This is a genomic window from Rhodococcus sp. NJ-530 (genome assembly GCF_003860625.1).
GTDB lineage: Bacteria > Actinomycetota > Actinomycetes > Mycobacteriales > Mycobacteriaceae > Rhodococcus_F > Rhodococcus_F qingshengii.
Map to the genome: position 1 here is coordinate 4,600,687 of NZ_CP034152.1, position 115,343 is coordinate 4,716,029.

At 62.2% G+C, this 115,343-nt stretch carries 101 protein-coding genes, 2 tRNA genes and 4 pseudogenes (1 of these 107 running past the window's edge); 46 read left to right on the forward strand and 61 right to left on the reverse strand.

From position 1 onward, the window contains the following. The 3 genes in view from efeU to efeB are tightly spaced (at most 14 nt apart) and all read left to right on the forward strand, a layout consistent with a single transcriptional unit that may run on beyond the window. Positions 1-638 carry the 3' portion of an iron uptake transporter permease EfeU gene (gene efeU / locus EHW12_RS21270; RefSeq protein WP_125052698.1) on the forward strand. Its footprint begins 265 nt before the window's first position, so the window shows 638 of its 903 coding nt (coding positions 266-903); its start codon lies off the left edge, out of view; it ends in the stop codon at positions 636-638. Between the two features lie 14 nt (positions 639-652). Next, on the forward strand, positions 653-1,783 hold the full coding sequence (gene efeO, locus EHW12_RS21275; protein WP_125051679.1) for an iron uptake system protein EfeO: 1,131 nt from the start codon (positions 653-655) through the stop codon (positions 1,781-1,783). Then, on the forward strand, positions 1,784-3,064 hold the full coding sequence (gene efeB / locus EHW12_RS21280) for an iron uptake transporter deferrochelatase/peroxidase subunit (protein ID WP_063316802.1): 1,281 nt from the start codon (positions 1,784-1,786) through the stop codon (positions 3,062-3,064). On the opposite strand, the gene EHW12_RS21285 is transcribed toward efeB, so the two are convergent. Then, positions 3,037-4,173, reverse strand: coding sequence for a glycosyltransferase (locus EHW12_RS21285; protein ID WP_020908547.1), 1,137 nt, complete (start codon positions 4,171-4,173; stop codon positions 3,037-3,039). The genes efeB and EHW12_RS21285 overlap by 28 nt on opposite strands. Before the next feature lie 116 nt (positions 4,174-4,289). On the opposite strand from EHW12_RS21285, the gene EHW12_RS21290 reads away from it, so the two are divergent. From EHW12_RS21290 to EHW12_RS21315, 7 genes are all read left to right on the forward strand, one after another. Further along, the gene (locus EHW12_RS21290) at positions 4,290-6,056 is read left to right on the forward strand and encodes an alpha/beta fold hydrolase (protein WP_233272335.1); all 1,767 of its coding nucleotides are present in this window, start codon (positions 4,290-4,292) and stop codon (positions 6,054-6,056) included. An 11-nt stretch (positions 6,057-6,067) separates the two neighbouring features. Then, positions 6,068-7,474, forward strand: a complete 1,407-nt coding sequence (locus EHW12_RS34995) for an O-antigen ligase family protein (RefSeq protein WP_241199021.1) — start codon at positions 6,068-6,070, stop codon at positions 7,472-7,474. Next, on the forward strand, positions 7,402-8,424 hold the full coding sequence (locus tag EHW12_RS21295; protein ID WP_241199022.1) for a glycosyltransferase family 1 protein: 1,023 nt from the start codon (positions 7,402-7,404) through the stop codon (positions 8,422-8,424). The genes EHW12_RS34995 and EHW12_RS21295 overlap by 73 nt, the downstream gene beginning before the upstream one ends. A gap of 7 nt (positions 8,425-8,431) precedes the next feature. Continuing rightward, positions 8,432-10,021, forward strand: a complete 1,590-nt coding sequence (locus EHW12_RS21300) for a flippase (protein ID WP_125051692.1) — start codon at positions 8,432-8,434, stop codon at positions 10,019-10,021. Further along, positions 10,018-11,106, forward strand: coding sequence for a glycosyltransferase family 4 protein (locus EHW12_RS21305; protein WP_235867847.1), 1,089 nt, complete (start codon positions 10,018-10,020; stop codon positions 11,104-11,106). Before EHW12_RS21300 ends, EHW12_RS21305 begins: the two co-directional genes overlap by 4 nt. Beyond that, the gene (locus EHW12_RS21310; protein WP_125051694.1) at positions 11,099-12,184 is read left to right on the forward strand and encodes a beta-xylosidase; all 1,086 of its coding nucleotides are present in this window, start codon (positions 11,099-11,101) and stop codon (positions 12,182-12,184) included. Before EHW12_RS21305 ends, EHW12_RS21310 begins: the two co-directional genes overlap by 8 nt. Positions 12,185-12,413: 229 nt before the next feature. Continuing rightward, positions 12,414-13,502, forward strand: coding sequence for a cellulase family glycosylhydrolase (locus EHW12_RS21315; RefSeq protein ID WP_054826105.1), 1,089 nt, complete (start codon positions 12,414-12,416; stop codon positions 13,500-13,502). 15 nt (positions 13,503-13,517) lie between these two features. Here EHW12_RS21315 and EHW12_RS21320 read toward each other — a convergent pair whose 3' ends face one another. Both EHW12_RS21320 and EHW12_RS21325 read right to left on the reverse strand, forming a co-directional pair. Next, positions 13,518-15,281, reverse strand: a complete 1,764-nt coding sequence (locus EHW12_RS21320) for a hypothetical protein (RefSeq protein WP_125051696.1) — start codon at positions 15,279-15,281, stop codon at positions 13,518-13,520. Positions 15,282-15,373: 92 nt separating this feature from the next. Further along, positions 15,374-16,153, reverse strand: a complete 780-nt coding sequence (locus EHW12_RS21325; protein WP_125051698.1) for an N-acetyltransferase — start codon at positions 16,151-16,153, stop codon at positions 15,374-15,376. Between the two features lie 53 nt (positions 16,154-16,206). Here EHW12_RS21325 and EHW12_RS21330 point away from each other — a divergent pair, with 53 nt between their 5' ends. After that, entirely contained in the window at positions 16,207-16,728 is a 522-nt protein-coding gene (locus tag EHW12_RS21330) for a YdcF family protein (RefSeq protein WP_241199023.1), read from the forward strand. A gap of 60 nt (positions 16,729-16,788) precedes the next feature. On the opposite strand, the gene EHW12_RS21335 is transcribed toward EHW12_RS21330, so the two are convergent. The 11 genes from EHW12_RS21335 to EHW12_RS21385 form a co-directional block, all read right to left on the reverse strand. Next, a complete protein-coding gene (locus EHW12_RS21335) occupies positions 16,789-18,270 on the reverse strand; it encodes a sugar transferase (protein ID WP_125051702.1) in 1,482 nt (493 codons plus the stop codon). A gap of 319 nt (positions 18,271-18,589) precedes the next feature. Then, entirely contained in the window at positions 18,590-19,426 is an 837-nt protein-coding gene (locus EHW12_RS21340; protein WP_030536281.1) for a MazG family protein, read from the reverse strand. A 7-nt stretch (positions 19,427-19,433) separates the two neighbouring features. Then, on the reverse strand, positions 19,434-23,060 hold the full coding sequence (gene mfd, locus EHW12_RS21345) for a transcription-repair coupling factor (RefSeq protein WP_003946285.1): 3,627 nt from the start codon (positions 23,058-23,060) through the stop codon (positions 19,434-19,436). Positions 23,061-23,188: 128 nt separating this feature from the next. Continuing rightward, a complete protein-coding gene (locus EHW12_RS21350; protein ID WP_125051704.1) occupies positions 23,189-25,774 on the reverse strand; it encodes a glycosyl hydrolase in 2,586 nt (861 codons plus the stop codon). A 2-nt stretch (positions 25,775-25,776) separates the two neighbouring features. Then, positions 25,777-26,763: a DUF1839 family protein gene (locus EHW12_RS21355; protein WP_081558197.1), complete on the reverse strand. Its 987-nt coding sequence runs from the start codon at positions 26,761-26,763 to the stop codon at positions 25,777-25,779. Further along, entirely contained in the window at positions 26,763-27,719 is a 957-nt protein-coding gene (locus EHW12_RS21360) for an amino acid--[acyl-carrier-protein] ligase (protein WP_125051706.1), read from the reverse strand. Before EHW12_RS21360 ends, EHW12_RS21355 begins: the two co-directional genes overlap by 1 nt. After that, on the reverse strand, positions 27,716-28,906 hold the full coding sequence (locus tag EHW12_RS21365) for an acyl-CoA dehydrogenase family protein (protein ID WP_125051708.1): 1,191 nt from the start codon (positions 28,904-28,906) through the stop codon (positions 27,716-27,718). The genes EHW12_RS21360 and EHW12_RS21365 overlap by 4 nt, the downstream gene beginning before the upstream one ends. Further along, on the reverse strand, positions 28,903-29,145 hold the full coding sequence (locus EHW12_RS21370; protein WP_003946296.1) for an acyl carrier protein: 243 nt from the start codon (positions 29,143-29,145) through the stop codon (positions 28,903-28,905). Before EHW12_RS21370 ends, EHW12_RS21365 begins: the two co-directional genes overlap by 4 nt. Then, positions 29,138-29,584 carry a holo-ACP synthase gene (locus tag EHW12_RS21375; protein WP_003946314.1) on the reverse strand — a complete coding sequence of 149 codons (447 nt, stop codon included), beginning with the start codon at positions 29,582-29,584 and terminating at the stop codon, positions 29,138-29,140. Before EHW12_RS21375 ends, EHW12_RS21370 begins: the two co-directional genes overlap by 8 nt. Positions 29,585-29,869: 285 nt before the next feature. Then, on the reverse strand, positions 29,870-30,511 hold the full coding sequence (locus tag EHW12_RS21380; RefSeq protein WP_003946317.1) for a ScbR family autoregulator-binding transcription factor: 642 nt from the start codon (positions 30,509-30,511) through the stop codon (positions 29,870-29,872). Positions 30,512-30,700: 189 nt separating this feature from the next. Next, positions 30,701-31,354 (reverse strand): TetR/AcrR family transcriptional regulator, encoded by a 654-nt coding sequence (locus tag EHW12_RS21385; RefSeq protein WP_125051710.1) that lies wholly within the window; start codon positions 31,352-31,354, stop codon positions 30,701-30,703. 154 nt (positions 31,355-31,508) lie between these two features. Between EHW12_RS21385 and EHW12_RS21390 the strand changes: the two genes are divergently transcribed. The 6 genes and pseudogenes from EHW12_RS21390 (at position 31,509) to EHW12_RS21415 (ending at position 37,620) form a co-directional block, all read left to right on the forward strand. Then, positions 31,509-31,579 (forward strand) — tRNA-Gln (locus EHW12_RS21390). Between the two features lie 76 nt (positions 31,580-31,655). Then, a pseudogene (gene glmU, locus EHW12_RS21395) lies at positions 31,656-33,106 on the forward strand (bifunctional UDP-N-acetylglucosamine diphosphorylase/glucosamine-1-phosphate N-acetyltransferase GlmU). A 90-nt stretch (positions 33,107-33,196) separates the two neighbouring features. Beyond that, positions 33,197-34,177, forward strand: a complete 981-nt coding sequence (locus EHW12_RS21400) for a ribose-phosphate diphosphokinase (RefSeq protein WP_003946284.1) — start codon at positions 33,197-33,199, stop codon at positions 34,175-34,177. Between the two features lie 362 nt (positions 34,178-34,539). Further along, positions 34,540-35,073 (forward strand): hypothetical protein, encoded by a 534-nt coding sequence (locus EHW12_RS21405; protein WP_058226039.1) that lies wholly within the window; start codon positions 34,540-34,542, stop codon positions 35,071-35,073. 79 nt (positions 35,074-35,152) lie between these two features. Continuing rightward, entirely contained in the window at positions 35,153-36,733 is a 1,581-nt protein-coding gene (locus EHW12_RS21410) for an SLC13 family permease (protein ID WP_007728891.1), read from the forward strand. Further along, positions 36,733-37,620 carry a cyclase family protein gene (locus EHW12_RS21415; RefSeq protein ID WP_030536286.1) on the forward strand — a complete coding sequence of 296 codons (888 nt, stop codon included), beginning with the start codon at positions 36,733-36,735 and terminating at the stop codon, positions 37,618-37,620. The genes EHW12_RS21410 and EHW12_RS21415 overlap by 1 nt, the downstream gene beginning before the upstream one ends. A gap of 3 nt (positions 37,621-37,623) precedes the next feature. Here the strand turns inward: EHW12_RS21415 and EHW12_RS21420 are convergent, their stop codons facing one another. Both EHW12_RS21420 and EHW12_RS21425 read right to left on the reverse strand, forming a co-directional pair. After that, positions 37,624-38,829: a PQQ-dependent sugar dehydrogenase gene (locus EHW12_RS21420; RefSeq protein WP_054188780.1), complete on the reverse strand. Its 1,206-nt coding sequence runs from the start codon at positions 38,827-38,829 to the stop codon at positions 37,624-37,626. A gap of 108 nt (positions 38,830-38,937) precedes the next feature. Then, a complete protein-coding gene (locus EHW12_RS21425; RefSeq protein ID WP_065455362.1) occupies positions 38,938-40,479 on the reverse strand; it encodes an HNH endonuclease signature motif containing protein in 1,542 nt (513 codons plus the stop codon). A 96-nt stretch (positions 40,480-40,575) separates the two neighbouring features. On the opposite strand from EHW12_RS21425, the gene EHW12_RS21430 reads away from it, so the two are divergent. After that, positions 40,576-40,920, forward strand: a complete 345-nt coding sequence (locus EHW12_RS21430) for a hypothetical protein (protein WP_047270343.1) — start codon at positions 40,576-40,578, stop codon at positions 40,918-40,920. A gap of 12 nt (positions 40,921-40,932) precedes the next feature. Here EHW12_RS21430 and egtD read toward each other — a convergent pair. From egtD to EHW12_RS21455, 5 genes and pseudogenes are all read right to left on the reverse strand, one after another. Then, a pseudogene (egtD, locus tag EHW12_RS21435) lies at positions 40,933-41,903 on the reverse strand (L-histidine N(alpha)-methyltransferase). Beyond that, positions 41,900-42,646, reverse strand: a complete 747-nt coding sequence (gene egtC / locus EHW12_RS21440; protein ID WP_030536290.1) for an ergothioneine biosynthesis protein EgtC — start codon at positions 42,644-42,646, stop codon at positions 41,900-41,902. The pseudogene egtD and the gene egtC overlap by 4 nt, the downstream one beginning before the upstream one ends. 1 nt (position 42,647) lies before the next feature. Then, positions 42,648-43,955 (reverse strand): ergothioneine biosynthesis protein EgtB, encoded by a 1,308-nt coding sequence (gene egtB, locus EHW12_RS21445; RefSeq protein ID WP_125051712.1) that lies wholly within the window; start codon positions 43,953-43,955, stop codon positions 42,648-42,650. Beyond that, positions 43,952-45,174, reverse strand: a pseudogene (gene egtA, locus EHW12_RS21450) (ergothioneine biosynthesis glutamate--cysteine ligase EgtA). Before egtA ends, egtB begins: the two are co-directional and overlap by 4 nt. 78 nt (positions 45,175-45,252) lie before the next feature. Then, the gene (locus tag EHW12_RS21455; RefSeq protein ID WP_125051714.1) at positions 45,253-46,527 is read right to left on the reverse strand and encodes an APC family permease; all 1,275 of its coding nucleotides are present in this window, start codon (positions 46,525-46,527) and stop codon (positions 45,253-45,255) included. A gap of 14 nt (positions 46,528-46,541) precedes the next feature. Between EHW12_RS21455 and EHW12_RS21460 the strand changes: the two genes are divergently transcribed. Continuing rightward, entirely contained in the window at positions 46,542-47,723 is a 1,182-nt protein-coding gene (locus EHW12_RS21460) for an aminotransferase class V-fold PLP-dependent enzyme (RefSeq protein WP_007728914.1), read from the forward strand. Positions 47,724-47,805: 82 nt separating this feature from the next. Next, positions 47,806-49,266 (forward strand): annotated as a pseudogene (locus tag EHW12_RS21465) (FAD-dependent oxidoreductase). Here the strand turns inward: EHW12_RS21465 and EHW12_RS21470 are convergent. Beyond that, a complete protein-coding gene (locus EHW12_RS21470; protein ID WP_042448934.1) occupies positions 49,263-50,468 on the reverse strand; it encodes a GAF domain-containing protein in 1,206 nt (401 codons plus the stop codon). The pseudogene EHW12_RS21465 and the gene EHW12_RS21470 sit on opposite strands and share 4 nt — an antisense overlap. 290 nt (positions 50,469-50,758) lie before the next feature. Here EHW12_RS21470 and EHW12_RS21480 point away from each other — a divergent pair, with 290 nt between their 5' ends. After that, positions 50,759-51,367, forward strand: coding sequence for a 50S ribosomal protein L25/general stress protein Ctc (locus tag EHW12_RS21480; RefSeq protein WP_003946242.1), 609 nt, complete (start codon positions 50,759-50,761; stop codon positions 51,365-51,367). A gap of 106 nt (positions 51,368-51,473) precedes the next feature. Further along, on the forward strand, positions 51,474-52,046 hold the full coding sequence (pth, locus tag EHW12_RS21485; protein ID WP_125051716.1) for an aminoacyl-tRNA hydrolase: 573 nt from the start codon (positions 51,474-51,476) through the stop codon (positions 52,044-52,046). A 3-nt stretch (positions 52,047-52,049) separates the two neighbouring features. Here pth and EHW12_RS21490 read toward each other — a convergent pair whose 3' ends face one another. Next, positions 52,050-53,684, reverse strand: coding sequence for a fatty acyl-AMP ligase (locus tag EHW12_RS21490; protein WP_125051718.1), 1,635 nt, complete (start codon positions 53,682-53,684; stop codon positions 52,050-52,052). Positions 53,685-53,922: 238 nt separating this feature from the next. Here EHW12_RS21490 and EHW12_RS21495 point away from each other — a divergent pair, with 238 nt between their 5' ends. From EHW12_RS21495 to EHW12_RS36060, 3 genes are all read left to right on the forward strand, one after another. Further along, a complete protein-coding gene (locus EHW12_RS21495; protein ID WP_007728924.1) occupies positions 53,923-55,641 on the forward strand; it encodes a peptide chain release factor 3 in 1,719 nt (572 codons plus the stop codon). Further along, positions 55,641-56,291 (forward strand): nicotinamide riboside transporter PnuC, encoded by a 651-nt coding sequence (gene pnuC / locus EHW12_RS21500; protein ID WP_050654516.1) that lies wholly within the window; start codon positions 55,641-55,643, stop codon positions 56,289-56,291. Before EHW12_RS21495 ends, pnuC begins: the two co-directional genes overlap by 1 nt. A gap of 325 nt (positions 56,292-56,616) precedes the next feature. Continuing rightward, entirely contained in the window at positions 56,617-56,925 is a 309-nt protein-coding gene (locus EHW12_RS36060) for a hypothetical protein (RefSeq protein ID WP_306669658.1), read from the forward strand. Between the two features lie 18 nt (positions 56,926-56,943). Here EHW12_RS36060 and EHW12_RS21510 read toward each other — a convergent pair whose 3' ends face one another. From EHW12_RS21510 to EHW12_RS21540, 7 genes are all read right to left on the reverse strand, one after another. Then, positions 56,944-57,618, reverse strand: coding sequence for a pyridoxal 5'-phosphate synthase (locus EHW12_RS21510; RefSeq protein ID WP_058226047.1), 675 nt, complete (start codon positions 57,616-57,618; stop codon positions 56,944-56,946). A 25-nt stretch (positions 57,619-57,643) separates the two neighbouring features. Beyond that, entirely contained in the window at positions 57,644-58,144 is a 501-nt protein-coding gene (locus tag EHW12_RS21515; protein ID WP_003946235.1) for a nuclear transport factor 2 family protein, read from the reverse strand. A 97-nt stretch (positions 58,145-58,241) separates the two neighbouring features. After that, positions 58,242-58,883, reverse strand: a complete 642-nt coding sequence (locus tag EHW12_RS21520) for a TetR/AcrR family transcriptional regulator (protein ID WP_125051720.1) — start codon at positions 58,881-58,883, stop codon at positions 58,242-58,244. A 21-nt stretch (positions 58,884-58,904) separates the two neighbouring features. Beyond that, entirely contained in the window at positions 58,905-60,641 is a 1,737-nt protein-coding gene (locus tag EHW12_RS21525; RefSeq protein ID WP_063316785.1) for an ABC transporter ATP-binding protein, read from the reverse strand. Next, positions 60,638-62,539 (reverse strand): ABC transporter ATP-binding protein, encoded by a 1,902-nt coding sequence (locus tag EHW12_RS21530; protein WP_241199024.1) that lies wholly within the window; start codon positions 62,537-62,539, stop codon positions 60,638-60,640. The genes EHW12_RS21525 and EHW12_RS21530 overlap by 4 nt, the downstream gene beginning before the upstream one ends. After that, positions 62,536-63,528 (reverse strand): ABC transporter substrate-binding protein, encoded by a 993-nt coding sequence (locus EHW12_RS21535; RefSeq protein WP_064687524.1) that lies wholly within the window; start codon positions 63,526-63,528, stop codon positions 62,536-62,538. Before EHW12_RS21535 ends, EHW12_RS21530 begins: the two co-directional genes overlap by 4 nt. Positions 63,529-63,583: 55 nt before the next feature. Continuing rightward, positions 63,584-64,966: an MFS transporter gene (locus EHW12_RS21540; RefSeq protein ID WP_042449222.1), complete on the reverse strand. Its 1,383-nt coding sequence runs from the start codon at positions 64,964-64,966 to the stop codon at positions 63,584-63,586. An 84-nt stretch (positions 64,967-65,050) separates the two neighbouring features. Between EHW12_RS21540 and EHW12_RS21545 the strand changes: the two genes are divergently transcribed. Continuing rightward, entirely contained in the window at positions 65,051-65,689 is a 639-nt protein-coding gene (locus EHW12_RS21545) for a TetR/AcrR family transcriptional regulator (RefSeq protein WP_125051724.1), read from the forward strand. A 71-nt stretch (positions 65,690-65,760) separates the two neighbouring features. Further along, positions 65,761-66,735: an ABC transporter substrate-binding protein gene (locus tag EHW12_RS21550; RefSeq protein WP_050654512.1), complete on the forward strand. Its 975-nt coding sequence runs from the start codon at positions 65,761-65,763 to the stop codon at positions 66,733-66,735. A gap of 1 nt (position 66,736) precedes the next feature. On the opposite strand, the gene EHW12_RS21555 is transcribed toward EHW12_RS21550, so the two are convergent. The 5 genes from EHW12_RS21555 to EHW12_RS21575 are packed head-to-tail and all read right to left on the reverse strand — an operon-like array spanning position 66,737 to position 71,706. Continuing rightward, the gene (locus tag EHW12_RS21555; protein WP_050654511.1) at positions 66,737-67,777 is read right to left on the reverse strand and encodes an ABC transporter substrate-binding protein; all 1,041 of its coding nucleotides are present in this window, start codon (positions 67,775-67,777) and stop codon (positions 66,737-66,739) included. Then, positions 67,774-68,625: an ABC transporter ATP-binding protein gene (locus EHW12_RS21560; RefSeq protein ID WP_042449225.1), complete on the reverse strand. Its 852-nt coding sequence runs from the start codon at positions 68,623-68,625 to the stop codon at positions 67,774-67,776. The genes EHW12_RS21555 and EHW12_RS21560 overlap by 4 nt, the downstream gene beginning before the upstream one ends. A 23-nt stretch (positions 68,626-68,648) precedes the next feature. Next, positions 68,649-69,698 carry an iron-enterobactin ABC transporter permease gene (gene fepG / locus EHW12_RS21565; RefSeq protein WP_003946259.1) on the reverse strand — a complete coding sequence of 350 codons (1,050 nt, stop codon included), beginning with the start codon at positions 69,696-69,698 and terminating at the stop codon, positions 68,649-68,651. Beyond that, positions 69,695-70,822, reverse strand: coding sequence for a Fe(3+)-siderophore ABC transporter permease (locus tag EHW12_RS21570; protein WP_003946222.1), 1,128 nt, complete (start codon positions 70,820-70,822; stop codon positions 69,695-69,697). The genes fepG and EHW12_RS21570 overlap by 4 nt, the downstream gene beginning before the upstream one ends. Next, on the reverse strand, positions 70,819-71,706 hold the full coding sequence (locus EHW12_RS21575; protein ID WP_235808371.1) for a siderophore-interacting protein: 888 nt from the start codon (positions 71,704-71,706) through the stop codon (positions 70,819-70,821). The genes EHW12_RS21570 and EHW12_RS21575 overlap by 4 nt, the downstream gene beginning before the upstream one ends. Before the next feature lie 257 nt (positions 71,707-71,963). Here EHW12_RS21575 and EHW12_RS21580 point away from each other — a divergent pair, with 257 nt between their 5' ends. Together EHW12_RS21580 and EHW12_RS21585 are read left to right on the forward strand one after the other, a co-directional pair. Next, positions 71,964-73,622 (forward strand): ABC transporter ATP-binding protein, encoded by a 1,659-nt coding sequence (locus EHW12_RS21580; protein ID WP_241199025.1) that lies wholly within the window; start codon positions 71,964-71,966, stop codon positions 73,620-73,622. Then, on the forward strand, positions 73,619-75,376 hold the full coding sequence (locus EHW12_RS21585; protein ID WP_125051728.1) for an ABC transporter ATP-binding protein: 1,758 nt from the start codon (positions 73,619-73,621) through the stop codon (positions 75,374-75,376). Before EHW12_RS21580 ends, EHW12_RS21585 begins: the two co-directional genes overlap by 4 nt. A gap of 43 nt (positions 75,377-75,419) precedes the next feature. Here EHW12_RS21585 and EHW12_RS21590 read toward each other — a convergent pair whose 3' ends face one another. Beyond that, positions 75,420-76,244 (reverse strand): AraC family transcriptional regulator, encoded by an 825-nt coding sequence (locus EHW12_RS21590; RefSeq protein ID WP_003946247.1) that lies wholly within the window; start codon positions 76,242-76,244, stop codon positions 75,420-75,422. 139 nt (positions 76,245-76,383) lie between these two features. Between EHW12_RS21590 and EHW12_RS21595 the strand changes: the two genes are divergently transcribed. After that, positions 76,384-77,874, forward strand: a complete 1,491-nt coding sequence (locus tag EHW12_RS21595; RefSeq protein ID WP_050654510.1) for an acetyl-CoA acetyltransferase — start codon at positions 76,384-76,386, stop codon at positions 77,872-77,874. A gap of 80 nt (positions 77,875-77,954) precedes the next feature. Here EHW12_RS21595 and EHW12_RS21600 read toward each other — a convergent pair whose 3' ends face one another. Continuing rightward, the gene (locus EHW12_RS21600) at positions 77,955-79,193 is read right to left on the reverse strand and encodes an HNH endonuclease signature motif containing protein (protein WP_125051730.1); all 1,239 of its coding nucleotides are present in this window, start codon (positions 79,191-79,193) and stop codon (positions 77,955-77,957) included. Between the two features lie 287 nt (positions 79,194-79,480). Between EHW12_RS21600 and EHW12_RS21605 the strand changes: the two genes are divergently transcribed. Beyond that, positions 79,481-79,978 (forward strand): TetR family transcriptional regulator, encoded by a 498-nt coding sequence (locus EHW12_RS21605; protein WP_125051732.1) that lies wholly within the window; start codon positions 79,481-79,483, stop codon positions 79,976-79,978. On the opposite strand, the gene EHW12_RS21610 is transcribed toward EHW12_RS21605, so the two are convergent. The 4 genes from EHW12_RS21610 to EHW12_RS21625 all read right to left on the reverse strand — a co-directional run bounded on the left by EHW12_RS21610 (position 79,975) and on the right by EHW12_RS21625 (position 84,608). After that, the gene (locus tag EHW12_RS21610) at positions 79,975-81,783 is read right to left on the reverse strand and encodes an ABC-F family ATP-binding cassette domain-containing protein (RefSeq protein ID WP_003946255.1); all 1,809 of its coding nucleotides are present in this window, start codon (positions 81,781-81,783) and stop codon (positions 79,975-79,977) included. The two genes, EHW12_RS21605 and EHW12_RS21610, sit on opposite strands and share 4 nt — an antisense overlap. Continuing rightward, the gene (locus EHW12_RS21615) at positions 81,783-82,718 is read right to left on the reverse strand and encodes a 4-(cytidine 5'-diphospho)-2-C-methyl-D-erythritol kinase (protein ID WP_042921272.1); all 936 of its coding nucleotides are present in this window, start codon (positions 82,716-82,718) and stop codon (positions 81,783-81,785) included. The genes EHW12_RS21610 and EHW12_RS21615 overlap by 1 nt, the downstream gene beginning before the upstream one ends. 81 nt (positions 82,719-82,799) lie before the next feature. Continuing rightward, positions 82,800-83,576 carry an ABC transporter permease gene (locus EHW12_RS21620; protein ID WP_125051734.1) on the reverse strand — a complete coding sequence of 259 codons (777 nt, stop codon included), beginning with the start codon at positions 83,574-83,576 and terminating at the stop codon, positions 82,800-82,802. 36 nt (positions 83,577-83,612) lie between these two features. Then, complete coding sequence (locus EHW12_RS21625; RefSeq protein WP_080726601.1) at positions 83,613-84,608, reverse strand: ATP-binding cassette domain-containing protein; 996 nt, start codon at positions 84,606-84,608, stop codon at positions 83,613-83,615. Positions 84,609-84,704: 96 nt separating this feature from the next. Between EHW12_RS21625 and EHW12_RS21630 the strand changes: the two genes are divergently transcribed. Beyond that, complete coding sequence (locus EHW12_RS21630) at positions 84,705-85,673, forward strand: YafY family protein (protein WP_003946249.1); 969 nt, start codon at positions 84,705-84,707, stop codon at positions 85,671-85,673. A gap of 96 nt (positions 85,674-85,769) precedes the next feature. Here the strand turns inward: EHW12_RS21630 and EHW12_RS21635 are convergent, their stop codons facing one another. After that, complete coding sequence (locus tag EHW12_RS21635; protein ID WP_003946232.1) at positions 85,770-85,973, reverse strand: cold-shock protein; 204 nt, start codon at positions 85,971-85,973, stop codon at positions 85,770-85,772. A 314-nt stretch (positions 85,974-86,287) separates the two neighbouring features. Here EHW12_RS21635 and EHW12_RS21640 point away from each other — a divergent pair, with 314 nt between their 5' ends. From EHW12_RS21640 to EHW12_RS21650, 3 genes are read left to right on the forward strand one after another with little or no spacing between them, the layout of a single operon-like run. Then, the gene (locus EHW12_RS21640) at positions 86,288-86,497 is read left to right on the forward strand and encodes a heavy-metal-associated domain-containing protein (RefSeq protein WP_003946267.1); all 210 of its coding nucleotides are present in this window, start codon (positions 86,288-86,290) and stop codon (positions 86,495-86,497) included. Positions 86,498-86,504: 7 nt separating this feature from the next. Further along, complete coding sequence (locus EHW12_RS21645; RefSeq protein WP_125051736.1) at positions 86,505-87,419, forward strand: hypothetical protein; 915 nt, start codon at positions 86,505-86,507, stop codon at positions 87,417-87,419. Further along, complete coding sequence (locus EHW12_RS21650; RefSeq protein WP_030536311.1) at positions 87,419-89,680, forward strand: heavy metal translocating P-type ATPase; 2,262 nt, start codon at positions 87,419-87,421, stop codon at positions 89,678-89,680. Before EHW12_RS21645 ends, EHW12_RS21650 begins: the two co-directional genes overlap by 1 nt. 58 nt (positions 89,681-89,738) lie before the next feature. Here EHW12_RS21650 and rsmA read toward each other — a convergent pair whose 3' ends face one another. The 3 genes from rsmA to EHW12_RS21665 are packed head-to-tail and all read right to left on the reverse strand — an operon-like array spanning position 89,739 to position 92,931. Then, a complete protein-coding gene (gene rsmA / locus EHW12_RS21655) occupies positions 89,739-90,638 on the reverse strand; it encodes a 16S rRNA (adenine(1518)-N(6)/adenine(1519)-N(6))-dimethyltransferase RsmA (RefSeq protein ID WP_003946263.1) in 900 nt (299 codons plus the stop codon). Between the two features lie 9 nt (positions 90,639-90,647). After that, the gene (locus EHW12_RS21660; RefSeq protein WP_065455355.1) at positions 90,648-91,775 is read right to left on the reverse strand and encodes a resuscitation-promoting factor; all 1,128 of its coding nucleotides are present in this window, start codon (positions 91,773-91,775) and stop codon (positions 90,648-90,650) included. Positions 91,776-91,806: 31 nt separating this feature from the next. Further along, positions 91,807-92,931, reverse strand: a complete 1,125-nt coding sequence (locus tag EHW12_RS21665) for a resuscitation-promoting factor (RefSeq protein WP_125051738.1) — start codon at positions 92,929-92,931, stop codon at positions 91,807-91,809. Between the two features lie 236 nt (positions 92,932-93,167). On the opposite strand from EHW12_RS21665, the gene EHW12_RS21670 reads away from it, so the two are divergent. Continuing rightward, the gene (locus EHW12_RS21670; protein WP_003946214.1) at positions 93,168-94,616 is read left to right on the forward strand and encodes an amino acid ABC transporter substrate-binding protein/permease; all 1,449 of its coding nucleotides are present in this window, start codon (positions 93,168-93,170) and stop codon (positions 94,614-94,616) included. A gap of 17 nt (positions 94,617-94,633) precedes the next feature. Next, positions 94,634-95,380, forward strand: a complete 747-nt coding sequence (locus tag EHW12_RS21675) for an amino acid ABC transporter ATP-binding protein (RefSeq protein WP_030536313.1) — start codon at positions 94,634-94,636, stop codon at positions 95,378-95,380. A gap of 36 nt (positions 95,381-95,416) precedes the next feature. On the opposite strand, the gene EHW12_RS21680 is transcribed toward EHW12_RS21675, so the two are convergent. The 3 genes from EHW12_RS21680 to EHW12_RS21690 form a co-directional block, all read right to left on the reverse strand. Then, positions 95,417-95,842, reverse strand: coding sequence for a DUF6578 domain-containing protein (locus EHW12_RS21680; RefSeq protein WP_125051740.1), 426 nt, complete (start codon positions 95,840-95,842; stop codon positions 95,417-95,419). Beyond that, the gene (locus EHW12_RS21685; protein WP_042921287.1) at positions 95,839-96,222 is read right to left on the reverse strand and encodes a DUF6578 domain-containing protein; all 384 of its coding nucleotides are present in this window, start codon (positions 96,220-96,222) and stop codon (positions 95,839-95,841) included. Before EHW12_RS21685 ends, EHW12_RS21680 begins: the two co-directional genes overlap by 4 nt. 76 nt (positions 96,223-96,298) lie before the next feature. Beyond that, entirely contained in the window at positions 96,299-97,126 is an 828-nt protein-coding gene (locus EHW12_RS21690; protein ID WP_030536315.1) for a TatD family hydrolase, read from the reverse strand. Positions 97,127-97,147: 21 nt separating this feature from the next. Between EHW12_RS21690 and metG the strand changes: the two genes are divergently transcribed. Then, entirely contained in the window at positions 97,148-98,746 is a 1,599-nt protein-coding gene (metG, locus tag EHW12_RS21695; RefSeq protein WP_003946248.1) for a methionine--tRNA ligase, read from the forward strand. 81 nt (positions 98,747-98,827) lie between these two features. Further along, positions 98,828-100,075, forward strand: coding sequence for a DUF2786 domain-containing protein (locus EHW12_RS21700; RefSeq protein WP_241199026.1), 1,248 nt, complete (start codon positions 98,828-98,830; stop codon positions 100,073-100,075). On the opposite strand, the gene rsmI is transcribed toward EHW12_RS21700, so the two are convergent. Next, on the reverse strand, positions 100,072-100,902 hold the full coding sequence (rsmI, locus tag EHW12_RS21705; protein WP_003946264.1) for a 16S rRNA (cytidine(1402)-2'-O)-methyltransferase: 831 nt from the start codon (positions 100,900-100,902) through the stop codon (positions 100,072-100,074). The two genes, EHW12_RS21700 and rsmI, sit on opposite strands and share 4 nt — an antisense overlap. Positions 100,903-100,976: 74 nt before the next feature. Between rsmI and EHW12_RS21710 the strand changes: the two genes are divergently transcribed. After that, complete coding sequence (locus EHW12_RS21710; RefSeq protein ID WP_003946230.1) at positions 100,977-102,485, forward strand: phospholipid carrier-dependent glycosyltransferase; 1,509 nt, start codon at positions 100,977-100,979, stop codon at positions 102,483-102,485. Positions 102,486-102,556: 71 nt separating this feature from the next. Here EHW12_RS21710 and EHW12_RS21715 read toward each other — a convergent pair whose 3' ends face one another. The 4 genes from EHW12_RS21715 to EHW12_RS21730 all read right to left on the reverse strand — a co-directional run bounded on the left by EHW12_RS21715 (position 102,557) and on the right by EHW12_RS21730 (position 105,841). Beyond that, a complete protein-coding gene (locus EHW12_RS21715) occupies positions 102,557-104,191 on the reverse strand; it encodes a BCCT family transporter (RefSeq protein ID WP_003946258.1) in 1,635 nt (544 codons plus the stop codon). 84 nt (positions 104,192-104,275) lie between these two features. After that, positions 104,276-104,707, reverse strand: a complete 432-nt coding sequence (locus tag EHW12_RS21720; RefSeq protein WP_003946228.1) for a DoxX family protein — start codon at positions 104,705-104,707, stop codon at positions 104,276-104,278. Between the two features lie 48 nt (positions 104,708-104,755). Further along, positions 104,756-105,115 carry a GntR family transcriptional regulator gene (locus EHW12_RS21725; protein ID WP_003946225.1) on the reverse strand — a complete coding sequence of 120 codons (360 nt, stop codon included), beginning with the start codon at positions 105,113-105,115 and terminating at the stop codon, positions 104,756-104,758. 42 nt (positions 105,116-105,157) lie between these two features. Further along, positions 105,158-105,841, reverse strand: a complete 684-nt coding sequence (locus EHW12_RS21730; RefSeq protein ID WP_050654500.1) for an SDR family oxidoreductase — start codon at positions 105,839-105,841, stop codon at positions 105,158-105,160. A gap of 94 nt (positions 105,842-105,935) precedes the next feature. On the opposite strand from EHW12_RS21730, the gene arsC reads away from it, so the two are divergent. Further along, the gene (gene arsC / locus EHW12_RS21735) at positions 105,936-106,289 is read left to right on the forward strand and encodes an arsenate reductase (glutaredoxin) (RefSeq protein ID WP_003946209.1); all 354 of its coding nucleotides are present in this window, start codon (positions 105,936-105,938) and stop codon (positions 106,287-106,289) included. Positions 106,290-106,302: 13 nt separating this feature from the next. On the opposite strand, the gene arcA is transcribed toward arsC, so the two are convergent. Continuing rightward, the gene (arcA, locus tag EHW12_RS21740) at positions 106,303-107,520 is read right to left on the reverse strand and encodes an arginine deiminase (protein ID WP_003946210.1); all 1,218 of its coding nucleotides are present in this window, start codon (positions 107,518-107,520) and stop codon (positions 106,303-106,305) included. A 99-nt stretch (positions 107,521-107,619) separates the two neighbouring features. On the opposite strand from arcA, the gene EHW12_RS21745 reads away from it, so the two are divergent. Continuing rightward, a complete protein-coding gene (locus EHW12_RS21745; RefSeq protein WP_125051742.1) occupies positions 107,620-108,108 on the forward strand; it encodes an FABP family protein in 489 nt (162 codons plus the stop codon). 5 nt (positions 108,109-108,113) lie between these two features. Next, a complete protein-coding gene (gene soxR, locus EHW12_RS21750) occupies positions 108,114-108,593 on the forward strand; it encodes a redox-sensitive transcriptional activator SoxR (RefSeq protein WP_003946250.1) in 480 nt (159 codons plus the stop codon). Here the strand turns inward: soxR and EHW12_RS21755 are convergent. The 3 genes from EHW12_RS21755 to EHW12_RS34710 all read right to left on the reverse strand — a co-directional run bounded on the left by EHW12_RS21755 (position 108,579) and on the right by EHW12_RS34710 (position 110,257). Further along, complete coding sequence (locus tag EHW12_RS21755; protein WP_030536322.1) at positions 108,579-109,061, reverse strand: DUF2505 domain-containing protein; 483 nt, start codon at positions 109,059-109,061, stop codon at positions 108,579-108,581. The two genes, soxR and EHW12_RS21755, sit on opposite strands and share 15 nt — an antisense overlap. A gap of 48 nt (positions 109,062-109,109) precedes the next feature. Further along, the gene (locus tag EHW12_RS21760) at positions 109,110-109,955 is read right to left on the reverse strand and encodes an SDR family oxidoreductase (RefSeq protein WP_007729029.1); all 846 of its coding nucleotides are present in this window, start codon (positions 109,953-109,955) and stop codon (positions 109,110-109,112) included. Between the two features lie 146 nt (positions 109,956-110,101). Continuing rightward, the gene (locus tag EHW12_RS34710) at positions 110,102-110,257 is read right to left on the reverse strand and encodes a hypothetical protein (protein ID WP_003946253.1); all 156 of its coding nucleotides are present in this window, start codon (positions 110,255-110,257) and stop codon (positions 110,102-110,104) included. 479 nt (positions 110,258-110,736) lie between these two features. Between EHW12_RS34710 and EHW12_RS21770 the strand changes: the two genes are divergently transcribed. Continuing rightward, positions 110,737-111,153 carry a helix-turn-helix domain-containing protein gene (locus tag EHW12_RS21770; protein ID WP_003946231.1) on the forward strand — a complete coding sequence of 139 codons (417 nt, stop codon included), beginning with the start codon at positions 110,737-110,739 and terminating at the stop codon, positions 111,151-111,153. A gap of 60 nt (positions 111,154-111,213) precedes the next feature. Here the strand turns inward: EHW12_RS21770 and EHW12_RS21775 are convergent, their stop codons facing one another. Next, positions 111,214-112,215: a hypothetical protein gene (locus EHW12_RS21775; RefSeq protein ID WP_064074035.1), complete on the reverse strand. Its 1,002-nt coding sequence runs from the start codon at positions 112,213-112,215 to the stop codon at positions 111,214-111,216. After that, positions 112,212-112,712, reverse strand: a complete 501-nt coding sequence (locus tag EHW12_RS21780; protein WP_003946241.1) for an ImmA/IrrE family metallo-endopeptidase — start codon at positions 112,710-112,712, stop codon at positions 112,212-112,214. The genes EHW12_RS21775 and EHW12_RS21780 overlap by 4 nt, the downstream gene beginning before the upstream one ends. 178 nt (positions 112,713-112,890) lie before the next feature. Here EHW12_RS21780 and EHW12_RS34715 point away from each other — a divergent pair, with 178 nt between their 5' ends. After that, complete coding sequence (locus EHW12_RS34715; RefSeq protein WP_161120187.1) at positions 112,891-113,658, forward strand: hypothetical protein; 768 nt, start codon at positions 112,891-112,893, stop codon at positions 113,656-113,658. A 2-nt stretch (positions 113,659-113,660) separates the two neighbouring features. Then, positions 113,661-113,903, forward strand: coding sequence for a hypothetical protein (locus EHW12_RS34720; protein ID WP_158170056.1), 243 nt, complete (start codon positions 113,661-113,663; stop codon positions 113,901-113,903). Between the two features lie 292 nt (positions 113,904-114,195). Here EHW12_RS34720 and EHW12_RS21790 read toward each other — a convergent pair. Beyond that, positions 114,196-114,271 (reverse strand) — tRNA-Ala (locus tag EHW12_RS21790). A 102-nt stretch (positions 114,272-114,373) separates the two neighbouring features. Next, positions 114,374-115,108 carry a gephyrin-like molybdotransferase receptor GlpR gene (gene glpR, locus EHW12_RS21795; protein WP_007727521.1) on the reverse strand — a complete coding sequence of 245 codons (735 nt, stop codon included), beginning with the start codon at positions 115,106-115,108 and terminating at the stop codon, positions 114,374-114,376. Positions 115,109-115,343: the final 235 nt, after the last annotated feature.

Genomic DNA, 115,343 nt, shown 5'->3' on the forward strand with positions numbered 1-115,343 from the left:
TTGCCTCCCTGATCGCCGTCGTCATCGTCACGATCATGGTCCTGTGGATGCGCACGGCCGCCAAAAACATTTCCGGAGATCTGAAAGCGGGGATGGAGAAGGCGTTGATCGCCGGACCCGTCGCCATCTTGTCGCTGTCGTTCTTCGCGGTCGGTCGTGAAGGCGTCGAGACTGCGTTGCTCATGGTCGGTTACGCCGAGAACACCGCAGGCAGCTCCTGGCCGTTGGTCGGACTGCTCCTCGGAATTCTCCTGGCCGCCGTCTTGACCGTCGCCATGTACTTCGGCGCCCTCCGTCTCAACCTGACGACGTTCTTCCGGTACACGGCGATCTTCCTCATCGTCGTAGCCGCCGGAATCCTCTCGTACGGTGTTCGCGCTCTGCAGACCGGAAACGTCCTGCCGGGCGGTTCGAATCTCGCGTTCAACCTGACACCCGGCTACGACCCGTCGACCTGGTACGGCACCGTCCTCGCCGGAATCTTCAACTTCCGCCCGGACCCGACCGTCCTGCAAGCCGTCGCATGGGTCGTCTACCTCGTAGTCGTCCTCGCGCTCTTCCTACGTCCCCTTCCGTCGAGCCCATCGGAACCGACAACCCCGCCTGCGCACGACATACACGTTCCCGAAAAATCCTGAGAGGCATTGCCGACATGCGTAAATCCACCCTCGTACTGGCCACGGCCGCGGTACTTCCCTTCTCCCTCGCCGCATGCACCGAGAAGACGACCGCGAGCGACGGCGACATCGTCGTCACGGCCACCGACGATTCGTGTGACGTCAGTGCCACCACTGGAACCACTGGCAGTTCGACGTTCCAGGTGACGAACAACGGCTCGAAGGTCACCGAGTTCTACGTCTTCGCCGAGGGCGATCGAGCGATGGGCGAAGTCGAGAACATCGGCCCCGGCCTTACCCGGCAGCTGATCGTCTCCCTCCCCGAGGCTGCGACCTATCAACTCGCGTGCAAGCCGGGCATGGTCGGAACCGGCATCCGTCAGGACTTCGTCGTCACGGGCGATTCGCAGGCGGCCGCCGACGAGAGCGGCCAACTCGCCGAAGCTGCCGACGGTTACCGTCGCTACATCCGCAGCCAGATCGTCGCGCTGCAGGACACCGCAGCTCAGTTCGTCGCCGCCGTCCAGTCCGGCAACGTCGACCAGGCGAAGGCACTCTTCCCGATCGCACGTACCTACTACGAGCGCATCGAACCCGAAGCCGAGAGCTTCGGCGAACTCGATCCCAAGCTGGACCTGCGCGAAGCGGATCTGGAGCCCGGTCAGGTCTGGACGGGATTCCACCGCCTCGAGAAGGATTTGTGGGTGACCGGGCTTCAGCCGGATACCAACGCGGTCGCCGATCAACTGCTCGAAGACATTCAGTATCTTGCCGACCAGCTGAATGCCGAGGATTACACGATCGATCCAACCAAGATCGCCGGCGACGCCCAAGGACTGCTCGACGAGATCTCGACTTCCAAGATCACCGGCGAGGAAGACATCTTCTCGCACACCGACCTGTGGGATTTCCAGGCCAACGTCGACGGCTCGCAAGCGGCGATCGCGGCACTGAACCCGATTCTGCAGGAACGTAATCCCGAGCTCGCCCAGCGCATCGCTGACCGATTCGCCGACCTCGACGCTGCGCTGGCGCAGTTCCGGGTCGGCGACGGATTCGTGTACTACGACACCGTCACCGAGGCGCAGCGTCAGGAACTCTCGCGTAAAATCGATGCACTGTCCGCCGAGGTCAGCCAGGTCCAGGAAGTAGTCGCGGGACAGTAGATGACTGATTCACCAGAAGGCACACCCGCTGCGGAAAACGCAGCACCGCACGCAGTCTCACGACGCCGACTGTTCGGCGCCGTGGGGGCCGGCGCCGTTCTGGCCGGTGCCGGTGCCGTCATCGGGCGGGTGACCGCCGACGAGAGTTCCGGCGCCGATCACGCAGACGTGGTCGCCTTTCGCGGCGAGCATCAGGCAGGCATCACGACGCCGGCCCAGGATCGTATGCACTTCGTCGCTTTCGATGTGACGACGAAGTCGCGCGACGAACTGATCACGCTGCTGCAGACGTGGACGGCGATGGCCGAACGAATGACGGCGGGTCAGGAAGCAACCGAAGACGGAGCGACCGGCGACGGTCCGTATGCACCACCGAGCGATACGGGTGAGGCACTCGATCTCGCGCCGTCGCAACTCACCCTGACCATCGGATTCGGACCGTCACTTTTCGACGACCGTTTCGGGCTCGCAGACAAGAAACCTGCTGCCCTGCTCGATCTCCCCCACTTCCGTGCGGACAACCTCGACCCGAATCGGAGCGGGGGCGACATCGCCATCCAAGCGTGCGCCAACGATCCCCAGGTTGCCGTCCATGCGATCCGCAACCTCGCGCGAGTCGCGTTCGGGACCGCGTCGGTCAAATGGTCGCAACTCGGGTTCGGACGAACATCCTCGACCTCGACGACGCAGGCGACACCACGAAATCTGTTCGGGTTCAAGGACGGAACAGCCAACATCAAGGCGGAAGATCCAAACGCACTCGCCCAGCACGTCTGGGTTGATCCCACTGACGATCAGGCCTGGATGGCGGGCGGATCATTCCTCGTCGCCAGACGAATCCGCATGCTGATCGAGCAGTGGGATCGCGCAGTACTCAAGGAACAGGAAGCTGTCATCGGCCGCTCCAAACGCAGCGGAGCGCCGCTCGGCGGCAAGGACGAGTTCGACGAGCTCGATCTCGATTCCAAAATGGGACACGACTTCGTCATCCCGGAGGATTCACACGTGCGCCTGGCCTCTGCCGAGGAACTCGGTGGGATTCAGATCTTGCGCCGCGGATACAACTTCACGGACGGCTCCGATGGCTTCGGCCACCTGGACGCGGGACTGTTTTTCGTTGCGTACTGCCGGAATCCGGTCGAGCAGTTTGTTCCGATGCAGCAAAACCTTTCACGACACGATGCGCTGAACGAATACATCCAGCACGTCGGTTCTGCGGTCTTCGCTTGCCCCGGCGGTCTCGCCGACGGGAGCTACTGGGGCTCCGCGCTGTTCGCGTAGCCGAACACCGGGACACCGGTCCAGGTTGCGATCTCGGAACGAAATCTGCGCACGGAGTACTTCTCGTACGAGCGTGCACCATTCACGTCCACTGCGGCGACATCTCGGATGCACTCGGCCACCGATTCCCAACTGTCGTCGTGGAAATGGAGTCCGTCGACACCAGGTGTCACGGTTTCCGAAGCTCCCCCGATGCTGTTCGTAATCACGCGCGCACCCGCAGCCATTGCCTCCACCGGCATGATTCCGAAGTCTTCGATCGCCGGAAAGACGTATGCGAGTGCCTGCTGATACAGCGCAAAAAGCAACGCATCCGAGGGGCGCCGAACAATTCGAACGGGAACCGACGCAGAGTCAGCCATCGCGCGGAGCCGATCCTCTTCCGGGCCCGACCCTGCGATGACAGCAGCCGTTCCGGCCCGCTCGGCTGCCCGGATCACCCAGTCCAAACGCTTGTACGGAATGAACCTCGAGGCACCGAGAACGAATGGCGAGGGCAAACTGGATAGTAGCTGAATTTCGTTTTCGCTCAATCGGGACCGCCAATCCTCGACGGCGGAGATCCGGTCGACGTCCACCGGAGGGTGGATGACCCGTGATTGCACGCCCCAGGCTCGCTCAACCCGTCGACTGACGAACACACTGTTCGCTGCGAACGAGGCTCCCTCCGACGCTCTTTTGCGGTCGATCTTGCGCAGAATGGGTGATCCCAGCCTCGCGAGTGGCGAGTTTCCACGCTCGTCCAGTTCGGGATTCCACACGTACCTGGCGGGGGTGTGCACGTAGACGAATTTCCGGAATCGCGCAGACTGCTCCCTGAATGTTGCGTGATGGGCAAACACGTGGGAGCTGATCAGCGCGAAGTCATAGCCGCGGTTCTCCAACCCTCGCCAGGTGAACGGCATGACAGGCAATGAGAGCGCTTTGCTACGACGCAATGGCGTTGCAGCGAGCACACTTTCGTTGACATCGGTTGTCGAGTAACGCCCGGGAGCATCGTTCCACAGACAATAGAGGTCAGCGTCCGGATAACAGTTGACGAACTCGTCCAGCACCTTCTCTGCGCCGCCCGAACGCTCTATCCATTCATGGACGAGTACACCTGACATTTTCGGACTCCTATGCGCTTTTTTGGCGCTTCACAAACCTAGAGATTGCCGGATCGGCATCAAACAGACTACTGGTATGTTTACTAGCAACATACAGGCAACCGATCTTGACCGGAGTGATCACCATCGAGACTCAACTGGCCACGTGGTTCGGGTCGGCAGACAGGCCGTTGCTCGGATTCGTTCACGTGCCCTCTTCAGGAACTGTCCGAGAAGCCGTGGTCATGTGTCCCCCGCTGGGCAAGGAGCACATCGACACCTATCGCGGCATGCGACTTCTCGGCGAAAAACTCGCGGCACAGGGTATGGCCGCTTTTCGTTTCGAGTACGCGGGAGTCGGCGACTCGGCCGGTGCCGAAGACGATCCTGACGCTCTCACCCTCTGGCTGAAGAGCATCGTCAGCGCTGTGGACTATGTCCGACAAGCGGGCGCGGAATCCGTCAGCATCGTCGGACTGAGAGTTGGTGCCCTCCTGGCAGCGTCGGCATTGCAGGAGTGCGGACACGTCAACTCGATAGTCCTGTGGGACCCAATTCTGACCGGCCGCAACTACCTCAGGGAACAACGTGCGTTCTACGCGATCAGCGTCGGAGAGGACGATCCCGCCGACTCACGTGTGTCGATCATGGGTGGCGTGCTGGCTCCCGAATGCGCCGACCAACTGTCACGTCTCCGCATCACCGGACCATTTCTCGGACGTCCACGCACCCTTCTGGCCGTGAAGTCTTCGGTACTGGACAGCAGAGCTGTCGCCGGGCTCGCAGCAACTCTTGATCCCGAGATGATGATCTTGGAGAACCACGACGCGTTCACGTCGCCTCCCAGTTTCTACGTCGACATCCCCTACACACACATCAGCGAAATCGCACAGTGGTTGGATCGCCACGCGCCCACGAGTTCCTCCGCGTTCACTCCCGCGATCACCACCACAGCTCGCGTCGCGGTCACCGAAGTCGGCGAGGAGGTGTTCGAGACGTTGGAACGATTCGGCGCTCAGGAGCTCTTCGCGATCCGCACGCATCCCGCAACTTCTCCCGAATCCGAGGCAGGCAACATATCGACCACCGATGCGCCTCCCGAGCGCGGACTACTGTTCTTCACTACTGCAATCGAGCATCGAGTCGGGCCTGGCCGCTCGTGGGTGACCATCGCTCGTGAGGCCGCGGCTCTCTCGGTCACGAGTCTCCGATTCGACCGACGAGGGGTCGGCGACTCGGGTCCGATCGACGCCGACAATCCGACGTCGGTCTATTCACACGCGGCAGACGAGGACGCACGCACTGCCGTTGCCGCACTCGGCGCAGATCCGAGAAACCTCGTGATGACCGGATTGTGTTCGGGGGCATGGACCTCAGCGTCCATGGCGCTCCAGATGGGTGCGAGATCGACAATACTCGTAAACATGATCTTGTGGTCGGTGAGGCGCAAGAAGTCCCTGATGGATGCTGTCTTGCCGGAGGCTCCTCGAATCGATCCAGGTGCCGAAACCACGAAACTTCCCCTCCGCGGACGGGTGAAAGGCGTACTGCAGTCCCGTCTCCCCTATCCAGCGTGGAAGCTTCTGGGAATCAGGGGAATCACGCAGGTTCCTGAGGTAATGCTGGAGGCACTCTGCAAGCGTGGGGTGGATACCACCGTCATCCTCTCCCCCGCGGACGCCGCATGGTTCAATCAGCAACGCGGACCCGAAGGCGTTGCCCGGATGACTCACCGAGGACAAACGTTCGACGCGATCATGCCACCGGTCGGCGATCACCCGTCCTACCATCGTGACCTCCGAAATATCGTGCAAACAAAGGCGATTTCTTCGATAGCGAAAGCATTCGGAATTACGACGGTCCCTCGGGCCGACACGGCGAATGCGAACCGGTTCATCGCGTGAACACATCATTCATGTTTGTTGCTGCAATCTTCGCAGTACCCATCGTCGTTGCGATCTACCAGCGACCACAACGCGGCTTGCTGCTTGTTGCACTGTTCGCTCCGCTCCACGGTCTGTTGGCGATCATTCCCGGCGGGACATCGATGGCCGGTTGGAAGGAGGGGTTGCTCCTGCTCACGTTGGGATGCACCTTCGTCAGCCCCAATCGCCTTCGGGTAGTGCGCCCCTCGATGCCTTGGTGGCCGGCTGCCGCGGCCTGGGTAGCTTTCGGTTCCGCGTCAGCACTGCTTCTGTCCGGTATCGCCGGGGTGACATCGATAAAGATCACCTACTTCTACATCTTGATACCCGTCATTCTCTGGCGCGCACCGTTCTCGCGGGACGACCGAGATCATCTCGTGTCCGTCCTGATGAGTATGGGGATACTGACAGCAGTCATCGGACTCCTTCAGCAAGCAGTAGGGCCTGCATACCTGGTGGATCTCGGCTACAGCTACACCGAACAGATTCGAATCACCGGCTCGATCTTGCGAAGCTTCAGCACTTTCACCGGTCCGTTTGCGTTCGGTCTCTTCGTGATGCTGAGTTTGATCGTCGGTATTTCGGTCGCTCTCGCGGATCCGAAACGGCTGCGCAACATTATCTTTCTGGCCGCAACTCCGATCATGGTCGTAGGCATGGGAGTCTCGATTGTGCGGGCCAGCTACATCGGGTTGGCTGTCGGGCTTCTCTGGATTGCCGTATACAAGTATCGGTCTATCTTGATGTTGTTCGGCGCGGCTGCCGCTGCCGTTCCCTTTGTACTTCTGTTGGCACCACCATCAATCGTCAAACCACTGTTCTCGTCGTACAGTCTCGAAGAACGCGGTAGCGGATGGTCGTCGACAATCAGCTCGCTGTTCGTGCATCCACTCGGGCAAGGTCTGGGCGCAACAGGATCCGCGGCAGCAAAGGCGGCGGAAGCAGCGCAACCGATGCTCAACACGATGACGATCAAGGCCGCGACAACACTTGGGCTGATCCCCTATCAGCCCGACAACTACTACATGAAAGTCGCAGTCGAGCTCGGACCGATCGGCTTGTGGATTTTTGTCCTGGTCCTCATATCTTCCGGAGCGTCCGCGCTGAGGGCATCGCGTGTGCTTCCCGGCTCGGACGGCGCTTTGGCTCTCGGTGTCAGCGCCTCGATCGTCGCGGCCGCGGTCGCTTCTGTCGTCTCGACATATTTCGAGATATTTCCCCTCGACCTCTATTTTTGGCTACTGATTGGAACCGTGGGATGCGCACTGACTCAACACCACTCGGAGAAAGAAGCGATATCCGATCACGAATCACCCTCGGAGCCATGGCACTCCGACCTGGTGGGGGCGGCGTCCAAACCTATGCACGCGAACTACTCCGAGAACTCTCCCCACTGATCAGCGAATCGACGAACCTCAGCGCAACAGTGCAAATCGACGCTGTCGATGAGATTCCAACCGGCGTGCGCGCCGTGACGCGCCCTGTTGCCTCCGGAGCACACAGAGCCGCGTGGGCGATGGTGCCGGTCGCGGGCAGCGACTTGTTCCACAGCCTCGACGTCGACCTCCCGATCGGGCAAGGCGGCCTGAAGATCTCGACGTTTCACGACATGTCGGTATTCGACGTTCCGTGGGCCTTCAGTCGATATCGAGCAGCTGGCGAACGCCGACTCCTGTCCGCGGCGCTACGCAAGGCCGACGTCGTCATTGCAGTATCGGACTTCACCGCCGAACGAATACTCGCGCTGAGCGGTCGGCATGCCGTTGTCACGCCGCTGGCACCCGCATCCTGGGCCACGATCCCCACCGAAGCTGCAGTGACCGAAGTTCGGCGGCGATTGAAACTACCGGAGCGATTCGTGCTGCAGGTCGGAACGATCGAACCTCGAAAAGATGTCGCTCTGGTCGCCGAAGCGTGCACGGAGCTGTCGATTCCTTTTCTGCTGGCGGGCTCCGGCTCGACGGGCCCCGACGCGCCCCATTCCGCCCGAGGATTGGGTTACGTCGCGACAGAAGACCTTCCGGCACTCTATTCCGCCGCAACTGCTGTCGCTTACTCCTCCCACTACGAGGGGTTCGGTCTGCCGCCACTCGAAGCCATGGCGTGCGGCGCGGCAGTGGTTGCGAGTGCGGTCGGAGCACTGACCGAATTCGCCGACAACGCCGCCGTGCTTGTCCGCAAGCACGACAAGGCTTCCTGGTTGGCCGCTCTTCGCTCAGTCGTCCTGGACGACGATGTCAACACCGCACTCCGTATATCTGCGCCACGTGTCGCGGCCCGCTCGACGTGGACCCGAACAGCCGAATACACGGTTGACGCGTACCGCACTGCAGGGCTGAGCGTGTGAGTTGCTCATGACGAATCGCAATTCGACGGGCACCGAGCCCGTATCGCCGCGAGAGTTCGCCGAATTGCGCCAGGCCGCTATCGACAAGTTCGAGAAGGAACGTCGCGAGCGAGAGACGAAAATCCACGGGCCGGCCGCTCCGGATTTGACTGCGAACGATGCACGCCGAAGCACTGCGATCATGCTCGGAAGCCGGATCGCAGTGGCAGCGATGGGGTGGACCGGCTCGGTTCTGATCGCGCGTTCGATCAGCCCTGACGAATTCGGTAAGTTCTCCCTCATCTTCGGATTGCTCGGATTGTTGTCCGTCGTCACCGATCTCGGCGTCGGCCGAGTGGTGCTCGCGAAGTTGGTCGAGTGCAATCCGTGGGAAGTTTCGCTGGTCACCACCGCGTTCATATCCCTACGGGTCGCCCTTGGTCTTTTCGGATACATCGTCGCGGTGGGTTATGTTTGGATTCTCCGCTACCCCGCAGAAGTGGTCGAAGCAACGGCGGTCGCTGGTTTGGTCGTTGTCGTTGCCACTCCCAGCCATGCACTTTCCGTCATGTACCAGAGCCGCCTGCGCATGACGTATGTCGCGATCGCCGAGGGCGTCGGGCAACTCGCCCAGCTTGTCGCGACCATCGTCGCGGTTTTGTGGCAGCCGATCCTCCTCGTTCTCGTCATCCCTGCGGTCATCAACGAAGTGGTCGCGGCCGTCGTGAAAGTGCGCGGTGTCCGAAAGGGCGTCGCCGGGCCTAGGCCGTCGTCACGAGCGCAGTTTCGTAGGTGGCGGGAAATGCTGATCGAAGCAATCCCTTTGAGCATCGGCTTCGCTTTGGTCACGCTTCTGTCCAAAGTTGATGTGCTGCTCTTGGGCAAGCTCGATACTTTCGATTCGGTCGGCTTGTACACCATCGGGTACAAATTCGCGGACCTTCTGCAAATCGTCGCAATCACCGTAGTCACCCCGGTAACAACACTTCTCGTGTCCTATTGGCCCGACAGCGTGGCAGTGTTCCGCGAACGAAGCCGCGAAACATTCATCGTCCTGACAGTTCTCGGGAGCGCATCGATCGCCGCGTTCTGGCCTGCTGCCACCGGAGTGCTCACCTTTCTGTACGGAGAGCGGTTCGCAATTGCAGGGACCTCGACGCGACTGTTGGTGCTTGGCGCATGCTTCTCGATGCTCACCCAGTTGGGGTTGATGATCCTGGTTGCGAGCGGCCGGCATCGAATATATCCGTGGATTGCATTGGGCGGCTTACTCTTCAATATCGTGGTCAACATCGTGTTGATTCCTCGAATGTCATTCAACGGAGCGGCAGTTGCGACCGTATCGACCGAACTGCTTCTTTTCGTTGCAATTTGGATTGTAGTGCGGCAAAGTCTGCCGGTTCACAGAATGTTTCCGATGCTCCCGCTCGGAGCGGCCGTCGCCCTCTGCGCGGTGGTCACAGTGGCAGGAACGATCTGCGTCGAAAGGTTGGGCGTGCCATGGCCAGTCGTTTCGGTTCTCGCTCCACTTGGGACAGTCGGAATCTATGCACTTGTATCGCTCGCGGGCGGGAAGTCGCCACTCGCAATGGTAAAACCCGACAGGGAAGTAAAATGACACGAACGATCATTTTCGTCAGCCACACTGGAGAGATCTCCGGCGCCGAACTGGTCATGCTCCAACTGATGCGTTTGGCACACGAGCAGGGTTTCACGGTAATGTTGGCTTGTCCGGAAGGGCCGCTGAGGGATCGCGCACGCGCGTCAGTCGACTTCGAAACGGTCACGCTACCAACCCTGTCGCTCAGAGGCGAAGGGGGTCTGGCACGCGTCCTGGCGATTCTCGAAGTTGCAAAGAATTGGCGAATTGCCGGGCGCATCATTGCGTCTCGGGCTCAGTCGGCCAGCTCGACCGTGATAGTCAACTCACTGTTCGCATTGCCGGTGATCAGGCTCGGCCGCGTACCGCAACGTGCAACGTGGCTTGTCCACGACACTCTCTCGAGCACAAAACAACGAATCGTCGTACGGATTGCAAAACCCGGGATACGACGAGCAGTCGCCGTCTCCGGACCGACATCGCTTCCTGTTCTTTCGCTGGGAATTCCCACCTCGGTGTCACGACTTGGTGTTGTAGTTCCCCCTGAGGTAACGGAAGTTCGATCACCGGCACGCCGAGTTGTCGGAATCATCGGGTCACTGACGCCGTGGAAAGGCCACTTGGTGTTGATGGATGCCATCGCCCGCACAGTGGACGTCCAACTCGAAATCGCCGGACTTCCGTTCCCGGGCGATGAAATGTACGCACAAGTACTTCGTGAACGCGCACAGCAGCCGGATCTGGCGGGTCGCGTCACATTTCTCGGATATGTCGATTCACTGGCAACTATCAAAGGATGGGACATCGCGATTTCTGCGAGCACCTCTCCCGAAGCCGGCCCACTCGTGGCACTCGAAGCAATGAGCATCGGAGTGCCAGTCGTCGGAACCGATCTCGGCGGCACCAGCGAGCTGCTGGGGGACGGCGCCGGATCGCTCGTCGAGCCATCTGATTCAGTAGAACTCGCAGCCGAGATAACGAGACTGTTGGAGGACGGGAGTGCACGATCCGAATTGTCACGCATCGGCCGGCGGAAGGTAGAGGACCGATATGACATCCAGAAGAATCTTCCGGCTCTGCTGAAGGAGCTCATCGATGGCTAAGGCACGTCGAGTCGCCGCAGTCGCAGTGGTCTTGTTGATTGTCGGATTGGTAGTCCATTCTTCGATTACCGCAACCGGCGAACCTTGCGCAGTTCAACCTTCGTCAGACAATACTGGCATCGCACTGGGTTCCGGCTATACCGCAATGAGTGACGCCGAAATGGATCGAACGGTGGAAGCTATTCGATCATCGGGTTCGCACTGGGTCAGATTCGACATCGACTGGTCCGCCATCGAAAGTACCGAGGGCACCTTCGACTGGTCCGGAACCGATCGCCTCGTGGACATCGCGAAATCTTCCGGGCTCGAGATTCTCGGTCTCATCACCTACACGCCTGCCTGGGCAAGAGATCCGGCAGCGACGAGTCCTGACACGCATACCCGTCCGGCCGACCCGGACGCGTTCGGTAGGTTCGCGGCGCTTGCCGCTGCCCGCTACTCGAATTCCATTTCGTCATGGGAGATCTGGAACGAGCCCAATCTCCAAACATTCTTCAATCCGACGCCGGATCCTGAGTATTACTCGAAGCTGCTCGCCGCATCGAGCGTAGCAATCGAGGCAGTGCAACCGGGCGCAACAATTGTCTCCGGTGGCTTGTCCCCCGCAACTGACAACGGCGCTGACATAAGCCCCACGACGTTCCTCGCGAATATCTACGAATATGGAGCTGGACAACACTTCGACGTTGTCGGAATGCATCCGTACACCTACCCGGCACTGCCCTCGGACCCGTTGACTCGAAACTGGAACTCTTTCTATCGAATGCGGCTGATGCACGACACAATGGTTGCAAACGGCGACTCGACCAAATCTATTTGGGCGACCGAATTCGGGGCACCAACAGGAACTGGTCTCGACGCTGTGACCGAGTCGATGCAAGCCGAGATACTGCGTGACGGATTCAACGAAGCGCGTAGCCTCGGGTTCGTTCAGAAGGTCTTCGTTTACAGTCTCCAGGACCGCGGCTCCGATCCCGGTGATCGCGAACAAAACTTTGGCCTTCTGAATCTCGACTTCGAACCGAAGCCCGCAATGGCCGTGTTGCAAGATGCAAACGAAACTGGAGGATGCCTCTGAACTATTGATCATTTTCGACCACAGTCACCGAGAAAATCGGACAATACCAACCGGCGCATTTCGCAGTAGCACCCAACCGGACGGAAGTACTGCAGAACCGACTTCGAGACTGGTGCCAAGTGACCCAATTCATGCAATTCTTTGATTTGTCGGATTGGTCATCTAGTTCGGCTTCCAACTTGTCTGTCCCGCACCGGTTTCGAGTCACTGTGGAAAGAAGGTGGTCGGCGTGAGTCGACTTCGATTGTCCCTCGCCTGCGCCCTGTTGACTGTCGGGTCATTGAGCGCGTGTGCACCGAGTCCAGTTCCAACAACAACCCCAACCCCGAACTCGACGTGCAGTTCCGTTGGTTTAGGGATCGCCGCGGGTGCCCCACTCAACGGTCTCTCTCAGAATGATCTCGATGCAGAACTGACCGCAATGAAGAATGCTGGCGCGACCTGGCTCAGGTTCGACGTCGATTGGTCCGCCGTCGAATCAACCAAGGGCCAACAGAATTGGAGCGCAACGGACCGCGTCGTCGATCGAGCACGTCTCCAAGGATTGAGCGTCTTGGGAATCGTTACGTACACGCCGGCTTGGGCTCGCGTCGCCGGGGTCAACGATACCCACGGGTATCCATCCGATCCGGCCGCGTTTGCCAAGTTTGCACAACAAGCAGCACAACGGTACTCGAACAGAATCAGCACTTGGGAGATTTGGAACGAACCGAACCTGACACAATTCTTCCGCCCCAAGCCGAATGTGAACACATACACTGCACTCCTGAAAGCCGCATCTGAAAGTATCCGTGCGGTACAACCGGGTGCAAAGATTCTCAACGGCGGTTTGGCACCGGCCGTCGACAACGGATCCGACATCTCACCGGTCACATATCTCAAGGGTATGTACGCGGCAGGAGCAAAGTCTTCATTCGATGTCTTTTCGATCCATCCGTACAGTTGGCCTGCGCTACCTTCGGATTCGTCCACCCAGAATTGGAACACTTTCTACAGGATCCGACTGATGCGAGAATCGATGGTGCAGAACGGGGACAGCGGAAAGAAAGTCTGGGCAACCGAATTCGGAGCTCCGACAGGTACAGGCCCGACCGCCGTCAGCCCGCAATTACAGGCCAACATCATCTCGGATGGATTCGCGCAAGCAAAGGTGCTCGGTTACATCGAGCGCATTTTCATCTACAGCATGCGTGATCGCGGAACCAACACTTCGGATATCGAACAGAACTTCGGTCTGGTCACGATCAATTACACTCCGAAACCCGCACTCGCAGCGGTGAAACAGGCAGTTGGAGGGTGCAGCACACCCAAGATCTAGTGAAAGCCCGGTCCTTCAGGATTCCGACTGTCCGTCTGCTGAATCCGAACGTATAAGGCTCACGCGAGTTCTTTGCCTCCTCTTTCGAATTTCCGCTATATCTTTGGAGGTCAACATAATTCGTTCGGTCGAGGCTTCGGAGTCGATGCCGTCGGCTTCCCCGGACGCCTTGACACCAGTTGCATCATTGCTGGTCGACTCCGCTCCGGAAATCTCCACTGCGGACGCCTCGACTCCGGCGCCCTCGATATCAACAGCCTGCACGATCTGCGGCTCTTCGATCTCGACCCCTGCGCTCGGCTTGGGCGTAGCCTTCGGCAGGTTCTTCTTCGCAATACTGACCGTTTTCGCATCCACCAGGCTGGCGCGATCCCTTCTCGAATCCAGGGCGGAAGTATCCATTCCGTACGGCACGGCAACGGAAGGCTCGTTCAGCCGCGGCGCACCGGACTTCACCCAGGCGCTGTCGGACGGGGCCTGTGAGTTCGTGGCCGAGTTGGTCGGCTCGGCCGCCAGTTTCACTGAACTTGCGGGCCTGCGTCTGCGACGCAGCACCGCGAGGGTAAGTACGTCGAGGAGAGGCTCGGGAGCAGACGGACCCACGAGTACCAGTGTTCGCGCAACATCGACTTCGGCCAAAGCCCTGAGGCATTCGACGATCTCCCGTTGGTTGGCGTGCTGTGCGGAGACAACAACCAGGGCAAACCCGGTTCCATTGGAGTCAAATCGGCGCCACCAGTCCGACTTCAGCGAATATCGGGAGACCCCGGATCGCACGTGCGCAGGAACATCCCATGATGTGGAGGGGACGCCGTCACCCGAAAGCACCAGGACATGATCACCGAGACTTGCACGCTGGCATATCGTCAGCGCGAGGTTCGGCGGAAACTCAGCGGCTTCGGAGTGCTGCAGGAGTAGTGAGGCTCCGTATTTCCGGGCCGTTCGACGTGCCCACGCGTCGGTCACTCGCGAACTGAATCGACCCCGGCAGGCAGAGAGGATTTCGGCAGCGAGAATGAGGACCACCAAGAACGCAACCGCCGACTCGACGAGTGGCTTCGGCGCAACCGGCAGACCCGTTCCCGCGGGGGCGGAAAGCAACTGCAGTCGGTCGGAACCGGATACGGTCGATCTCAACTGGCGCAACTGCTCCAGCCTCGCGTCGAGATCCGCCTTGATAGTCGGATCGTCGGCGGGCGTCTCGTATTCGTCCAAGCTTTCTCGCCGCGCTGCGTCCAAGTCCCCGTTCAATCGAGCGATGTCGTCGGTGAGAACTCGGGTACGACGATCCAGCGTGTCTGCATTGCGTCGCGCCTGCGCGTCGCTCAAGGTGGCGACGACTATTCGTGCCAGCGCGTCCGCGTCAGCCTGACTGAAGGCAGTCGCCTTGACGAATACCAATGCCGGAGAAGTACCCGGCGTCACCGAGATGTGGCTCGAGACATCCGCTGTCGTCCACCCGTTATTCAACTGGTCGTGGATGGCGGCAACCACATCGCTATCGGTGGCCAGTGCGACATAGGGGGCAACCAACTGGCCGAGGTTCGCGTCCGTCACGACGATCTGAGAGGCAGACTGAACCTCCGCGACGATGTCGGATTGATACACCGGTGTCGCGCTTCCCCGCACAGCGTAGACAATCCCACCGACGAGCAATGCGATGACAAGAGCGGGGAAGAACACTCTTGCAAGGTTTCGTGCATGCCTCACCAGGTCGAAAGTGGGCGGAACGCCGAGTTCGCGACGTATCACCGCATCCCTGGTACTCGAATCTGCCATCTTGAGTACCCCCGATTGGATCGCGCGTTGAAGCGTAGCTGAAAGAAACCAAAAGTTTGCCGAACGCACACAAACATACCTGACGGCTGATGTCAGCTACCAAGTAGCCATCGCGGTCGCGACCACATCTGCCAGTACTCGACGATTTCGGCTCCGCTCGCGTCGTACAGAGCATTGCCGGCAGCGCTGGCGAGACCACACACGGCGCCGTCGCCGACAGCCTCGAATGCGGCTGCCGACACTTGCCGAAGGACCCGTAACCCATGTCCGCGCCGCTGTCCTTGCGCCCTGGTTCCGGCCGCCCACACAGTGCTGATGGGCTTACCGAACGACAGCATCGCTGCGGTCTGCAGCGTGTCGAGTTCGAACAGGCCGACGACTGAACGCTCACTTGGTCGGTCGGGGGCCGCCTCCTGATACACCAGAGTCGCAGATTCGCGATCGATACCGAAAACATCCTCCGCAAGTTGTCGTGCTGAACGCAGGTCGCCATCTTCCAGGATCCGCACCGCGGCATCCGGCGCTGACGGAGAATTCGGTAGCGCGCGCAGCGAACTCGAACCTACGCACACCCACCCTGCATCCGCGAGGACGGTCGCGGCATCCAGACCCGCCCCGGCGAGCATGACAACGGTGCGCAGTCGCTCTGCGAGCACTCGTTCCACAACGGCGACCGTGTTTTTCCGCACATCACCCCCATGGACCAATGCAAGGTTGTAGCTGGGATCGGGTGCACCCGTGAGAGCGATCCACCAACCGTCGTCGGCGAGATACACACCGGTCTCAGGTACGAGTCCAGACATGTTCTGCCCATAGGCATCCCGTAAGGCGGTCAACCCCGCCACCGTCCGAAGTGGTTGCCATCCGGTCATCGTCGTCTCCTGAGTCCAGGTATTGTGGGGCCATCAAACAGATCAAATCGGCCTTGAAGATTGCGGGCATACCTCTATCACTCCTCGCCCTTGGTGCGGCAACGGGTTGGCCCGTCTTCGTCTCACCCAAGATCGATGCACCACGAAGTGCTGACGCTATCGTTGTCCTCGGCGGAGCACACGACGGACGCGAGGAGGTCGGAATCCAACTGATGAAAGACGGTTACGCACCACGCCTGATCTTCTCGAATCCTTACGGCGACAACGACAAGAAGATGCGGTCGATCTGCGAGGGTACGTTCGACTTCCCTGTCGACTGTTTCGTCCCGTCACCGTCCACCACCGAGGGCGAGGGGTTCGAAATCGAGAGAATGGCTAATGCCAACGGATGGAAGACTGTCATCGTCGTGACGTTCGTTCCTCATATCTCGCGGGCGCGGCACATCATTTCGCAGTGTTATCAAGGAGAACTGGTCATGGTCGCAAGCCGTCCGGAACTCTCGATCGGGACGTGGGCATTCAACTACGCCTACCAAACTGCCGGCTACGTCAAGAATCTGTTCTCGCATTGTTGAGCTCGACAGCTGACAGGAGGGTGCCCGGCGCGGATATCCGCGCCGGCACCAACCGCGTAGTCAGTACGCTCCGTCGCTTTTCGCGACCGCTGAGACGGTACGAGTAATGATCGAAAGATTTTGCAGGATAGACCAATTCTCCACGTAGGAAGAGTCCAGTCGAACAGATTCTTCCCACGAGAGATCACTGCGACCACTTACCTGCCAGAGACCGGTGATGCCAGGCTTGACCAGCAGGCGCCGGGCAACCTCGTCGTCGTACATCTCGACCTCGCGACGCAATGGCGGCCGCGGGCCGACAACGCTCATCTCTCCGCGAATGACGTTGAAGAACTGCGGTAGCTCGTCGATACTCAATCGACGAAGGATCTTGCCGACGGACGTGATTCGTGGATCCTCACGCATCTTGAACAACACACCTCCGGCGCCTTCGTTGTCCCCCATCAGATCGACAACCTGCTGATCGGCGCCTTCCACCATGGTACGAAACTTGAACATGGGGAACGGTTTCCCGTTGAGGCCGATGCGTTCCGCCTTGTAGAACACCGGGCCTTTCGACGTGAACTTGACTGCAGCGGCAGCGGCGAGCATGACCGGCGCCACGAGGAGGATCATCAGCATCGAGAACACCGCGTCGAAAACAGCGGGCGCAAGCCGGTTCGCGCCCTGGTAGCGCGGCCGCGCAACGTGAATCAACGGGAGTCCCGCCGCAGGGCGAAACATCAAGCGAGCCTTCGACACATCGGCCACGACCGGTGAAACCACCATGTCGACGCCCTCGGCTTCGAGGTCCCACATCAGTTTGCGAATGCCCACCTGTCCGAGGTCTTCGGTCCCGGTTACGATGACGGTGTCTGCGCCACTTGCGCGCATCGCCTCGACTACCTCGAACTCGTTGCCCATTACCGGGACTGCTGCTCCGTCGACAACGATGTGATCGTCCAACGCGGTCGCCCGACGCGGAATGCACGCTCCCACAACGTCGTAGCCTGCCGAGGATTCCCGCACGAAGGCACGCGTAGTAGCAACGACGGACGCATGTCCACCGACCAACAGCACCGAGTTACGGCAATCCCCGATCGCACGCTTCCTTCGAATGTCGCGTCGCCAGAGGTAACGTCCGAGAAGCAGCGCAGCGAGTCCGACGGGCAGTGCGATCATGAGGTAGCTTCGCGCAATTCCCACGCCCAGAATGATCCCGGCCAATGCGCCTACTCCGAAGACCTGGCCGGTAGCGAGCAGTACCTTCTCGTACTCGTCACTGCCCTCGCCCAGCATCGCCTGATGACGGCTACGCCCCCGTGCGAGGGCGATCATCCACAGTCCGCCCAACGCTGCAGACGCGATCACTTTAAGTGGTGTCAGCCACTCGATGGGATGCGGCCACATACTGCCGATCTGAGCGAGTGCGATCACGAACAGGACCGTGATCGAATCGCTCACTGCGATCCGCTTCCGGTATGCCCGGCGCCAGTCTGTTCCGACATGAGCGGAATCCTGCGATACCGCCGACCGGCTCTCCACCTCAGCATGAACGCTCATTTGCCATCAGTCTTTCTTGTCATACGAACGGCGTCAGCGGATCGAACGGCTTGGGGGATCGCTGATCGGTAGCCACCGCGAGCGTCCAGGTACGGCAACACCCCGCCGGTTGCCGTACCTCGCTGCTCGCAGTGCAGAAATGAACCGTCATCGGACCCCCCTACATAACCGCCGATCAAAGGCCAATTCATGCAAGAAAACGACCCAGTGTTGCTCATTTCGTACGTAAACATACCTTAGGTTTGTTTCAACTGCACTCACCAAGCCCAAGCTATTTTCCGATTGCCAGGTGATTACCGGGCAATTACGTCAAAGTGGGCTAATCCTCCACGTCTTCGAGACGTCTTCCCTCACGAATCCGAATGTCGGCGATCAGCATGTCCAGGGCGCCCAGGAGTGCAGTGTCGGCGCGTCGGCACTGCTCGATCAGAGCTTCCAGATCAGCTTCATCGGCGCTTTCGATCACACCAGCTTTGGCGGCCCTGCTCAGTACTTTTTCGGCGAGGAGCAACGGCGGCTGCGACCGAGCGATGCCGTCCATGGATGACGCGCGAGCCTTCTCGGCAGCCTTCAAAGCGTCCCACGCCCGCTCTTGCTCAGCGATGTCGACCGCCCCGGAACTGACCAGGTGCGGGCTGCGGTGCACGAGTTTCGCGATCAATGCACCGGCCACGTCGTCCAATTCGAAAACACCGTGTGCTTGAGCGATCCGCGAGTGGAACAACACCTGAAGCAACAGGTCTCCGAGTTCCTCCCGAAGATCGCTCTCGTCGTCGCTTCGAATCGCGTCGAGTACCTCGTAGGTCTCCTCGACGAGGTAAACGGAGAGGCTCTCGTGCGTCTGGGTCGACTCCCAACCGCCGCGATTCCACAACCGGTCCATGATCGACGCCGCTTCCACCAGTCGATCGCCGTGAATGGGTTCGGCGCGAATCATCTTTACCCCAGCGGCAGACAACGCCGCGATCTTCGGCTCGGCGGTGTCCATCATCACAGTCACCGCGGCGCCGGGTGTCGTGGCCGGCAGTGCGCCGCGTACCGAGTCGGGGACGTCCGGGTCGATATCGATCGCGCCGGACAGGAACGGGAGCGCCTCCAGCGGAAAGACATGCGGCCGCAAAGGATCGAGCAGTACGACGACGGGCGATTCGTTCACCGTGTGCTCACGCCTCGACCAGGACGGCACCGGCGGCGCGCCCGTCAATCGCCAGGATGAAGTCCGCGATGTACTGGAGCAATTCGACGTCCCGCAGGCGATCCGAGCCGACTCCGCCGGTGCGAGGCAGCGGGAGTTGCACGAGCCCGGTCGTTGCCCGGTACTGCGCGCTCGGATAGATCCTCTTGAGCCTGATCTGTTTGGAATCGGGCAGTGACATAGGCGAGATCTTGAGCTGAGTTCCGGTGACGGCGACTTCCTCCAGTTGATACTCGCGGCAGAGCAGTCGAAGCTTGGCCACCGAGATCAGCCGTCGAACCTCTTCGGGCAGTGGGCCGTAGCGATCGACCAGTTCTTCGACTACGGCAGCGATGCCGTCGGAATCAGTTGCCGCAGCGAGCTTGCGGTACCCCTCCAACCTGAGCCTGTCACTGGTGACGTAGTCGGGCGGGATGTGCGCGTCCACCGGTAGGTCGATCCGGACTTCCTTCGTGCCCTCGTCCATTGTGATCGGTTTGCCGTCGGCTGCAGCCCGGAAGGCTTCGACCGCCTCACCGACCAGCCTGACGTACAGATCGAACCCGACCCCCGCGACGTGGCCGGACTGCTCTGCGCCCAGAACGTTTCCGGCTCCACGGATTTCGAGGTCCTTCATCGCGACGGCCATACCCGCGCCGAGGTCCGAATTCTGCGAAATCGTTGCCAGTCGGTCGTATGCCGTTTCCGTCAAAGGCTTTTCGGCCGGGTACAGGAAATAGGCGTATCCACGTTCACGACTACGCCCGACGCGTCCGCGAAGCTGATGCAACTGCGAGAGGCCCAGCGAATCCGCGCGTTCGACGATCAGTGTGTTCGCGTTCGAGATGTCCAGACCGGTTTCGATGATCGTGGTACAGACCAACACGTCGAAGTCGCGTTCCCAGAATCCTTGCACGGTCTTTTCGAGAGTGTCCTCGTTCATCTGACCGTGCGCGACGACGACGCGAGCCTCCGGGACGAGTTCGCGGATCTTCTTGGCTGCCTTGTCGATCGAGCTGACACGGTTATGAACGTAGAAGACCTGACCGTCGCGCAGAAGTTCACGCCGGATGGCCGCGGCAACCTGCTTGTCCGCATACGCGCCGACGTACGTGAGGATAGGATGACGTTCTTCCGGCGGTGTGAGGATCGTGGACATTTCGCGGATCCCGGCCATGCTCATCTCGAGAGTACGAGGAATCGGGGTAGCCGACATCGTCAGGACGTCGACGTGGGTGCGTAGCGCCTTGATGTGTTCCTTGTGCTCGACTCCGAATCGCTGTTCCTCGTCGACGATCACAAGCCCGAGGTCCTTCCAGCGAATACCGGTCTGCAGCAACCGGTGAGTACCGACGACGATGTCGATCTCACCTTCCGCCATGCCGGCGATGATTTCCTTCGAGTCCTTGGCGTCGGTGAACCGGGACAGCCCTCGCACCTTTACCGGGAACGACGCCATTCGTTCAGTGAAGGTCTGAAGATGTTGCTGTGCAAGCAGAGTCGTCGGCACCAGCACCGCCACCTGCTTGCCGTCCTGCACTGCCTTGAACGCGGCGCGAACGGCGATCTCCGTCTTGCCGTACCCGACGTCACCGATGACCACCCGGTCCATCGGAACCGGCTTCTCCATGTCGGCCTTGACCTCACTGATAACGGTCAACTGGTCGATCGTCTCGGTGAAAGCGAATGCGTCTTCGAGTTCCTTCTGCCACGGGGTGTCCGGGCCGAACGCATGCCCGGGAGCAGCCTGACGCGCTGCGTAGAGCTGAACCAGCTCGCCCGCGATCTCACGAACTGCCTTGCGGGCCTTACGTTTGGTGTTAGCCCAGTCGGATCCACCGAGCTTACTCAGCGCCGGCAACTCCCCACCGACATATCGGGAGAGTTGATCGAGCGATTCCATCGGGACGAACAGACGATCGCCCGGGTGACCGCGCTTGCTCGGCGCGTATTCGATGACCAGGTATTCACGACGCGCCCCACCGATGGTGCGTTCGACCATTTCGACGAACCGGCCGATACCGTGCTGATCATGCACGACCATGTCCCCTGCCGACAGCGCGAGGGGATCAACCTGATTGCGGCGCTTGGCCGGCAAGCGCTTTCCGTCGCCGACCGCGGCAACGCGGTTGCCGGTCAGATCGGACTCGGTGACGATCACCATCCCAGGCGTCGAGTCGTCGCCGGCGAGTACCAGTCCGTCATGCAGTGATCCGCGGAGCACCGCGACCTGTCCACGGGCGGGGGTAGCGCCGGCATCGAGCATCTTGGCGGGCACTTCGGCTTCACCGAGTCGCTCCACGACGCGGCTTGCGGTTCCGGCACCTGCCACCACGATCGCCGCGCGACCGCCCGTGCTCACGTGCGCCCGAAGGCTGACGAACAGCTCGGCCAACAGGTCGTCGGAACCGCGCACCTGCGGTGCCGCATGCACCGGGAGTTCGAGTTCTTCACCGTTTCCCGACGCCAGCGGGCTGACTGTCCACCAGGGTCGGCCGGCAGCTTCGGCAGATTCGCGAACATGACGAAGCGACCGGTACGCGGAGGCACCGAGATCGACTCCTCCGCCGTTGAGGATCGACGTGTCGAGCGGTGCAGCGCCGCCGATCGACGCCGCCGTCCACGATGCTTCCAAGAATTCCTGGCCGGTGCGCACCAGGTCGGTGGCGCGGGTGCGCACCTTTTCCGGATCACACAGAAGAATGTGCGCCCCTTCGGGAAGTACATCGGAAAGTAGTTGCAGTTCACCGGGTTTGAGAACCGGGAGCAGAGCTTCCATCCCCTCGACGGGGATACCTGCCGAGATCTTGTCCAGCATCTCGACCAACGACGCGTCAGCCTGGTTCTCAGCAGCGAGTGCGGCAGCTCGATCACGAACATCAGCTGTCAGAATCAGTTCACGACACGGCGGCGCGATCACGGAATCGACGTCGACGTCCGCTAGCGAACGCTGATCGGCAACTGAGAAGTAGCGAAGCTCCGATACCTCGTCACCCCAGAATTCGATACGGACCGGATGATCCGCCGTCGGCGAGAACAGGTCGAGAATGCCACCACGGACCGCGAACTCACCACGCTTTCCCACCATGTCGACGCGGCTGTACGCCATCTCCACCAGACGAACCAGAACGGAATCGAAATCGATCTCGGTGCCGACGCGCAACGTGATCGGTTCTATCTCGCCCAGGCCTGGCGCCATCGGCTGAACGAGAGAGCGCACCGTGGTGACGATCACCCGAAGTGGCGATCCGTACGAGGCGTCGTCTGGTCTGGCGAGTCTGCGCAGTACCTCCACCCGTCGCCCAACGGTATCCGCGCTCGGCGACAGTCGCTCGTGCGGCAATGTTTCCCACGACGGAAACTGCGCCACTCCTCCACCGAGCATCTCGGTGAGTTCCGAAGTCAGATCGTCGGCTTCACGACCGGTGGCTGTCACCAGCAGCACCGGCGTGCGAGCGGCGAGTGCAGCGGCGATGAACGGTCGAGCCGGCTTCGGAGCCACGATGTCCAAGGCGGCCGATCCGATGGATTCGATCACCGGAGTGAACGCGGCATCTGCGAGGGCGACCTCGGCGAGTCCAGCGAGCGCAGTCTGGGCAGAGGACAAGGAAGTCAACGAACGCGCTCCTGAACAGTGATGACGGGTTGCGGACGCACAGCCCGAGCGCAATATCCCCACCGAGGCAGAGTTGTGCGCCGGTTCGATTCTATCGGTGTGCGATCTCGCAGCGCAGTCCGATCCGTTCAGTTTCCCGTAGCACTCGTCTTCTTCGACGTCCGCTTGGACGGCGAGGATTGTGTGACCGGAGTGATCGGCGGCGCCACGGCCACACTCACGTGCGAGTTGAGCGCCCGAACGCGACCGATCACTTTCGTCGCCTGACCGGTTCTCCGTAGGCGTACAGTCCTGCGACCGTTCGGCGCGAGGTGGAACCAGGAGTCTTCGGGCTCGAAGCACTGCAGTTCGAGGGCAACGTATTGGGCTGAAGCATCCGTCGAGACGTCGACTACCCACTCCGAGTCACCGACGTTGCGCGCTGTGGCAACAAGTCCGACCGATCGCTCGCGAGGCCGCGCCGGACCCCCCAGGAGGTGGACCACTTCGTCCACCATCTCGCCGTCTTCGTCTTCGAGTGTGACGGTGACGGCGTCGTATGTCCGCGCCCCGAACCGAAAGACGTGAGTGAGGTCGGTGAAACGGCCGACAAGGCTGTCCACGGACCAGGTCAGACTTGAATGCGCTTCCACCTTGACCGGTAGCGCGACGTCGACCGGGACGACACCTGACCGACTGTGCGCTCGAAACCTGATCTCGCCGACGACAGGTTCGGCGGTCTCGTTGATCGCGTCGAGCCTCAATCCGTCCATACCGTCGTCCGTGACGAGGAGCGCAATCGGTTTGGCGCTCCTACGGAGCACGAACCACGGAGCTTTGGGGCTGCCGCTCCAATCGAGGACCCCCCATCCCGGTCCGGGCTCCAGGTCTCGCAGTGCGAGTGTCAAGGCGCCGTCGCACCGAGAGTCCGGGCGACGCCAGTATCCGAGCGTCGATGCGAACGCCTCACATACAGCTGCTCGCCCCAGGTCGAGATAGCGTTCCGGGTCGGACCACCGGACTTCACGAGCGTCTTCGCCGAAAAGCGCGTGGACGTAGTGGTCCCGAACATCCTCGAAATCCCACGACGATCCGTTGTCCCGAGGCACCGCGGCTTTCCATGCCGGGTGGTGCCCCGCGACGGCGAGTGAACCGAATTCGTTCTCGATCACCGCATTCGACGGTGGAATCGAAAATGCCAATGATTCGGTCGCAAAACGTACTCGCGCGCTGAGCACGTCGGCCAGTGGACGACGATAGGCACCCACCCCGAAGTAGTGAGCGACCCCGCTTCCGACATGCGTTGCCAATTGCTCGCCCCCGCGAGGCGCCGAGGGGGACGAAGTCACGTACTCGAGTTCGGGTGCCACCGTCGAGATCAACTCCGGCAGTCTCGAATGAATGAGCGGGATGTGTTGATCGACCAAGCCCAGCATGGTCGGCTGCTGTTCGGTCTCGCTGCCGCCGCAGAAGACTGCCAAAGCGGGATTTCCGCGCACTCTGTGCAAGAACTCGGTGACCTCGGAGGCAACGAGTTCGAAGAATTCGTCGGTGTCGGGCGGATCGAGCGTCGCCAACATCATGTCCTGCCACACGAGAATGCCCAGTCGCGCGCATTCCTCCCAGAAGTGGTCGCTCTCGTAGACCATCGTCCCCGGGATTCGAATCATGTTCAGGCCGGCCTCTGCCAGGCGTTCCAAGACGCGAGTGGTGCCGGCGTCGCCTTGAAGCGAGATCGGGTCGGTCGGCACCCACACCGAACCACGGCAGTACACCCGGATGCCGTTGACATACAAACGGAATCCACCATCGGATCTGTCGAACTCCACCGTCCGGAAGCCAACTGAACCGAGATGCTCGGAGACTCCGACCGCTTCCATCGTCACCCGATAAGTGCGCGGGGTGCCATGAGTGTGCGGCCACCACAACTGCGCGTCCGGCACTTCGACGACGCCGGACACCTCGAGAAATCCATCCGGTCCGGCGGATACAGCCAATTGCCGCGAGTGATCGCCGACGCGCACGGTCACGTACTCCAGCGAGGCCGGCAATCCGGTGAGCCGAGCACTGACGGCAACACGACCGGTTGTGCCGTCAACACTCGCATGCTTGACAGCAGAGACTACGGCGGCAATCCCCTTGTCCAACAAGCGGATACCCCGCCACGGACCCACCGGTACCGGTACACCACTGAACACGGGAGCCATACCGAGCATCGTGGTTCGTATCCACCGAAGACCCTGTTCACGGACCATCGACGATCGCCAACGTCCTCGAGGACGCCTCGATCTCAAAATCGCGGAGAGAGAATGAAAATGAACAGCCACCTGGACACGTTTACCAGCGCCGACTCCGGCCGGAATGCTCACTTCCCCAGGTGCGAACATGGATTCAGTGGACGCGACACGGACACCGCCGATCCAGACATCCGCAAACGCCGTCATACCGTCGAACTGGAGCAGCCACGACCCCTCACCAGTCGTGGCCACGGTAGTCACGAACCACCAGTCCGACGATGAAACGGATGATTCTGAAACAGACGACGACGAAACGGACTTTGTGCGTCCGGCGTCCGTTTGCGCCGCACGTAACGCACCGACGACTGTTCCAGGCACGGACGCTGCGACCCACTCGGTCACGGCTTCGAGGGCATCCGGGTCAGATATGGATCCGGGTTCGGTTGCAGCGCATCGCCATATCGCGCCGGCCAGCAGGTCTGCTGACGAACGAGGCACTGTCAGACCAACCTCAGGTGTCGATGCGAGTCGACGCCGACTGTGTCGGCAACGATTTCCATCGCCCTCTTCCACGACACGGCCATCTCGTCGAGTTGCTCACGCGGGTCCACCGCGCGACCCCTGGAGGCACGCGCCATCTGAAACTGCACGCTCTTGGCACCGGATGCCACTTTGCGGAAATCTGGCGCAGCTTCGCCTGTCCCGGAGAAACCTGCAGTGTCCAAGAACTCGCTGGCGTCGGCAGCCAGCTCCGCGCTGGCCCCGCACTGACGAAGTAGCCCGAAGGACCAGAGGTGAAAGGCATCCATACCCGCCCCCTGCACCCATTCGAGGTCTTCGATCACCTTGCGTCCCAGCTCTCGCACGGGATTACCCACCGCTCGAACCGCTACATTCCGCCGAGCCACTTCGGCGATGTTTCCGGCGTTGGTCGCGTGAACCGGATTCAACCTGATCTGTTCGACATAGGGCACGAACGAAGGAAGTGAGGAACGATCGAGATCGAAGACGCCGGAGAAATCGTCGCCTCGCAGCAAGTAGTACCCGCTGTTGTGAAAGTACTCGAGCTCGCCGGCAACGCGATCGATCCGATTGGGCACGATCGTGGTCTTGGTGTGCCCCTCGTGATAGCTCGTTCCAAGAGTGTCGGGAAGCCAGTATCCGTCCACTTCAACCGTCGACAGCATCCCAACCGCGAGGTTGTCCTCGACATGGATCAGCGGTGCCCGCCAGACGTTCATCTCGGCGACTTCGATTCCGTACAGCGCGTAGATGTCCTCGGCCTTGAGCTTGAGGAACGTCCACTGAGTCCCGTCGAACCGCGATGAGAAGGCACATGCCAATGCCGGGACGGGGTCCAACCCCAGCGAATGCAACACTTCGATCCACAGATCCGTGTAGCAGTTGGTCTGCGCCCACACGCGGTCGTCCTGGTGCAACGAATGGGGCCGGTAGCGATCAGGTGAAATGTCGATGAGCCGTGACATCAGATGCCCATTCGTTCACGAACGGAGGTTGGCCATGCAGCCACGTCAAGACCATGAGTCCGCAACAAGGACAACGCGATTCGCTCCATCCCGAAGCCGACGCACGAGCTGTGTGCCACCTCCCCCTCCGCCGTTCGGATGTCGAAGTTGACACCGAAATGGTCGAGATGGTTGTTCGAGGACACGATCGCCGTGCCCTCGTCGAGATCTCCGTAGAGCCGAACTGTCAGTTCCGTCTTGAGATTCTCTTCACGCTGGTTGGCTGCAAGCATCTTTCCGGCGCGCCCGAAGAAAGGATCATTGGCGATCACCGGGGTAGCGTCGAGTTCGAGCCGGCCGAGCACCTCGAGCCCCCGCTCGATCCAGTGCTCGCGATGCGCTCGCGCTGCCGCGGCGTCACCGATCGTCACGAACTCGTGCATCCGAAACGCTTGCATGCGAGCCGGATCTATGGCCGGTTCGTGCCGGAAGCAAAAACCGTAGATGTCCAGCAGCACGCCGCCTTCGGGCAGAACTCCGGTGTACCGCGCATAGGCAGGATGGCACGCTGCGGACACGAGCATGGTCTCGGTCGGCTCGAGGTGGCGGTCCCACGATTGTCCCTCGGCGCGATCGGCCAGCAGTCGCGCGTGATCGCGATTGGAACCGGCGAAGGTGTTGATGGCGCCGGTGAGGTTGGGAAACGAAGCGATGTAGTCGGTGCGCTCGAAACTGCGCCGCGGGAACACCGGCGGGAACCGCAGCCGAGTCGCGGCGTCGCCTGGCCCCGCTGCAATCACCACTCGGTCGATACCGTCGACGATGTCCTCGAACACGCCGGAACGCCCGTAGAGTCCCGGCACCTCCGTCTCGACGAGAAGTCCTTCGACGAGCAGTTCACGTTGAAATGCAGCCCGGGCCCGATCCAGATCGGTCTCGCCTGTCACAGTCTCGATCGTCACAGTCTCGTTCGTCATAGCGTTCCCCGGTATCCGATAGCCATGTGCGCTGAACCTGCCATGATTCGATCGTTGTTCACCATCACCGCTGCGCCGTGCGCGTCACGAAGGTGCCGACCGAGCGAAAATTCGGTGTCCTCGCGATATCCCGAGATTCCACAGATCAACATTGTCTGCCCCACGATTTCCACCACCGCTGTCGACGCTGTGACTTTCAGGTTGTTCATCGCGAGCGAAAATCCCACCGCTCCCGTCGCCTCGAAATCGGCAACGCTTTCCTCCGCGTGGACTGCGCGGTCGTACCTGCGCGCAGAGGCGCCGACGAGATCGGCGAATTGTTGCGCCGAAGCGGCAACTTCGGCGAGCCGCAGCGCTCCGGGGGAAGTGACACCGGGCTGCTTGCGGGCGGCGGCACGCACGTACTTGCGCGCCTTCTCGACTGCAGCGTCGGCAATTCCCAACCACACCGAACTCCAGACGACGTGCGAGACCGGAAGCATCGTGTGGGTGGAGATATCGGAATACGGTACGCCGGCGACCATCTCCGGCGTCGAGGTGGCCCGAAGGATGTAACCGAGACTGCAAGTACCCCTCAGCCCCAGCGTGTTCCACTCGGTGGTGCGTTCGAGCGTCAGGTCTGGGGTACGACACACCACGAGAACCTGATCGTTCGGCTGACTCTCCGGTGTTCGCCGAGCCGTCACGACTATCGCGTCGGAGTGTTCACCGTACGAAATGACAGGCGCGTTCTTGATCAACAGCAGGTGACCGCCCAAGTCTTCCACCGCGCAGTAACTCCGGCTGACGTCACCACCGATTCCCAGCTCAGTGGTTGCCGATGCCAACAGCAATTGCTTGTCGACCGTTTCTTCGACAAACTCGCGTAGTGCTTCGGTGTTGCCGTGCTTGACCAACGAGTATATCTGCGTCTGATGCATCGCGAAAATCATTCCGCTTGCTGCACAGCGTGTTCCGATCACACGGGCGATCTGCGACACTTCCTGCAGCGAGAGCCCTTCGCCGCCTAGTTCCCTCGGCACAGCTACGGACAGCAGCCGTTCGCTTCGCATGGCGTCGACAGCTTCACGCGGAAACCTTGCTTCTGCATCGACTTCGTCGGCCCACACCGCTGCAACTTCGTCGGCCAACCGTGCGGCCCGCTCGAGGGCCGTTCCGGTGGAGCACTGCGATTGCGGAGCGTTCATGCAGCACCCAACTCCGTCAACGCACCCTCGATCGCCTTGACGCTTGCGAAAGTACTCTTCCGCAACAACTCGTCAGGGAACTCGATGTCGAACGAATCCTCCAGCGCCAACATGACATTCACGCTCGCGTGCGACGTCAAACCCAACTCGTAAAGATCGGCCTCTCCGTCGATCGTGCTCACGTCGACTGCCAGCCGACCGTGCTCGACGAGCACTTTCCGAATTGCCTGATCAATCATCAGCGATGTCGTCCTTCTTTTCGATGCGAGCGCCCGAGCGTGTTGCGATCACCATTGCGATGGCCACGTCCGCTTCGTGCGAGATAGATACTTGAAAATCGTGCAGATCCTGGGCCCGCGCGAGTTCCGCGGCATTACCGGACAGTGTCACCCCACAGCCACCCCACTCGGCCCGAGTGATTTCGATGGAACTCCACGGAACGGGAACGTCACCAGGCCGCAGTACCTTCACCACAGCCTCTTTGGCGGCGAAACGTGCAGCCAATCGTTGATCCCGCGCCGGCCCGGCGCACGTCTGCAATTCGTGCGGGGTGAAGGTCCGATCGAGATATCTCCGCCCGAAGAGTTCGATACTTCGAGTGACATCCACGACGTTCACTACGTCACAGCCGATCCGCGGGCCGATGTCGAGCATCGGCGTCGGCGCAGTGTCACCCATCTGTCGACTCCCCATCTGGGGTCGTACACGCCGGGCAGCCCCTATGCTGCCCGGTGCGCCGACGCCGTCACCCTGCCCTGACAAACCTTCATTCTCAGCAATTCTTCAGCTACCGATAGAACATACCGCAATCCGAAGATTGACGGCAAGATCGGACTTCCAGATTCCCATCAACACTATAAACATACTCTCAGTTTGTTTCGAATGCAGAACAAAGAGAACAATGTCCCTACCAGGACATTTGCAACAAATTGACGAAAGGAGCAGTGCGGAGAGCCAGTGATTTCAGTGATCACTGGCAAGGCGACGGGCCGCGAATTGCCTGAAGTACTCCACTTTCGATTCCGGGACCACGATCGGAAGTATCAGATTCCACGATGCCTTCATGGAGTCCGAAAGCTCACGAACGGTCCCGGTCGCGGCTGCCATCAGCCGAACTCCCGACGCAACTTCCAACAGGAAACGAGCAATGTCAGCAGAATCCGCGTCCGAACGCAGATCACCTTCGTCGGCGGCACGGCTGGCAAGTTCACGGTAAATGTCGAGCCACACGTCCAGAGTCGCCGGCCCGGAGCCCCGATAGTCCCCGATCTCGACCAACAAGCGGAACGTCGCTCTAACCATGGCGTCATGCGCACCGATGTCGACGATGACCGACGAAATACCGATCAGTGACTCGAGTGCGGGAGTTCGACGGTCCAACCAGAGCTCACATTTTGCGTCGAAACGTGCCGAACCCTCGTCTATCACCGCCCGCGCGAGTTCTTCCTTGGACCCGAAATGGAAGTACAGGGCGCCTTTGGTCACCTGCGACTCGGCGATGATCTCGCTCAAGCTGGCATTGGCATAGCCCAGGCGCAAGAACACACCCGCTGCTCCGCGCAGCACCGAATCACGGGTGGCTTCTGCCCGCTCTTGCCTCACCATCGATCCGGCCTCCAATCACCACACATCGAACGAATTCTTGGTCTTACCCGTTCACAGCGTCAAAATGGATGGCACGGTTCGGCATTCAACCCACCCTGCAAACAAATGAGACATTTGCCCATCAAACGATCGTGATACAGCGAACACAGCTTAGACCGCGATCCATCTCTGCGCGGCAGGCGCGCCTGGTTAACCCTCCAATTGTGGATCGGCTTCCAGATTCGTCAGCCCATTCCAACACAAATTCACGAGGTGAGCGGCGACAACTTCCTTCGACGGAGTCCGTTCGTCGAGCCACCAAGTAGCCGTAGTGGACACCATGCCGACAAGCGCCTGTGCGTACATCGTTGCTAGTCCGGGGTCGAAACCGCGTCTGGAGAAGTCCCCCGCCAACAGGTAGCCCACCTGACTGATCGCGTCGTTGAGGAGGCTCGAATATGTCCCACTGGGCGCGACAACGGACGAATCGCGCACGAGTATCCGAAATCCGTCGGTGTGCTCTTCCACGTAGGTGAGCAAAGCCAACGCAACCCGCTCGACTCGAACTCTCGAGCGATTTTGTGAGAGCGAAGACGTGATCATCTCGAGGAGTCGCGACATCTCCCGGTCCACTACGACGGCGTACAGCCCCTCCTTGCCGCCGAAGTGCTCGTACACGACAGGCTTGGACACGTTCGCGCGCTGGGCGATCTCCTCGATCGAGGTCGCTTCGTATCCCCGTTCGGCGAACAATGCCCGCCCGATCTCGATCAGCTGTTGCCGACGTTGGGTACAGGTCATCCGGATCCGTGTCACTCGTTCGGGAACTGGATCCCCGCCACCCGAACCGGACACCGTCGCCATTGTCTTCCTCTCGCCGACACACAAATTACTGCTGTGGACGCTCAGCCTATCGGGACTTCAGGGGCCCGATCGGAGGAGCGGTTCGACCTACGGCGGGTCGGCATGCGATTATTCTTTCGCGCGTTCGGCCGCAAGGCTCGGCAATGCGTGGCAATCCGCCGTGGTGTAATGGCAGCACCTCTGATTTTGGTTCAGATAGTTCAGGTTCGAGTCCTGGCGGCGGAGCTGGTGAACAACATGCTTTCCCGAGCGGAATGTATGTCTTGATCGACAGTTTGATCGACAGAGGGAGCTCAAACCAGTGCAGACCGCCGTGATCGTTCTCGCAGCGGGTGCCGGTACACGAATGAAGTCGAAGACTCCCAAGGTCCTCCACACTCTCGCCGGACGCAGCATGCTGGCACATTCGCTTCACGCGGCAACCTCACTGAATCCCACGCACCTGGTGACCGTCGTCGGTCACGATCGTGAGCGTGTCACCGAAGCCGTGAACGCAGTCGCCGGGGAACTGGACCGTTCCGTCACCGTCGCTGTTCAGGACGAGCAGAAGGGCACCGGGCACGCTGTCAGTTGTGGGCTCGAGGGGTTGCCGGCCGACTTCTCCGGGACCGTACTCGTCACAGCCGCCGACGTGCCTCTGCTCGACGGAAAGACCATCGCAGACCTCCTCGCCCAGCACACGGCTGCTCCCGCGGCCGCGGTGACGGTGTTGACGTCGACGGCCGTCGACCCCACCGGCTACGGGCGAATCCTTCGTACGACGGACGGCGAGGTGAACGCCATAGTCGAGGAGAAGGAAGCCACCGATTCGCAGCGCTCGATCACCGAGGTCAATTCAGGGGTCTACGCCTTCGACTTCGAAACTCTGCGCGACGCGCTGGCGTCCCTCGACTCCAACAACGCACAACACGAGTTCTATCTCACCGATGTGATCATGATCGCCCGTCGCGCGGGCAAGCGTGTTCGTGCTCAGCACATCGCGGATTCGGTTCTCGTCGCGGGCGCCAACGATCGCGTGCAGCTCTCGACGCTCGCCCGCGAGATGAACCGTCGGATCCTCGAGAAGTGGATGCGTGCCGGCGTCACCGTCGTCGATCCTGCGAGCACATGGATAGATTGCGACGTGCACGTCGCACAGGACGTGACGCTCCTGCCCGGAGTTCAGTTGACCGGCACAACCTCGGTGGGCGAAGACGCCGTGATCGGCCCGGATACCACCTTGGACAACGTGAGAGTCGGTGAGCGCGCAGTAGTCGTCCGCTCGCACGGGACCGACTCCGTTGTCGGCGCGGACGCGGCTGTGGGCCCTTCGCCTATCTCCGGCCTGGTACCCGCCTCGGGGCACACGGCAAGATCGGCGCCTACGTGGAGACCAAGAACGCGGATATCGGCGAGCATTCGAAGATTCCGCATCTTACCTACGTCGGCGACGCCACCATCGGCCATCACAGCAATATCGGAGCTTCGAGCGTCTTCGTCAATTACGACGGGGTGAACAAGAGCCGTACTGTGGTGGGGTCGCATGTCCGAACAGGCTCCGACACCATGTTCGTCGCCCCTCTCGTCGTGGGAGACGGCGCATACACGGGTGCGGGCACGGTCTTGAAGAACGACGTACCGCCTGGGGCGCTCGCCGTCTCGGGTGGGGTGCAGCGCAACATCGAGGGCTGGGTCCAGAAGAATCGTCCCGGCACACCCGCGGCCGATGCCGCTGCAGCAGCTGCACAACCTGACGGCCCTGCAACGACCTGACAGCCCTGCAACAACCTGACAGCCCTGCACAACAGACAGCACAGATCACCACCAGATCGACCGGCAAGTACAAAAGGATGGCATGAACCAGTGACTGCGAATTGGATCGACAACCAGAAGAACCTGATGTTGTTCTCGGGTCGCGCACATCCCGAGTTGGCGGAGCAGGTGGCGAAGGAACTCGATATCCGCGTCACCCCGCAGACCGCGCGCGACTTCGCGAACGGTGAGATCTTCGTTCGATTCGAAGAGTCGGTTCGCGGCTCCGATGCGTTCGTCCTGCAGAGTCATCCGGCACCGCTGAACACGTGGGTGATGGAGCAGCTCATCATGATCGACGCTCTCAAGCGTGGATCGGCAAAGCGCATCACCGCCGTTCTTCCGTTCTACCCGTACGCCCGCCAGGACAAGAAGCATCGCGGACGCGAGCCGATCTCCGCTCGCCTGATTGCCGACCTGCTCAAGACCGCCGGCGCCGATCGCATCATCACGGTCGACCTGCATACCGATCAGATCCAGGGCTTTTTCGACGGCCCCGTCGATCACATGCACGCACACAGCCAGTTGGCCAACCACATTCGCGCGGGCTACAACCTCGAGAACATCACGGTGGTGTCCCCCGATTCGGGGCGCGTTCGTGTCGCCGAGAAGTGGGCCGACTCGCTCGGCGGAGCACCGCTGGCATTCATTCACAAGACGCGCGACCCGTTGGTACCCAACCAGGTCAAGTCCAACCGCGTCGTCGGTGAGGTCGAAGGTCGCACCTGCATCCTGATCGACGACATGATCGACACCGGCGGAACCATCGCCGGCGCGGTCAAGGTGCTCAAGGAGGCCGGTGCAGGTGACGTCGTCATCGCTGCAACCCACGGCGTCCTCTCCGACCCTGCGGCCGAGCGTCTGTCGACGTGTGGCGCGAAGGAAGTTGTTGTCACCAACACACTTCCGATCGACGAGTCGAAGAAGTTCCCGACGCTGACGGTGCTGTCCATCGCACCGCTGCTCGCTCGCACCATCAAGGAAGTTTTCGAGAACGGTTCTGTGACTTCGCTGTTCAACGGCAGCGCCTAGTCTCGCGCCGCACTACGGGCGCGTACCTGTGACTTCACGGTCACCGGTACGCGCCCGTCGTCGTCTTCGTGAAGGTCTCAGAAACAGACCACCCGGTCATCATGAAACCACCTGTGGGACACACGAATACCGTCGAATGCGGCGATTGACATGATCTTGATCACGCTCCCGTCGAGAAACCCAGGTCGATGTTGGGGCGGTGTTCACCGCGCCGCAATCTTCGCCTAGTGTGGCTCGTCGTGATCGACGCGCAAACCCTGGAATCCCGGCCCGAATCTCATTCCCTGAATTCATCAGTTCCGACGATCCGGCGGTGGCGCCCAGGATCTTGTGTCTGGTGCGGAGACGACAACTCCGTGGACATGTTCCGCAACGAACCCCGCTGCGGAAAATGCCGTGAAAACGAAGGCATCATCGACGACGCCAAGCGCTTCCTCGGCATGTACGGTCTGCGCCCGCTCGGCGGCACGCTGCAGTCCGACGACGACGAAGAGCGCGAGTACCGCGTCAACGCACGCGAGGCACGCCGAGTCCTGAACGAGATCCGTATGGACGTCCTTCCTGATGCGGCCGCTGTTCGCAAGGCAATTCGGCCCCGCGCCGCAACGGTTGTCGCCGACACGTCACCCGCACGCGCTTCCCGCCCCGCCAGCACGGGCACAGCGACGCGCGTTGCCGCTCCGGTCAAGACCGACACCGTGGACATCGACACGCTCCAGACGCGCGTCCTAGGGCTTCTCGATCAGCTCGGTTCGATCGACGAGCAGATCAAGGTCGCCGAACTCGCACAAGGGTTGCCGGCTCGCGCACGACTGAGCGATCTGAACAAGCAGAAGGCCACGGTTCTTCGCACGCTGGCCGCTCTCGAGAAGGCCCGCATCGCCGCCTCCAACTAATTCCCCTCGCGTCCGTCCCACGGCCCCGTCTCACTTGCGAGACGGGGCCGTTCTGTATGAGCAGGTACCTTTACGAATCGTGAATGACATCACCATCACTTTCGTCGTGCTTGCACTGGTCGTGGCGCTGTTCGTGATCGGCCGAATCCCGGTCGGCATCATCGCGATCGGCACTGCCCTGGCGCTGTACGCCACCGGTGTGATCACGATGGAGCAGGCGCTCGCCGGATTCGGCGATCCCACGGTGGTGTTCATCGCCGCGCTTTTTGTCGTCAGCGAAGCCCTCGACGCCACCGGTGTCACCACGTGGGCGGGCGAGAAACTGCTGGCGAAAGTCGGCGAATCCCGAGTCCGTCTCGTGAGTGCGATCATGTTGCTGGTTGCCGCGTTGACCGCATTGATCAGCGTCAACGGGGCCGTAGCCGCGTTGGTACCGATGGTGGTCGTCTTGGCGGTACGTCTCGGTAAATCGACGTCACAACTGCTTCTGCCGTTGGCATTTGCCGCCCATGCCGGATCGATGCTCACCTTGACCGGAACACCGGTCAACATCATCGTTTCCGAAGCCGCCGAGGAATCCGGGGCCGGTGCTTTCGGGTTCTTCAGTTTCACCTTGGTCGGTGCGCCGCTCGTATTGGGAACGATTGCGATCGCCGTACTTCTCGGTCCTCACGTCCTCCCCCATCGTGCGGGGACGTCGATGTCGCCTGACCTGAGCCGGCATGCCAAGACCCTCGCGAAGCAGTATCAGCTCATGGGAAAGGATGCGCCGTCCGCAGAGCCCTTGATCACCAAGCACGACGGCGTGGTCGAAGTGATCATCCCGCCGCGCTCGGAAATGATCGGCGACAGGGCTTTTCCGGGCATGGTGACCGACAGTGGAGACCTGGTGATACTCGCAGTCCAGCGCGCCGGTGAGGACTGCGGCCCCAAGGGCGTCAAGTTGGCGGCCGGTGACACGCTTCTCCTGCAAGGAAGCTGGGACGATCTCGACACCCACACCGCCGTCGATCCGAACGTCCTCGTGGTCGACGCACCTGCCCAGATCCGTAAGCAGGCAGCCCCGTTGGGAACCCGCGCGGTCATCGCTCTCGTCGTCGTCGCGGCGATGGTAGTGATGCTGACGTTCGGATTGGTGCCGTCCGCGATAGCCGGACTCCTCGCGGCATGTGCGATGGTGCTGCTACGAGTCATCAGCGTCGAGCAGGCGCATCGGTCCATCTCGTGGACCACGTTGATTCTCGTCGGCGGAATGATCCCGCTGTCGACCGCAATCCAGCAGACCGGCGCGGCCGAAAAGCTCGCTCATGCGTTTGTCGACGTCGTCGGTGGGGCAAGCCCGTATGTCGTCGTCGCTGGACTCTTCGTCGTGACGGCGACTCTGGGCCAGCTGATCAGCAACACTGCAACCGCGTTGATCATCACGCCGATCGCGATCTCGGTCGCCATCGAACTCGACATCTCGGTGCTGCCCCTTCTGATGACGGTCACCGTCGCTGCCGCGGCCTCCTTCCTGACGCCTGTAGCCACTCCCGCGAACATGATGGTGATGGGCCCTGGTGGTTACAAGTTCGGCGACTACTGGAAGCTCGGACTCCCGATGTTGTTGTGGTTCCTGATAGTTGCAACGGTGTTGATCCCAGTGATCTGGAGTTTCTGATGTGCTCACCGAAGGTCTTGTCGGAGGTCTACGAATCAATCGGACGCGAGGGCAGGAAGATCAGCCGTCGATCGATGTTCGCGGCGCTGGGCACCGGTGCCCTCGGCGCGACCGTCATGGCCGGCGCTGTACAGCCCACTGCGTCGGCAGCACCAACAGGTCAGACCATCGTCGATCTGACCCACGTACTGACGCCGGAGTTCCCGGTGTGGCCGGGCGCGCGCTCGTTCGAGATGAGAAACCTGGCGAAGATCGCCGACGCCGCCGGATCTCTGGGCTCGCTCGGCTCCGCCGGGTCAGGTGGAAACTTCTACCTCAACGAACTCCGCCTCGAAGAACACACTGGTACTCACATCGACGCTCCCGCACACGCCAGTGCGGACGGAATCACCGTCGAGAAGATTCCCGTCGCCGACCTCGTCGTGCCGATTGCGGTCGTCGACATCAGTGCCCGAGCCTCCGTCGACCCCGACACACTGCTCACCCGCCAGGACATCCTCGATTGGGAGTCCCTCCACGGGACCATCGCTCCCCGCAGCCTGGTTGCGATGAACTCGGGTTGGGATACCCGGGCCGGTGCCGGTGGCGCCTTCACGAATCGAGATGCACTCGGCGTGCAACACACACCGGGATTCAACCCCGAGGCGATCGACTTTCTCGTCCGCGAGCGCAACATCGTCGCCGTGGGCTCGGACACCCTCAGCATCGACGCGGGCCGAAGCACCACCCACGGGGCTCACCGAAGCGCTTTGGGCTCAGGAAAGTACGCAGTCGAAGCCCTCGCAAATCTGTCCGCACTTCCGGCCGTCGGCGCCACGGTGATGGTGGGAGCGCCGACGCATGCGGGTGGTTCGGGTGGTCCGTGCCGGGTCATCGCCTGGTACTGAAGATCAGGGCGTGGGCGTCACCCGCAGCACCTTGTCGCCGGCGCCGTTGTCGGTGGTCACCAGGAGCGAGCCGTCGGGCGTCGGGGTCACCGACCGCAAGCGACCGAACTGGTTCTCCAACCCGAAGGTCTGCGCGTCGACCGAGCGTCCGTCGGCATTCAGGCGGAGGAAGATCAGTTCCTTGCTCTTGAGGCCACCCATTACGAGCGCACCGTCCCAGGCACCCCATGCAGCTCCACCGGTGAAGGCAGCGCTGGCGGTAGCCAACGTCGAGCTACCCGAACGCCACACCGCCGCAATTGCTCCCGGCACTCGCACCGGGTCGGTCATCGGCACGGATTCGTCGTACGTTCCGGGAAGCCGATCCGGGCGGTAGCCGTAATTTCCGCCGGGGGTAAGCAGGTTGACTTCGTCGTCGACGCTTGTGCCCTGTTCAACCGAGTACACCCGGCCGGTTCCGGGTTGCACGGCCAAGCCTTGGACGTTGCGGTGCCCGAGCGTGTAGACCGGGCTGGAAGCATTCGGATTCCCCGCCGCCGGAGTTCCGTCGGCGTTGATGTGCAAGACCTTGCCGCCCAGCGAATTCGGATCCTGGGGGACGCTCGGCGTCGCGGTGTCACCCGTCCCGACGAACAGCGTTCCGTCCTGCGCCGCAAGAATTCGGCAACCCCCGTGACGCCCGGACGAGACCGGGATTCCTGGCAATACAGTTCCGGTTCGCGTGAGTGCGGTCCATCCGGCGTCGACGGTCCACGCGATCACTCGAACGTCCGTGACTCCCCCAGCGCTGAATCCTTGGCAGGTGTACAGGGTGCGCGACTGAGCGAAGTCGCGAGCAAGCGCGATGCCCATGAGCCCGGTTTCGGACTGCGCGTAGAGATCCGAAAGGTCAGCAGCGACTGGACCTGTCGTGTTGTCGCCTCGGCGAACGAAGAATCCGCCGGATCGTTGTCCGGTCAGGATTGCACCGTCCGGGGCCGCCACCACGTCCCAGGGGTGGTCGAGTCCGTCGACCAGTGTGGTGACCGACAACTGCGGGAGGGTGTCCTCGATGGGTATGTCCGGGTCGTCGCTCCCCAACGATCCGGTGCTTCCGTTGCCGAAACTGCCGGGGTCGAAGGGGAATGGTTGAGCCACGCTCTGCGTTACCGGCATCACCAGTACTGCAGTCAGGGCCACGGTCAATGCGGCGAGCTTCGGATGACGCACGCGTTCTCCTCGGGTCGGAAACCGTTCTGCGCCTCACTATAAACAGACAAACACCATTTTTCGGGCCCTCTCGCTATACCCGCAGGCCACAGGAGAAACGAAACCCCTTCAGAAGTCGGCAAACTCCGGCAAAGCGTTCGCCAGTGGGGATGCGTTACGTCTTGATGCAGATCGTGCCTTCCGCCAGCCGGGCACACTCCAGTCCAGGAGGTATTCGAGATCCGCTTCCACTCCCCTGTCCCGAAGTCCGAAACGTCGTTCCAGCGCATCGTCGTCCGTCAAATGCAGTCTCGCCGCGTCGGGCACTCTCAGTTCGGGGTCACAGAATGGGCCTACGGGCGCGGTAACCGTTCGTCGTCCTGACGGATCTTTCCACTCCAGAAGACCACCTCCGATTTGCTTCACTGTCCACCTGCCAAACGTCTTCAGTCGGTGATGTTTTCGACACAGACAGGCCAAGTTCCGTTCTGCAGTAGGCCCTCCCTGAGCGGGGTTGCCGTGATCGAACGGCACCGTGTGATCGATATCGCAACTATCAGAACGCACAACACAATTCGGAAAGCGGCACGTACCGTCTCGCGTCCTTACAATCGTCACCAACGCCGCGGACGGCTGGTACGTGGATTCACCGCGCCGCGAACCACTGTTCCTTCTCGAGCGATTATCCCTTGCCGCAGCGGGCAATATCTCCGGTGAGCGCATCGACCGACCCACGCCGAGCACCGGTCCGGCTGACCCTGCAGTCGAACAATGTTGCACCTCGGACGGTGCAAGGGTGAGGACTCTCTGCCACGTGGCGTCCGCGGCGATCGCGCGCGCAAGGTCGGCATCGATGTGGCCGTACCCCTGCAAATAGCCTGGCAGGTCGTCGAATCCGAGCAGGGTGGAAGCGTTGACACCCACAAGAATTGTCGCAATCGGGAGCGCGGAGGTCTTCGTATCATCCCTACGGGTGCAATCGCCGTCGCACTGACAATCCAACGACGTCTTTCCTTCCGCCAATGCGATCAGTGCATCGGCACGCCGTTGCCCGAAAGTTCTCGGATCGGAACCACAGACCTGCATCGACATCGCACGGAGCCTGGTGGCCAAAGTCTGAGCGCCGACCGCTGGAAGCATTCCGTCCAGAGTCGACATACCGTCGTGCGACGCGCACGTCCGAACGTCCCGATCCGCCTCCGCACGAACTCGCCTGGCACGCACCCCATCAGGGTCGTGCCGAGCAATGAGACCTCGTGCGCGCGCCTTCAACTTGTTACCGGTTACACGGCAGGCACCGTCCACGAGGAGTCGCTCGATGTCATCGAGCGCGTGCTCGGAGACGTTGGCGAGAGCTTCGGACAGTGCCATCGCTTTGGCCAGATCGATGTCACCGCAAGCAAAAGCGGCCGCCACCCGCGGAAGTCGCCAGCGCAGGTCACATCCCAGTGCAATCATTTTCTGCGCGGCGTACTCCGTAATGCTCAGTATCGACGCGATCTCCACGTGCGCGAATTGACCCCGAAAAGCCTCATTGACTCCAACCGCGGCATCCTCCTCACAACGGTCCAAGTACAGCGCAGTGACCGCGTCGATCTCGAGGAAGTGGGCGCGCGCGATTTCCGCATGCTGCCGCAACAGCGCGTCCGCGGAAGTCTTTGATTCGAACATATGAGCGATTCTACGGGCGCCCACCGACAAGTTTTTGCGAAATCCCGGGGTATTCACCGATACCTTTTGCGCTCCGATGTCACTACGTTCAATCGCATGACTCAGCATCCGACACGAGATCAACCGTACTTCGGCATAGCGATATTCGAGTTGGGGAAGAATGACGGGGTCGGGTGCTTCTACCGAGAGGACTGTTATCTCATCTGGGCTGGCGACCCCGCTGAGGCGCAGTCAAAATTCGAGCGCAAGGCCGGCGAGCAGGAGTATCCGCTCGGCGCGAGCGATGACCAGTCCTATGTAAAACTCGCGCATCTCGTGGATCTTGCGCCGGTGTCGGAAGCTGTCCATACCGGCACCGCAGATCTCTACTCTCGACACTTCTCAAATATTGCCGCCTACAGAACTTTTGAGACACTTCTAGGGGGAGACAGCATCCTCTGACAAGCGCCCACTTCACGCCCGCTGCGCGCACAACAGCGCAAAGCGCTGATCCTGATCCGTCCACACCTTCCGCACCCCGAAGCCCGCGGACGCGAGTTCCGCGGCAATCCCCTCCTCGGTGAACTTCGCCGAGATCTCGGTGCGCAGCTGCTCGCCCGCTGCGAAGGCGATCTCCAGATCCAGGTCGTCGATATGCACCGAGACTTCACGAAGTGCTTCCAGGCGCATCTCGATCCACTCGTTATCGGCATCCCAGAGCGCGACGTGACGGAAGTCCTCCAAGGGAAAGTTCGCTCCCAGTTGCTTGTTCAGGACCGAGAGAACATTGAGATTGAACTGAGCAGTCACACCGGCAGCGTCGTCGTAGGCGGGCACGAGGACTGCGGGATCGATCACCAATCCCACGCCCAGGATCAGGTTCTCACCGGGATCGAGCACCGCTGCGATCCCCGAGAGGAACTCGGCTCGTTCTGCGGGAACGAGATTACCGAGAGTCCCCCGAGAAAAGCGACCGCGCGCCGTCCACCACCTGGCAGATGATGCAGCGAACCGGTGAAGTCGCTGACCACTCCGAGCACGTCGATTCCGGGAAACTCGGCACCGACTTGCTGCGCCGCACCTTCGAGGGCCGTCACCGAAACATCCTGCGGTACATACGTTCGCAGAGTTCCGCGAGCCGTCATCGCGTCGAGGAGCAACCGCGTCTTCTCAGAGGAACCTGAACCCAGTTCGATCAGGATCTCGGGTTCGGTCAACGCCGCGATCTCGTCGGCGTACCGAGCGAGCAGGCCGCGTTCGGTACGGGTGGGGTAATACTCGGGTAAGGCCGTGATCTCCTCGAACAGTTCACTTCCACGCGCGTCGTAGAACCATTTGGGCGAGAGCCACTTCGGCGTAGCGGTCAAGCCCTCCCTGGCCTCGGCTCGCAATGCGTCGACCGATTCGGCCGGTGTCAGATAAACCTCGAGCGTAGGGGTTTTCATTGTTCTCCCATCGGTATCGGGGTGATGATCAAATGGCCGGGACGCGCGCAGACGATGTGCCGGTCCGGCACCTGCTCCCAGTCCGGTGAACGATCGGACGGTTCGGAAACGATCAGTGCCCGCGACTCGTCGACCCGCGTGTACAACGTGTGGCCCCACGCCGTGGCCCACAGTTCCTGCCCGTCGCCGAACAGGAGGTTCAATCGTGAATCCGGTGCCGCCGCAGCCACATCGTGAACCAGGCTCGTCACGGCGGCTTCCGCGGGCTTCGACTTCAACCGATGCCGAAGCACTGTCCACAACAAGGCAGCATCCGTCGGCGCGGGCATCTTCAGCAATTCGACGGCCGGAACTTCTGCTGCCAAGTCGGCGAGTGAGCCAGGCCAACCGGATACCGCTCCGTTGTGGCTGAAAGCGTAGGTTCCGTCGACGAACGGTGCGCAGGCACCGATCTCGACGGCCATCCCCTCCGTCGCGGAACGTACGGCGGCGAGAACGGATCCGGAAATGATGTGGGACAACGTCTCGTCGACTGTCGGGTCCGACCAGATCGGCGAGATACTGCGGTACCGTCCCTGCCTTCCACCGTTCCACCACACCGCGCCGAATCCGTCGGCATTGATGGTCCCGCCGCCACGCATCTCGCGAGGTGCCCACGACTGTCGCATCAGTGAGTTCTCGCCGTCGTGGAGGAGTTCACGAACCGAACGCGGCGGCCCGAGATACCCGAGGTGCCGACACATGTCAGGATCTACCCGAAATCGTTCTGGCGCAGCGAAAACCCGAGAAGATCTGGCGCCTGATCGGGTGGTCCCAGTTGCGGAACGTCCCCCGGCAGGCAACGCTGTCGGTCCCGAACGATCCCCCTCGCAACACTTTGTAGTCGCCGCCGAAGAACACCTCCGAGTACTCCCGGTAGGGGAAGGCCCGGAAACCCGGATACGGATGGAAACCCGAAGACGTCCACTCCCACACGTCACCGATCAACTGCTCGACACCTGCTGCCGATGCACCCGCCGGGTACGAGCCGACGCCGGCGGGACCGAGATGGCGCTGACCGAGATTGGCAAGTTTCTCGTCTGCGGACACGTCCCCCCACGGGAATCGTCGCGATCTTCCGGATTCCGGATCCCACCGCGCGGCCTTTTCCCATTCCGCCTCGGCGGGAAGCCGTTTGCCTGCCCAGCACGCGTAGGCCTCGGCTTCGTAGAAGCTCACATGCACGACGGGCTTGTCCGGTGGGACCGGAGCCTCGACGCCGAAAGTCTCGTGCCACCAACCCGAACTGTCGCGTTCCCAGAACAGTGGTGCACGGAGCTTCGCGTCGACGCGATGCCGCCAACCGTCACGGGACCACAGTTCCGGTCGGGAATAGCCGCCGTCCTCGATGAATTCGACGAACTGCCCGTTGGTGACCGGGAATCTGTCGATCGCGAAGTCGGTGAGATAGACCTGATGCGCAGTGCGCTCGTTGTCGAGTGCCCACGGTTCGTCGTCGGTCCCCATGACGAAGGGGCCGGCGGGGATCGTGACCTCGTCGAGTTCCGGCATGCGGGCCGCTTGCGGAGCGGGTGTGGCAACGAGTGCCGTGGGTCCCGAACGCAATTGGTGTGTTGCGAGCATGGTTTCGGCGTGTTGCTGCTCGTGCTGCGCGATCATCCCGAAGGCAAAACCGTCCATGTCGAGTTCTGTGCGTCCGAAGGTGCTGGCTTCGAGCACATCCCAGACCTTCCCGCGAACCGTACGTACGTATTCGCGCGCCTCGGCCGGGTTGAGCAGGGGAAGTGTGGGTCTCGACGATCTCGAATGCTTGAACGCGTCGTACAGCTCGTCTATGTCGCTACGCACCGGATCGCGGCCACCGACATCTCGCACCAGCCAGAGTTCCTCTTGATTGCCGATATGCGCCAGGTCCCACACGAGTGGACTCATCAACGGAGAATGCTGAGCGACCAATTCGGTATCGTCGACGCAGTCGGTCAGCAGCGTCGACCGTTCACGCGCTCGCAGAAGTACGGCCTCGACCGCTTCCTTGGTGATCTCCCCCGTCATGTGTCGCTCTCACCGGGCACAATTGCGCGACAACACCGTTCGGCTGCGGCATCGAGAAGACGGACAAACTGCGGCTCCGGCGCGTACGACGCGGCAAGCGACATCAGAGAGGTTGCCGCCGAACGCAGTTCGACGTCGTCCAAACCGTACTCTGCCGCATCCCGCCATCTCCCGGCCGTCGACGCTGCGGCATCACTCGCCTCACGCATCACGGCAGGCCCGGACAGCAACGCGTCGATCGCTGCTACCGGTACTCGCCACAGATCTCCCGGCTGCGCATCGATGTAGCGAACCTCCAGATGGCCGACAGCGCGAACCGGCGGGAACAGCGTGGACAGGTGATAGTCCAAGTCCGCCCAGACGGGTCGGCGTCCGATCTCGGCATCCAAAGCGCCGTCTATCCAGTCCCCGAAAGTGGCACCCCGCGGAGCCGTCCAATCGTCGCCCTCGTTTCGCACACACATCAGCGGAACATCGAGCGCCCAGCCGGCGTAGTCCTGCACTTCCGGGACTGCGACCGTTCGCCAGGAATCGAGTTCGAGCCACGTCCGCATGCGTTGGGACGCCCAATCCCCTCTCGGAACCCCTTGCAAGCGTGGAGAACACGCAAACGCAGCGATGAGCGCCGGCCCCATGTCCCGAGGAGCCGCCAACGCTGGGCGATGGACTCCGGGCTGCCGCCGGCATCGACACTGACCTGCACTGCTGCTGTATTGCACATCATCAAGGTGCCGTACGGTCCTATCCCGGCGAAGCGGGATTCCATTGCGCAATAACGTGGCAACCGGAGAATCCGGGAAGGTGGGCGGGCGACGTCGGCCGCGGCAGAACTGATTTCGATGGAGTACGACGCGAGGAGTGTTTCGAGAGTACGACGGTCTTCGTCGAGACAGTCACACAGTTCTCGGGCGGACGTCCGCGGCGCTGACGAGAGTTCGATCTGTCCGCCAGGTTCTACGGTGACGAGGCTGCCACGAGGAAGCGGAACCGCTGGTGAATCCGGGTCGATACTGGTGGGTGCGTGTCGCCCGAGTGCCTTTGCCAGAGTCGCTGCTGACGGCCGCTCCCCACCGGGAACCTGGCTGGTCAGCCACTCGAGCTCAGCTCCGACCAAACGGGGTGGCCCCTGTTTGAAGCACACACCACCGACGTAGGCCTCGGCCGCAGGACGTGAATCCACCTGCGTGGTCTGTGCTGCTGTCAACGCTGCTGTCACCATTCGACTTCCCCTTCGGGCGGTCTTCGCGGTCGCTACCGACGATAGAACGCCAACGTCCGAGATGCACCCTTTGTGGTGTTACGTGTCGTTGAATTTCTTCAGTCGTATCCACCGGTACCCACAACCGGCCAGAACCACACCTGCCCCGGAAACAACCGCGATCCACGGAAGTGTGACCACCAAAACGACACAACCAGCCGCGCCGACCGCTTGCAGCCACTTCGGATACAACCGGTCCACACCGCGTTGGCTGTACGCACTCACGTTCGCGACGAAGTAGTAGAGCAGCACTCCGAACGACGAAAAGCCGATCACCCCACGAAGATCGGTTGTCGAGACCAAGGCGATCACAACGGCACCGACCACAAGTTCCGCATGGTGAGGGACCCCGAACCGTGGATGGACTGCAGCGAGGGCCACTGGCAGATCGCGCTCGCGGGCCATCGCCATCGCCGTACGACTCACGCCGGCGATCAGAGCCAGCAGCGCCCCCGCCGACGCCGCCGTGGCACCGATCACCACTACGGGAACGGCCCAACTCCAACCGACTGCGCCCACCGCATCTGCCAGTGGTCGCGCCGAATTCGCCAGCCGATCAGGTCCCAGCGTCACCAACAGCACCACCGCTACCAGCGCATAGAGGATGACGGCGACGGTGAGTGCGATCAGGATCGCCCGCGGAATCGTTCGACGCGGATCACGCACTTCCTCCCCCAGCGTCGCGATCCTGGCGTACCCGGCGAAGGCAAAGAACAGCAGTCCCGCCGATTGCAGAATTCTGTACCACGACCCGAATGCGAGATCCGGGAACTCGCGCACCGCACCAGGACCGACGACGGCAACCACCAGCGCTACACACAGCGCCGTCGTCGACACGGCGACGATCACCCTGGCCATGTGCGCCGTCCGCGTGACTCCGCGGTAGTTGACTGCAACCAGCGCTGCCACCACCAATACCGCGACGGGGACACGCCAGGCCGTAGGCGCAACATACGTCGCGAAAGTCAGAGCCATTGCCGCGCAGCTCGCGGTCTTCCCGATCACGAACGACCAGCCGGCGGCAAACCCCCACCAGGGTCCGAGCTGCTCACGTCCGTAGACGTAGGTCCCACCTGAAGTGGGGTATCTGGCCGCAAGCTGCGCCGACGACGTCGCGTTGCAGAATGCGATGAACGCTGCAATCGCCAGGCCCACAAGCAACCCGGTACCGGCTACTGCGGCAGCGGGCGCGAACACCACGAAGACTCCGGCGCCGATCATCGCGCCGAGGCCGATCACTACGGCATCGGACGTGCCCAGTCTTCGCTCCATCGGGACAGCTTCGTTCACAGGTAGTTTGAACCACACCGACATGAACGGAAGGTGCCATGTTCGATCTCGACACGATCCGCCGCGACACTCCCGGATGCCTCGACAAGGTGTTCCTCGACAGCGCGGGATCCTCGCTCCCGCCCGAGCCGGTGCTGACCACGATGATCGAGCACCTGAGACGTGAAGCCGACGTCGGCGGATACGTCGCAGCTGCTCGTCAGAGCGGCGCCCTCGCTGCTGTTCCCCATTCGCTGGCCCGGGTCATCGGTGCTCAGGCAACCGATATCGCTTTGACGGACAGCGCGACCCGTGCGTGGAACGACTTCCTCGCTGCCGTTCCGCTCGGACCCGGTGATCGAATCCTCATCAGCGGAGTCGAATACGCGAGCAACGCCATCGCTGCACTGGGGCGGGCGCGTTCGACCGGTGCCCACGTCGAGATCATCCCGAGCGATCAGTACGGACGCATCGACCTCGACGCACTCGAGAACATGCTCGACGATCGTGTTCGCGTCGTCTCCGTCGTCCACGTCCCCACCAACGGCGGCCTGATCAACCCCGTCCGCGAGGTCGTCGAACTCGCGAGGGCCTACGGCTCGCTCGTTCTGCTCGACGCATGCCAGTCCGTCGGCCAATTGCCCATCGACGTCACCGAACTCGGCGTCGACGCCCTCAGCGCAACCGGCCGCAAGTGGCTCCGCGGGCCACGCGGAACCGGATTCCTGTACGTCCGCCCCGGACTCGTCGACGCACTCGAACCCGCTGCGATGGACCTGCACGGAGCGGAATGGACCGGCGAGAACAGCTTCGTCCCTGCGCCGGATGCAACACGATTCGAACTCTGGGAAACGAGTGTCGCGGCGCGCCTGGGTCTCGGCGTCGCCGCCGACTATCTGCTCTCGATCGGCACCGACACGGCGTGGGAGCAGATCGAATCCCGAGCAGTCACGCTGAGGGAAGGTCTGGCAGCGATTTCCGGAGTCGAAGTCCGCGATCGAGGAACCCATCTGAGCGGCATCGTTTCCTTCACCGTCGACGGTATTTCCGAGCACCTGGTTCGGGATCAGCTTGCAGCACAGAACATCACCGTCACCGTCAGCGGTCGCGGGTCCACCCTCCTCGACATGGATGCCCGCGGACTCGACGCCGTGGTTCGCGCATCGCCGCACTACTTCGTCGACGAAGCCGACCTGGACACATTTCTGGGCGCGGTGAGGAGTTTGCAAACCTCCCGTTGACCGGGACCATGCCTGATCTGCGGAAGTCGAAACTGCAACTGTGGGGTGATCAGCAGTTTCGCCTTCCGAGAGGACTATTCGCATGGCCGACCCCACCGTCAGATCGATCTCCGCTGCCGACATCACCACCTGAGACTACGAGGCCGACGTCGTCGTCGCGGGATACGGCATCGCCGGCGTCACCGCTGCGATCGAAGCAGCTCGTGCCGGCGCCGAGGTGCTCGTCCTGGAGCGGACGGGCGGTTGGGGCGGAGCCGCGTCACTGGCTGGTGGATTCATCTACCTGGGCGGTGGAACGCCGTTGCAGAAGGCGTGCGGGTTCGAGGACTCGGTCGAGAACATGAAGACGTTCATGAAGGCAGCGCTCGGCCCCGGAACCGACGATACGAAGATCGACGCGTACTGCGAGGGCAGCGTCGATCACTACAACTGGCTCGTCGACGCCGGGGTCCCGTTCAAGGAATCGTTCTGGGGTCAGCCCGGCTGGGAACCGCCGTACGACGACGGCCTCATGTACTCGGGAGGCGAGAACGCCGCGCCGTTCAACACCCTCGTCGATCCCGCGCCCCGCGGACACGTTCCGCAGATGTCCGAGAAGAACACCGGCGAGAAGGGCGGCGGCTACATGCTGATGAAGCCACTCGTCGAGACGGCCGAAAAGCTCAGTGTCCGAGCAGAATACGATCTGCGCGTCCAAACTGTGGTGGTAGACGGCGATCGGGTTGTCGGCGTCGTCGCCAAGCGCTACGGCAAGGATGTCGCGATTCGTGCCCGCAAAGGCGTAGTGCTTGCGATGGGCAGCTTCGCGTACAACAACGAGATGGTGCGCTCGAACGCACCGCGCATCTTCGGCCACCCGGCGGCCTCCATCGAGGCGCACGACGGCCGCGCAATCCAGATCGGTCAGGCACTCGGCGCCGACACCGCACACATGGACGCCACCGAGGTCGCGTTCTTCTGCGACCCACAGTTGATGGTGCGCGGCATTCTTGTCAACGGCCGCGGTCAGCGATACATCCCCGAGGACACCTACCCCGGCCGCATCGGCCAGGCAACGCTGTTCCAGCAGGACAACCAGGCATTCCTCGTGATCGACGAAGCTGCGTACGAGGAAGGCATGAATGCCGAATCGTCCAGTGCACAGTTGCGGGCGCAGCCGAGCTGGGTGGCGGAGACCGTCGAGGAACTCGAAGGCGAGATGGGATTGCCCGTCGGATCGCTGCAATCCACCGTCGACCTCTACAACCGGCACGCGGCTGAAGGTTCGGATCCGGTGCTCGGCAAGAAGTCCGAGTGGGTGAAGCCGATCGTCGGCCCGTTCGCGGCAATCGATCTCCGTGGCCGCACAGGCGGATTCACGCTGGGAGGATTGAAGACCACCGTCGATTCCGAGGTTCTGCACGTCTCGGGTGCGCCGATCCCCGGACTCTTCGCAGCGGGTCGCTGCACGTCCGGTGTCTGTGCGGGCGGTTACGCCAGCGGGACAAGTCTCGGCGACGGCAGCTTCTTCGGACGTCGTGCCGGAATCAGCGCGGCGCGCTAGATCACCACAACTCGCACGCCCTCGGCAAAGCGGTACGGCTGAGTCTGCAGGACCGCGCCGAGGTGTTTCCTCAGTCTGGACACCTCGGCGCGCACTGCCACGACATGCTCGCGATCACCGAAGAGCACTTCGCTCAGGCCTGCGGCATCCACACCTGCCGAACCGACGGCTGCCAGTGCCCGCAAGATCTGAGCGTGACGCGGCGAAAGCGCGCGCGTCCAGTTGGCGTCACCACGCACCGTCACCTGCGGCGATGCTCCGAGGGCCAGCTCCAGCTCGATCAACGGCCCGCCGACGCCGGTGCGCAACAGCCAGCCGTCTCCGAGCGGCTCAGGCAGACACATCCCCAGACCTGGCACGATGACGGGCTTTCCCGCACTGGGTGCTGCCACACGGTCGGGCGCGGCAATCCCGCTGGCGCCGGCTACCCAGCCGAACTCGTCGACCACCAATGCCGGACCTGTGCCTGCCGCGAACAACGGCGCCGCGCGCGAGCGCAGGCGCTCGAGCGAAGCTGCGTGCTCGCGCCACAGCGTCGCCTCCGCGAGGCGAACCGCGGTGCGCACCAGCGCGACGGTGGTGGGATGAACCGAAGCTGCGGATCCACTGATGTCCACCACGCCCAGGATCTCGCCCGTCCGTGGGTCGTGCACGGGCGAGCCGGTACACGACCAATTGTGATGCGTGGGCGCATAGTGCTCGGCCGAGAAGAGTTGCACCGCAGAGTCTTCGATCAGCGCGGTACCTATCGCGTTGGTCCCCACCGACTGCTCCGACCAGCGTGCGCCTTCCGCGAACCCGAGAGCGTCCGCCGCACGTTTGACGGTCTTCGCCCCTTCGCGCCAGAGCAGGACACCGTCGGCGTCGGCAACGACCACGATGAAGCCCGCGTCCTCGGCGACCTCGGTGAGCGTGGTTCGCAGTTCGGGCAGAACGCTTCGCAGCGCGGTACGCGAACGCCTCGCCTCCAACTCGGAGAAATCGGCGACAGTAGACGCACCGCAGTGATCCGGCGTGAGCCCGCCGGCGGCCACCCTCGACCACGACCGCGCCACGACGGTCCGCGGCTGCGCCGGTGGTTCCTGCCCGGAGAGAACTGCGTCGTGCACCCGACTGAGTAGGCGAGCATGCTGCGACAGGTCGGTACCCGGCACGACGGCACCGAGCCGACTGCCTTCGGGAGCGTTCCCCACGGTGGTCACTCCGTCAGGCTACCGCTTTCGATGTGACGCGAACCACGTCCACACGGCCAGGTCCCCACCACCTGCGATTAGCGGCCGGGAGCAAACTCCGGTAACGTATCCAAAGTTGTCTCGGCGAGGGTGAATCGCAGCAGTTCCACACGTTGCAGGTTTACCGTGATCGACGCGGCTACGGCTCAGCTCGAGCGTTTCGCTCCTGGCCGTGTGCGCGCCTGTCCGCCTTGCCGCAGGCAAAACCACACGTCAGTAAACCGAGCACGAACCCCGTGAGTTGTAGGAGCCGTTTCATCATGTCTGAAGAAAACAACCTCGTCGCCGTCGTCCGCACCGAATTCGGCAAGGGCGCAGCTCGCCGCGCACGTCGTGACGGCCAGGTCCCCACGGTTCTGTACGGCCACGGTGAAGATCCCCGCCACCTCAATGTGCCGGCTCGCGACTTCGCCGCCATCCTCCGTGCACACGGCACCAACGCCATCCTCACCCTCGACATCGAGGGCACGGAGCAGGTTGCACTGACCAAGTCGGTCGTCGTGCACCCCATCCGCAACTACATCGAGCACGCCGACCTCCTCGTCATCAAGAAGGGCGAGAAGGTCACGATCGACGTGAACGTCATCGTCGTCGGCGATGCTGCTGCAGGCACGATGGTCGCGCAGGACGCATCCACGATCTCCATCGAGGCCGACGCGCTTCACATCCCCGAGCAGATCGAGGTTTCGGTCGAGGGTCTCGAGATCGGCACCCAGATCCTGGCCAGCCAGCTCGAACTGCCCAAGGGCTCGACCCTGCAGGCTGACGCCGACACCCTGATCGTCAACGTCGTTGCTGCACCCACCGAGGCAGACCTCGAAGAGGGCGCAGAAGCTCCCGCCGCCGACGAGGCTGCAGAAGAGGCCTGATCCTCTCGGTTCCAACAGAACTCACTGCGCGCGGCGCGTCATTCCGATTCGGAGTGACGCGCCGTTCGTGCGTAGCAGGAAAAATCAAGCCAGAAAGTAGCGTCCGTTGAGCACAGATACCGCCCTCGTCATCGGCCTGGGTAATCCCGGCCCCCAGTACGAGAAGACCCGGCACAACGTCGGCTTCATGGTCGCCGGCACCCTTGCCGGGCGCATGGGCGGAAAGTTCAACGTACACAAGAAGAGTGGTGCCGAAATCGTCGAAGGTCGCCTCGCCGGCCGGCGCGTGATTCTCGGAAAACCACGCTCGTACATGAATCTCTCGGGTGGCGCTGTCGCCGGTCTCGCGCGGTTCTTCTCGGTCGACGCCGCGAATATCATCGTCGTCCACGACGAACTGGATCTCGATTTCGGGACGATCAGACTCAAACTCGGCGGCGGCGAAGGCGGCCACAACGGCCTGCGGTCCATTTCGAGTTCGTTGACCACCAAGGACTACCTGCGCACGCGCGTCGGGATCGGTCGTCCGCCGGGCCGCATGGACCCGGCGGACTACGTTCTCAAGCCGTTCTCGTCCACGGAGCGACAAGAACTCGATCTCGTATGCGAAGAGGCTGCGGATGCAGTGGAGCTACTGCTCGAACTCGGGTTGGAAGCCGCACAGAACCGCCTGCACTGACGGTCAGTTACCCAGCAGTGCAGCCGAATTCGCGCGGCGGAGCTTCCCCGACGACGTCTTCGGGATACTGCCGGGACCCAGGACCGCAACGGCGCGAGGTCGGACACCGACGTCGGCAACCACGGCGTGGACCACTTCGCGTTCGATACGCTTGACCTCTTCCGGATCTTCGAACGCGTTGGTCTCGACGGCGACTGCAAAGCTCTCACGCTTCTGGCCGGCGTCGAGACGAATCGCGACGGCATTTCCGGGACGCACACCGGCAACGGTTCCGGCCGCCCGTTCGATGTCTGTGGGGTACACGTTCCGGCCGCCCATGATGATGACGTCCTTGACACGCCCGCACACCACGACCAGTCCTTCCTCGGTGAAGTACCCGACGTCACCGGTGTCGAGCCAACCGTCGTCGTCCTGGGCCGGCTTGTGTCCGTCGACCGTGACGTACCCGGGAGTGACTGCCTTGCCGCGAACCTCGATGATTCCGACACCGCGGGCCGGAAGCACCTGACCGTCACGGTCGACGATGCGTCCCTCGAGGTCAGGCACCATCTTGCCGAGTGTGGCGAGGGCACGAGCGTTGGGGCGATTGGACGGCACCGCTCGAGACATCGATTCGAGAAAGTCTGGATCGACGTAGTCGAGGACCTGACCTTGATCGGGATCCGGAATCGACACGGCGAGCGTGGTTTCCGCCATTCCGTACACGGGCGCCAGCGCAGTCGGGTTCAAACCGAAACGCGCACCTGCCTCGGCGAGTGCATCCATCGTGTCGGGATCCACCGGCTCGGCGCCGTTCCACATGTATCGGACGCTGGACAGGTCGACTGCCCCGTCTTCCGCCTGTGCGAGTCGACGAGCCAAGAGCGAGTACGCGAAGTTCGGTGCGGCGGTGACAGTTCCGCCGTACTTGCCCATCAGCTCGGCCCACAGCACCGGGGTGCGCAGGAAATCCATCGGCGTGATGCTGATGACCTCTGCGCCCACCTGCATCGGAACCGTGAGAAAACCGACCATGCCCATGTCGTGGAAGAGCGGAAGCCAGCTCACCATCACCTCGTCTTCGATGGAGAACTTGATGCGGTTGATCATGGCGTAGGCATTTGTGTAGAAGTTCTCGTGCGTGATCTGCACAGCCTTGGGCGAACCGGTGGAACCGGACGTCAACTGCTGGAGTGCGATATCCGATTCGGCCGTCTCCACGGGATCGATCGACGTTCCGCTGCGAAGCTCGTCCACCGTCACGACGGTGATGCCACGCTCTTCGAGGAGCGGCTTGGCAGCGTCGAAGGGCGCACCCAGAATGACGGCTTTCGCGGAGATCATGTCGATCACAGTCTCGGTGTCCTGAGCCCAGACGCCCAGATCCGTTCGGGGGGTCGGCTGATGCAGCATCGTCACCGACGCACCGCGCATCCACGTCGCCTGGCAGGCAGGTGCGATGTCGACGGGCTGTCCGGCGAGAATGCCGATCGCGACGCCGCGATCGATACCGACCTCGGCCAGGCCGCCGGCCATGCGCCTAGCCTCCTGGTGGATGTCGCCCCAGGTCTGACGGAAAGCGTTGTCCGGCTCTCCCGTCACCAGGCCGCGGTCGGTGACTGCGGCGGTCGCATACATCTCTTCGGTGAACTTGCTCAACGCAACTCCTCGGTCAGTGTCACACTTCGATCAGTGCAACTCTTCGCAGGACACAAATGGCTGTGTGTTCGAACACACACATACATGGATAATCAGCGATCGTTCGCCGAGTGTTACGCCGCAGTGGCTATCGCATCGTGGTCTGCGAGTATCCTTTCTCTGTTGTGCTGCCGCACTCTCCACCTGTCCGCGCACCGGCACGTCGCCGGCACCGACGCCCACTTCGAGAGGTTCTTCGTTGACTACCCCGTCCGACTCGACCGTCCCTTCCGACTCGACTGTCCAGTCCGACACCGAAGGCCCCGATTCAACCGAGAGCGGGTCGGTCGCGGTCACGACGACGACCAAGGGCCTGTCCGCAGAGGCAGAGCGTCGCCGAACCTTCGCCGTCATCTCGCATCCCGACGCCGGAAAGTCGACGCTGACCGAAGCGCTGGCACTGCACGCGAAGAAGATATCGGAGGCAGGAGCCGTCCACGGCAAGGCAGGCCGCAAGTCGACGGTCTCGGACTGGATGGAGATGGAGAAGGCCCGCGGCATTTCCGTCAGTTCCACCGCACTGCAGTTCAACTACCACTCGTCCGAGACCCCGGACGAGCAGATCAACGTCATCAACCTCGTCGACACCCCCGGTCACTCCGACTTCTCCGAGGACACGTACCGCGTCCTGACCGCCGTCGACGCGGCGGTCATGCTCATCGACGCTGCCAAGGGCCTCGAACCGCAGACGCTCAAGCTGTTTCAGGTGTGTCGTCACCGCGGCATTCCGGTCATCACCGTCATCAACAAGTGGGACCGTCCCGGTCAGACTCCTCTCGAACTGCTCGACGAGATCAGCGAACGGATCGGCCTCACACCCACCCCCCTGTACTGGCCGGTCGGCATCGCCGGCGACTTCCGCGGACTGCTGCGGCGCGGTGAAGACGGTGAGGCTCGCGAGTACGTCCGCTTCACCCGTACCGCAGGCGGCGCGAAGATCGCCCCCGAAGAGGTCATGGACGCCGACGCGGCGCTCGCCAAGGAAGGCTCCGAGTGGGAGACCGCGGCCGAGGAGAGTGAACTGCTCTCCGCTACCGGCCAGGACCACGATCAGGAGATGTTCCTCGCCGGTCAGACTTCCCCGGTGATCTTCGCGTCCGCGATGCTCAACTTCGGCGTCCGCCAGATTCTCGACACCCTCGTCGAATTGGCGCCGCCGCCGCGTGGGCGCGAAGACCTCAGCGGCAAGCCGCGCGAGGTCACCGATCCGTTCAGTGCGGTCGTCTTCAAGGTGCAGGCCGGTATGGACACCGCGCACCGCGACCGTCTGGCGTTCATGCGCATCGTCTCCGGCGTGTTCGAGCGCGGCATGGTTGTCACACACGCCCAAACCGGCAAGCCCTTCACGACCAAGTACGCCCAGACGGTATTCGGACGTGAACGTTCCACCGTCGAATCCGCGTTCCCCGGCGACGTCGTCGGCCTCGTCAACGCCACCGCACTCGCACCCGGCCACACGCTGTACACCGAGAAGAAGGTGGAGTTCCCGCCGATCCCGTCGTTCGCGCCGGAACACTTCTCGATCCTGCGCGCCGAAAGCGCCGGCAAGTACAAGCAGTTCCGCCGTGCTGTCGACCAACTCGATTCCGAGGGCGTCGTCCAGATTCTCCGCAACGACATCCGCGGCGACGCCTCCCCCGTCATGGCGGCCGTCGGCCCGATGCAGTTCGAGGTCGTCGCAGCACGCATGAAGGCCGAGTTCAACGTCGAGGCCAAGATGGAACCGCTCGGCTACGCATTGGCTCGCCGTACCGACGCCGCGTCCGAGGTCGAACTGAACCGTCAACGAGGTGTGGAGGTCTTCACCCGTTCCGACGGTGTTCTGCTCGCCCTGGTCAGTGACAAGTGGCGCCTGCAGTACATCCAGAAGGAACTCCCGGATCTGACGCTCGAACCCCTCGTCGCTGCTGCGGACTGATGAGCCTGATCGAGGCGCTGTTCGACGCCGAACTGCACATCGGCAGCGCCACGATTCTCTGGCGAGAGATCATCGGAAACGCGTTCGGAATCGGCTCCGCGATCGCGGGTGCGCGACGCTCGGTATGGGCGTGGCCCGTCGGTATAGCCGGAAATGCCTTGTTGTTCACGGTGTTCATGGGCGCACTTTTCCACACGCCGCAAGAGCTCAATCTCTACGGCCAGGCCGGCCGTCAGTTGTTGTTCATCACCGTCAGCGTCTACGGGTGGACTCAGTGGCGACGCGGGGCACGCGACTCCGGTCGCGCAGTCCTGCCCCATTGGGCGACAACTCGCGAGCGCGTCGCCATGATCGCCGTCATGACCAGCGGCACAATCGCTTTCGCCTGGATCTTCGACCTCCTCGGCTCGTACGGAGCGTGGGCAGAGGCCTGGATCTTCACCGGCTCCATCCTCGCGACATACGGCATGGCGCGCGGCTGGACCGAATTCTGGCTCATCTGGATCGGCGTCGACGCCGTTGGTGTTCCCCTTCTTTTCCGAGCCGGCTATTACCCTTCGGCGATCCTCTATCTGGTCTATGCATTCTTCGTCCTGTGGGGCTTCGCAATGTGGCTGCGCATTCAACGCCGAACTCCACAAGGGGTGTGACCGTAAACCAACTCCTGGTATGTTTGCGTCGATTAAGCAAACCGGCGGTCTGTTTACGGGCATCAGGAGCGAAACAATGGAAGACAAGAATTCTCACGGAATAGCGGGCCCCAACGGTTCCGGCAACGGATCGAGAGCCAATAGTTCCGCAAGTAATGGTTCTGCAAGCAATGGTTCTGGGAGCAACCTTTCCACGGGTAACGGTTCCAGCAGTGCCACCGCCACAGCGGATTTTCTGTCGACCGCACCCAAGCAATCCGATGCATTCACGTTTCCGCTTCCTGCCCGAACCACGGCCGCACACAGCAGCGGAGAGGACCTTTCAGTGCCAGCTTCAACACGCGAATCATCGAGGACGCTCGAAACTCGAAGTCGTACCGTCGTACGTCGCGACGCGATGGGCGTAGCCGCCGTTCGAGTGGCCGGTCGACTCACCCACACCGAACTCATCGCAAATCAGGCCTCACCCTCGAGCGCACATTCCTCCGATCCCACGACGGATCTGGACGAGTTGCTCACAATGCTCGGCAGCTACCTGTTGTCCTCGGGGTTCGAACATCCCGAAATCCACGCCAAGCTGGGCGGACAGTCGATCGTCGTCAACCTCGTATCGCCGGAGATCAGCGCGAGCTGATCTGGGCCCAGCTGCCCCTTAGGGCCACAGCACTGCTCGTGTCCATGCTCGGTCCGAGCCGCGCCGGTACAACCACCGCTGATGTCGACGCCCGGAGTCTGCCTGCCAGAACTCGACAGACTCCGGCTCGAGGCACCACGCACGCCAGTCCTTCGACACGAACCCTGGGTCGTCGCTGATTCTTGCTTCCGCAGCGGCCACCGACGCGTCGTACGCCCCTAAGTCTTCGAGCACCTCGCTCTGCTTACTTGCCGTCGCCACCGCTCGCGCGGTGACGGAGCGTTCGACGAAGTCTCGGCGTCGAAGTGCGTCGTCGCCCTCGCGAACCGTTCCGCGAATCCGGATCTGTTGACCCGTCTCGCGCCAGTAGAAGGCGAGCGATGCTCGCGGATTTTCTTTCAGCTCAACACCTTTCGGCGAAGCAGCTGAACCAGAGAACCAGAACCCACCCTCGGTCACGTCCTTGAGGATGAGGAAGCGAGAATCAGGCATACCGTCGCCGTCCACGGTCGAGAGCGCACACACGTGTGGCTCGACGACGCCGAAGGCCACGGCCGCACGGAGCCAGTCGAGGAACAACTCCCCCGGCTTTTCCGGAAAACACTCGGGCGCGGGCGGCGGAGTTCCGGTCAGCGCGGGGATACCGCGAATCCACGTCCGTACGTCAGGCAGCGAAAAATCTGCATCAACCATGAGCCGACTCTAATCGCGGGCGACCTCAGGAGACGTTGCGAACGACCGAGTCGCCGAACGACGGTTGCTGCAGCAGCGCCCACTTGTTGGACGTCAATCGGAAACTCGGCATGTCGGCGAGCGCCACCACCGATTCCCAGGTCCGCTCGTAGCTCGTGTGGGAGATTCGCCATTCACCGTCGCTGCAGCGGGTGTATCTGTCGTGATAGAAGGCCGATCCGCGAAGCAGCATGCCGTCTTCGGGGATTACCACTGTGTCCGCGAGGCACCAGATCCCGGTTGCGGTGTCTCCGTCGACGTCGATCTCGGGTTGCCCGCACTGATGTTCGGTGATGATGTGTGATCCGAGAGTGTTCTCGAGGAAGGAGACGAACGAATCTCGGGAATCGAAACTGAGTTGTTCTCCGTAGATCGCGGTGGCGTCGACGGTCAGAGTGTCGGCGAATTCGACCCACGATTTGGTGTCCAAGGCGCGTGCGTATCGGTACTTGAGTCTTTGGATGAGAACAATCGCTTCGAGATCCATGATCCCCGCCTCCCGGTGCAGCAACCACCCGTCCTATGTGTGCACATTAGCCTGTATCACGCCGAAACGGGCATTACTCTCAAAGCTAGTAGAAATGTCAGCCGATAACACGCTTTTCCAGGCCGTCGAGCATGATCGTGATCTTCTCGTCCAACCAACCTCGCCCGTGCCACGTCGATTCGTCGCCGATTCCCTCGGTCAACGACTCCGATGCATTCCAACTTTCCTGATACGCCTCTCGCGCGGAACGTGAATCGGCGGAGCTGACGGTCTTGTCCATCGCCGCCATCATTGCGAACTGCGTCATCGTCACCTCGGAGATGAAGTCCACCGCCAATATCGCATCGTGGGGTGTGAAGCCTTGCGCAGTCAACGAACCGACCAGTTTCTCCACGATCTCGACTATCGCCGGCGGCGTGCCCGGAACTGCGAGCCCGACCTGGGCCAGACCTGGATAGCGCTCGAACGAGGACCACAGAACGTCGCAGAAATCCTTCAGGAATTCGCGCCACGGACGATTCGTATCGGGCCATACAGTCTGACGCACAACATGATCCGAGCAGGCACGCAGCAGCGCTTCGCGGTCTGCGAAGTAGCGATAAAGTGCAGAATGACTGACGCCCAGCCGCTTTGCCACGCTCGGCATGGTCAGTTCACTCAGATCACCGGCCAGGGCGGCCTCGACGATGTCCACTGTCGACAACGTCGGCGGCCGCCCCGTCTTCTTTCCGGTCTGCATTCTGCTCAGCTTGCCACCTGCTCAGCCCGCTACCAACCGCCATCCCGACGCACGGTGGCGCTGGTTCCAGAACGCGGCGTAGTTCCCACCGGCTGCGAGCAGAACTTCGTGGGTTCCCACTTCGACGATCGATCCGTCGTCACCGAGCACGATGATCTGATCTGCGGCCACGACGGTCGACAGTTTGTGAGCGATCACGAGCAGTGTGCTTTCCCTGGCGAGTTCTTGCATCGCACGCTGCACGTGTGCCTCGTTCTCGGGATCGAGCGCGGCCGTCGCCTCGTCGAGCAGAACGACAGGTGCGCGTTTGAGGAGTGCGCGCGCAATGGAGACCCGCTGCCGCTCTCCACCGGACAGTGCCGTCCCGCCCTCACCGACACGGGTGTCCCAACCCCGCGGAAGCCGCTCGACGATTTCCGCGACGCCCGCGATCCGAGCCACGTCGAAGACTTCCTCGTCCGTGGCTTCGGGGCGGCCGAGGCGGATGTTCGCGATCAACGTGTCGTCGAAGAGGTACACGTCCTGGAAGACCAGAGACAGCTGCGACATCAGGTCGGCACTCGTGAGGTCCCGCACGTCGACGCCGCCGACACGCACCACACCGGAGTCGACGTCGTAGAAGCGCGAGATCAACCGGGTGACGGTGGTTTTGCCGGACCCTGACGGACCGACCAACGCCGTCAACGACTTCCGTGGCACGTCGAAGGAGATGTTTCGCAGAACCTGCCCACCGTCCGCGTATCCGAAGTCGACGGCGTCGAACTGCACTGCCGTCTCCCCCGTCGCCGTCCCGCTGGTATCGGGTTCGACCATTGGTTCAACTTCGAGGATCTCGGACATTCGCCGGATTTCATTGCGTGCCATTCTGATTGCACCGCCGAACTCGCCGATCTCACCCAGCGGCTGGATGAACCGTGCGGTCAGTCCGAGTAGCGCGATCAACGTGACCGGATCGATGTCGCCGCCGAGCGCGAGGAACGCGCCCAAGATGATCACGGCAGAGAACACGAATTGCAGGGCGATCCCGTTGACCACGGACCCGATCACCACGAACCACAGTTGTGAACGACCGGCAGTGTGTTGCGCTTCGATCGCGTCGTCGAGCGGTTCGTACACCCCGTGGGTGCGTCCGAAAGCACGCAGGACCGGTTGGCAACGCGCGTATTCGAGCACTCGATTGTTCGATTCGACGGCCGCTGCATGAGCCCGATCGTCGGCCTTGGCAGTCATCGTCGAGGCAAATCGTGCTGCCGCGAAGAGAATCGGAACGCTGATTACCAGCGCGAGCCCGAGCCGCCAGTCGAAGAACAACATGCACACGACAATGGTTGCCGGGCTGGCAATTCCGGAGATGATCGGTGTCATCAGGTGCGCAGCGGCCCCCATCACCGAGATGGTGCCCTTGCTGGCAACCTGCGATACCTGCCCGAGTCGGCCGGCGCCGAACCAGCCGAGCGGCAGAGTGACGAGATGATCTCCCAGGCGCAGATGCATCGTCCGCAGCAGAGTGAGGGCCGACTCGAAACCCTTCATCGCCTGCAGGTAGTGCGCAATCGAACTGATCACAGCGCATACGGCCATGGCGGCGAGCCACCGAACGAAACTGCCCCAGTTCTGATCGAACAGTGCCTGCACCGCAGGGACCAGAAGCGCCACTGCCAAACCCTGCATCACGCCGTACAACACTGCCCACACCAGGAACTCGCGATAACGGCCCTGATTCTGCGGGCCGAGTATCCGGAAGAGGTCGCGAATCATGAGTTGGCCTTTCCTGCTGCGTCAGACTTACCCGCGGTGTTGCGTTCAATCGAGTCGGCCCGACTGTGTTCAATCGAGTCGGCCCGACTGTGACTCGCCCACATCCGCGCATAGGTTGAACCACTCGCCACGAGCTGATCGTGCGTGCCCTTCTCCACGATCCGTCCGGCGTCGAGGACCACGATCTGATCGGCACTCACAATCGAAGCCAACCGGTGCGCGATCACCAGCACCGTGCGGCCGACCGTCAAGCGCGACAGCGCTTCTTGGATATCGGCTTCGGACTCCGGGTCGGCGAACGCGGTTGCCTCGTCGAGCACGAGAACAGGAGTGTCCGAGAGAATCGCACGCGCGATGGAGACTCTTTGGGCTTCACCACCCGAGAATCTGGCGTCGACCCCGACCACCGAGTCGTACCCCCTCGGGAGCGCTTCGATTCGGGTGTCGATCTGCGCGGCTGCGGCAGCGGCCTTCACCTCGGCCGAAGTCGCCTGCGGTCGGGCAAGCCGAATGTTGTCGAGCACGGTCGCTTCGACCAGCTGCACGTCCTGCAGAACGAATCCGACGTGGCGGTACAGCTCGTCGGTAGCGACTTCCCTGACGTCGACACCACCGATGGCCACGGATCCGGCACGCACGTCGTGGAACCTCGGAACCAACGTCGCCAGCGTCGACTTACCCGAACCCGAAGGTCCGACCAGCGCCGTCACCGTGCCCTCCGGCAGCGTCAGATCAATGTCGGTCAGAACGTCGGCGCCGTCGTCGTATGCAAAGGAAACTCCGGAGAATCGAACTTCGTTCCCCACAGGCTTTTTCGGATGATCGGTTTCCGGCAGAGCGTCGGTTGCGAACAGCGCGATCAGTCGCGCCGCAGCGGCGGCTGCCTCACGGCGTGCCTGCATACCGAAACCGATGGTCGTCACCGACACCGGAATCACCATCGCGACAAGAGAACTGGTCAGCACATCGACGGGTGACACCCATCCGGAGTGAACGAACCACGAGCCGAGGCCAAGGTTGACCACCAGCACAACCGGTGCGCTCAACGCAATCGAGGCCAGCGCCTCGGTCCGAAGCATCGGGCGAACCCAGCCCTCGTACGAGACGGCAAACGCCTTGGCAGCGTTGCGGTATCGAGAATGTGACTGCTTGTCCTGACCGAAGGTCTTGACCACTGCGATGCCGGTGACGAACTCGACGATGGTGTTGCTGATGGCCGCGATGCCCTCATTCATCCGGCTCATCTTGACGGCCATGTCCTTGGTCATCATCGCGTAGGCGATCATGTAGATCGGGAGGGTGGCAATCGCGACCAGTCCCAGACGCCAGTCGATCGAGATCACGTAGCCGAGCCCGACGAGCGGCACCGCGATGGCGCCGGTGGTCTCGACGGCGCTGTGCGCAACCAGGTAGTGGAGATCGGAAATGTCGTTCTGCGCGGCTTTGCGTACGGTTCCGGACGAGTGGGAGGTGAACCAGCCCAGTGGAAGTCGACCGAGTGTCGCTGCGATTCGACGCCGAAGCACAGCTTGAAGATTGACATCGGCGAAGTGCGTCACGATCAATGCACCGCCTCCGAAGAACGCGCGCATACCCAGACCGAAGACGACCACCCACACGATCGTCCAGACGCGAGACGAGTCGATGTCGCCGCCCACGATCAGCGTCTTACCCAACTCGGCGATGGCCACGTACGGCACGATGGCCGCGACCGCGGCGATCACCTGCATCACCATCGCGATGGTGGTCCGTGTACGAACTGGCGCAAGGAGTTCGCGAAGCGCGCTCTTGTGCGCCGCCGCTTCAGCTTTGGCTTGCGAGGCTTCGGCCGTCGCTCCTTGTGATGCGTCGGTCTCTTCAGATGAAATGTCTGCTTTCGTAGCCTGTGTCGTCGTCATTTCGAGAACGCCTTCCATCGGGTTACTGCGTCGGCGTCGGATGCGATGCGGCCTTGGAGTTCCGCGCCGGTGAGAGTGCGATCGGCAAGAGCCTCGAGGTCTTCGAGGATCCAGTAGACCGCGAAAGGATAACTGCCGAACCAAAGTTCACCGCTCACGTCCACTGTGCGTCCGGCCTTCACTGCGGAGATCTCGTTGAACAGTGGATTTGCGTGAACTAGAGCGCCGTCGTAGATGTTGCCCGAGGTCACGACCATCGCGTCCGCCGCGTGCTGTCCGACCTCCTCGCCTGACACCGAAGACGTGGCAACACCTGTGTTGGGGCCGATCTTCGCGTCGAGTTCGGCTTGCGGGCGCCCGAAACCGGCTTCCTCGATGATCGAGGACATCGGCGACTGTGGGATGACGGTGTAAATGCCGCCGGAGAATCCCACCAGCACTGACAGCGTCTGCGGTTGCGCCTCGACCGTTCCGGATACTTCGGCAAATTTGGTCTCGAGCCTCGACACGATTTCGCGAGCTTCGGACTCTCGACCCAGTGCCGTCGCCGCGGTATTCAGAACTTCGCGCCACGGCGCCGCATAGGCGAGCACCGTCGTCGGGGCAATCTCGTTGGCCTGCGCGGTGATCGACGTCAACGAGCCGACATCACTGAGCAGGATTCGGTCAGGATGAACGGCCGCGATCTGCTCCACATCTGGTGATTGGAAGAACGTCGGTTTGTCGACGACCTCGATCCCCTCACTCTGCAATATCTCCTTCGCCGCCTGCGACTGCAGCGTGGCGAAGACCGTATCGGGCTTGACCCCGAGCGTGAGTGCGTTGAGCGCTGCGAACTCGTCCAGTGCGAGCAGTTTCTGAGGTGCAGGTACGGCCGACGACTCGCCTGTTTCCGATGCGTCTGCGTCATCGCCGCCCACGGAGCAACCGACAAGCGCCGTTGCTGTCGCTGCGAGTGCCGTTGCTCGCAGGCCCCACTGCTGCCGCATCCTTCTCTCCCCGCTTTAGTTACACGCTGTCTCGATTAGGGGAGCCTACAATAAGTCACGCCTTTTGTGCAGTCCTCGTCGCTGGAAGTGCAATCGCCGGCAGACAGGCGACAACACTGATGACGGCACCCATCACGAACGCCAGCGCGAACGAGTCGCCGGAAATGCCGATCGCCAGGACCGCTGTGGTCACCGGGGCGCCCACCGCCGAACCGACGGTTCTGATCACACTGTTGACTCCACTGGCTGCTGCCATTTCCGATGGCGGGACGATCGAGGCAACCAACAGAGCACAGACCGCGAACCCCACGCCGTTCCCCAATCCGACGAGGGAAAAGAACGCCACGATCGCAACCACCGAACTCGGCCAGATCGCGAGTCCGACTGCGCCCGCCGCCATGAGGGCCAGCGCTATGACAGCGGGCACCCGCGGCCCGAATCGCCGCGCGAGAGCCGGCGTCAAGCGGCCACCGAGAAAGACGAGGACAGCGGCGGGCAAGAGCGCCAAGCCGGTCTGCACAACGGTGAATCCGCTTCCATACGTGGACGTTTCCGGCGCCTGGAGGATCCGCGGCAGACAGATATAGAAAATGTACGGCACGAACCCGAACACCAGGGTGAGTGCGCTGGTGATCATCATCGGCTTGTCCCGAAAAACTCGCATGTCGACGATCGGCGCGTCGTGGCGGGAATCGACGGCAATCAGTGTCGCGAACGAAACGAACGCGACTACCACCAGACCCCAGAATCCGAGCGACAAAACTCCCCAGTCGGAGGCTTTCGTGATCGCCAAGAGCAGGCTCACCAATCCGAACGCCAGAGCGCCGGCACCGGCCCAGTCCGTCGGCATACCCGGGCGGCGATGCGAGCCCGGAACCACGGCCACCACTGCGACCAATGCGAGCACGATCAAGATCCCGGTGATCACGAACAACCACTGCCAACTGAGATACTCGAGGATGACACCGCCGATCACCAGTGCACTTCCGGCACCGATTCCCAAAGTCCCAGCGAGCCAACCTATCCCTGAAGACAACTCGGGACCTACTACCGTTCTCCGCAGTACTGCCATCGCAAGCGGGAAGCTCGCCATGCTCACTCCCTGGACAGCTCGAACGACAAGCAGCACCCCGATATTCGGGGCGGCTGCCGCGGCAAATGTCGCGAGAGCGAAGATGATCAGGACGATCACCAGGACTCGCTTGTCGCCGAATCGGTCACCCATCGCGCCGACTATCGGAGCCATCACCGCGGCCGCCAACAGGTACGCCGTCAGGATCCAGCCGGTCACCGCCACGGACGTGTCGAAATGCTCACCCAACACCGGCAACGCCGGTACCAGCATGGTCTGCATGAGCGAGTAGACGAGTACCGCCCCCGCAAGCGCGGCGATCACCCGGCTCCCGGATCGCGTGGGCGCCTCCGCCAAGGTTGTCATCGACACCTTCCTCCAATCATGAATCGAATCGGAACGGAACACTCCGTTCCGATTGAGTAAACCATGCATTGCTAGCCTGTGGGAATGGCGAAAGAGAATGCGAGCCTCCCCGGACGCGCCCGAGAAGCCGCAGACAACGACGTCACCGTACTGCGAGCAGCGCGCGAGATTTTTGCCGAACAGGGTTGGAATGCACCGGTATCGGCAATTGCCACCCGGGCCGGAGTGGGAGTAGGCAGCATCTATCGCCGATACCGAGGCAAGGAGGAACTGGCGCAATCCCTGCGCGTCTGGGCGATCGACCACCTCGCCACCCTCGCCCGAGAGTGCATGAGCACCGCGAAAACCGATGAAGCCGTATTGAAGACGTTCTTCTCGCGATATCTCACCGAATCAGTGGGACCGCTCATTCCGGTCCTCGGCGGCAAGTTACCTGAACACGCCGAAGTCACTCGTGCCGCCGAAGAATTGGAGGCCGCACTGCAATCGATGGTCGACGTCTGCATCGACGCTCGCGAAGTCCCGCCCGACTTCACTGCTGCAGACGTCATGCTCATGACAGTGCATCTGCGGCCGACTCTGCCGATCGAGGGTGAGCGAGCCACCGAAATACACACGCGCTATCTCGACTTCATGCTCGACGGACTTCGTGGCGGAACACCTCGACCAACGATCACTCCCCCGTCCTGGAGCGAATGGCTTCAGATGTGGCAGGGCAACTGACCCCGAGAACACCCGAATGACATGTCAGGTTAGGCTTACCTAGCTTATTTCGCCATGTTCGGAAGGTTCTCATGAAAATCAATCGCCGGCTCGCCGGCTTCGCCGCACTACCCGCCGTCGCCACGCTCCTACTCGCCGGTTGCGGAAGTAGCGACGCAGCGCCCTCTACCGAGACCAGGTCTGCCGACCAGTCCTGGAGTTACACAACGGGATACGGAAACACGATCACCCTCGACCACGCCCCGGAGCGGATCGTCGTCGACGCGTACTCCGCTGCGGCTCTGTGGGACTACGGCATTCGGCCGGTCGGCATCTTCGGTTACGGCGTCGGCAATCCAGACGTCACCGATCGCGCTGACGAGTCGACGATGACCGTCGTCGGCCGTGAAGGTGAACTCAGCGCGGAAGCTCTTGCGGCGCTGGACCCAGACCTGGTCATCGGGTACGGCAACAGCGACGACCCGACACGATGGACTTGGTGGGACGAGCCGATGGGCAAGACCGTCAACAATGTTGCACCGTTTGTCGGCGTCAAGTTCTCCGGAGCCTCGACACCGGACGTGTTGAACGAGTACGCCTCACTCGCCGAAGCTCTCGGCGGGGACACCGACACAGCCGCAGCACGCGAGGGCAAGGAAGCATTCGAATCCGGTGCAGAGCGCATCCGAACTGCTGCGGCCAAGGTCGACGACATCGAAGTCCTCGCCCTGAACGGTGACAGCTCCGAGTTGTACGCAGGCACAACGGCGCTCGCTCAGTTCGGTTACCTGAAGGAACTGGGCGTGAAGTTCACCGGTCCGGGAGGTGACAAGGGCTGGGCCGATCTCAGCTGGGAACAGGTACCGGACTATCCGGCGGACATCGTGTTCCAGTTCGCGAAGTCGGCAGAGGCATTCGCGGCATCACCCGTGTTCGTCAAGCTGCCCGCGGTGACCGCGAACCAGGTGATCGACTTCGACGACAAGCGTCCCAACACCTACGCCAATTACGGCGCCTGGTTCGAGCAGGTTGCACAACTACTCGACCAGGCCCGCAACGTCGCCTGAATTACTGCCCAGTAGTGATTCGTCCGGCCGCTTCCTCGAGAACGTCGAGGAAGATGGCCGCGGTGAGCGCAAATCCTTGGTTGTATCGCGCGTCGCTGGTCAACACGTTGCCCGCTTGAACTGCAGGCAACCGCTGCCACGTCGGCTGCGACTTGATCGCGTCGAGCGCTTCCTGATCGCGTGCTTGGGCGATGATCACATCCGCCGGAGCCAAGGTGTCGAGTTGCTCGAACGACAACTCGAACGAGTTCTCTGCATTGTCGTCGTCACGGAAAAGCACGTCCAGGCCGGCATCGAGTGCAACACTGATTCGCAGATTCCGCTGATGCACAAGGAAGCCCGTCGGCGTCTGAACGCCGAACACGATCTTCTTTCCGCCCAGCTTCTCCTGCAACATCGGTCGCAGTCTCGCGAGCTTGTCGTCGTACTCCGCAATGGAAGCCTCGGCGATCGTCACCCGGTCGAGCTGGCTCGCCTGCGCCATCAGAGCACCTCGCCAGTCGACCGGGTGCCCGGCAATCGGTTCGACGTCGTCGCCGACGACCAACAGCGGCGCGATGGAAGACAAGCGCTCGGTGCCGTACCAGTCACTGGTGTATCCGATCGCAGTGATGACGATCAGATCGGGCTCGAGAGCGAGCAGAGCCTCGAAGTTGGTGGAGAAGTCGCCGGCGACGTTGACGAAGCTCGCGTCCTCGATGGTGCGGCCGGGAAACTGGAATCCTGCCTTGGCGTCGGGGAACCAGAAGTTGCCCGATCCGACGATCGGGTAGTCCATCATCATCGCGAATTCGAGGTCGACGCGGCCGTCGAGCACCACCACACGCTTCGGGTCGCGCGGAACGTCGCCGCTGAACTCGGCCCACGTGTACGGGAGAGTGTCACTGGCAGAGTCGGATTCGCCATCGGAGCTTCCGCAGGCGCTCAGCGCCAATGCTGCAGCCACACCAGCTGCGCCACCGAAGAATCGGCGTCGCGAAATGCGGTCGACGATCTGAGCCCACTCCGTGTCGGTAACCTGCGCATCCAGGACGAGTGTCATACCTTTGCTCCTTCGATGTTTCGCTGACGCTCGCGTCCCAGCGGAATGACCAGCGGTGTGTGGGAAACCGGATCGTCGATGATGCGGCACGCCATGCCGAACACCTCCTGCACCAGTTCTTCGGTGATGATCTCCGCGGGCGGGCCCTCGGCGACCACCGCGCCGTCCTTCATCGCGATGATGTGAGTTCCGTAGCGGCACGCGTGATTGAGATCGTGAAGCACCGCCACCAGCGTGTGTCCGTCGTTCTCGTTCAGATCGCGGCAGAGTTCCAGCAGCTCGATCTGGTGCGCGATGTCGAGGAACGTCGTCGGCTCGTCCAGTAGCACCAACGGAGTCTGCTGCGCGAGAACCATAGCTACCCAGACACGTTGGCGCTGACCACCGGACAGTTCGTCGACCGGCCTGGCCGACAGATCCGTGACCTTGGTTGCTTCCATCGCCTTGATGACGGCGGCCTCGTCCTCTCGGGACCACTGGCGGATCAGCTTCTGGTGCGGATAACGCCCTCGCGCAACCAGATCGGCGACTTTGATTCCGTCCGGCGCGATCGACGTCTGCGGCAGAAGCCCGAGTCGCCTCGCAACTTCCTTTGCCGGGTACGACGTGATCGTCTTACCGTCGAGAAGGACCTTGCCGGTGGTCGGCTTGAGCAACCGGGACAGCGCACGCAGAAGCGTCGACTTGCCGCAGGCATTGGGACCGACGATGACGGTGAAGCCACCGTCGGGGATTTCGACGTCGAGGTGTTCCGAGATGACGCGCTTGTCGTAACCGATCGTGACGTCCTCGGCGCGAAGCCGATTCGTCCTTTCGACCACGACGGCGGCCGTACTTGTCTCGTTCACGCTGTTCCTCGTTCCTTCACCGATCACTGCTTACGTGCCTCTCGCGCGAGAAGCCATACGAAATAGATGCCACCGATGGAGACGGTGACGACGCCGACCGGCAACTGTGTCGGCGCGAAAGCTCGCTGCGCCACCCAGTCGCTGACCATCAGCAACGCGCCACCCATTGCTGCCGACGGCAGCAGGGTCACTCCGGCACTACCGGTCAATCGCCTCACCAACTGCGGAGCCGCCAGCGAGACGAACCCGATGGGACCGGCCGCTGCTGTCACCATGGCCGTCAGGGCGACGCCGAGAACAACCAGGGAAAGCCGCGTGGGTTCGGCCCGGACGCCGAGCGCCTTGGCGGCGTCGTCGCCCATCTCGAGCATCTGCATCCGCCTGCCCAACACCAGGATCAGCGGAACGAGGATGGCCAGCACGACGACCACCGGCCACACCTGAGTCCAGCCGAGTCCGTTCAACGAACCGGCACCCCACACTGCGGCAGCCATGGCGTCGTCAAGTTTCGCCTTGAGGATCATCCAGGTGTTGACCGAGCCCAACATCGCGCTGATGGCGATACCGACGATGATCAACCGGAATCCCTGCACACCTCGCTTGTACGCAAGGAGATAAACAACTGCTGCGGTGGCGATTCCGCCCACCAGAGCACCGACTGCGATCTCGTAGTAAGTACCACCGATGAGGAGGATGACCACCAGAGCGCCCGTGTACGCACCGGAGTTGAAGCCGATGATGTCCGGGCTACCCAACGGGTTCCTGGTCAGCGATTGGAAGATCGCACCGCTCATACCGAGCGCCGCACCGAGCATCAGCGCCAACAGAACTCGGGGCAGACGCCATTCCACGACGACCATGTGGATACGCGCGGGGGCTTCGCCGAACAGTGCACCGAGGACGTCCCCGATCGGCACTTGGTAGTCACCACTACCGAGCGCGATGACACCGATGGCCAATGCAAGCGCAACGAGGACGAGGCAGACTGTGACCGTGCGGACGTCGATCCGCGCGGACCAGCCTTCTTTGGGTGAGCGCACCACCGTGGTGGCGCGCCCGAAATCGATGCTCACAGACCGCTCACCTTGCTTCGACGCACCAGCATGATCAGCACCGGAGCGCCGATGAAGGCCGTGACGATGCCGACCTGAAGTTCACCCGGGCGCAGCACGATTCGGCCGACGACGTCGGAGAAGAGAAGAAGAATCGGCGAGCACACCAACGTGTACGGGAGAATCCATCGCTGATCCGGTCCGACGAACCATCTCGCGACGTGCGGAACCATCAATCCGACGAATCCGATCGGCCCGGCCGCAGCTGTCGCCGCGCCGCACAGCAATGTCACCGCGATGACACCGAGGATGCGAGTACGAGTGATGTTGGCACCGAGCGAACGTGCCAGATCGTCACCCAGGGCCACCGCGTTGAGTTGGCGCGCCAACGCGAGCGCCAGGAAGAGCCCGATGAGAATGAACGGTGCGACGGCGAGAACGATTTCCAACGAACGCCCGCTGAGTGAGCCGGCATTCCACTGGCGCATCTGGTCGAAGGCGGTCGGGTTGAGCAAGGTGATCCCGGACGAGATACCGCCGAGCACGGAGCCGATGGCAACACCGGCAAGCGTCAGCCGAATGGGCGTCGCACCACCTCGACCGATCGAGCCCAGCGTGTAGACGATCGCTGTGGCTATCACCGCTCCGAGGAAAGCGAACCATATGTACGACCAGATGCTGGTCAAGCCGAAGACCGCGACGGCAACGACCATCGCGAAGCCCGCGCCGGCATTGACACCGAGAATTCCGGGATCAGCCAAGGGATTTCGTGTCATCGCCTGGATGAGGCCACCGGCCACACCCAGTGCCATACCGACTATCAGACCGAGCAGAGTACGCGGTAGTCGCAGGTCACGGATGATCACGTGATCGTTCGAGTCGTCGTAGTTCACCAGCGCGTCGATCACGGTCCCGAACGGAATGGTCTTCGATCCCACCGCGATACTCAGCAGGAGCACGGCGGCGAGCACCACCAGACACACCAGAAGACCCGCCATACGACGAGAGTTGGTCGATACCAGGCCGTCCGGTTGCTTCTGCTTCTCGTGCAGCGACTCGTCGATCAGTTCTTCGGTGTGTTTGTCGACTGCACTCTTGTCCGCCGCACCGCTGTCGACAGCACTCTTGTCGAATCCAACGGTCACAAGCCGGCGCTCTCTAGAGTCTTCTCGACCTCGTCGCGGATCTCTTCCTCGTCGCGGTCCGATTCCCAAGCCGCATCGAGTGCCGCGCGGACACTTTCGTCGAGGGCCTCGTACTTCGCGTTCCACACCTCGGCTTTGTACGTCCAGTAGCCGATGACCTTGTACTGCTCACCCGGCAACTTCAGTTCGTGGCGAAGGTACTTGCGGATGTCACGGAGCATCGTGCTCTCGCCTGCAACCCACACGTATCCGAGTTCGGTGGGCAAGTTCATCGCGCGAACCGCGTCCGGCAACTTCGACGGTGCAACACCGTTGCCACTGCCGACCAGCCAGATGAACTCGACGTCGGCGTCCGAGGTGATCTGCTGCTTGTGAGACTCGTCCACCACCTCGACGATCGCCTTGGCCGACATCCCGGCGGGCAACTGTTCGATCAAGCGCCCGAGTGCGGGGAGTCCAGTCGCGTCGGCGACGAACACCTGCCAACGTGCGTCGGCCGGGGGCTCGTAGAGGCCACGAGACTCGCCGATCGCCAACTTGTCACCGATCTCGGCCTTCTGTGCCCAGTCGCTGGCGATACCACCCTCGTGAACGACGAAGTCGATCGTCATGCGGCTGGTTTCGGAATCGAACCGTCGCACGGTGTACGGCTGGCACGGGGACGGTTCCGCTCCCTCCGGGTATCGCCAACCGCGCGGTGCATCCGGATCTTCCGCCGGAAGAACGAACTTGCCTGTAGCCGGGACCGGGAAGTGGAGGCGCAGGTATTCGTCACCGGTACCGGTGGTTTCGAAGGCGGTCAGCTCCTCCCCACCGAACACGATACGAACCATTCCCGGGGTCACGTACTCCTTGTGAAGTACCTCGCCGAACACAAGACTCACAACAATCTCCAACATCGATGGAACATGAACCGGACCCGAACACGAGGATCTATCCGACTTCCGGACATAGTTAACCCGTGCTAAGTAAGGTAGACCTTAATTTATTGCAGTGTCGTCGATGAGTCGATGCCTTCTCCGCTGCAACGGGGCCAACTACTATCGCAATTCGGCCAACGCAATACGTATGGCCTGTTCAAGACAAGTATTGGCACCGGTGTGACTTCTGACTACCGCCCACGATCCCTAGCGTGGACCCAGTGCCTTCGACACCACTTCTTTCGGCCGAGACAAACGGTCCCCCAACCAGCCCGGCGATCACGCCGCGTCAGGTAATCACACGCGCGATCGCTTCCGAAGGTCGCGGAGCCAAGCTGGCGGCCGCGTCCGTCGGCTTCACCGGCCACCAGGTCGCGGAAGCGTTGGTGCCGGTGGTGATCGGTGCGGTCATCGACCGTGCTGTGGCGACCAACGATGCCGCCGCACTCGGAAAGTGGATCCTCGTTCTCGGAATTCTCTTCACCGGCTTGTTGCTCAGTTGGCGCTTCGCGGCGCGCATCTCCGATTCCGTCACCGAGCACGGAGCACATCGCTTGCGGATGGACATCGCGCGCCGAGGCCTCGATCCGCACGGCATGTCGCCGCGGCGTATGCCGGGCGAGGTCTACTCGATTGCAACATCCGACGCGGGTTCGGTGGCCGGATTCACGCACACGCTGAGCACCAAACTTGCGGCCGCCTGCGGAGTGCTGACCGCCGCGATTTCGCTACTGGTGATCTCGGTGCCACTCGGCCTGCTCGTCATCCTCGGCACTCCCCCGGTGCTGGCTCTCATGCAGGTGGTCAGTCGGCCGCTCGAACGCCGAGCCGAAACCGATCAGTGGCAGGGCGCCAAGGCCGGCGCGCTAGCCGCAGATCTACTCTCCGGACTCCGAATCCTCTCCGGAATCGGCGCCGGAGATGCTGCAGCGCAGCGGTATCGGGGAGCCAGCCGGACTTCGTTGGAAGCAACCCTTCGCGCACAGAGATACCAAGCGATGTACTCCGCCGCCAACGTTGCGATCGCCGGCGCTTTCCTCGCTGTCATCGCGTACGTGGGCGGACGGATGGCAGCGTCCGGGAGCATCTCGGTCGGTGAATTCGTTGCCGTGGTTGGTCTGGCACAGTTCCTTCGGGGTCCGTTGATCGACATCATCTACTTCGGCGCCGGTCTGGCACGGGCGCGTGCTTCCGCCAACCGCGTCGCAGCACTTCTCGGGACCACCGAGGCTGTGACTCCCGCGGGTGAACCTGTGTCCCTGAATCACTCCGAGTTCCTGACGCTGCGCGACGTCGTGTTGGCCGGAGCGTCACCAGTCGATCTCGACGTCAAACGCGGCGAGATCATCGGCATCGTCACCGAGAATGCCACATGGGCGGATGCGTTGGTCGACGCACTGGCGCGTCGAATCGAGCCTTCGAGCGGAACAATTCATCTCGGCGACAACGCCATTCACGAGCTGCACATCGACGAACTTCGCACTCACGTTCTGGCAGCACCGCACGACGCGGCACTGTTCATCGGCACAGTCGGCGACAACATCGACGCCCTCGCACCGATCGGCAGCCGCAACGACGAGGCCATCGCCGCTGCTGCGGCAGATCAAGTGATCTCGGCACTGCCGCTCGGCCTCGCAACCCGAGTCACCGAGCAAGGGAATTCTTTGTCCGGCGGTCAGCGTCAGCGCATCGCGTTGGCGAGGGCACTGGCGAGCGAAGCTCCCGTCCTGGTCCTGCACGATCCCACCACTGCCGTCGACTCCGTCACCGAAGCGCGCATTGCTCGCGGGATCGCCGAGGTACGCGGGGCGCACGCCACAATACTTCTGACCAGCAGCCCCGTGCTGCTCGATATCTGCGATCGGGTGATCGAGCTGTGAACGAACTACTCCCCACCGCAACACCGAAACAAGCGCGCCGCGCGGCACTTCGGTTGATGGGACCCCACCGGATTTCCGCGATCGCAGCAGTCGTCACCCTGACCGCCGCGACCGCGATCGGTCTGCTCACACCGCTGGTCCTCGGCGCCATGGTCGACGCCGTGACCGACGCAGACGGCGACGCTGTCTCTCGCATCGGCACACTGACTCTCGCGTTGGTCGGCATCGCGGTTGCCTCATCCCTTCTCGTCGGAGTGAGCAACTACCTGCTCGCCGGCGTCGGCGAGCGCGTTGTCGCCGACCTTCGCGAAGAAGTCGTCGTCCGGGTTCTCGACCTTCCGCAGAGCGACGTCGAACGGGCCGGGCGCGGAGATCTCGTCTCCCGCATCACCGGCGACGTGCGGTTGGTGACCCGGGCCGTATCCGAAGCACTTCCGGTTTTTGCCACCGCGGCACTGACCATCGTGTTGACCCTGATCGGATTGGGTAGCCTCGATTGGAGATTCGCCGTCGCCGCGGTGATCGCGGCACCCATCCAGATCCAGGCGCTGCGTTGGTACCTCTCGAGGTCGGCACCGGTCTACCGCGAGGAGCGGGAGGCAGAAGGTGCACGTGCGCAACAGCTCCTGGACTCGCTGAGCAACTCCGACACCGTCGGATCGCTTCGCCTGGCCGAGTCGCATCTCGAACAGATCGAATCTCGATCTATGGCCGCCGTCCGCCTGAGCTTGTTGACCACGCGTCTACGCACCAGGTTCTTCGGCCGGCTCAACATCGCGGAGTTCATCGGTCTGTCCGCCGTGCTGATCACTGGCTTCTGGCTGGTGAAAGACGGGCAGATCAGCATCGGTGCCGCCACAGCCGCAGCCCTGTTCTTCCACCGCCTCTTCGATCCGGTGGGCGCAGTTCTCAGTGTGTTCGACGAATTGCAGGAAGGCACAATAGCGTTGGCTCGCCTGGTCGGAGTCACGCTTGCGCCCGTGCCATCTGCACCGACCGATCCGCAGGAACCTGTCGACAGCTCAGCTTCTTTGGAACGCGTCACATTCTCGTACCGAAGCGGCGACGCTCCTGTTCTGCGAGACATCGACATCACCATTCCGGCAGGAACCGTCACCGCACTGGTGGGCGCTACCGGAGCCGGAAAATCTACAGTCGCAAAGCTGATCGCGGGAACCTACGAACCGACCGAAGGCGTCGTGAAGATCGGGACGGTGCCCCGGAACGAACTGCCACCGTCGACATCTCGGAGCGCGGTGGCCCTCGTGACTCAGGAGGTCCACGTCTTCGCCGGCACGTTGGCCGAGGATCTGCGGCTGGCCGACCCGTCGGCAACCGACAACGACATCACCGCGGCGCTCGATACCGTCGGCGCGTCGGATTGGCTGCGGGCTCTCCCGGACGGACTCGAAACCGTGGTCGGAGACGGTGGACACCGGCTGACCGCAACACAGGCACAACAACTTGCGTTGGCAAGAATCGAATTACTGGATCCGCCGCTGCTGATTCTCGACGAGGCGACCGCCGAAGCGGGCAGCGCCGGAGCCAGGGTCCTCGACGATGCCGCTCTCGCTCTGACCCGGGGTCGCACTGCTGTCACAGTGGCACACCGACTCTCACAGGCCGTCGACGCCGATCAGATCCTGGTGATGGACGACGGCCGCGTCGTCGAGCACGGCTCTCACGACGAGTTGGTCAACCTCGGGGGTCGGTACGCAGAGCTGTGGGAAGCGTGGTCCGCGCCGCGGAGTTGACCGCGACGGTTGCACCGAGCACTTCCGCCCGGTGCAACCCAACTCAAGCGTGCAGAAGGTACGGCACCGATTCGGGCGCCACACTCCCCTTGTTCATCATGCTGCCGGGTGTGCGGCCGGTGACCCGGCGGAACACTGCGACAAAAGCACTCGGAGTTTCGTATCCGACCCGCCTACTGACAACCGAAACCGGCACTCCAGCAGCTAAATACGTCAATGCTGCGCGGACACGTACCTGAATTCGCCACTGCGCAAAAGTCATTCCAGTGCCCTGCGCGAACACACGCGTCAGCGTACGGACGCTACCGCCAGCCGTCAGCGCCCATTCGGACAGCGACCGCTGGTCTGCCGGATTGGCGACCAATGCTTCGGCGACGAACAACGCTCGCGGATCGGTCGGCATCGGAACCTCCACCGCAGCAACTTCGAGCGGCTGCAACATGTCGAAGGCCACCCGCTCGGCGCGACTGCGCGCCTCGTCGGGCATGTTCCGCCGATGCATGTGCAGGAGTACCTCACGCAGGAGAGCGCTGACACCGAACAAGCCCGGAACACCCGACGGCGCGGCGTGAGCCTCGGGCCGGAAGTAGGTGCAGAAGAACTCCGTACCCGGACCTGCCTTCACGGCATGCAACGCCCCGGCAGGCAGCCACAGTCCGGCCGAAGGCGGAACCTCCCAGGTGATGCCGTCAGCGACAACCGTGAGCATTCCACCGGAGTTTCCCCAGATCAGCTCATGTTCAGGATGACGATGCGGGGCCCACTGCCGCTGATGAGAGAGCTTCAGAGTCACCGTTGTCATCGAGTAGGGGTGATCGATGGAACGCGGCCCCACGGGCACCGAAATTCTCTCTGCCACAGCTGTCATGAAGACGAGTATAGGACTTTCGTTAGGCATACCTAAATAGGAACCCGGAAATTGTTGACTGTGACCCCAGAGTTACACATACCAGGGTCCCCGATATCGTGACTGCAACTCCCGGCTACGGGTCGGCAACGAGAGGTACATGATGGTTGACGCATCACGAATCCCGGTCATCGTCGGCGTCGGCGATCTGCGCTGGAATCCTGCCGACGGGCACCGCGAACCCCTCGATCTGATTCACGACGCCACCGTCGGCGCGTTGAACGACAGTGGACACGCTGAACTGGGAACACAGATCGATTCCGTGTTCGCGATCAAGACAGTCAGCTGGTCGTACGACGATCTCCCCGGGCTGCTTGCCTCACGATTAGGCGCGACCCCCACGGTCACCTCCACCTCGCCGATCGGTGGCCACTGGCCCGCGGCGCTCCTCGATCGGATCGGCGCGGCCATCGCTCGCGGTGAATCCTCGGCTGCTCTGCTCGTGGGCGGCGAATCGCACGCCAGCAGCACCGCGCTGCGAAAGTCCGGAGTCGCCCCCGACTCGATCGGGTGGACAGCCGCGCCCGGTGGGCCTCCCGGATTCGATCCGACCGACCTGGGAAGCCCCGAAATGCAGCGCGCCGGTTTCATCGTGCCGACTCGTGTCTACCCGCTCTTCGAGAACTGTTTCAGTGCTGCCGAGGGCCACGACGCCCGTGAATCGCTCGACTGGTCCGCGCGGATGTACGCCGCGTTCTCGGAACTGGCTTCGAAGAATCCCGCCTCCTGGACGTCGGAGATCCGATCGGCAGACGAGATCGGCACCGTCGGCCCCGGCAATCGGATGGTCTCCGAGCCGTACCCGCTGATGCTCAACGCCATGCCTTTCGTCAATCAGGCTGCGGCCGTTGTCGTCTGCTCGTTGTCGACGGCCCGCGAGTTCGGGATCGATGAAAACAAGCTGGTGTACCTCTGGGGCGGCGCAGGTGCGAGTGATCCGTTGGACATACTCAGCCGCAACAGCTTCGACAGCTCGGCCGCGATGCATGACGCCGTACATCGCACACTCGACGGTGCCGGAGTCGGCGCCGACGCACTCGACATCGTCGATGCCTACAGCTGCTTCCCGATCGTGCCCAAGCTGTTGATCCGCGAACTCGGACTTCCCGATACCGCGATCCCAAGCGTCACCGGAGGACACTCGTTCTTCGGCGGACCGCTCAACAGCTACACCCTGCATTCCGTCGCTGAAGTCACCAGGCGAATTCGCGACGGCGCGAACCTTGCCCTCGTCCACGGCAACGGTGGATTCCTCACCTACCAGCACTGCGTACTGCTGTCGTCCGCCGCTCATGCCGACGGGTACGTCGGTGATCCCGACGCACGCGCTTTGACCCCGGAGGCTCCGGAACTGATCACCGATTACCAGGGCACTGCAGAAATTGTCACTACCTCTGTCGAATACGGTCGCACCGGGGAGCCTGAGATCGGGTTCGTGATCGCGGCAACGCCGGACGGCCGCCGCGTCGCCGGTCACACCGGTCCCGAGAATGCCTCCGAACTGACCCAGCTTCGCGGTGACAACCCTCCGTCGATCGGGCGAACTGTTCACATCAGCGACGAGAACGGGCGACTCACGCTCACGTTCTGACAGTAGCGTTCTGACAGTAGACAGCCGTCAGCACCGGGGCATGGTGATGCCCCGGTGCTCACGTCTTCAGTTGTCGCGATTCACGCCGCGGTGGGTGGGCTGTTCCCGCCGATCGGCTGCTGATACGGATCAACAGACATCGGTGGATAGAACACCGTCTTCCGATCCGGTCCGATCTCCACCCGCCATTCCGTGTGGTGCATCGTCCGGTGGTGATGACCGCACAACAAGATCAGGTTGTCGAGATCTGTTGGGCCACCATCGTTCCAGTGAACAATATGATGGGCATCGCACCACCCCGACGGAGTCCCGCACCCCGGAAACGCACACCCACCATCCCGAACCGCAAGAGCCCGCCGCTGCGGAACGGTCGCCGTTCTCGCTTCCTTACCGCAGTCGAGCGGAACACCACTCTCATCCAGGAGGATCCGGGTGACTGTGCAGTCGCACGCCAACATCCGGGCGGTGTCGATGCTGATCGGGCCCACCCAATCCGCCCACGCGAAACCCAGTTCCTGAGTCGACGGCAGTAGATCCTTCAAGGCTTTGAGGTCGGTCATGTCTTTTGCACTGGCGGTGACTGTGATGTGCGGTTTCACTCCGCCCTCGATCGGACCCAGCCCCGCCCGCTCGTACCGGCGCAGTAGTTCGCAGAACCCGTCCGCGCGCCGCAGCGCCGGCGTACGGGTGTCCTTGACGCCGTCTTTCTCCGGCGTCGGCGCCGACAGGCTCGACAACAACGTGATCAGACGTGCCCCGTTCACAGCATCCAGATCACCCTTCACGGTCACCCGCCCGTACAAGCCTTTCGAGGCGTAGAACTCGTTACGCTCCGAATCCTCACCCACCGGGACGCCGTCCTCACGCCTGCCGTACTGCTTCTCGATCCGCCGGATCGCCGCCCGCACCGCATCGCAATCGGCAATGTTCTTCGACGCCAACCCCAACAGGATCCCGCGAGCCTTGTCCACATCCGCCGGCGTCATGTTCTTCGGCGGATGCTGACAAAACGACGCCACCTGCCGCGCCTTCAACGCATCAACATCCCCGCGGTGAAACGCATCGCCGACAACAGGTTCGAGCATCAACAACCGCGCCAACCCGACCAGCAGACTGCACTCACCGATCTCCAGATTCGTCGAACCATGCAACCACTGCGCGATCGCCCGAAAACCCTTCCCACCGAGAACCTCCCGGGAAAACATCTCCACGATCAGCAACACCATCCGCGACTGCAACTCGTGTCGGGCGCGCACCAGATCGAGAACCTCACTCTTGAGGTCCTCGCCATCCAGCTGCCAGGCTTCCCGACTGTCCATGCCCAAAGTTTAATCGAACATACTTTCGATAACCAGAGACAAACCGGACAACTTCGGGAACATGAAGACTTGAGACCTGTTGAAGTACATCACCATTCAGCTAGCCGTCAAAGACGACGCGATAGAGGACGTATCCCGCGAAACACACAATCGCAACAACGCACAGCACAAGCAGGATGTCGAAAAAGATGACCACGCTTCACCCCAATCAGTTCGACCCACCGGCCACTTCTCCGTGCGGAGAAATTCTCCAAGCGGAGAAGAGGATATCACGGTATCTTCTCTGCGTGGAGAAATCGACTCGAGAAGCACTTCTGGACGCCGGGCTCGACCTGCTGGGCCGGGTTGGGTTTCGAGCCTGGTCGATGAGAGGCGTCGAAGACGAGGCGGGCGTGCCACACGGCAGCGCACGGCACTACTTCGCAAACCAGCGTGGACTGATAGTCGAGGTGGTGCGACACCTTCTGGACGGTGATCTTCCTCGCCCGGGCGAGACGCCGAAGCAACAGGTGGCCCGGTGGCTGGGGCCTGAATCCGGCCGCACTCGGGCGCGTTACGAACTGATCATCGCGTCATTCCACGATCCCGACCTCGCAGTGGCACTGGTGCGTGGTCGGGATCGGTTTGTCGACATCCTGGTCGAACGCGGCATGACCTCGTCCGATGCAACGGAGTTGGTCGCAGCACTGGACGGGCTCGTTCTGGACGCACTGCTGCGCAGGCATGCTCCGGAAACCCTGGATCCCGAGCGAATCTTCAAGAGGTTCGCAGCGAAGTTCCCCTAGCCGTCCAGCTCGGCGAAGAGCTCCATCCACTGCTCTTCGGCGGCTTCCTTGTCGGCGATGACCTGCTTGAGTTCTGCGCCGAGTTTCTGCAGCTTGTCCGGGTCGGTGGCCGCGTCGGCGAGGGAAGCGTGCAGCTTCTTCTCTCGGTCGTCGAACTTCGCAATGGACCGCTCGAGCTTCGAAAGTTCCTTGCGTGCAGCGCGATCCGCGGCGCCGTCACGGACCTGCTTGCTCTTCGACGCACCACTCGCCGTCGAGGCCACCGACGGGTTGTCGCCATCCCCCATTGCTGCGCGCCGACGCAGGTAGTCCTCGATACCACCGGGCAGGTTGGTGAGCTTGCGGTCACCGAAGAGCGCCCAGGTGGTGTCACAGATGCGCTCGATCAGGTACCGGTCGTGCGAGATGACCACCATGGTGCCCGCCCAGCCGTCGAGCAGATCTTCGAGTTGCTGAAGCGTGTCGATGTCGAGATCGTTGGTCGGCTCGTCGAGAAGCAGGACGTTGGGCTCGGCCATGAGGACACGCGTCAACTGCAGACGTCGGCGCTCACCACCGGAGAGATCACCGACTGGGGTGCGCTGACGCGCCGGTGTGAAGCCCAACCGCTCAGCCAGCTGACCCGCCGATACTTCCTTGTCTCCCAGCGTGATTCGCTCGGCTACATCCTTGACCGCGTCAAGTACGCGCATGTCGGTCGGTAGATCGTCGAGTTCCTGCTTGAGCCAACCGATGTGGACGGTCTGCCCCTGAATGCGCTTTCCGGCGGCAGGCTCGAGTTCGCCGGCCAGAGTCCGCAACAGAGTCGTCTTGCCCGAGCCGTTGACACCGACCAGGCCTACACGCTCACCTGGAGCGAGACGCCAGGTCAGATCCTCGACGAGTACACGACCGTCCGGAGTCTCCAGACGCGCGTCTTCGAGTTCGATGACAACCTTGCCGAGCCGACGCTGCGCGAACGACGCAAGAGCGACCGCGTCACGAGGTGCCGGAACGTCGGCGATCAGGGCCTCTGCGGCCTCGATGCGGTACTTCGGCTTGGACGTACGGGCCGGCGCACCGCGGCGCAGCCATGCGAGTTCCTTGCGTGCAAGGTTGCGTCGACGCTCTTCGGAAGCGTCAGCCTGACGCGAGCGCTCGGCGCGAGCGAACACCCAGTCGTTGTAGCCACCCTCGTAGCTTTCGACGCCGCCGCCGACAACCTCCCAGGTGCGGGTGGCGACGGTGTCGAGGAACCAGCGATCGTGGGTCACGACGACAAGCGCGCTGCGACGCGAGACGAGGTGCTCGGCCAACCACTGAACACCTTCGACGTCGAGGTGGTTGGTGGGCTCGTCGAGCACCAGCAGGTCGAGGTCCTGAACCAGGGCCGCAGCGAGAGCCACGCGGCGACGCTCACCGCCGGACAGGCCGTCGACCTTGGCGTCCAATGCGGACCGCTCGCCACCGGCGCCCAGGTTGTCGATGCCGATACCCGAGAGCACCGAACGGATGCGCGCGTCGCCGGCCCATTCGTGTTGCGCCACTCCGAGCGGCCCCAGGACCACTTCACCGACAGTGGAGCCGGGAGGCAGCACACCGCGCTGCGTCACGACGGCCATACGCAATCCGCCGACGCGGCTGACGCGTCCCGAATCCGGCTGCTCCACACCCGCGAGGACTTCGAGCATGGTCGTCTTACCGCCACCGTTGAGACCGACGACGCCGATGCGCTCGCCCTCCTCGACGCCCAGGGAGACCCCGTCGAGCAACGGCTTGACGCCGAAAGACTTCGACACGTTTTCCAGATTGATCAGATTCGCCATCAGTGCTGTCCCTTTGCCGCATTGTCGAGTATTCGTGCTCCGGGAACGGGTCCGCTCGCCACGCGAACGGTGCGGCACACCCCCGCTCCCGCAAGTTCTGCGCTCACTTCCACCGCGGACTGTGCGTCGGCGCAGAGAAAGGCGCATGTCGGTCCGGAGCCGGAGACGATGCCGGCCAAAGCTCCGGCTTCGACGCCCGCTCGAAGCGTCCGTCGTAGATCCGGGTTGAGTGAGAGTGCCGCCGCCTGCAGATCGTTGCCGAGCAGCGACGCAAGCAGATGAGCGTCACCCGTGGTCAGTGCCTGGATCAACGCATCGGCGCTCCCCACCCGTTTCGGGGAGCCCTCTGCCCGCAGCTTGTCCAGCTCGCGGAACACGACCGGTGTGCTCAAGCCGCCCTTGGCCAGCGCCAACACCCAGTGAAAAGTGTGGCGGGTCAAGACGGGGACAAGTTGTTCGCCGCGGCCGGTTCCGAGGGCAGTGCCACCGTGCAGTGAGAACGGAACGTCACTCCCGAGGCGTGCCGCAAAAGCGTCGAGATCAGGCCGCGAGAAGTCGAGCTTCCACAAAGCGTTGAGCGCAACCAAAGCGGCGGCTGCGTCGGCACTCCCGCCGGCCATTCCGCCTGCGACGGGGATGCCTTTCTCGATGACTATCTCGACGTTCGGGGCCACGCCACCCTCGACGGCGAGCATCTCGGCGGCACGCCACACGAGGTTGGTGCGATCGGTCGGCACGGCCGCGGCGTCGTCGCCGATCACCCGCACGGTCAAGGTGTCCGCAGGCGCCACCGTGAGGGTGTCTGCCAGCGACAATGCCTGAAAAACCGTCGTCAGCTCGTGATAGCCGTCGTCTCGCAGGTCCCCGACGGCAAGGTGGAGATTCACCTTGGACGGGGCCCGGACGACTACGGGGCGTGGAACGACGGAGAGCACAAGGAACAACAATAGGCGCTGCGAACACCTGGGCGAAAACCTGCGACCGCAGCAGCCCGTCCGACAGCCAGCACACCCACGCTATTTCACCGCGCGCACACCTACGCCCAGACCGACCACCGCCACGCCCAAGGCGGCGACGATTCCTGCCAGAACGCTGCTCGACGCGAAGTCTCCGGCAAAGAGTGCCCGCTCGGCGTCTACGACGTAGCCGAGCGGATTGATGTTCACGAGGACCTTCATCCAACCTGGTGCGTCCTCGAGTGGAAGCATGGTTCCCGACAGGATCAGGAGCGGGAACATCAGCGTCTGCTGAACGACCCAGAACATCCAATCCTGCTCCCGCACAGCCAGAGCGAGAGCGTACGAGAGCGCACCGAGTCCGACGCCGAACACTCCGAGCAGGACTATCCCGAGCGCGGCGCCCGCTGCATTGACGTCCAATCCGAGCGGAAGTGCGACCAGAATGATCAGAATCGCCTGCGCGGCAAGCGGAACCATCTCCTTGCACGCTCGCCCGATCAACAAGGACGAGCGTCGGAGCGGAGTCACCAACATTCGCTCGTGCGATCCCTGCTGCATCTCCATCAGGAGGTTGGACCCGGTCATCGTCGTTCCGAAGATCGCGATCATCACCAACACACCGGGAATGAACCAATTCCATACGCCGTCACCGGTACCCGGAACCCCTTTGAGCAGAGGCCCGAACAACGCCAACAGGATCAGCGGCTGGATGAGGCTGAAGATGACGCTGACCGGGTCGCGCAACATCGGTCGCAGCTCACGGCCCATCACGATTGCGCTGTCTCGAACGATGCTGCCGTGCACGGTACGTGGGGTATCGAGTGTGATTGTCATGGCGGATTCCTCTTCGTCGAAGTTCTTTGTCGTGTTTCAGGAAGCGACCGCGGCGGCGCTCTCGCGCAGGCTGCGGCCGGTGAGAGTGAGGAAGACGTCGTCGAGAGTCGGCCTGGTGATGTCGGCAGTGAGTGCGCGGGCACCACGGGCATCGGCTTCACGCAGCAACACCGGTAGCGTCGAATCACCCTCGCCGGCACGGATACTCACCGAACTCGCCTGGACGGTGACGTCACGCACAGTGACAAGTCGCTCGGCCACCGACGCTGCGACGGCGGCCGCCTCGACGCTGTCGAAGGTGAGCAGAAGATGATCCCCCGCAAGATCCGCTTTGAGTGCAGCGGCGGTGTTGTCCGCGATAACAGTGCCCTCGTCGATGACGATGACCCGCTCCGCCATCGAATCCGCTTCTTCCAGGTAGTGCGTGGTCAGCACAATCGTGGTGCCCATCTCGCGCCGCAACCGCAGGATGTGGTCCCAGAGGTTGGCCCGACTCTGCGGGTCCATGCCCGTGGTCGGCTCGTCGAGGAACAGGAGCGGTGGGCGATGCACCAGGCCGAGGGCGATATCGAGCCGCCGGCGCTGCCCGCCGGACAGCGTACTGACCTTTCGAGTACCCAACTCGGTGAGTTCGAGATCACGCAGCAATTCGTCGGCCCGGACCTGCGAGTCGCCCTTGGGCATTCCGTAGCACAACCCCTGCGTCACCAACTCGTCGCGAACCCGCTGGTTGTGGCCGGCTCCGTTCCCCTGCCCGACGTACCCGAGGCTCGATCGCACCTCGTTTCGTGCCGCAGCGATGTCGAATCCTGCGATTCGCGCGCTGCCGGACGTGGGCTCGAGCAAGGTGGTCAGCATGCGCAACGTCGTCGATTTCCCGGCGCCGTTCGGCCCCAGCAAGGCAACCAACTCACCCTCCGCTACATCGAGCGTGACTCCCTTGACTGCTTCCACGAGCTTCTTGCCCTGGGCGAAGTGCTTGGTGAGCGCCTTCGTCTCGATCATCGGTCTGCCGTCGTTGATGCGACTCATGATGTGCCCCAATTTCTTCTCGACTGATCGGATGCGGACCAACCTAAATTCAATTGAGGACGCATTGGGTCCTAAATGTTTGGCAGACTTCTTCCCATGAAGGAGACATCGGCTCGCCTACTGCGGTTGCTGTCACTGCTCCAGACACGTCGAGACTGGTCCGGTGCCGAACTCGCAGACAAGCTCGCGATCACCCCACGCACAGTTCGACGTGACGTGGACCGCCTCCGCGATCTCGGCTATCCGGTCGACGCGACAGTCGGAGTCGGTGGCGGATATCGCCTGGGTGCCGGCGCGGAGATGCCCCCGCTACAGCTCGATGACGAAGAAGTACTCGCGGTGGCACTTTCACTGCAATCCGGAGCGACCGGCTCTGTGGTCGGCATCGGCGAGGCTTCGATGCGCGCGCTGGCGAAGCTGCGGCAGATCATGCCGTCGAGGCTGCGACACCGTCTGGAATCGCTGTCGATCGATGTCGTGCCACGCGAGCCCGCCGCGAGCGCAGTCGATGCGTCGGTACTGTCCGCCATCGCATCCGTATGCCACAACCACGAGCGATTGAGATTCGACTACAGCACTCACGACGGCACCCAGAGCCGACGCGAGGTGGAACCGTACAGGCTCGTGCGGTCGGGTGTTCGGTGGTATCTGGTGGCTTGGGATCTGTCTCGCGAAGACTGGCGGTCGTTCCGCGTCGACCGGATGGAACCCAAGATCCCCACCGGCCCACGATTCGTGCCGCGGGAACTACCCGCCGGTGGTGCAGCAGACTTCGTGTCCCGCGGTGTCGCTCGGGCCTATTCCTCCACGCGCGCAACAGTTCTACTGCATGCACCCATCGAGCAGATAGCACCCATGGTCAACGAACAGTGGGGATCGGTGGAGTCCACCGACGAAGGGCGTTGCGTCATAGTGCTTTCGGGCACTTCTCTGCGATCGATCGCACACTGGCTCAGAGCTTTCGACGTCGATTTCACCGTTGTGAATCCACCTGAACTCCGCGAGGAATGCCGCACGATCGCGGCGGAAACGGCAGTCGCCACTCAGCGGTATCTCGATGCATGACAGCGTTTTTCACCCAAATACAACAAGACCCCAACTCCGAAGAGTTGGGGTCTTGTCAGTACGTCATGCGTCGGTTGCCCGACTCACATGGACGTCTTAGACGATGGTAACGCCGGTGGCCTGCGGGCCCTTGTTGCCCTGACCGATCTCGAACGCCACGCGCTGGTTCTCCTCGAGAGTGCGGAAGCCGCCACTCTGGATCTCGGAGTAGTGAACGAAGACGTCAGCACTGCCGTCTTCGGGAGCGATGAAGCCGAACCCCTTCTCGGAGTTGAACCACTTCACGATGCCCTCTGCCATGTAAATCTCCTCTAACACAGTGTCAACAGGCAGTCGCTTCGACCGCCCGGGTCACTTACTACGACCGTTCTGAGACAAATCCGTGGAGGATGTCCAAACGCTCGCAACCTAACCATTTGCGAGCGTGGAAACACAAACACAAACACTTACGACCAACACAAGTAGACCACACATCCGCCCTGTTGTCTTCCCTGAGGCCTTCGTCACTGCCCAGCCCGTTGACAGGCATACCCCCTGGGGGTACCTTCGATTGCAGAGTGATACCTACACCGGGTATCCGTAAAATAAGCTTTCCACAACCGAAGGGACCTGCGATGACCACCGCCGAATACACCGTTTCCGGAATGACCTGCGGACACTGCGTCGGATCCGTCAAGGAAGAGATCGGCAACATCGCGGGAGTAACCGCGGTGGATGTCGAACTGGCGAGCGGACGTGTCGTCGTCACCAGCGATGCTCCCGTCTCCGCAGCCGACGTCGTCGCAGCAGTCGACGAAGCCGGCTACGCAGTCGTACCAAGCTGAGTCAGCCGTGCGCACCTCGACAACACTTGCCGCCTACGCCGTAGGGCTGGTCGCCGTCTTCGGCGCCGCCCTCGGCGTGGGGGCCGCAATCGGAAGCCCGATAGACATGTCCACCGCCCAGCACAGCACCCACGAATCAACCACAGAATCGATGCCAGGCATGGATTCGGCAACACCTGCAGGACTCGAAGTCTCTTCCGGCGGATACACACTCACCGATGTGACCGCACCCGGTCGAGCTAGGGAGCCGGGAACCTTGACCTTCCGGATTCTCGACGACACCAACACGCCCGTCGTCGATTTCGACCTCCTGCACGAGAAGAAACTCCACCTCATTGTCGTCCGAAACGACACCAGCGAATTCCGCCACGTACATCCGTCCCTCGCTGCAGACGGCACCTGGTCGATCGACTGGGCCTGGCCCGCCGCCGGCACCTACCGAGTCTTCGCGGACTTCGATCCCACCGACGGCACCCAACTGACACTCGGCCGAAACTTCGACGTGGCAGGCGAATTCACTCCTGCGCCGCTACCTGCGAAGAGCGCGACCGCAACCGTCGACGGATACACCGTGACTCTCGACGGTGATCTGACCACTGCCGGCGGCCCGATCACGCTGAGCGTTGCTCGCGACGGAGCCCCGGTCACCGATCTCGATCCGTACCTCGGTGCCTTCGGTCACCTCGTTGCCCTGCGCACCGGCGACCTCGCCTACCTGCACGTGCACCCCGAAGGCGAGCCAGGCGACGGCGTCACAGCTCCTGGTCCGGACATTTCCTTCCACGCACAGGCACCGAGCGAAGGCACATACCGGCTGTTCCTCGACTTCCAGCACGAGGGCGTGGTTCGGACCGCCGAATTCACTGTTGATGCAGGCATTTCCACAGCTTCAGTTCCAGACAATCACGAGGGAGGGCACTGATGACGTCACCGACTGCGGTCGACAATGCTGCCAACTCGAGCAGCGTCGAACTCGCGATCACCGGGATGACCTGCGCCTCCTGCGCGTCACGAATCGAGAAGAAGCTCAACAAGATCGACGGCGTCACAGCCACCGTCAACTACGCGACGGAGAAGGCCAAGGTCACCTTCCCGGACGGGGTACCCGTCGAAGATCTGGTCACTGCCGTCGAGAACGCCGGTTATTCCGCCGCGCTCCCCAAGCCGCCCAGCGCGCCGGACACCGTCGACCCGGATGCGGAAACCCCGCAGGATCGTGATCTGCGCGAGCTCCGTACCCGCCTGATCATCTCGACTCTTCTCTCCGTGCCGGTCATCGCTATGGCAATGATTCCTGCGCTGCAGTTCGACAACTGGCAATGGCTCTCCCTCACACTGGCCGCACCGGTCATCGTGTGGGCGGCCCTCCCCTTCCACCGGGCTGCCTGGGTGAACCTGCGTCACGGCGCGGCCACGATGGACACGCTCATCTCGCTGGGCACCATCTCGGCCTTCGTCTGGTCGCTCTACGCACTGTTCTTCGGCACTGCGGGCGAAGCCGGTATGAAGCACGCCTTCCGGCTGACGGTCGACCGGATGGACGGCAGCGCCAACATCTACCTCGAAGTTGCCGCGGGCGTCATCACGTTCGTGCTGGCCGGACGCTACTTCGAGCACAAGTCCAAGCGCACGTCCGGCGCCGCACTACGCGCACTCATGGAGCTCGGTGCGAAAGACGTCGCGGTATTGCGCAACGGCGTCGAAGTACGAATCCCCGCCGAAGAACTGGCAGCGGGCGACTCCTTCATCGTCCGGCCCGGCGAGAAGATCGCCACCGACGGCATCATCACCGAGGGCCGCTCAGCCGTCGACATGAGCATGTTGACGGGTGAATCCGTGCCGGAGGAAGTCGGTGTCGGGGACACTGTCGTCGGCGCCACCGTCAACGTCGGTGGAACCTTGACCGTCGAGGCAACCCGGGTCGGGAGCGACACCCAACTCGCCCAGATGGCGGCACTGGTCGAAGACGCCCAGAACGGCAAGGCCGAAGTTCAGCGCCTCGCCGATCGGATCGCCGGTATCTTCGTACCGGTCGTCATCGCGATTGCCGTTGCGACACTGGGCTACTGGCTCGGCACCGGTAACCCTATCGAGATGGCCTTCACCGCTGCTGTCGCCGTGCTGATCATCGCGTGCCCCTGTGCCCTCGGATTGGCAACGCCCACAGCCCTGTTGGTGGGCACGGGTCGCGGAGCCCAGATGGGAATCCTCATCAAGGGACCCGAGGTGCTCGAATCGACGCGCGCAGTCGACACCGTCGTGCTCGACAAGACGGGAACCGTCACCACCGGTCAGATGACATTGCTGGACACCGTGGTGGGCGAAGGAACAACCGTCGACGAGGTCCTTCGGCTGGCGGGCGCACTCGAACATCGCTCCGAGCACCCCATCGCCGCAGCGATCGCGAAGGGTGCGACCGAAGCCGTGGGCGAATTGCCTGCGGTCGAGGATTTCGTGAACGTCGCCGGGCGCGGCGTGCAGGGAATGGTCGACGGTCACGCCGTCGTCGCGGGCCGAGACGCGCTGCTCGCCGACTGGTCGATGCCGTTGCCGGAAAATCTCCGCGAGGCGAAGGCTGCAGCAGAGAAGGCCGGGCGCACCGCAATCGCGGTGGGCTGGGACGGCAAGGCGCACGGCATCCTCGTGATCGCCGACGCGGTCAAGGACACGAGCGCCGAAGCAATCGCGCAGTTGAAAGCACTCGGCCTCGAACCGGTTCTGCTGACCGGTGACAACGCCACCGTTGCTCGCACTGTCGCGGATCAGGTCGGGATCAGCACCGTCTTCGCCGAGGTCATGCCTGCGGACAAGGTCGACGCCGTCAAGAAACTGCAAGCGGAAGGACGCGTCGTGGCCATGGTCGGCGACGGCGTGAACGACGCGGCAGCCCTGGCTCAGGCCGATCTCGGCCTGGCGATGGGCACGGGTACCGACGTTGCGATCGAGGCCAGCGATATCACTCTGGTGCGAGGTGACCTGCGGTCGGCAGCCGATGCAATTCGACTGTCCCGCAAGACGCTCAAGACCATCAAGGGCAACCTGTTCTGGGCATTCGCCTACAACACGGCTGCGATCCCGCTGGCTGCGGCCGGCCTGCTCAACCCGATGCTCGCCGGTGCCGCAATGGCATTCAGCAGTGTGTTCGTGGTGAGCAACAGCCTGAGGTTGCGGCGGTTCAAATAAGGGGGCAAGCCCCTGTGCGCGGTTAGGGAGTCCCTGCACTCCTTAACCGCGCACGGGGCTATTCGCCTCCAGCCAGCCGAACGAAGGCTGCTGCGTCGAGCATCTCGCCACGCGTCTGAGGCTCGATACCGGCAGCGAGGAGCCGTCGTTCGGCCTCGGCAGGCGAACCTGCCCAACCGCTGAGAGCGGCACGCAAAGTCTTGCGGCGCTGTGCGAATGCGGCGTCGATCGCCGCAAAAACCTGCTTGCGGTGCTTCTCGTCCATCGGCCACGGCGGCTCCGCGTACCGATCGATACGAACCAGTCCGGATTCGACCTTCGGCACCGGCCAGAACACGTTGCGTCCGACGGCACCGGCGCGGCGAACCTCGCCGAAGAAGTTGGCCTTGACGCTGGGAACGCCGTAGATCTTGCTTCCCGGATCAGCCGCCAGGCGGTCGGCAACCTCGGCTTGCACCATCACGAGTGCGGTCCGCAGACTCGGAAGCGACGCGAACAGGTGCAACAGCACCGGCACCGCGACGTTGTACGGCAGGTTCGCGACAAGCGCGGTCGGCTCGCCGGGAATCTGCGAAGGCAACACACGCATCGCGTCGGCTTCGACGACGGTCAGGCGATCGGCCAGTTCCGGCGCTCGCTCGGCCACCGTCTTCGGCAGGCGAGCCGCGAGGTTGGGATCGATCTCGACCGCGATGACCCGATCGACCACGTCCATCAGCGCCATCGTCAGCGAACCGAGACCAGGCCCTACCTCGAGAACGACGTCGTCACGTGTCACGCCTGCCGTGGTGACGATGCGCCTCACGGTATTGGCGTCGTGAACGAAGTTCTGCCCCAACTGTTTCGTGGGCCGGACACCGAATTCCTCGGCAAGAGCGCGCACCTCGACCGGACCGAGCAGGGCTGCCTGCCCGCGCGGAGTAGCGATGGGTTCGTTCGATTGTTCGGCGTCTGACACCAGTAGAACTTATCCCAGTCCGAGGCGACCCGAGCACGACGGCCATGCGCCCCAGCCCTGAGTGCGCTGGGTCTGTGTCGCAATCGCGATCTGTTCTTCACGGGTGGCGAGGTCGGCGCGGGGCGCATACTTCAACCCGCCCTGTCGTTCCCAGGTGTTCTGATCGAACTGCACGCCGCCGTAGAAACCGTTGCCGGTGTTGATGGCCCAGTTACCGGTGGCCTCGCACTGTGCGAGCGCATCCCACGTCGAACCGTTCTCCACGGGCGGCACCTCGGTGCCCGGCTTCGTTCCGACACGCACGACCTTCGGCTGCGCCGGTGTGGTGATCGTCTCCGCGACCTGGGTACGTCCGGCTTCGACACCGTTGACGAGATTCACGGCGAACGTCACGTCACGCACACCGGGCACGCCCGGGTTCTCGACGATCGTGCGACTCTGGTTCATCGTCGGGTCCTCGATGCGCTGATCCGGCGGATCGAGCGGCAAGGTCTCGACCTTGTTCTCGGTGCGGTTGCGCGTCACCGTGACCTCCAGGCCCTCGGTCAGTGGAGCGTCGGCGGCGGGAACCACCGTGTCCGACTGCTCGAGCGGAGTGCCGTTGGCGGTAAGGAACTCCCCGACCGTCGGCGCCGCGATACGCACGTCTGCTGCCGCGTTTGCGCCGTCGACCAGTTTTGCGACGACCGGTGTCAGCACGTCGAGCGCGGCGCCGTCCAGCGGAAGACGCTGCGAGCGCGAAGCCGACACGTGCACATCCGCCGCGACGTCCAACTGCTTCAACGCGTCGTCGACGGTCAAGGCTGTGGTCCAGAGCTTCTGCGGCTGACCGTCGACCGTCAGCGTGATCTCACGGGCACGACGGAGCACCACGGTGTCGCCGTCGGACAGCGAAGCGTCGGCCGCGGGAGCAACTGCATCCTTGTCACCGATCGGGTAACCCGCGTCCTCGAGAGCGCCGTCGACGTTGGTCGACATGGTGCTCAGGCGAATCTGCTCACCGTCGACATCGAGAGTGATGGTCTTGTGCCGGACGACGGCCAGAACACCACCCACGAGAACCGTCAGGAGAAGAGCGGCGATCGCCGAGTACAACAACGGCGACCTGGTCGAGTTGATCTTGGCGAACGGTGACATCGGTTCCTGTGTTCTGTGAGGTGTGAGCGCGTCAGCGCAGGCCCAATTTGCTGGTGCAGGACGGCCAAGCACCCCAGCCCTGACCGGCGCGGACTTTCTCGCCGATCGCGATCTGCTGTTCACGTGATGCGAGATCGGCGCGAGCTGCGTACTGACCGCCGCCGAATGCTTCCCAGGTGCTCTGGGTGAACTGAAGTCCTCCGTAGAAACCGTTGCCGGTGTTGATGGCCCAGTTTCCGGTCGCCTCGCACTGAGCAATGGCATCCCACGTCGACGCGTTGGACACAGCGGGAGCGGAAGCCTGCTTGGTACCGACCTTCACCACTGCTGCGACCGGTTCCTTGATCACGGTCGCGGACAGTTCCGTGCGTCCGGCCTCGACACCGTTGACGGTCTTCACCTCGACGGTGGCCGTGCGCTCACCCGGAACACCCGGGTTCTCGACGACGGTCTTGTCCTTCTCGAGCTCGGGATCTTCGACCTTGTTCTCCGGCGGCGCGATCGGCTGCGTCTCGACGCGAGTGTCCGTGCGGTCGCGAGTGACCTGGATGGTCAGGCCGTTGGTAACGGGTGTGTCGGCGGCGGGAACCACCGAGTCGGCCTGCTCGAGCGGCGCATTCTTGGCCGCGAGAAGATCACCGACGGTCACGGCGGCGAGCTTGACCTCCGCCGCGGGAGCGCCACCGTCGCTGACGCTGACGGTCTTCGGGCTGACGACGTCGAGCTCGGTCCGTTCGAGCGGCAGACGATGCGAGCGCGAAGCCGAGACTGCGAAGTCGTCGGAAACATCTACCTGCTTCAATGCCTCGTCGACCGTCAATGCGGTGGTCCAGATGGTGGTCGGCTGACCGTCGACGGTCAGAGCCAACTCACGGGCACGGCGCAGTACGACGGTATCGCCATCGGACAGGGAGGAATCGGCACTGGGTGCGAGCGCGTCCTTGGGATCGACCGGGTATCCGGCGTCCTCGAGAGCGGTACCGACGCTGCTCGACATCGTGGACAGCGAAATCATGTCGCCGTCGACGTCGAGGGTGATCGTCTTGTGCCGAACCACGGCGAGCGCACCCCCGACGATGAGCGTCAGAAGCAACGCACCCACCACTGAATAGAGAAGTGGTGACTTCGTGGAGTTGATCTTGGCAAAAGGCGACACAGGAAATCCCAAGGCAGACGACGTTCGATCACAATACGGTAACGACCGAGCGTTGTATCGGCAACCAAATCACAACGAAATGCGACTTTTGTCACGGAACGGCAACGGCGTGTCGTGTGTTCTGCACTTTCCGGCTCCGATACCCGTGTATCGATTCAGCTCTGGGCGCAGTATGTTCTCGTCTGGTTCAAAGCAGTCCGGCGATCCCGGGCGCGACAGAAGAAAGCTGGGCGATAGTGCGAAGAAGATTCGACAGACCACGTAATGCCAGGTGGCCGATCCTGGCCATCCTGCTGGCGCTGATCGCAGCGCTGTTCGCCCCCGGAATCGCGAGCGCGCAACCCGGCCGCACCTACACGATCGCCACCGATCTGACATTCGCCCCGTTCGAATTCGAGAACGAAGACGGCAAACTCGTCGGCATCGACATCGACCTGCTCAATGCGATCGCCGAGGACCAAGGCTTCAAGGTCGACATCAAGCAGCTCGGCTTCGACGCGGCCCTTCAGGCCGTGCAGGCCGGGCAGGCGGACGGCGTCATCGCGGGCATGTCCATCACCGACGCCCGCAAGCAGGTGTTCGACTTCTCCGACCCGTACTTCGAGTCGGGCGTGCAGATGGCGGTCCTCGAGACCGACAACGACGTGAAGTCGTACGAGGATCTGAGGGGCAAGCGCGTCGCCGTCAAGAACGGCACCGAGGGCGCCAGCTTCGCCGAGTCCATCAAGGACCAATACGGCTTCACCACAGTCTATTTCGCCGACTCCGCCAGCATGTACGACGAGGTCCGCACCGGGAACTCCGTCGCAGTCTTCGACGACTACCCCGTCCTCGCCTACGGCATCACACAGGGCAACGGCCTCAAGACGGTCACCGAAAAAGAGGTGGGCGCGAGCTACGGCTTCGCAGTCAACAAGGGCCAGAACGCCGAACTGCTCCAGATGTTCAACGCCGGACTGCAGAACCTGCGCGACGACGGCCAGTACGACGAAATCGTCTCGACCTACCTCGGTCAGGGCGCGTCGACGTCGGACAACTCCATCATCGGCTTGATCAAGAGCACCTACCCGCAGCTTCTCAAGGGCCTGTGGTTGACGATCGTTCTCTCCGTCGTCTCGATCGCGATCGCTCTGGTCCTAGGCGCGATCTTCGGTCTCTGCCGCGTGTCCACCAACATGTTCGTCCGAGGTATAGGCACAACCTACGTCGACATCTTCCGCGGCACACCGCTGTTGGTGCAGGCATTCTTCATCTACTTCGGCATCCCGGCAGCCCTGCATTTCCAGATGTCCGCCTTCACCGCAGGCATCATCACGCTCTCGCTCAACGCCGGCGCGTACATGGCTGAAATCGTCCGCGGCGGCATCCTGTCCGTCGACAAGGGACAGATGGAGGCGTCACGAAGCCTGGGCATCAGCTACATGAAGTCGATGCGAAAAGTCATCATGCCGCAGGCAATTCGCACGATGATCCCGTCGTACATCAACCAGTTCGTGATCACCCTCAAGGACACGTCGATCCTCTCGGTCATCGGACTCGCCGAGCTCACTCAGACAGGGCGCATCATCATCGCGCGCAACTTCCAGTCGTTCAACATGTGGCTGATCATCGGCGTCATGTACTTCATCATCATCATGGCGCTCACCAAGCTGTCGAACCGCCTCGAGAAGAGGATCAACAAGTGACCGAAACAGCCGTCAACATGGGCAAGTCCGCCACCGAGGTCAAGATTTCGGTCAAGGGACTGAAGAAGTCGTTCGGCGACAACGAGGTCCTCAAGGGCCTGGACGTCGACATCAAGAGCGGTGAAGTGGTCTGCGTCATCGGGCCTTCAGGTTCCGGCAAGTCGACCTTCCTGCGTTGCCTCAACCGCCTCGAAGACATCACCGCCGGATCCGTGCGCGTCGACCAGTTCGACCTCACGAACAAGGATGTCGACATCGACAAGGTGCGCCAGCACATCGGGATGGTGTTCCAGCACTTCAACCTGTTCCCCCACATGAGCGTCGTCGAAAACGTGATGCTCGCTCCGGTGCAGACCGGGCGATCGACCAAGGAGCAAGCTCGCGAGATCGCCGTCAAACTGCTCGGCCAGGTCGGTCTCGCGGAGAAGGCAGATGCCAAGCCCGCCAGCCTGTCCGGTGGGCAGAAGCAGCGCGTTGCCATCGCCCGCGCACTCGCGATGAGTCCGGACATCATGCTCTTCGACGAGGCCACCAGCGCCCTCGACCCCGAAATGGTGGGTGAGGTTCTGCAGGTGCTGCGCGACCTCGCCAAGCAGGGCATGACCATGGTCGTCGTGACCCACGAGATGGGCTTCGCCCGTGAGGTTTCCGACCGAGTCATCTTCATGGCCGACGGATACATCGTCGAAGAAGGTAAGCCGGAGAGTCTGTTCGGCAACCCCCAGCAGCAGCGCACCCAGGACTTCCTGGCGAAGGTTCTCTAGGGGCAAGCCCCCTGTGCGCCTTTTTGGTAGTGGGGACTACCGGAAAGGCGCACGGGTGGTGGTCAATTCGACGACCAGCCCGGTCTCGATCCGATTCTGCGGCTCGAAGTCGAAGTCGCCGAACCTTCGGAACCACCGAGGACTGGCCTCGACCCTTCGATAGGTCTCGCTACCTTCGACGGGCAACCACATGCGTGGACTTCCGACTTCCTCGTACGTCGTCGTGACCACGAGAATCCCGAGCACCACACCGGTGGTCACGACTCCAGACGCCGGCATCCCGCCGTGAACCCAACCGTCGAAATCGTCGTCCTGCGATCGCGGTGTCAATGTCCACGAGCATGGTTCACCGACCACCGGAAACGGCCCGCAGCACTCGACTTCGACCGCGTCGACATGAACGCTGACGATCCGGACCGAAGAGTCGACCGGCGTCGGCTCAGTGAAGCTGTGCGCCCTCATCCCCTCGCGGGAAGAGCAAGCTCGACGACAACGGCCGTCTCCATCCAGCCACGACGACCGGCAACCAGCGACGACATGCCGCGAAAAGACCGTGGGACCTTCTCGACTCGAACGTGATCGGTGCTCCCAGGTACCAATACCCAGTGCCTGGGTTCTTGTTCGACAAACTCGCCGCGCTCGAGTCGGATCGAGAGAACGATCCCGGCCGTAGGTTCCACGTCGTCGGGATAGATTCCTCCATGAACCGTCCCGTCGAACCACAGCGACTCACGTGTGGGGTGCAAAGCCCACGCAGATTTTTCGCCGACCACCGGCAACGGTGCACAGCACTCGAATTCCCACGTTTCGATGCGGACTGTGACCACGTTGTAGTCATTCATCTGAATACTCCGCGCAGTAGACGAACCGGGACACGACCGTCCCGGGCGCGGAGTTACCTGTCAGACCACCATAGCGTCAGAGCTTGTAGACGCGCTCCGCTGTCGCCGTGGACGCTGCTGCCAGCGCCTGCGGATCCTCACCGCGGATGTCTGCGAGCGCGCGCACTGTGTACGGCAGGCAGTACGACTCGTTGGGCGCACCGCGGAACGGGTGCGGCGTCAAGAACGGCGCATCCGTCTCGACGATCAGTTGATCCGACGGCACCAACAGCGCGGCCTCACGCAGCGCCTTCGCATTCTTGAAACTCACGGTTCCCGAGAAACTCAACACGTAGCCCGCGTCGATGCACGCACGGGCCATCTCCGAATCCGAGGAGAAGCAATGGAACACCACGGTCTCCGGCGCGCCTTCCTCGTGCAGCACCCGCAGCAGGTCCTCATCGGCTTCGCGATTGTGAATCATCAGCGTCTTGCCGAGACGCTTCGCGAGGTCGATGTGCCACCGGAAACCGTCGACCTGCTCCTCGATGGTGGCGCACCCTTCGAGCTTGCCTGGCCAGTAGAGATCCAGCCCGGTCTCCCCCACCGCGACGACCCGCGGATCGGACGCCAACCGTTCTATCTCGGCTCTGGTGTCGACATCGAGGACGTTCGCCCTGGTCGGATGGATTGCGACGGCTGCGTAAACCCTCGAATCCCAGTTCGCAGCGTCGACGGCAAAGCGTGCGGCATCAAGGTCGTCGGCCACCGTGACGACCCGTCCGACGCCGACGGCTTCGGCCCGATCGACAATTTCGGCCACGGTCGCAGCGTCGTGCGCACCACAGGCGTCGAGGTGCGTATGTGCGTCGATCAGAGGCGACAAGGGCTCAGGGGCATCGGGGGCGGGACGGTCTTTGCTCACGCCCGATAGAGTAAGCCCACCATGACTGTGCCTGCCTCACCCTCCCAGACCCCGCGCCCGGACTCCGCTGCCCCGGAAGGCGCGGAACGATCGCCGTTCTACATCACGACAGCGATCGCGTATCCCAACGGCGCTCCGCACATCGGCCACGCGTACGAGTACATCTCCTCGGACGCGCTCGCCCGTTTCAAGCGGTTGGACGGTCATGAAGTGTTCTTCATGACCGGCACCGACGAGCACGGTCTGAAGATGCAGCAGACAGCGATCAAAGAGGGCATCGACGTCCGCGAACTCGCGGCTCGGAACTCCGACGTGTTCCAGAACCTCGACAAGGTCCTGAACATCTCGTACGACCGGTTCATCCGCACCACCGACGCCGATCATCAGGTCGCCAGCAAGGCGATCTGGGAAAAGATGGCCGCATCGGGCGACATCTACCTCGACACGTACTCGGGGTGGTATTCGGTTCGTGACGAGGCCTTCTACACCGAAGCCGAGACCACGCTTCTGGACGACGGCACCCGTCAGTCGACGGAGACCGGCACCCCGGTGGAGTGGACCGAGGAGTCCAACTACACCTTCCGTCTCTCGGCCTACGAGGACCGTTTGCTTGCTCTGTACGAAGAGCATCCCGAGTTCATTGCCCCCGCGACTCGTCGCAACGAGATCGTCAGCTTCGTCAAGGGCGGCCTCAAGGACCTGTCGATCTCGCGCACCACGTTCGACTGGGGCGTCGAGGTTCCCGGAGACCCCGACCACGTCATGTACGTCTGGGTCGACGCCCTCACCAACTACCTGACCGGCGTGGGTTACCCGAACGTCGACTCGGCGGAGTTCGAGAAGTTCTGGCCCGCGAGCCTGCACATCATCGGCAAGGACATCACGCGTTTCCATACCGTGTACTGGCCGGCGTTCCTCATGTCTGCCGGCATCGAACTGCCGGAGCGGGTCTTCGTCCACGGGTTCTTGTACAACAAGGGCGAGAAGATGTCGAAGTCGGTCGGCAACGTCGTCGACCCCATCGCGATGGTCGATCAGTACGGCCTCGACGCGGTCCGCTTCTTCCTGCTCCGCGAGATCTCGTACGGCCAGGACGGCAGCTACAGCCACGAAGCAATCGTGACGCGTATGAATGCAGACCTGTCCAATGAACTGGGCAACCTCGCGCAGCGTTCACTGACGATGGTCGCGAAGAACTGCGATGCCCAGGTACCGACCCCCGGCGAGTTCACCGAGGACGACCTGGCGATGCTGGCGTCGGCGGATGCCCTGCTTGCCAAGTGCCGCAGCGAGTTCGACGTGCAGGCGCTGCATCTCGCACTGGAAGCCATCTGGGGCGTTCTCGGCGAGACCAACCGGTACTTCTCCAAGCAGGAACCGTGGGTTCTGCGCAAGACGGATCCGGCACGCATGGCGACGGTTCTGTACGTGACGCTCGAAGTGGTCCGTATCGTCGGGCTTCTCGTTCAGCCGGTGATGCCCGACGCGGCGTCACGCATCCTCGATCTGCTTGGCCAGAGCGAAGAGAACCGGCAGTTCGCCGACATTGCGGTTCGCATCGACGCGAACCGGAAACTGCCTGCTCCGGCGCCAGTTTTCCCCCGCTTCGTCGAGGAATGAGCTAAGCGAGAGTGCCGCACGTGGGGTCCGAGATATCCGGTTACAGGCGGATGTGTCGGACCCCACGTGCACACTCCAGCCATGACGACGAATAGAACATACATTCGAACCAGCGCTTCGGCGCAGACACTGCCATGGAACGGAGCGCGGGTGTCCACTCAGGAGGTCAGCCCTCAATCCGTTTCCGCGGTGCGAGATCTCGTTTCCGAACTGTCCGCGGCGTACGACCGCGGATGGCAGCCGGCGGATCTGATTCATCTGGCGCGTCGAAGCAAAGAAGCGTCCGACGCCGATCTCGCCGCCACCACCATCCTGTTCGACGCGAAGGCGTCGCGCGCCTCCGATCGCGCTCCGCTCGAATGGGTGGGGCAGTTGCAGACGATCGGCGAGCAGTATCCGAAGTCTCGGCACATCGCTTCTCGAATCACCGTGGACGACGACGTTTTTCGCTCCCTCGCGGCCGGCCTTCTGTTCCAGGATCCCTACTTCCTCGTTTCGCAGATCGTCGACGTCGCGCGATCGTGGATGCGCCTACCTCAGTGGACGGTATTGCTCGCGCCACCATCCACCTGGCCGTCGCAACGCACCCACACCAGCTATGCCGGCGTCGGTGACACCGAGGTCGACGCCAAGGTACTCAAGCGAATTCGTGGGCTACTCGCCAAAGCCGAAGCCACCAACTTCGCGGAAGAAGCCGAGATCTTCACCGCGAAGGCCCAGGAGTTGATGACGCGATACGCGATCGATTCCGCACTGCTCCACAGTCGCGCCGGGGTCACCGACACGTCCGTGAATGCACGACGCATTCACATCGAGAACCCGTACGTGAAAGAAAAAGTTCACCTCCTGACCGAGATCGGCGAATCGAATCGTGTCAGGACGGTGTGGTTCAGCGATATCGCGCTCGCGACCGTCGTCGGCACTCCGGTCGACCTTCAGCAAGTCGACATGCTGTTCACTTCACTACTTGTACAGGCAACCCGTGCAATGCAATTCGCCGACTCGAGCAATCGTGGCGGCTCACGCACCACCTCGTTCCGCAAGGGATTCCTGGCCGGGTTCGCCAGCCGCATCGGACACCGCCTGCGTGACGCCGGCACCAAAGCCACCGCCGAAGCGGCCGACGCGGCATCGATGGACGTCGCGGATCTTCTGCCGATCCTCGCCACCACATCCGAGGCCGTCGACGCCGAATTCGATCGATTGTTCCCGACAACCCGCAAGACTCGCGGACGGTCCGTGGACGCCGAAGGCTGGCACGCCGGCCAGGCTGCAGCCGACGACGCCAACCTGCGTCCCGGCACACCCGCCGTGAACCGCTCCCGCTAGTCCTTGCGCGCAGCCAGGACCGTCTCGTACAACTCACGCTTGGAGACTCCGGCCGTTGCGACCAGAGCACACGCGTCCTTCAATCGTGCTCCCCCCTCGACCAGCCTTTCCACCTCGTCGACCAGATCGGCAGGATCAGATGCCACCAGCACTGCGCCTTCGAGCACCACCGTGATCTCACCGCGAACGCCCTCGGCGGCCCAAGCAGCTAACTCCCCGAGAGTGCCGCGCTTCACTTCCTCGTAGGTCTTGGTCAATTCCCGGCACACAGCCGCGCGGCGATTCGGCCCGAGCACTTCCACCGCATCTGCGAGGCAGTCGGCAAGGCGATGAGGCGCTTCGAAGAACACACACGCTCGCTGCTCGGTTGCCAAGGCAGAGAGCCACGTCTTGCGCTGCCCCTGCTTACGCGGCGGGAACCCGTCGAAGCAGAACCGCTCGACGGGCAATCCGGAGAGTGCCAGCGCCGTCGTCACCGCCGACGGACCGGGCAAGCACGTGACGGCGAGGTTCTCGGCTACGCAGGCGGCGACAAGGCGATATCCGGGATCGCTGACCGACGGCATGCCCGCGTCCGTGACCAGCAGGACGGTCTTGCCTTCGGCGACGTCGGCGACCAGCGCGGGCAGCCGGGAAATCTCGACCTGATCGTAGAAACTGACGATCTTCCCGGTGATGGTTACCTCGAGCGCGGACGCCAGAGACTTGGTGCGTCGTGTGTCCTCCGCAGCAACGACGTCGGCGGTTGCGAGAGCAGACCGAAGACGCGGAGACGCGTCACCGACATCTCCCATGGGTGTTGCGGCGAGTACCAAGCGACCAGTCATACCTGACAGCCTACGATTGCCAGGTGACTGTGCAGACGGACGAGCGGCCAACGCCCGCCACGAGCGATCGGGTAATGCGTAGTCCCGGCCCGCTGGTACCGGATCCTGATTTCGGCCCGACCGACAGATTGCGCGGCTGGATCGTCACCGCTTTCGTCACCGCTATCGCGGCGATCACACGCTTCACGATGCTCGCCTACCCGACCGACGCCGGCACACCTGTCTTCGACGAGAAGCACTACGTTCCGCAGGGCTGGCAAGTTCTGACCGGTGGCGGCATCGAAGACAATCCCGGTTACGGATTGGTGGTACACCCGCCCATCGGTAAGCAGATGATCGCGATCGGCGAAGCACTCTTCGGTTACAACGGTTGGGGGTGGCGATTCTCGTCGGCCCTGGTCGGGACACTGATGGTCTTGCTGATCATCCGGATCGTGCGCCGCATGACGCGCTCCACGCTGATCGGCGCGATTGCCGGAATCCTGCTCATCGTCGACGGCGTCACCTTCGTCTCCTCACGCCTGGGGATGCTCGACATCTTCCTGGCTTTCTTCGTCCTCGCTGCTCTCGGATGCCTGGTGGTCGATCGCGACCAAGTCCGCGAACGGATGGCGAAGGTATACGAAGAGGGCCGAATCGGCGACTCTGCCTGGGGTCCGCGGCTGGGTTTCCGGTGGTGGAGGTTCGGCGCCGGCATCCTGCTCGGCCTGGCCTGCGGAACCAAGTGGTCCGGCATGTACTTCATTCTGTTCTTCGGATTGCTCAGTGTTGCCTTCGACCTGTCAGCGCGCCGCGCCTACCGCGTGCAGCGCCCATGGGTCGGCACTGCAGTTCGCGACATCGGGCCGGCTCTGTATGCGTTGGTGATCATTCCGCTCGGTGTGTACCTCGCGAGCTACTGGGCCTGGTTCACCAGCGAGACCGGCGTCGACCGTCACGCCGTCGGTAACGAGATCGGTGAGGGCGGCACATGGAGCTTCATTCCCTCCGCGCTGCGCTCACTCTGGTACTACAGCGGAAACGTTCTCCAGTTCCACGCCGGTCTGACCAACTCCGCCGGAAACCACCACCCGTGGGAGTCGAAACCGTGGACGTGGCCGATGGGGCTACGACCGATGCTCTACTACTACGCCGACGGCGAGCAGGTCACCGGTTGCGGGGCCGCCAGCTGCGTCAAGGCCGTGATGCTGATCGGCACACCGGCGATGTGGTGGCTGGCCCTACCGATGTTGGCGTGGGCGATCTGGCAGACGTTCGTGCGCAGGGACTGGCGATACGCCGTGGTCCTGACCGGCTACGGTGCCGCTTACCTCCCGTGGTTCGCGACGCTCGACCGCCAGATGTACTACTTCTACGCAGTTGCACTCGCCCCGTTCATGGTCATGGGATTTGCGCTGGTCCTCGGCGATGTACTGGGCAAGGCGAGCGCGTCCGTCGAGCGTCGTACCACCGGACTTCTGGCAGTCAGTCTGTACATCGGTCTGGTCGTGGCCAACTTCGTCTACCTCTGGCCGATACTCACCGCCATGCCGATCACGCCGGAATCGTGGCAGAACCATCTGTGGCTGCCCAGCTGGAAATAACCAGACGACAAAGGGGCACCGAACCGCAGTTCGGTGCCCCTTCACAGTTCAAGTCCTACTCCGCTCAAGTCCTACTCCACAGACTTACCCACACGGCGTCCTCGGCGCGGGCGTAGGAGAGCACGTTTCTGCTCCTTCGCCGCAATGATGATCGGGTCGTGCGAAAGATCCTTGTACAGCGAGAAGCACAATCCGATCATGACCAGCACGAACGGCGCCGCAGCGATGATCGTCATGGTCTGCAAGCCGTCGAGCGCTTCGGAACCACCGGTCCACAGCAGAAGCGCCGCGACGCCACCGGTCAACATGCCCCAGAACACCACGACCCAGCGACTCGGTTCGAGCGTTCCGCGCTGCGAGAGCGTCCCCATCACCATCGACGCAGCGTCGGCGCCGGAGACGAAGAACACTGCGACGAGCAGCATGACCAGGACAGTCGTCACTCCGGCCAACGGCAGATTGTCGAGCATGCCGAACAGTTGAGCCTCTTCCGAGCCTCGGCCGGACAAGCCGATTCCGTCGCGTTCCTCGCCGATGCCTGCGCCGCCGAAGATCGCGAACCAGAGCAAGCTGACAGTCGTGGGAACGGCGATGACGCCGACGATGAACTGGCGGATCGTGCGGCCGCGGCTGATGCGGGCCAGGAACATGCCGACGAACGGCGTCCAGGACACCCACCATGCCCAGTAGAAGATCGTCCACGACGAAAGCCACGCGCCGGTTTCAGGATTCGACGATGCACCCGTGCGGGCCGACATCTGGGCGAGGTCGGAAACGTATGCACCAATGGTCGTCGGGAGCAGATTGAGAATCAGCACGGTCGGCCCGAGAACGAACACGAACAGGGCCAAGATCAGCGCTAGCACCATGTTGATGTTGGAGAGCCACTGAATTCCCTTGGCCACACCGGAAACTGCCGAAGCGACGAACGCCAGGGTCAGCACCGCAACGATGGCCACGAGCAGGAATACGCCGGCTTCTTCCATCCAGCCGACTACCTCGAAACCGGAGCCGATCTGAAGTGCGCCGAGCCCCAAAGATGCTGCGGTGCCGAAAAGCGTCGCAAAGATTGCCAGGATGTCGATGACCTTGCCGATCGGCCCTTCGGCTTTGCGACCGAGCAACGGGATGAAGGCCGAACTGAACAGTTGCTTGCGTCCTCGGCGATACGACCCGTACGCAATGGCAAGGCCCACAACGGCATACATCGCCCAAGGATGAAGACCCCAGTGAAACATGGTGGTAGCCATGGCAGTTCCGACGCCACCGTCGGTACCGGGAGGCGGAGTCACGTAGTGCGCAAGCGGTTCCGCGACACCGAAGAACATCAGGCCGATGCCCATGCCGGCGCTGAACATCATGGCGATCCAGCTGACGGTTCGGAACTCTGGCTTCTCACCGTCTTTGCCCAGCGGAATGTCGCCGAATCGACTGACAGCGAGGTAGATGGAAAACAGCACGAAAGCCGAAGCTGCGAGTACGAAGAGCCAGCCGATGTTCGTCACCAACCAGCCGAGAACACTTCCGGTTACCGAGTTCAGGTTGTCGGGAGCTACGAGACCCCACACGACAATAGCCAGCACCGCTGCGGCCGCCACGGAAAACACCACGTAGTCGGTCCGAACGCCTACCCGAGTGAAGCCCGTCTCCGGGCGCTCTTCGTTGGCCCCGGAATCTTGTTCGGATCGATCAGATTTCGTCACCATAGATGACTACGTTCGTCACTTTGTGGGCCAAAAGCAAGCTGGAAGGCGGGCTCAACAGCCGTTGAACCCGCCTTCTCACCCCGATCAAGCTGGGGTTTTAACCCAACCGTTGCCCTTGCCGATCAATCCGTCGATGCTGATGCGTCCTGCGCCGATAACAGCGATCAAGAGCGAACCGACACCGAGTGCGACGACGAGTTCATAGCCGCCGTTGTCTATGAAGACGCCCTTGTCGGCGTGCACGATGAAGAACGCGCCGACCATGTCGAGGAACAGCAGTGCGCCGACGAGCGGGGTCAGCAGACCCGCGATGAGCAGGATGCCGCCACCGAGTTCGATGGATGCTGCCAGAACTGCAGAAATCTTGGGGAGCGGGGCGCCCATCCCTTCGAATGCGGCCTGCGTTCCGGCGATCTTGTAGGTGAAGAACTTCTGCCAACCGTGGGCGATGAAGATGATCCCGAGGCCGACACGGGCGATGAGGAGTCCGAGGTCACGAGCAATCGACGAATTCATGAGCCAAGACTGACAGCTTTAAGTTGAAGCGTCAACTTAATCAATGTGTCACGCACCTCTCAATGCCGACTCCACCATGGCGACGATCTCAGTGTCGGAGTACCCGAGCGAGCGGACCTTATGCGCAAACGCGGTCGCCGCCTGCTCCGCCTGCGCCTGCACCGGATCGGTCCCCGAAGCGATGAACGTCCCTTGCTTTCCCCTCGTCTCGATCACGCCCTGATCGCTGAGCGCGCGATAAGCCTTCGCGACGGTGTTGGCCGCCAATCCCAGCTCCGAGGCCAATGCACGCACCGTCGGGATCTTGGTTCCCGCAATCAATCCGCCGCCGTGAACCTGCTCGATAATCTGTTGCCGCAGTTGGTCGTACGGAGCTGTGGAGGAATCGTGTTCGATCGCGATCTTCATCGTCACCCTCGTCGTATCTTCTCGGTCACAGCATCTTCTCTCTCACAAACCCTCGATCGCTTCGCGGATCGTATGCGGGCCGGAGGTCAGAACCAATATCTTGCCGACACTGGACGGCGCGTCGATGAGCGCTTCGATCACTGCGGCGACATCTGCACGAGGCACAGAGCCTCGATCGACGGGTGGCTCTGCAAGAAGGACTTCACCGGTGGGGTCGTCGTCTGTCAGAAGTCCTGGCCGAAGAATCGTCCAATCCAGCGAAGTCCTTGTCTTCAGGTCTTCCTCCGCTGCCGTCTTCGCCCGCAGGTAGGCGGCAAAAATCTCGTCGGTGTTCTCCGGTATTTCGTCACCAGCACCCATGGCGCTGATCTGTATGAACCGACGCACTCCCGCTTTCTCGGCGGCATCGGCCAACAGCACCGCCGCAGCTCGGTCTACGGAGTCCTTCCGCTCGATCGAGCTACCAGGTCCGGCGCCCGCGGCGAAGACCGCGACGTCGGCACCGTCGAGTACCTTCGCAACTTCCTCGACCGTGGAGGATTCCAGATCGATCACCACGGGGAACGCGCCGAGTGTGCGGACCGCACCCTCGTGCGCGGAGTTGCGGATCAGCGCTACCGGCCGATCACCATGTCCTGCCAGCAGGTACGTCAGGTGCTGCGCGATCTTGCCGTGCCCACCGGCAATGACCACGCGCCGTTCGTCCACACTTCGATGTTCCGTCATCGTTTTCTCCTCACAAGTCGGTACTTCAAGTGCAGCGCGCCGGAGGTGTCCGTTGTTCCCCTGTTTGTCCCACGAGTTCGGACACAGAGGCAGAATGACGGACATGGCATCTGCAACCATCTTCCACAATCAACGGTGCAACACGTCGCGGACTGTTCTCGGACTTATCCGCGACGCCGGCATCGAACCGACCATTGTGAAGTACCTCGATACTCCGCCTACCCGATCCGAGCTGGAAAAACTCCTCGCCGACGCCGGCCTCGAGCCCAGCCAAGCCGTTCGCAAGCGCGAAACGCAGTACAAGGAACTCGGGCTCGCCGATGCATCCGAATCCGAGATCCTCGACGCGATGATCGAGCACCCAATTCTGATCGAACGCCCGTTCGTGGTCACCGACAAAGGCACCGTCCTCGCGCGGCCTGCAGCCAAGGTGGAAGAAATTCTCTGACAGCGTCGACGGCTTACAGCGGATCGCGGGCGATCGGGCAGGACATGCACCGAGGACCACCTCGGCCGGACCCCAGTTCCGAACCCGCGATTCGCAAAACCTCGATACCCGAGGCCTCCAGCCTGGCGTTCGTTTCGACGTTGCGCTCGTAAGCGACGACGACGCCAGGCTCGACGGCGAGGGTGTTGTTTCCGTCGTCCCACTGCTCACGCTCGGCAGTCACCGTGTCGAGTCCGGTGTCGATCACACGCAGTTTTCCGATTCCCATGGCGTCGGCCGCCGCTTCGAGGAACGGCGTCGCACCGCGAATACTCACCCCGTCGTCTTCCTTGCGCAGAGTGAACGCCGCCAGGGTGTCCTGAATGGCCGGATACATGACGACCGCGTCGGCCTCGACCATGGTGCAGACCGTGTCGAGATGCATCGACGCTCGGCGTTGCTCGATCGGAACAACCAACACCGTGTGGGCGAGGCCGTCGTCGAACACGCTACGCGCCAATGCTTCTGCTCCGGCGGGTGACGTACGTTCACCGACACCGATTGCGATCACCCCCGGCGCGAGAAGCAGCACGTCACCTCCCTCGACAGGAGCCGTGTGCGACTCGTACGCGCGGCGCACGCCTTTGAATCGAGGGTGATGCGCGTAGACGAGATCCGTTATCGAGGATTCGCGAGCTCGCGCTGACAACGCCAAGGACGTGATGATGACCCGTGGCCCGACCCAGAACGACGAATCACGGGTGAAGAGCAAGTTGGGCAACGGGTCGATCACGAAGTCACCGCCGTGATGCATCCTGCGCACCAACGAGGTCGAGTCGGCATCGATCGGCAATTCGTCGAACGTCATTCCTGCAGTAAGGATCGACGAAAGCTCCTTCGGCTCCACCTTTCGCAGGTAGGCGGCCAGGTGTTGCCCGAGCGCGTGGCCGATCTTGCGTGCGTCGACGGCGGCCGCGATTCCCTGGATCCTCGCTGCGCCACTGACCTCGAGCGCCTCGGTGAGGAGATCGGACAAAAGCAGTACCTCGACGCCGCGCTCACGAAGGACGGTCGCAAACTGATCGTGTTCTTCCTGCGCGCGGTCCACCCACGGCAACGCGTCGAATAGCAGCTCGTCGTTGTTGCGCGGAGTCAATCGTTTCAACTCGTCGCCAGGACGATGAAGAATGACCGATCGCAATCGGCCCACCTCGGAATCGACACCGAGGGGGACGGAGCCAGAAGCGTTCATGAGTGAACACTAATCCCGTAGGCCCCACCCAGCAGGGACAAGCAGCTGTCGTACCGGCCCGCGTAACGTCTGATCCGACGCAGGCGAGAGGACCAGGCAATGAGTAGTACGGATCAGGCGGCGCTGAACGGCGCCGGAATCGAGAGGTTCACCGGGCGCTGGGTCGGCGCTGGAGCCGGACATTTCCCCACCATCGACGACTTCGAGTACTCCGAGGAGATCGAGTTCGCGCCCACCCCGAAACCGTTTCTCACCTACTCGTCGCGCACTCGTGGGCTCCTCGACGGACGACCGCTTCACATGGAATCGGGATACCTGCGCCCAACACCGGGTGGTGAGCTCGAATTGCTGGTCAGCCAGCCCACCGGATTCGTCGAGATCCATCGCGGCACCCTCGACTCCGAAGGCACTCTCGCCTTGACCCGTCTCACGCTCGCAGCATCACCCGACGCAAAACCGGTTCACGACGTTCGGCGAGTCATGCGCGTTCAGGGCGACACGCTGACATACGACCTGTGGATGGCGCACGGCGACACCCCGCTGACGCATCATCTCCACGCCACCCTCCACCGCGCGACGGACCGGTAGTCGCCATGGAGATGCCGTCGTGGAAGGCAAAGGAACTCACGCCCGGCCAGCTCTCCGAGCGCAGCGGTGTCGCCGTCTCGGCCCTGCATTTCTACGAACGAGAAGGCCTCATCGTCAGTCGCCGGACCAGCGGAAACCAGCGCCGATACCAACGAGACACGCTTCGACGCGTCGCCTTCATCAGAATCTCGCAACGCGTCGGCATTCCGCTGTCGGAAATCAGAGAGGCCCTCGGCACACTTCCTGAAGGCCGTACCCCGAACCGCGCAGATTGGGAAAGATTGTCGACCGGGTGGCGGCGCCACCTCGATCTACGCATCGAGCAACTGGAACGTCTACGGGACAACCTCACCGGTTGCATCGGTTGCGGGTGCCTCTCGTTGGAGGGGTGCGCCCTCGCCAACCCGCACGATCAACTCGCATCCGCCGGCCCGGGTGCGCGCGTTCTGGAAGTAGATTTCGGTGCAGGCTCAGGCGAGAAATGACTCAACGGCGTCCCGATCGCGCCCCAGCAAGTCCTCGACGGTCTTCTTCAGCAACTTCTCGATCTGGCCGCCGATGATCGGCATCTTCACCTCAGCCGTTCCGTCGACGACCAACCGCGTGCAGGACTCGGCGGCGGTGAGATCGAGCGTCGTCTCGATTCGGATCGGCAGTCCCCGCGCGATTCCGGTGACCGACCCTGCTGCACGCCCGTCCGACAGAGGTCCCCACCGATCGACCCGTTTCAGACCGAGCCGACTCGGCGCAACCTTGGCGACCAGGCTCGGGAGGGAGGCGGAGTCGATTTCCTCGGACACGGATACTTCGATCGATCCGTCTCGAACTTCGATGTCCGAGGTGGCATAAAGGTCTCCGAGTCTGCCTTTCCAATAATTCGGGTCGGTCAAAGTTCGATGCACGTCGTCGATCGGATATTTGAATTCGATATCGAAGTGAAAACTCTTCGGCATGACTTTGGTCCCTATTCGACTAGATAAAAGTCCCGGCGGAGTTAACGCTCATCGCTTGAGCAATTTACTGAACTGGTCGTTCGCTTTTTGCATCACGAACTCGTAAGGCAGGGCGAATTTGCGCGCCCACCAGTATCCGAATCGGATGTCATTGGACGTATATACGAGGTACGTATTCTTCTCGATTCCCCGCAGAATGCACGACGCCACCTTCTCCGGGGAGACAGCACGCGCCTCGAACCGGTGCGTGAGTTTTTCGACCCGCGGGTCGTTCCTGTCGATACCCGCTATTTCCACGGTTCCCACCAATGGCGTCTTCACCCCACCCGGCACAACCAGACTGACCCCGATTCCGTGCCGCTTCAGATCGAATCGCAGCACCTCGGACACCCCGCGAAGGCCGAACTTGCTCGCACTGTAGGCGGCGTGCCACGGCAGGGCCAAAAGTCCGGCAGCCGAAGACACGTTGACCAGGTGTCCACCCTTGCCGGCACGAATCATGGGTGGAACAAACGTCTCCATGACATGGATCGGCCCCATCAGGTTGACGTCCACCATGGACTTCCAATGCCGATGTTCGAGGTTCTCGATAGTTCCCCACGCTGAAATGCCGGCGATATTCATGACGACATCCATCGAAGAAAATTGAGTGTGAATCTCGGTACCGAATTTCACGACCTCGTCGTAGTCCGAGATATCGAGTGCCTTCGCCATGCTGACCGTGCCGCCGCCGGCGCCGACCATCGCGACCGTCTCTTCCAATCCGACGCTGTTGATATCGGTGAGAAACAATTCGGCGCCGACCTCTGATGCACGCAGCGCAGTTGCACGTCCAATTCCACTACCGGCGCCGGTGATCAGGCATTTCTTGCCGTCGAGCGACCTTACAGACATGGATGAACACTCCCCCGCACTCGTACTGTGGACATGCGGGAAAGTCTACGCACGCACGATGCGGCCGCCCTGAAACACGCAAGACGACCTGGGGGGGCACGGCCGCACTCCGCGCAAACACCGCACAGAGACGACCGCAGCGAGCACTAGAGACGCTGCATCATCTGCTCTTGATAGCCCTTGACCGTACGGTCGAGTTCTTCCGCCGCTACATCGTCCCCACGCTTGCGTGCGTCGTGGGCTCGATCCTGAATTTCACGGATTGCGCGGCGCAATTCATCATCGCTCATCGTGTGTTTCATGTCACAATTCTGCACCCACTCGGAGGGTTTAGCTAGCACAGATCGCAATCCGGCAAACCGTTCAAGGTTCAACCCGGAGGTGATCCGCATGACATCGCAACCAGCCACCCTGATCGCGACCCCAAACCTTCAAACATCGCTTGAACTGCAGTTTTTCAATCGAAATAGTTGTGAAAAACCAGGCTAACGCATAGCTAATATCGCCAAAACGGGTAAAAGGTTTGATATTGGGCAGATTGGCCAAGTACTGGAAGGTTCGAATAGCGCAGTCGTAGCTGCACATTTCCGTGTGGCGGAAACTCAATGTGCGCTGAGACATAGCTGAGCACTCATTGGGCGGACGAATCGAATCTCGGACACATTTGACAACTAGTCCACTAAACAGACTACGGTGAGCTACCGATCGGTTATCCGCGTGATACCGTAGGATTCACTGAACGGACAATTGCTAGCTAGAGAGGATTACGGGGCGGTTCACAATGGCTGACTTTGCAGAACGATTGAACAAACTGTTCGACAGTGTTCATCCTCCGGGGCGCAAACCCCATACCAACGCCGAGGTTGCGGCAGCGCTCATCGAAGACGGCCATCAGATCTCCAAGCCGTACATCTCGCAGCTCCGCTCGGGACAGCGCACCAACCCCTCAGACGAGACAGTCGCAGCCTTCGCCCGGTTCTTCAAGGTGAAGCCCGACTACTTCTTCAACGACATCTACGCAGCCAAGATCGATCACGATCTCGAACTGCTCTCACAGCTCCAAGGCTACGGGCTTCGCCGCCTCTCGAGCCGTGCATTCGACCTCTCGGAAGAATCGCAGAATCTACTCACCACGATGGCTGAAAAGCTCCGCGCGAGTGAAGGTTTGCCAGAGGTTCCGCCTGACGCGTCACGCTGATGTGACCGTGCTGAAGCACTGACTCGATCTCGAGCACTGCAATGACATGGAGTAGGTCGACTACGAACGTCGACCTACTTTTGTCGTTTCATCGAGTTCTTTCGCCAACAACAACACCCAGCGGCGCGCCGACATCTTCTCAGGAGGCGCAATCCACCTGGTGTCCAACACATCCGAGGCCAAGGGATCGGCGATCCACCCCGCCAAAATCCCCGCGTGTGCAGTGACGGCCCGCGGCGGTTCCTGACCACCGACGTCGAACATCCCGGCGCCGGACTGGATGTACATCGCATCCATGATCTGCGCGATCATGTCCGATGCCCGCAGCACAGACGTACTCCCGGCGCTGTCCGCGTCGACTACCTCGGGGAATCGCTTGACGAGAAGCGCGTGCATCCGCCGCAGCCGGTACAGATCTCGTCGCGCACGTAACCAGGTCTCGAGAAGCACCCACGTGATGCCCAGCGCAATCAGAACACTCGAGGCAGCGATGAACCACACCCCCGGGCCCGTCCAGATATCCGATTCGAGTGCGCCGGTGCCACCGATCGATTCGACAAGCATCACGACGACCACGACGAGCAGGATCGACGAACCGGTCACGATCAACGCGATTCCGCGCCCCAACGGCGCCCACGCAACGTGCCGTAGCCCCGTCGAAATGACAAGGGACAGAGCGACGATGATAAAGATCAGAGCCGGCGCCGGGTAGCCGAAGAGAACCGCGATCGCCACCAGGAGCCCCACCGAGTACAGCACGGTGGCGAGGCCGCGCATAGCCGGACGTGACATCACCGGCCACGCAGACACGGCGCCGACTGCACTGGCCGCAGACAACGCTGTCCACAAGACGATGACGATCATCGCGGCGGCATGCTGCTCCGGCGCAATGCGATCGACGATGTCCCATACCGCCGGCACCATGACCGTCGACGACAATGCGACCGAGAAGCCTGCAAAGACCATCGACATTCGCAACGGCGTCGCGGTGCGCGCGACAACTCGACCCAGTCTCGCGCCGGCTGCAACCCAGACGAGAAGGGCCACAGCCCAAAAGATCATCCGATCGCCTCGTCGTACCGCAACACCGACAGCGGTGTCCCACGGCCACTCATCGTTCGCAGACGCATGATCAACATCGACGCGAACGTCTCGGCTTCCCACTCCGCGATGTCGTCCATCGGCACGGGTTCGTTGCGCCGCAGAGAACGTTGACTCAACATGTAGGCGATCAAATCGTCACTGACCTCGAGCGTCGCCTCGGCGATCTCGGCACCCTCGTGGCGAAACACTATGTGCCCCAACTCATGTGCCAGAGTCCGCTCGACATTGGGTAGTCCGGGAGCCAAAACGATGACGTCGTGGTCGTCGTAGGCCCGGCGCTGACCGCACACTCCGGTGGCGAGAGGGGTTTCCAGATCGATCTCGATCGGGCGCCCACGCTCGCGGGCGACTGTCTGCACCACCGTCAGCAGTGACACTGCCTCCGACGACGCTGCTGCGTCGCATACGGCATCCACCGCGGCCAGAACGCGGCGATGTGAACGTCTGTCCGGCACGACTCACGCACCTCCCTGTGATCCGGGTGCCAGGAATTCGGCACGCGCGGCAGCCAATCGTGCCTTCTGCAGCGATGCTCCGCGGAAAGTCAGTGCTCCCGCACCGGCCGCTACCACTGCCATTCCGCCTACACCGCCGGCGACGGCGGCGGCGTTGAGAATCGGCGGAAGCCCTTGAGTGAACGCCGTCGGAAATGCCTGCGGGTTGTCAGTCGGAGCCGCGACGTTCGGAACGTTCGACGGTACCTGCGGAGCTACGGGTGCGGGTGCGGCCAGAACCTCGGGTGCGGAAGGGGCTGCGACTGCGCCCGGCGCAGCGTTTGCCGGTCCACCGGCAGAGGGTGCAGGCGCTCCGCCGCCCGCTGACGGTCCCTGCGGATCAGACGGTCCAGCCGGCGGAGCCGCTACCGCGGACGACTGCTCGGAACTCGGCTGCGATTCGGAAGGAGACTGTGTCTCGGAGGGTGCTTGGCTCGAAGGACTCTCGGTCTGTGAAGTTGCGTTGGTCGCAGAAGTTGCGTTGGTCGCGGGGGAAGCGCTGCTGCTCGGACGTTGCGACGCCGAAGGGTTGGTCGTGGGCTCAGTCGTGGTCGTGGGCTCAGTCGTCGTGGTCGGCTCAGTCGTGGTCGTCGGCTCAGTCGTGGTCGTCGGCTCAGTCGTCGTCGGCTCAGTCGTCGTCGGCTCAGTCGTCGTGGTCGGCTCAGTCGTCGTGGTCGGCTCAGTCGTGGTCGGCTCAGTCGTGGTCGGCTCAGTCGTGGTCGGCTCAGTCGTCGTGGTCGGCTCAGTCGTCGTGGTCGGCTCAGTCGTCGTGGGCTCAGTCGTGGTCGGCTCAGTCGTGGTCGGCTCAGTCGTCGTGGTCGGCTCAGTCGTCGTGGGCTCAGTCGTCGTCGTCGGCTCAGTCGTGGTCGGTGTCGGTGTCGGAATTACGGTCGTGCCGCAGTTGTGACGGTGACAATGCCAGCCATAGTTGCCGTTGCCGTTGTTGCCGCCACCGTTGCCGTTGTTGCCGTTGTGACCGCCACCGTTGCCGTTGTTATTGCCACCGTTGTTGCCGTAATTGCCGTTTCCATTGCCGTTGTTGCCACCACCGCTGTTGCCGCCAGGTTGGGCGGCGACGATGGCGGGGAAGACCGATACGGCAAGGACGCCGATACCCATCAGGCACATCACAGCAACAAGCATCATCGCTAGCCGTCGTGGCTGGCTCATCGACATTCCTCCCCGACACATACGTCCGACCTGCGGAAAACTGCGGCAGACTCACCGTGCCTATCGCACCGGACACACCCTCGTTACATTTCCGGCAAACATGTATCCGCCCAAGGATCATCCCTCACTTGGAAGCTCAACGGTCCGGATCAGCGGTCGCAATCGTATGAAACGGCGCACACTCAGATCGAATCTTCGCAATTCGGGCAGGCCCTGAAAATGCAGGAAAGGGTCGTTCAACTTTCGTTGAAAGACCCTTTTCGCTGGTACTTCTTGGTGGAGCTGAGGGGAATCGAACCCCTGACCTCTTCGATGCGAACGAAGCGCGCTACCAACTGCGCCACAGCCCCGTGCCACCGCCTCAGCGGTGCTCGGCAACTCTAACAGGAACGAATACTCCCGTTGGAATCACCCGACACGAACTTTCGGCCCGACAAGATCGGCCCAGAAGATCACTGACCGGACGCGCGACGCATCTCGGTGTGCCTGATCTCTTCTTCGTAGTGATCCAGGTGATCGAACACCGGATCTTCGTCGTCGACCTCGAGGACAACCGCTCCTGGCCGACGCAGTCGCGCCGGAATCAGGCGAAGCTCTTCGTCGGTGTGCGATTCGACTCCGAGTCGCGATCGGTTGAGGCGTTCGGTACGACGGCGGCGAATCTCCTGCTCGATCCGAACCTGCCGACGCAAGTACGCCATGTACCCGCCGAGGCCGCACACGGTCAGCGCAAACAACCACCACACCATCGGCGAGATGATCAATGCGAGAGCGCCCGAGAGAATCGCGACGAACGCAAGGCCCAGCAACGTCCGCTGACGGAATGCATACCGCGCCTCCCGGGCGATGGCATCCGCTTCGGGGTCGAATCCGCCTCGGCCGCGCCGAACCGGAACAAATTCTCCGACCGGTGCACGACCGCCGGCGTAGTCGTCTTCTGCGTGAGTGTCCATCTGGTCCTCCGCGTCGTAGCTGCTGCGCACTGGTTCTGGTTGCCAGTTCGGATCGCTTCGATGTCCTGCTGCCGGCCCGCGCTGAACAGGGTTGCTGTCGCCGCGGTGGAGTACTCGAGTCGCGAGTGCCGCGTCACTCGTCTGCCGGATCCTGGGGCGCTTGTTGACAAGCATCGGCACCAGGACGAACAGCCACACGGCCACCAGCCCGATCCACACGAATGAGCTAGGCATGCCGCGGCCTCCTCCCGATCACCTACCAGCACCTATGCCAGCCGTTGACGAGTCAAGGTTAACGGCCGACGCCCTCGCATCGTTGCCGACGCGCCGAACCCCACCATACTCATGTGTCACACGCGTACCGAACTGAACTTCCGGTTCAGTCCCAAAAGTCTCAAGTTCTGGTTGAATCAAAAACCACATTTTCCCGACCGAAAGTAGGACTACTCAGCGGTAACTGCTGTTTAGC

Bases quoted from the DNA above. Each gene is read 5' to 3' on its own strand.
- EHW12_RS21620 (WP_125051734.1), bottom strand. From the start codon at position 83,576: ATGACAATCACACTCGATACCCCACGTACCGTGCACGGCAGCATCGTT.
- EHW12_RS21425 (WP_065455362.1), bottom strand. From the start codon at position 40,479: ATGTTCGAATCAAAGACTTCCGCGGACGCGCTGTTGCGGCAGCATGCG.
- glpR (WP_007727521.1), bottom strand. From the start codon at position 115,108: ATGCCTAGCTCATTCGTGTGGATCGGGCTGGTGGCCGTGTGGCTGTTC.
- arsC (WP_003946209.1), top strand. From the start codon at position 105,936: ATGACGGACATGGCATCTGCAACCATCTTCCACAATCAACGGTGCAAC.
- EHW12_RS21515 (WP_003946235.1), bottom strand. From the start codon at position 58,144: ATGGATCTCGAAGCGATTGTTCTCATCCAAAGACTCAAGTACCGATAC.
- egtC (WP_030536290.1), bottom strand. From the start codon at position 42,646: ATGTGTCGGCACCTCGGGTATCTCGGGCCGCCGCGTTCGGTTCGTGAA.
- EHW12_RS34710 (WP_003946253.1), bottom strand. From the start codon at position 110,257: ATGAAACACACGATGAGCGATGATGAATTGCGCCGCGCAATCCGTGAA.
- EHW12_RS21335 (WP_125051702.1), bottom strand. From the start codon at position 18,270: ATGAGCGTTCATGCTGAGGTGGAGAGCCGGTCGGCGGTATCGCAGGAT.
- EHW12_RS21540 (WP_042449222.1), bottom strand. From the start codon at position 64,966: ATGACAACCTTGGCGGAGGCGCCCACGCGATCCGGGAGCCGGGTGATC.
- EHW12_RS21525 (WP_063316785.1), bottom strand. From the start codon at position 60,641: ATGATTCGCGACCTCTTCCGGATACTCGGCCCGCAGAATCAGGGCCGT.
- EHW12_RS21600 (WP_125051730.1), bottom strand. From the start codon at position 79,193: ATGGACAGTCGGGAAGCCTGGCAGCTGGATGGCGAGGACCTCAAGAGT.
- EHW12_RS21760 (WP_007729029.1), bottom strand. From the start codon at position 109,955: ATGTCTGTAAGGTCGCTCGACGGCAAGAAATGCCTGATCACCGGCGCC.
- EHW12_RS21370 (WP_003946296.1), bottom strand. From the start codon at position 29,145: ATGATTGATCAGGCAATTCGGAAAGTGCTCGTCGAGCACGGTCGGCTG.
- EHW12_RS34995 (WP_241199021.1), top strand. From the start codon at position 6,068: ATGTTTGTTGCTGCAATCTTCGCAGTACCCATCGTCGTTGCGATCTAC.
- EHW12_RS21295 (WP_241199022.1), top strand. From the start codon at position 7,402: ATGGCACTCCGACCTGGTGGGGGCGGCGTCCAAACCTATGCACGCGAA.
- EHW12_RS21375 (WP_003946314.1), bottom strand. From the start codon at position 29,584: ATGGGTGACACTGCGCCGACGCCGATGCTCGACATCGGCCCGCGGATC.
- EHW12_RS21365 (WP_125051708.1), bottom strand. From the start codon at position 28,906: ATGAACGCTCCGCAATCGCAGTGCTCCACCGGAACGGCCCTCGAGCGG.
- EHW12_RS21405 (WP_058226039.1), top strand. From the start codon at position 34,540: ATGTTCCGCAACGAACCCCGCTGCGGAAAATGCCGTGAAAACGAAGGC.
- EHW12_RS21325 (WP_125051698.1), bottom strand. From the start codon at position 16,153: ATGACCGGATGGCAACCACTTCGGACGGTGGCGGGGTTGACCGCCTTA.
- EHW12_RS21310 (WP_125051694.1), top strand. From the start codon at position 11,099: ATGGCTAAGGCACGTCGAGTCGCCGCAGTCGCAGTGGTCTTGTTGATT.
- EHW12_RS21355 (WP_081558197.1), bottom strand. From the start codon at position 26,763: ATGTCACGGCTCATCGACATTTCACCTGATCGCTACCGGCCCCATTCG.
- EHW12_RS21715 (WP_003946258.1), bottom strand. From the start codon at position 104,191: ATGGTGACGAAATCTGATCGATCCGAACAAGATTCCGGGGCCAACGAA.
- EHW12_RS21535 (WP_064687524.1), bottom strand. From the start codon at position 63,528: ATGCGGCAGCAGTGGGGCCTGCGAGCAACGGCACTCGCAGCGACAGCA.
- EHW12_RS21530 (WP_241199024.1), bottom strand. From the start codon at position 62,539: ATGACGACGACACAGGCTACGAAAGCAGACATTTCATCTGAAGAGACC.
- EHW12_RS21675 (WP_030536313.1), top strand. From the start codon at position 94,634: ATGGGCAAGTCCGCCACCGAGGTCAAGATTTCGGTCAAGGGACTGAAG.
- EHW12_RS21630 (WP_003946249.1), top strand. From the start codon at position 84,705: ATGAAGGAGACATCGGCTCGCCTACTGCGGTTGCTGTCACTGCTCCAG.
- EHW12_RS21555 (WP_050654511.1), bottom strand. From the start codon at position 67,777: ATGACACTCGTCCTGGATGCGCAGGTTACCGACACGGAGTGGGCTCAG.
- EHW12_RS21770 (WP_003946231.1), top strand. From the start codon at position 110,737: ATGGCTGACTTTGCAGAACGATTGAACAAACTGTTCGACAGTGTTCAT.
- EHW12_RS21745 (WP_125051742.1), top strand. From the start codon at position 107,620: ATGAGTAGTACGGATCAGGCGGCGCTGAACGGCGCCGGAATCGAGAGG.
- EHW12_RS21510 (WP_058226047.1), bottom strand. From the start codon at position 57,618: ATGGTTGATGCAGATTTTTCGCTGCCTGACGTACGGACGTGGATTCGC.
- efeO (WP_125051679.1), top strand. From the start codon at position 653: ATGCGTAAATCCACCCTCGTACTGGCCACGGCCGCGGTACTTCCCTTC.
- EHW12_RS21610 (WP_003946255.1), bottom strand. From the start codon at position 81,783: ATGGCGAATCTGATCAATCTGGAAAACGTGTCGAAGTCTTTCGGCGTC.
- EHW12_RS21720 (WP_003946228.1), bottom strand. From the start codon at position 104,707: ATGAATTCGTCGATTGCTCGTGACCTCGGACTCCTCATCGCCCGTGTC.
- EHW12_RS21360 (WP_125051706.1), bottom strand. From the start codon at position 27,719: ATGACGAACGAGACTGTGACGATCGAGACTGTGACAGGCGAGACCGAT.
- EHW12_RS21640 (WP_003946267.1), top strand. From the start codon at position 86,288: ATGACCACCGCCGAATACACCGTTTCCGGAATGACCTGCGGACACTGC.
- EHW12_RS21685 (WP_042921287.1), bottom strand. From the start codon at position 96,222: ATGAATGACTACAACGTGGTCACAGTCCGCATCGAAACGTGGGAATTC.
- EHW12_RS21285 (WP_020908547.1), bottom strand. From the start codon at position 4,173: ATGTCAGGTGTACTCGTCCATGAATGGATAGAGCGTTCGGGCGGCGCA.
- EHW12_RS21775 (WP_064074035.1), bottom strand. From the start codon at position 112,215: ATGATCTTTTGGGCTGTGGCCCTTCTCGTCTGGGTTGCAGCCGGCGCG.
- EHW12_RS21320 (WP_125051696.1), bottom strand. From the start codon at position 15,281: ATGGCAGATTCGAGTACCAGGGATGCGGTGATACGTCGCGAACTCGGC.
- EHW12_RS21625 (WP_080726601.1), bottom strand. From the start codon at position 84,608: ATGAGTCGCATCAACGACGGCAGACCGATGATCGAGACGAAGGCGCTC.
- EHW12_RS21755 (WP_030536322.1), bottom strand. From the start codon at position 109,061: ATGCCGAAGAGTTTTCACTTCGATATCGAATTCAAATATCCGATCGAC.
- efeB (WP_063316802.1), top strand. From the start codon at position 1,784: ATGACTGATTCACCAGAAGGCACACCCGCTGCGGAAAACGCAGCACCG.
- EHW12_RS21595 (WP_050654510.1), top strand. From the start codon at position 76,384: ATGATGGTTGACGCATCACGAATCCCGGTCATCGTCGGCGTCGGCGAT.
- metG (WP_003946248.1), top strand. From the start codon at position 97,148: ATGACTGTGCCTGCCTCACCCTCCCAGACCCCGCGCCCGGACTCCGCT.
- EHW12_RS21305 (WP_235867847.1), top strand. From the start codon at position 10,018: ATGACACGAACGATCATTTTCGTCAGCCACACTGGAGAGATCTCCGGC.
- EHW12_RS21730 (WP_050654500.1), bottom strand. From the start codon at position 105,841: ATGACGGAACATCGAAGTGTGGACGAACGGCGCGTGGTCATTGCCGGT.
- EHW12_RS21380 (WP_003946317.1), bottom strand. From the start codon at position 30,511: ATGGTGAGGCAAGAGCGGGCAGAAGCCACCCGTGATTCGGTGCTGCGC.
- EHW12_RS21460 (WP_007728914.1), top strand. From the start codon at position 46,542: ATGTTCGATCTCGACACGATCCGCCGCGACACTCCCGGATGCCTCGAC.
- EHW12_RS21545 (WP_125051724.1), top strand. From the start codon at position 65,051: ATGGCGAAAGAGAATGCGAGCCTCCCCGGACGCGCCCGAGAAGCCGCA.
- EHW12_RS21455 (WP_125051714.1), bottom strand. From the start codon at position 46,527: ATGTCGGTGTGGTTCAAACTACCTGTGAACGAAGCTGTCCCGATGGAG.
- pnuC (WP_050654516.1), top strand. From the start codon at position 55,641: ATGAGCCTGATCGAGGCGCTGTTCGACGCCGAACTGCACATCGGCAGC.
- rsmI (WP_003946264.1), bottom strand. From the start codon at position 100,902: ATGACTGGTCGCTTGGTACTCGCCGCAACACCCATGGGAGATGTCGGT.
- EHW12_RS21635 (WP_003946232.1), bottom strand. From the start codon at position 85,973: ATGGCAGAGGGCATCGTGAAGTGGTTCAACTCCGAGAAGGGGTTCGGC.
- egtB (WP_125051712.1), bottom strand. From the start codon at position 43,955: ATGACGGGGGAGATCACCAAGGAAGCGGTCGAGGCCGTACTTCTGCGA.
- EHW12_RS21700 (WP_241199026.1), top strand. From the start codon at position 98,828: ATGACGACGAATAGAACATACATTCGAACCAGCGCTTCGGCGCAGACA.
- soxR (WP_003946250.1), top strand. From the start codon at position 108,114: ATGGAGATGCCGTCGTGGAAGGCAAAGGAACTCACGCCCGGCCAGCTC.
- EHW12_RS21415 (WP_030536286.1), top strand. From the start codon at position 36,733: ATGTGCTCACCGAAGGTCTTGTCGGAGGTCTACGAATCAATCGGACGC.
- EHW12_RS21385 (WP_125051710.1), bottom strand. From the start codon at position 31,354: ATGGCGACGGTGTCCGGTTCGGGTGGCGGGGATCCAGTTCCCGAACGA.
- EHW12_RS21650 (WP_030536311.1), top strand. From the start codon at position 87,419: ATGACGTCACCGACTGCGGTCGACAATGCTGCCAACTCGAGCAGCGTC.
- EHW12_RS21520 (WP_125051720.1), bottom strand. From the start codon at position 58,883: ATGCAGACCGGAAAGAAGACGGGGCGGCCGCCGACGTTGTCGACAGTG.
- EHW12_RS21725 (WP_003946225.1), bottom strand. From the start codon at position 105,115: ATGAAGATCGCGATCGAACACGATTCCTCCACAGCTCCGTACGACCAA.
- EHW12_RS21680 (WP_125051740.1), bottom strand. From the start codon at position 95,842: ATGAGGGCGCACAGCTTCACTGAGCCGACGCCGGTCGACTCTTCGGTC.
- EHW12_RS21550 (WP_050654512.1), top strand. From the start codon at position 65,761: ATGAAAATCAATCGCCGGCTCGCCGGCTTCGCCGCACTACCCGCCGTC.
- EHW12_RS21300 (WP_125051692.1), top strand. From the start codon at position 8,432: ATGACGAATCGCAATTCGACGGGCACCGAGCCCGTATCGCCGCGAGAG.
- EHW12_RS21710 (WP_003946230.1), top strand. From the start codon at position 100,977: ATGCGTAGTCCCGGCCCGCTGGTACCGGATCCTGATTTCGGCCCGACC.
- arcA (WP_003946210.1), bottom strand. From the start codon at position 107,520: ATGAACGCTTCTGGCTCCGTCCCCCTCGGTGTCGATTCCGAGGTGGGC.
- EHW12_RS21660 (WP_065455355.1), bottom strand. From the start codon at position 91,775: ATGTCACCGTTCGCCAAGATCAACTCGACCAGGTCGCCGTTGTTGTAC.
- EHW12_RS21480 (WP_003946242.1), top strand. From the start codon at position 50,759: ATGTCTGAAGAAAACAACCTCGTCGCCGTCGTCCGCACCGAATTCGGC.
- EHW12_RS21590 (WP_003946247.1), bottom strand. From the start codon at position 76,244: ATGACAGCTGTGGCAGAGAGAATTTCGGTGCCCGTGGGGCCGCGTTCC.
- EHW12_RS21430 (WP_047270343.1), top strand. From the start codon at position 40,576: ATGACTCAGCATCCGACACGAGATCAACCGTACTTCGGCATAGCGATA.